This is a genomic window from Gorillibacterium terrae (assembly GCF_051594785.1).
Lineage (GTDB): Bacteria > Bacillota > Bacilli > Paenibacillales > NBRC-103111 > Gorillibacterium.
In genome coordinates this window covers 230,686-346,028 of the sequence record NZ_JBPPGI010000006.1, presented here as the reverse complement: position 1 = coordinate 346,028, position 115,343 = coordinate 230,686, and the positions used below count along the sequence as shown (strand labels likewise).

The following is a 115,343-nucleotide window of genomic DNA, read 5'->3' as shown; positions in this document are numbered from 1 at the left end:
GGAAGGCCGCCCGGTCAACCACGACGCTATCGGAGCCATCGCCGCGGGCGCTGGCGTTCCGGTTCAGTGCGGCGGAGGCCTGCGGACGCTGGCCGACGTGGAACGGCTCCTCGGGCTCGGCGTCGCCCGGGTCATCCTCGGGACCGCCGCCATCGAGGACCGCGATTTTGTCGAAGCGGCACTCGCCGCCTACGGCGACCGAATCGCCATCGGCATCGACGCTCGAGACGGCTTCGTCGCCACGCGGGGCTGGCTGACGACGTCCGAGGTGCGGGCCGACGCGCTCGCCCGGGAGCTTGCCGCCGCGGGGGCGCAAACCTTCATCTTCACCGACATCTCCCGCGACGGGATGATGAGAGGCCCGAACGTGGAGGCAATCGTCGCCTTGGCGCAGGCCTCCGGCCGGGCAGTCATCGCTTCCGGCGGGGTCAGCCGCTACGAGGACCTGGAACGGCTCGCCGGCCACGAGCGGGACGGCATTGCCGGAGCCATCGTCGGCAAGGCGCTGTACACCGGCCAGATCGAGCTGGCTGAAGCCCTGCGCCGATTGCAGGCACAAGCTTAACCGAGACGCATGCCTGACCGATGCGCAAGCGGGAAGCGGCGCGGCCGGAACCCGTTCCGTGCGCCCGCCAATCGATCCAAAGGAGGACCGCCGAATGCTGGCGAAACGGATTATCCCCTGCCTGGACGTGAAGGACGGCCGGGTGGTGAAGGGGGTTAACTTTATCAACCTGCGCGACGCCGGCGATCCGGTGGAGCTGGCCGCTCTCTATGACCGCGAGGGCGCGGACGAGCTGGTATTCCTCGACATCTCCGCATCCGTCGAAGGACGGGCGACGATGGTCGAGGTTGTGAAGCGGACGGCCGGAGAGCTGGCCATTCCATTCACGGTCGGCGGCGGCATCGGCAGCGTCGAGGACATGAAGCGGCTGCTGCGGGCCGGGGCCGACAAGATCGGCATCAACACCGCCGCCGTGCTGCGTCCCGAGCTGATCGCCGAAGGCGCCCGCCGCTTCGGCAACCAGTGCATCGTCGTCGCCGTCGATGCCCGGTTCAACCCGGAGTGGGACGACTGGGAAGTCTACACCCACGGCGGGCGTAAGCCGACCGGCATCCGCGCCCTGGAATGGGTCGGCCGCGCCGAGGAGCTGGGAGCGGGCGAGCTGCTGCTCACCAGCATGGATGCCGACGGCACCAAAGACGGCTTCGACCTGCCGCTGACCAAGCGCGTGGCACAGAGAGTGGGCATCCCGGTCATCGCCTCCGGCGGGGCGGGCAACGCGGAGCATTTTGCGGAAGTCTTCCGCGAAGCGGGCGCCGACGCGGCGCTCGCGGCGTCGATTTTTCATTACAAGGAGCTAACCATTAGCCAGGTGAAGGACCGCCTGGCGAGGGAGGGAGTGACCGTCCGATGACGGAAGGCTTGGAGAACATCCGCTGGGGCGAGAACGGACTCGTCCCGGCCGTGATACAGGATGCGGCCAGCAAGGAAGTGCTGATGCTGGCCTACATGAACGAAGAATCCCTGGAGCGGACGCTGAAGACCGGGGAAACCTGGTTTTGGAGCCGCTCCCGGCAGGAGCTGTGGCACAAGGGAGGGACTTCCGGCCATACGCAGCAGGTCAAGGCCGTCCGCTACGATTGCGACGGAGACACCCTGCTCGTGCAGGTGGTCCCGGCCGGTCCCGCCTGCCATAACGGGACGTATACCTGCTTTACGGGCGAAGTTCCGCTGCCTGCCGATCCGGCCAAAGCCGAGTGGAAGACGGAGGAAGCGGAGAAGGCGGGGCTCGCCGCCCGAGGCCTGCAGCTTGGTTCCGCCGCAGCGGCGCAGGACCGCTTCCGCATTCTCTCCGTGCTGGAGGAGGTCATCGCCCGCCGGGATGCCGAGCGCCCCGAAGGGGCTTATACCACCTACCTGTTCGAGAAGGGACTCGACAAGATTCTCAAGAAGGTCGGCGAGGAAGCCACCGAGGTGGTTATCGCCGCGAAAAACCACAGCGCCGACGAGCTGCGCTACGAGGCGAGCGACCTGATCTTTCACCTGCTCGTGTTGTTGCGCGAGGAGAAGCTGCCGCTCGACGAAGTCCTGGCCGAGCTCGACCGTCGGCACAACAAATAATGGAAACCGCCTCGCATACGGGACGGCCCCCCTTTTGGATGAAAGCGGCGGGGCCGTCCTTTATGCGGTTTGGCGCCGATCGGAACGGGAAAAGCTTTTTCGGCTAAAGCCCAACTTTCCCTTTTGTAAATCGTTCGCGAACAGGTATAATGAAAAGTGGCGAATTTGTTTGACGGTTTGTTGACATTCCCATGCGTTTCGCGCCACGGGCGGTTTTTTTGATTACACTTGGGAAGGACAAGTTTCGGAAGAGGCGAGGACCCGTTGAGAGCTTCGCCCAATGCGAGCGATCGCACCATTACTAGGAGGTCTAAAATGAACGGCAATCTGAAGATTTTTTCGGGTTCCTCGAACCCCAAACTGGCAGAGGAGATATCCAGGGTACTGGATCGTCCCCTGGGAAAGGTGAAGCTGTCGCGCTTCAAGAGCGGCGAGCTGTACTGCCTGTACGAAGAGCCCGTCCGCAACTGCGATATTTTCATCGTGCAGACCTTCTCCCACCCGATCAATGAGCATTTCGTCGAGCTGCTCGTCATGATCGATGCTGCCAAACGGGCATCCGCCCGCACCATCAACCTGGTTGTGCCGTACTACGGCTATTCCCGCCAAGAGCGCAAGGCTGCGCCCCGGGAACCGATCTCGGCCAAGATGGTTGCCGACGTGCTCGCCACGGTCGGAGCGGACCGGGTAATCACGGTGGATCTTCACGCTGCCGCCATTCAGGGCTTTTTCAACATTCCGGTCGATCACCTCACCGCACTCGACCTGATCAGCGATTACATCCGCAAGAAGAACATCCCGAACCCCATCGTCGTCTCCCCGGACGCCGGCCGCGCCACCACCGCGGAACGTCTCGCCAACATCCTGAACGCGCCGTTCGCCATCATGATCAAAAAACGTCCGGCTCACAACGAGTCGGTGATTACGCATGTCATCGGGGAAGTTGAGGGCTACACGCCCGTCATCATCGAGGACATGATCGACTCCGGCGGTACCATCGTCAACGTCGTCGAAGGCCTCAAGGAGCGCGGAGCAGGCGACTCGTATGTCTGCGCCACCCACCCGATCTTCTCGGGACCGGCGCTGCAGCGGCTCGACCACCCCAACATCAAGGAAGTGGTCATCACCGATACGATCGCGATTCCCGACGACCATGCCGCCCGCTTTAAGGTCATTTCGGTGGCCCCTCTCCTGGCCAACGCCATCCACATCGTCACCGAGGGCGGCTCGATCAGCTCTCTGTTCAAGTACGGCGGTGTATAATCCGGCTCGACAACCGGGCTGCGGGCATTTGGAGGAGGTGCTGACCCGTGGGTAAGAAAATGGCGCTCGAGCGCAAAACCGAACAGAAGATCATACCGCTGAAAATCGACGCGACGTTCTTCTTCGAACGGGCGGTTCGCTCTCTGGACCGCTGCCATTACGATAAAGCGTTAAAATATTTCCGCCGCGCCGTGGAATACGAACCGGACAACGCGGTGAACCATTGCAACTTGGCCGGCGTGCTGGCCGAGGTCGGCAGCTTCGAGGAATCCAGCGAGATTCTGCGGGGCATCCTGGACAAGCTCGACCCCGGCATGACCGAGTGCTACTATTACCTGGCCAACAATTACGCCAATATGGACGATTTCGCCGCGGCGGAGCAAGCGCTCCTGCGCTACCTGGAGACGGACGAAGATGGCCTCTACCTCGAGGAAGCGGAGGAAATGGCCGAACTGCTGTCCTACGAGCTGGGGCGCGCGGTGCAGATCCGCTATGTCAAAAGCCGGGCCGGCCTCTACGAGCACGACGAGGCGCGGAGGCTGCTCGAGGAAGGGCGGTTTGTCGAAGCGACCGACGTCCTGCAGAAGCTGGTCAAGAAGCATCCCGATTTCCTCGCCGCCCGCAACAACCTGGCGCTCGGGTATTATTACCTGGGAGATTTCGAGCATGCGCTCGCGACCGTGTTCGACGTCCTTGCCATCGACGAGGGCAATCTGCACGCGCTGTGCAACCTGGCGATCTTCTATCAGCACCTCGGCGAGACCGAGAAGCTGGAGGAGTTGGCCGGACAGCTGCGCAAGACCTATCCGTTCCATACCGAATATTTGTTTAAACTGGCGACCACGATGGGCATTCTCGGCGATCACGAGATGGCCTACCGGCTGTTCAGCCGGCTCGTCCGTCTCGGCGAAGAAGACCAAGACCCGAGCCTGTTCCATTACACGGCGGTAGCCGCGTTCAATACGGGCCGGTTCGACGAGGCGAGGAAGCGGTGGCGGCTCGCGGCCAAGCTTGATCCGGGCGCCGAGATCGCCCGTTTCTACCTGGACCAGATGGAGCAGGGCCCGACGGAGGGAGTCTTCCTGCATTATCATTACCATCTTCCGTTTGAGCAGCAGCCTCTCGCGTTGCAGAACGAAGAGGGCGGCCTGTCGGAGAGCATCAAGCGCGACCCGCTCGTCCGTTCCTCCTTCTTCTGGGGGCTGAAGCACGGCGACCGGCACACCAAGCAGCAGGTGATTCAAGCGTTCGGCGCCATCGCCGACGACGAGGCGGAGGCGGCCCTGCGCCAATTCCTGCTCGAGCCGGACGAGAGCGACGACTTGAAGCGGATGGCTCTGTTCGCCCTGCGCAGCATGGGAAAGACGGAGGCCCTGCAGGTGGTGATCGCCGGAGCCGCGAAGACCATCGGCGAAGCGCCTTATTCGCCCTCGCTTCCGGTCTGGGAAGACGATTGGCAGGCGGTGCTGACGCTCGCCCGCCGGCAGATGGAAAAACGGTACGACATGATCCAGCAATGCGACTTGGAATCGCTCTGGGTGGAATACTTGTCTCAGGTTTATCCCGTGAAGCCGCGCATCGCCAAGATCGAAGGCTGGTCGGCGGCCCTGGAGTACCTGACGGCTAAGCTGCACCGCCGCGCCATCTCCTTCGAGGAGGTGGCCGGGCGCTACGGCATTTCCGCGGCGACGGTCAGCCGGGCCGCCCGGAGAATCGGCGAGGCCTGCGGGCTCCGGGAGAAGCTGAGCGCCCCCGGCGGTGTGCCGGCGGCGAATGGGCCCGCCCTGAGCCCGCCCGCTCTGCCGAAGAAGTAACTACCATTCAGGAGGTATGCGGCCATGTACAAAAGCGTCATCATCGGAACCGGACCTTCCGGTTTAACTGCCGCCATCTATCTGGCGAGAGCGAACCTGAATCCGCTGGTTATCGAAGGACCGGAACCGGGCGGACAGCTCACCACGACCACGGAAGTTGAAAATTTCCCCGGCTTTCCGAGCGGCATCCTCGGCCCTGAGCTGATGGCCAATATGCGCAGCCAGGCGGAGCGCTTCGGAGCGGAGTTCCGCTCGAGCTGGGTGGTCAAGGCCGATCTGTCGGCCTCCCCGTTCCGGCTCACCCTGGAGACCGGCGACGTCATCGAAGCGGAGACGGTGGTGCTGTCCACCGGCGCTTCCGCCAAGCTCTTGAACATCGCCGGGGAGAAGGAAAATATCGGCCGCGGAGTCAGCACGTGTGCGACCTGCGACGGGTTTTTCTTCCGCGGCAAGAAGATCATCGTGGTCGGCGGCGGCGACTCGGCCATGGAAGAGGCGCATTTCCTCACCCGCTTCGCCAGCGAAGTGCGCGTGGTGCACCGCCGCGGGGAGCTGCGCGCGTCGAAGATCATGCAGGACCGGGCGCGCGAGAACGCCAAGGTCGTCTGGAGCCTGAACTCAACCCCGCTCGAAGTGGTAGCCGGGGAGAAGGGCGTCACCGGGCTGAAGGTGCTCAACAACGCCACCGGTCAGGAGGAAGTGCTGGAGGCGGACGCCATCTTCGTCGCCATCGGGCACCGGCCGAACACGGCCTTCCTGGAAGGACAGGTCACCACCGACGAGCAGGGCTACATCGTGGTGAAGCCGGGGACGACCCGGACGAACGTTCCCGGCGTCTTCGCTTGCGGCGACGTTCAGGATACCCGCTATCGGCAGGCCATCACGGCCGCGGGCAGCGGCTGCATGGCGGCGCTGGACTGCGAGAAATACCTGGATGGGGAAATGGTTCACGATTGGAGCCATACCCTGACGGACGCGGCCGCCCAGCCGTAATTCGCGCCGGATGGACTTAAGGCAGGCAACGGTCCGGCCCGTTCCGGTACCGGAGCTTCGGATAGACCGGCTAGGAGCCCGACGAGCCTTCGTCGGGTTCTCTGTCTTTTCGGCCGCCGGTTCCCGGAACGATTCCTTGACCGTATCCCAAGGAAGCTATATAGTTGGATCAGAAGTGTCTGAAGCGTTCATGCCCCGTCGTGCAAGGCCCGGAGAAGAAAACCGGTCCCTGTATTGTCATGTCCGGAGATCGTCCGGAAGCGAATCGGTTTTTGAACCTGCAGGCAAATCATGTATAGAGGTGACACGCAAATGTCGGGTAAAGTATATGTCGGTGTCGATTTGGGCGGGACCAGCATCAAGGTGGGGCTCTGCGACGAGAACGGCAAATTGCTGCAGACCTACGAAGGGCCGACCGGCGCGGAATTCGGACCGGATGAAGTGCTGGATCGGATCGCGAACTACGTTCGTCTTCTGGTCGATCAGTCGGAATCCGGCTGGGACGACGTAGCCGGAATCGGCGCGGGCCTGGCGGGCTTCTTGGATATTCCCGAGGGCATCGTCCGATTTTCCCCCAACCTGAAATGGCATGACGTGCCGGTCAAAGCGACGCTCGAGAAAAAGCTCGGCAAGCCGGTCGCCATCGACAACGACGCCAACGTGGCCGCACTCGGCGAAGCCTGGAGCGGAGCGGGGGCGGGCATCGCCAACTGCGTCTGCTACACCCTGGGAACGGGCGTAGGCGGCGGCATCATCATCGGCGGCAAAATCTATCAGGGCTCGGCCGGCATGGCCGGCGAGCTTGGGCATATGGCGGTGGTCCCCGACCTGGAGGCCATCCAATGCGGCTGCGGCCAGATGGGCTGCCTGGAGACGGTCTCGTCCGCGACGGGCATCATCCGCATGGCCAAGGACGCCGTGCAGCGGGGGGACAAGACCTCGCTCGCGATGATTCAGAATATCACGGCCAAAGACGTATTCGACGCCGCCAAGGCCGGAGACGAAGCGGCTCTGCGCATCGTCAACCGGGCCGCGTTCTACCTCGGCAAGTCGATGGCCGCGCTCGCGGTGGTGCTGAATCCGCAGCGGTTCATCATCGGCGGCGGCGTATCCAAAGCAGGCGAGATCCTGTTCCAGCCCATCCGCGAAATCTTCAAGAAATACACGCCTGCCCAGGTTCAGGAGAACGTGGACATCGTTCCGGCCACGCTCGGCAATGACGCCGGCGTCGTCGGCGCTGCCGGCCTGAATCTCCGCTAGACACACCCTGCATGCGCGGGCCGCTTGTCCGGATGAACGGGCAGGCGGCCTATCGGCGGATTGGCGGCTTTCGCCGAACGCCGTCGGAATCGGCTGTTTGATCGGGGAGGGATCGATATGGAAGAACGCATCACGCTCGCAAGACTGGTCATCATCACCGGCATGTCCGGCGCCGGCAAAACCATCGCGGTCCAAAGCCTGGAGGATCTCGGCTTCTTCTGCGTGGATAACCTGCCGCCCGTGCTCATTCCGAAGTTCGCCGAGCTGATCGAGCAGTCGAACGGCAAGATCGGCAAGGTGGCGCTGGTGATCGACCTGCGGGGCCGGGAATTTTTCCGGGCGCTCACGGAGTCTCTTCATACGCTGCAGGAAAATCATACGATCAGCTATGAAATCCTGTTCCTGGACGCCACCGATTCGGTTCTGGTGCAGCGCTACAAGGAGAGCCGCCGGCGCCATCCGCTCGCGCCGGGCGGCGCGCCGCTTGAGGGGATTCAGCAGGAACGCATCCTGCTCGAGGAGCTGAAGGGGCTCGCCACGCAATCCATCGACACGAGCAGCCTGAAGCCCGGCCAGCTCAAGGAGATCATCACGTCGCGGTTCACCAACCTGGGTCATGAGGGATTGGTACTGAACGTCATCTCCTTCGGCTTCAAATACGGCATTCCCATCGACGCCGACTTGATCTTCGACGTGCGCTTCCTGCCGAATCCGCACTATGTCGATTCGCTTCGACCGAAGACCGGCCAGGATGCGGATGTGTACGAATATGTGATGAAATGGTCGGATACGCAGGAATTTCTGATCAAGCTGCTGGACCTGCTCAATTTCCTGATTCCGCAATATCGCAAGGAAGGGAAGAGCCAGGTCGTCATCGGCATCGGCTGCACCGGCGGCAAGCACCGGTCGGTGGCCATTGCCGAATACTTGGGCAAACGCATCGGGGCGAGCGAGACGGAGATCGTCCGCGTCAGCCACCGCGATGCAGAGCGAGACCGGAGGTAGTGGACTTGACGGATCCCATTGACGCAATGCCCAGTGTCCCCCGCGTCGTCGTCATCGGCGGCGGCACGGGGTTGTCCGTCATGCTGCGCGGCCTGAAGAAGAAGCCGCTCGACATCACCGCCATCGTCACCGTCGCCGACGACGGCGGCAGCTCGGGCGTGCTGCGCGACGAGCTGCAGATTCCCCCGCCCGGTGACATCCGCAATGTCATGGGCTCGCTCTCCGACGCGGAGCCGCTCTTGTCGCAGCTGCTGCAGTACCGCTTCAAGCAGGTGGACGGCCTGATCGGCCACCCTCTCGGCAACCTCATCCTGGCAGCGCTCAGCGACATCACCGGCGACTTCGTCGGCGCCGTCCGCGAGCTGAGCCGCGTGCTCGCCGTCCGCGGCCGGGTGCTGCCCGCCGCCGACATTCCCATCGTCCTCCACGCGGAGATGGAGGACGGGACGATCGTCACCGGCGAATCGAAGATTCCCAAGGCCGGCGGCCGGATCAAGCGCTTGTCGATCGAGCCGGAGGACGTGGCACCCCTGCCGGAGACGGTGGAGGCCCTCCGCCGGGCCGACGCGATCGTGCTGGGACCCGGCAGCCTGTACACGAGCATCATTCCGAATCTGCTCGTGCCGGACATCGCCCAAGCCATCGTCGAATCGAACGCGCTCAAAGTATTCATCTGCAACGTCATGACGCAGCCCGGCGAGACCGATTCGTATTCGGTAAGCGATCACATCAACGCCATCTACGACCACATCGGCCGCCCGATCTTCGATTATGTCATCGTCAACAACGGCGCGATTCCGCCGGAGGTGGAGCAGAAGTACTCCGAGGAGGGCGCCGCCCCCGTCGCTCTGGACATGGAGGACGCGGAACGCCAGGGCTATCAGGTGATCGCCGACGAGTTGGTTTATTTTCACACCTATCTTCGGCATGATGCCGACAAATTAAGCCATCATATCTATCAACTGGTGGAAAGCTGGATGGTCCGAAAGAGGTGACCCCCGTGTCCTTTGCGGCGCAAACCAAAAAAGAACTCACCCTGCTGGAGAGCGGGGCCTGCTGCGAGAAGTCCGAGCTCTCGGCGCTCATCCGCATGAACGGAACGGTACAGCTCACCGGCGGCCGGACCGTCCTCGACATCTCGACCGAGAATGCGGCGATCGCCCGGCGGATTTACCTGCTGCTGAAGAAGATGTACCAGGTCCATACGGAGCTGCTCGTGCGCAAGAAAATGCGGCTCAAGAAGAACAACGTTTACATCGTGCGGGTGCCGCTTCGGGTGCAGGAGATTCTCAGCGACCTGAAGATCGTGTCGACCGGTTTTCTCTTCACGGACGGCATCGACAAGGACCTGATCAAGAACAACTGCTGCAAGCGGGCGTACCTGCGCGGAGCGTTCCTCGCCGGCGGCTCGGTAAACAACCCGGAGGGCTCGTCGTACCACCTGGAGATCGCTTCGATGTACGAGGAGCACTGCAACGCTCTTGTGCAGTTGGCCAACCGGTTTGACCTGAACGCGCGCTGCATCGAGCGGAAGAAGGGCTTTATCTTTTACCTCAAGGAGGGGGAGAAGATTATCGAGTTCCTGAGCCTGATCGGTGCCCATCAGGCGCTTCTCCGCTTCGAGGACGTCCGGATCATGAAGGACATGCGCAATTCCGTCAACCGCATCGTCAACTGCGAGACCGCGAACCTGAACAAGACGATCGGGGCGGCCGTCCGCCAGATCGACAACATCCGGTTGATCGAGAAGGAGATGGGGCTCGAGAATCTGCCCGAGAAGCTCCGGGAGGTAGCCGAGATTCGGTTGAAGCACCCCGACATCAACCTGAAGGAAGTGGGCGATCTGCTCCGGGGAAACGTCAGTAAATCCGGCGTCAACCACCGGCTGCGAAAGCTTGACGAAATGGCCGAAAAGCTGAGAAATTCGCGGTAAAGGGACGAAATCGGAAGTTCCATGATTTTTCTAGTGCAGCCTTGGAAAAAATGTTATAATGGACAAAAACTCGTTCCCAACTCGTTCCCGATCGTTTCTATAGAAGAAAATTCATGCAATGGGGGTATTGGTTCATGTCTAAAAGTCCCGCCGTGGTTCGTTTGAAAACGGGTCTGCACGCCAGACCGGCCGCTCTTTTCGTTCAAGAGGCCAATAAATTCTCCTCGGAAATCTTTGTGGAGAAGGACGAGAAGAAAGTTAACGCCAAGAGCATCATGGGCATCATGAGCCTCGCGATCAGCACCGGTACCGAGATCTCCATCAGTGCGGAAGGCGCGGACTCCGATCAGGCTGTAACCGCTTTAGTCGCACTCGTCAGCAAGGAAGAACTCGAGAACCAGTAACCGTCGCTCGGCTGCCGAGGAAGCTTCCGCGGGAAGCTTTTTTGACTATAGGTTCAAGCTTGTTCTATCGTTTGGCCGTAGCCCCATTGGCCACTAAAAGCTAAAAAAGGCTGTCGCCTCCGGAACCTGCCGGATGGGACAGCCTTTTCTGTGTGAGCGCGGGATTACAGCAGACCTTTGGTCGGCGACTCGATCACCTTGTCGATGATGCCGTATGCCAGCGCCTCGTCGGCGGTCATGAAGTAGTCGCGGTCCGTATCCTTGTCGATGCGGGACAGCGGCTGGCCGGTACGTTCGGCGAGGATGCCGTTCAGCTTCTCGCGCAGCTTGATGATCCGCTTGGCGCGGATTTCAATGTCGCTCGCCTGTCCTTCGGCGCCTCCGAGCGGCTGGTGGATCATCACTTCGCTGTTCGGCAGGGCATAGCGCTTGCCCTTGGCGCCGGCGGTCAGCAGAAAGGCGCCCATGGAGGCGGCCATGCCGACGCAGATCGTCGAGACGTCCGGCTTGATGAATTGCATCGTGTCGTAGATGGCCATACCGGAGGTGATGGAGCCGCCCGGACTGTTGATGTAGATGCTGATATCCTTTTCCGAGTCCTGCGCAGTCAGGAACAGAAGCTGAGCGATGATGGCGTTGGCCACGGCATCGTTGATCTGGCTGCCCAGGAAGATGATACGGTCTTTCAGGAGCCGGGAGTAGATGTCATAAGCGCGTTCTCCCCGGGCGTCCGGTTCCACAACCATTGGAATGAAGCTCATGCGAATTCCTCCTTTTTGGCATCTGGCACGCGCCCCAACCGAATCGCACCCGCCGACCGATTGGACCCCGACGGATCGGAAAGAAAGGCGATTCACCGAAGGGGCGGACCGCGCACAGATGAAGCTATCCCCATCTTACTGAAAAAGATCGCAAAAGTCAAAATAGGTCAGACCATAAAGCAGGGCATGAAAAAAACGCCCGGTTAAGGGCGTTGTCAAATTCGGTAGATGGCGCGCCCGCGAGGGATCGAACCTCGATCTCAGGCTCCGGAGGCCTACGTCATATCCATTGGACCACGGGCGCGTATGGGTGCGGCGATGATTCAAAGCCAGCAAAAAATATTATAGTATACCGGACGGGAAAATGCAAGCAGGTTTTACGAAGTTTCCGAGGGGGATGGACTTTCGTTTCGCTTTTCGGAACCCCCAGCAGGCCATGACGTCAAAAACGCGAGCTAATGGAAGCTAAATGGAGGTTGAGTGGGATCAGAACCGTCCCTGCGGGACATTTAACAAAAACTTAACCAATCCTTGGGGCGGACAAACTTGCACGCCGTACCAGAATCCGCTAAAATGAGACGTGGGACATAAAAGTATGTTTGTCGTGGGACATAAAATGTTTATGCGGGACATTGAGTGTCCAAGGCGGGGGTGATGAGATGAGGGCGGTTCTGGAGATGCAAAAACAGCTCGTCCCCGACGTGCTGGACCTCGTCAAGAAGCGCTACACCATCCTCCATTACGTCATGATCTACCGCCTTGTCGGACGCCGAACCCTGGCGGCTGCGCTTCATATGACCGAACGGGTGCTGCGCGCCGAAGTGGATTTCTTGAAGGAGCAAGGGCTCCTCGAGGTGGAATCCTTCGGCATGCGGGTGACTCCGTTGGGAAAGCGGCTGCTTGACGAGATGGAGCCGATGATCAAGGAACTGTTCGGCTACAGCCGGATGGAAGAAGCCCTGAAGGAGAAGTTCTCCTTGCGGGATGCCATCGTCGTTCCGGGCGATTCGGATGAGTCCGACTACACGAAGAAAGAGATGGGACGCGCCGCAGCGGCCGCTTTGCGCCGGGCCGTGAGCGTCGAGACGGTCATCGCCGTCACCGGCGGCTCCACGCTCGCGGAAGTCGCCGCCCAGCTTACGCCGTCTTCCGCGATGAGGGGCAGCCTGTTCGTCCCGGCCCGCGGCGGAATCGGCGAAAGCGTCGAGTTCCAAGCCAATACGCTCGCTTCGGTCATGGCCAAGAAGACCGGCGGGCAGTACCGCCTCCTGCACGTGCCCGACCATCTGGGCGAGGAAGCCTACCATTCGCTGATTCAGGAACCGAACATCCGGGAAATGATCCAGGTGATCCAGAGCGCCCGTATTCTGCTACACGGAATCGGAGAAGCTACCGTTATGGCCAATAGGCGAAAAGTCGACGAGGCTACGCTGCGCGAACTGGAGCGGGCGGGAGCGATCGCCGAGGCGTTCGGTTACTACTTCGACCGGTTCGGACGGGTGGTCTACCACATGCCGACGCTGGGCCTGAAGATGGAGGACCTGAAGCAGGTCGACACGCTGATCGCCGTTGCCGGCGGGAAGAGCAAGGGCGGCTGTATTGCAGCCGTGCTGCGACACGGTCTGGAGCACATTCTCGTAACGGACGAAGCGGCGGCTCGCTATATTTTGCAGGAAGCCTGATTGCTCGTTTTCTTGACGGCATCGCCGTCTTGAGATATAGGTACCATCATCATTTCACCATTAGGAGGAGTTACCATGACAGTAAAAGTAGGGATTAACGGGTTTGGCCGTATCGGACGTCTGGCATTCCGTCGCATTCAGAACGTAGAAGGAATCGAAGTAGTAGCCATCAACGACCTGACCGACGCCAAAATGCTGGCGCACCTGCTCAAATACGATACGACCCAAGGCAAGTTCGACGGCGAAGTGGAAGTCCATGACGGCTACTTCAAAGTGAACGGCAAAGAAGTCAAAGCCTTCGCCACCCCGAAGCCCGAAGAAATTCCGTGGGGTGAACTCGGCGTCGACATCGTGCTCGAGTGCACCGGCTTCTTCGTATCCAAGGAAAAAGCCGAACTTCACCTGAAGGGCGGCGCCAAGAAGGTCGTCATCTCCGCTCCGGGTACCGGCGAAATGAAGACCGTTGTTTACAACGTTAACCACGAAATCCTCGACGGCAGCGAAACGGTTATCTCCGGCGCTTCCTGCACCACGAACTGCCTGGCGCCGATGGCGAAGGTCCTGAACGACAAGTTCGGCATCGTCGAAGGCCTGATGACCACGATCCACGCTTACACCGGCGACCAGAACACCCTCGACGCTCCGCACCGCAAAGGCGACTTCCGCCGCGCCCGCGCCGCTGCCGAGAACATCGTTCCGAATACCACGGGCGCAGCCAAGGCCATCGGCCTGGTTATCCCGGAACTGAAGGGCAAGCTCGACGGCGCCGCTCAGCGCGTTCCGGTTGCAACGGGCTCCCTGACGGAACTCGTAACCGTTCTGAACAAGAGCGTAACCGCCGACGAAATCAACGCCGCCATGAAGGAAGCCGCCAACGAATCCTACGGCTACACGGAAGACGAAATCGTCTCCTCCGACATCAAGGGCTGCACCTACGGCTCCCTGTTCGACGCTACCCAGACCAAGGTTCTGACGGTCGGCGACAAGCAGCTGGTCAAGACGGTTTCCTGGTATGACAACGAAATGTCCTACACCGCTCAGCTCATTCGCACCCTGCAATACTTTGCAAACCTGGCGAAATAAGATACGGTTTTCCAGATTCATCGAATCCAAGGGAAGAGCGGACAACGTTAAGGCGTTTCCGCTCTTATCCCTGCTTTTGACTCTATGACCATTATTGTGACCGGAGGGATTCCTCAATGAACAAGAAGAGCGTCCGCGATATCGATGTAACCGGCAAGCGCGTGTTTGTCCGCGTCGACTTCAACGTTCCGCTGGAAAACGGCAAGATCACCGACGACACCCGTATCGTCGAAACGCTGCCGACCGTGAAGTACCTGATCGAAAAAGGCGCCAAGGTCATTCTGGCGAGCCACCTCGGCCGTCCGAAGGGCGAAGTCAACGAATCGATGCGCCTGACCCCGGCTGCGAACCGCCTGTCCGAGCTGCTCGGCAAGCCGGTACTTAAGGCCGACGAGTCCGTAGGCGAAGCCGTGAAGGCTCAAATCGCCACGATGAAGGACGGCGACGTGCTCGTGCTCGAGAACGTCCGCTTCCACAAGGGCGAAGAAAAGAACGATCCGGAGCTCGCCAAGCAGTTCGCCGAGCTGGCCGACCTCTTCGTGAACGACGCCTTCGGCGCCGCTCACCGCGCGCATTCCTCGACGGAAGGCATCGCCCATTACCTGCCGGCCGTATCCGGTCTCTTGATGGAGAAGGAGCTCGACGTACTGGGCAAGGCGCTCAGCAATCCGGAACGCCCCTTCACCGCCATCATCGGCGGCGCCAAGGTTAAGGACAAGATCGACGTCATCGACAACCTGATCAAGCTGGCCGACAACATCATCATCGGCGGCGGCCTCCTGTTCACCTTCCTGAAGGCTAAGGGCTATGAAGTCGGCAACTCGATCGTTGACGAAGAGAAGATCGACGTTGCGCTGGGCTTCATCAACAAGGCTGAGGAAAAAGGCGTAAAGCTCTTGCTGCCGGTCGACATCGTCGTCGCCGACGCATTCAGCAACGATGCCAACGTGCAGACCGTAGCGGCCAACGAAATCCCGGCCGGCTGGATGGGCCTCGACATCGGTCCGGAAACCGCCAAGAACTACGCCGACGTCATCAAGAATTCCAAGCTGGTCGTTTGGAACGGACCGATGGGCGTATTCGAAATGGATAAGTTCGCTGCCGGTACCCTCGCCGTGTGCCAGGCTTGCGCCGACACGGAAGGCTACACCGTCATCGGCGGCGGCGACTCCGCTGCCGCTGTCGAGAAGTTCAACATGAAGGACAAGATGGATCACATCTCCACGGGCGGCGGCGCTTCCCTGGAGTTCATGGAAGGCAAGGCTCTGCCGGGCGTCGTGGCTCTGCAGGACAAGTAAGAAGCGGGCGCTGTTCGCTGCGGCTCCGGGTCCTCGGGAAACGGGATTCCGATCGCTGTTGGTTTTGGAAGCCTTTATTTGAGAGAATGATTTCAAGGCGGGCTTCCAAAATCCAAAGGCGACCGCTGACGCTTCTCCACCCCGTTCCCGGGACCCTTCGCCTCGCGAAGCCCAATGATTTTCAAAAGAAACAAGCAGCTTGAGAGCGGTTCGGAATCGATTTGCCGGCAGCATTGCCTTGCTCGCCGCAAACGTAAGATCCGCCGCAAAGGAGGATACCGCGGTGAGAAAACCGATTATTGCCGGCAACTGGAAAATGTTTAAGACGGTTAAGGAAGCCCTCGCCTTCGCCGAAGAAGTCAAAGGCAAGGCAGAGGTGGATGGCGTCGAAAGCGTCATCTGCGCTCCCTTTACCAACCTGCCCGCCCTGGTGGAAGCATTCAAGGGCACGACGATCAAGGTCGGCGCGCAGAACCTTCACTGGGCGGACAATGGCGCCTACACGGGCGAAATCAGCGGTGAAATGCTGAAGGAGCTTGGCGTGGACTATGTCATCATCGGCCACTCCGAGCGCCGGGAATATTTTGCCGAGACGGACGAGACGGTCAACAAGAAGATCAAAGCGGCCTTCAAATACGGGGTAACCCCGATCGTTTGCGTCGGCGAGAAGCTCGAAGAGCGCGAAGCGGGCCGCACCAAGGACGTCTGCAAGACGCAGACGGAAGCGGCTTTTGCGGGGCTCGACAAGGAACTGGCCGCTCAAACGGTCATCGCCTACGAACCGATCTGGGCCATCGGCACCGGCAAGTCCTCGACCTCCGAGGATGCCAACGAAGTCATCGCGTACATCCGCGAGCTGATCAAGGGCCTGTACGGAACCGAGACGGCGGAAGCAATCCGCATTCAGTACGGCGGAAGCGTCAAGCCGGCGAACGTCAAGGAATACATGGGCATGTCCGACATCGACGGCGCGCTCGTGGGCGGCGCCAGTCTGGAACCGGCGTCCTACATCCAACTGGTTGAGGGGGCGCGCTGATCATGACGAGACCCAAACCGGCAGCGCTGATCATCCTCGACGGCTTCGGCCTCCGCAATGACACGCAAGGCAATGCGGTCGCCGCAGCCAAGAAGCCCAACTTCGACAAACTCTGGGCGGAATACCCGCATACGCAGCTCGGCGCAAGCGGCGAATCCGTCGGCCTGCCCGACGGCCAGATGGGCAACTCCGAAGTCGGCCATCTGAATATCGGCTCCGGACGCATCATCTACCAGGACTTGACCCGCGTCACCAAGTCGATCCGCGACGGCGAGTTCTTTGAGAACGAGCACCTGGCCGGCGCCGTTCGCCAGGCCAAGGAAAACGGCAAGAAGCTGCACCTGTTCGGCCTCTTGTCCAATGGCGGCGTACACAGCCACATCGACCATGTATTCGCCCTTCTGGAGCTGGCCAAGCGCGAAGGCTTGAACGAAGTTTACGTTCACGCCTTCATGGATGGCCGCGACGTGGCCCCGAGCTCGGGCCGCGACTTCATCGAAGAGCTGGAAGCCAAGATCAAGGAGATCGGCGTCGGCAAGATCGCCACGGTCATCGGCCGCTACTATGCGATGGACCGCGATAAGCGCTGGGAACGCGTCGAGAAGGCTTACCGCGCCATCGTGTACGGCGAAGGCCTGCAGTACAACAGCGCCGTGGAAGCCGTCGTGAAGTCGTATGAAAACTCCGTATTCGACGAATTCATTCTGCCGTCGGTCATCACCGACGCCGAAGGCCATACGTCGGGAACGGTAGGAAGCGGCGACTCGATCATCTTCTTCAACTTCCGCCCGGACCGCGCGATTCAGCTGTCCCAGGCGTTCACCGTCGACGATTTCGCCGGCTTCGACCGCGGCCCGCAACATCCGCATGACCTTCGCTTCGTCTGCATGACGACGTACAGCGAGACGGTCAACGGCGATGTGGCGTTCCCCCCGAAGGTCATCGACGATACGCTCGGTTTGACACTTTCCAAGAACGGTCTCAAGCAACTTCGCACCGCGGAGACGGAGAAGTACCCACACGTCACCTTCTTCTTCAACGGCGGCAAGGAAGTTCAGTATGAAGGGGAGACCCGCATCCTGATCAACTCGCCGAAGGTCGCCACCTACGACCTTCAGCCGGAGATGAGCGCGTACGAGCTGACGGATTCGACGCTGACGGAGATCGCCGCCGACAAGCACGACGTGATCATCCTCAACTTCGCCAATCCGGACATGGTCGGGCACTCCGGTCTGATGGAGCCGACGATCAAAGCCGTGGAAACCGTCGACGAATGCCTCGGTAAGCTCTATGATGCGATCACTGCCAAGGGAGGCGTGATGATGATCACCGCCGACCACGGCAACGCCGACATCGTCCGCGACAAAGAAGATAAACCGTTCACCGCCCACACGACTCAGCCGGTTCCCTTCATCGTAACCGACAAGAGCGTGGAGCTGCGCGAAGGCGGCATTCTGGCCGATCTCGCTCCGACTCTGCTCGATCTGATCGGCGTGGAACAGCCGGCCGCCATGTCCGGCAAGACCCTGATCCAGGGCCGCAAGTAATTCGGTTCGCCGGGAGGGGCTGTAACCTCGGCTTCTCCCTTCATCCATATCCCACTACGAACAAGGAGTGTTCTTCGAAATGACGATTATCTCTGACGTATACGCTCGCGAAGTCCTCGACTCCCGCGGCAACCCTACCGTCGAAGTTGAAGTTTACCTGGAATCCGGTGCCAAGGGCCGTGCCATCGTGCCGTCCGGCGCATCCACCGGCGCTCACGAAGCCGTTGAGCTTCGCGACGAAGACAAATCCCGCTACCTTGGCAAAGGCGTTCTGAAAGCCGTTGAGAACGTCAACGAGCACATCGCTCCGGAAATCATCGGCCTCGACGCTCTCGATCAAGTCGCCATCGACACGAAGATGATCGAGCTTGACGGAACCGAGAACAAAGCCAAATTCGGCGCCAACGCCATCCTGGCCGTTTCCATGGCCGTGGCCCGGGCTGCTGCCGACGCCCTCGACGTACCGCTGTACAACTACCTGGGCGGCTTCAACGCCAAGACCCTGCCGGTTCCGATGATGAACATCGTCAACGGCGGCGCACACGCCGACAACAACGTCGACGTTCAGGAATTCATGGTTCTGCCGGTCGGCGCGCCTTCCTTCAAGGAAGCTCTCCGCTGGGGCGCTGAAATCTTCCACAGCCTGAAGTCCGTACTGAAGGGCAAGGGCCTGAACACCGCAGTCGGCGACGAAGGCGGTTTTGCTCCGAACCTGGCCTCCAACGAAGAAGCCATCGTGACGATCATCGAAGCCATCGAAAAAGCCGGCTACAAGCCGGGCGTCGACGTCTTCCTGGGCATGGACGTCGCTTCGACCGAGTTCTTCAAGGACGGCAAGTACCACCTGGAAGGCGAAGGCAAGGCCTTTACCCCCGCTGAATTCGTGGACCTGCTCGCTTCTTGGGCTGACAAGTACCCGATCATCACGATCGAAGACGGCTGCTCCGAAGACGACTGGGAAGGCTGGAAGCTGCTCACCGAGAAGCTCGGCGGCAAGGTTCAGCTGGTCGGTGACGACCTGTTCGTAACGAACACCAAGCGCCTGTCCAAGGGCATCGACGAAGACATCGCCAACGCCATCCTGGTTAAGGTTAACCAGATCGGTACGTTGACCGAAACCTTCGACGCCATCGAAATGGCGAAGCGCGCCGGTTACACGGCGATCGTCTCCCACCGTTCCGGCGAATCCGAAGACAGCACCATCGCCGACATCGTGGTAGCCACGAATGCCGGACAGATCAAGACCGGTGCTCCTTCCCGCACGGACCGCGTTGCGAAGTACAACCAATTGCTCCGCATCGAAGATCAACTTCCGGTTTCCAACTACGCCGGCAAGAGCGCGTTCTATAACCTGAAGAACTTCAAGTAATAGGCCGCTTCGGCGCAGAGAAGCCCCTCCTTATCCAAGGAAGGGCTTCTTTTTTTGTTGCGATGGAGTGGCGGATGCATGGCATCGGCGATCCCGAGCTTCCGTTCGAACGCAGACGGCCGTTTGACTCTCCCTTATGCCGCTGACCGATAGAGCTGCCGGAAATCGCTTACGGAAGCGATACGATGTCGAGAATTTCCTCGGGCGAGGTCAGGGTGGCCTGAAGCTCCGGATAGGCTTCCCGCAGCTTAGCGAGATAGCGCTCTTTAAGACCGGAATCGGAAGCCGCAACCGGGGACAGCCGGCCATTCTTCGGCTCGTAGAGCACCCCATCCGGGTCCTCGAAGCGCAGCATGCCGGAGTCGGCGGAAGCCGGGACGACCTTCAGACTGGAATCCACGGCTAGCCACTTTTGAACCTTCGGGTTTTCCAGTCCCTGAACGGCATACAGCTCGCGGACCAAGTCGGAGCCCGCTACAAGCAAGAAACCGGAATTGGCCGCAAAGTCGAAGCTCGCCGCTTCAATCGTCGAGCCGGACGGAAGCGGCAGGGAATAAGAACGGAATTCGTCCGTATCACCGCTATCCGGGTCATATCGGCTGACAAGCCAAGCATGAGTCTTGTCGGAGCTGAGGGCAGCGGCGACTCGGTGCGAGGGCCGGTCAATCAGAAGGCCTCCGACGGTAGACCCGGGACTGCCCGTATAGATGGATTGTTTCCCGTCCTTAAGGATTTCCGGGGGTTGAGTCCGGTTGCCGGGAAGCTTGTCGGGAGAAACGGACAGGAAATGGCCGGGACTTGTCACGGCGAGATTTTCCTTGCCGTACCGGGTGTAGAAGGGCTCTTGTGAAGCTTTCCCTGTCACCGGTTCATAGGCGAAATAGCGCCAAACGTACGAGTTGTCCATAAACCCGACGAGCACCGTGCGATCATCGGCCCATCGCAGGTCTACAATCCCGGCCGTGTCTCTGGCAGATTTCCATTGGGTTCGTGTATCCAGGGGTTTTCCCGGATTCCCATCCCTCTGCACGAAGGCGAGCCGATATTGGCTTGCTTCATTGCCCTCCGAATAGGCGATCAAGGAACCGTTGGGAGAGACTTGAACCGCCCCCTGAACCGCGGAAGGGTCGCCGATCGGACGAAATCGATTGGCTTCAGGGTCGGCTAAATAAGCATGGCGATCGGTTCGGATAACGACGGAAAAGTCCGCTTCCGGGCGGGAAGGGCCCTCGCTCGGCAAAATACTCGAAGAGGTCCGGACGCCGGGATCGCCCCCGAGAGAAGGGCTCGCAGCCGGGTTCAGGCCGTTCGAGGCACAGGCGGACAAGCCGATTAGCAGCAACGCACTGAGCAGGTAGCGGGGTCGTGTTCGCATGCCATTCCTCCGGGTGAGGGTAAGGAGAAGCCGATTTATTACCCTCAAGGATACCACTGCAGGTACTGAACATTCATCAAGGCTTTTTCCGATTCGTCATGAAAGGTCTCTTTGATTTTTTGGTTAAGGCTGTCGAGCTTGATTTTGGTTTCCTGCTGCAGATCGATATCCACGCTTCTGCCCTGCTTCACCAGCTTTTTGGATGCGGAGTCGATCGTCAGCTTGGAATTTCCGTCCACGATGGACGGGGAACTGTCGGTACCGTCAAAGACGAGATTTCCCACAGCCCCTTCCGGTACATCGACTGTCTCCGTTACGGCTACGGTTTTGGCTGCGAGATCGATGTCCCCCTTCTTGATTTTATTGCCATTGTCCGAAGTCTCCATGAATACAACATGCTTCATGTCCTTGGAAAATTGGGGGTACTCCAAGGTTCCAATCGCTTGCTCGGACGTATAAACCAAAGTGTCATCGATAAAATAGGAATCCTGGACCTGATCCTCCTGGCCTAATGGAATTTGTCCACGGTAGATGATGGAGCCGTTGGGCAACGGAGTGAACAAGGAGCCGACGTACCGCTTCAGAATCTGTTTACTAGCCACATCCACGATAAAGTATTCGGAGGTCGCCGGATTGACGTGACCCTCCACGCCGATGGTTTGATCGTTGATCCAATCGATTCCGACAATCGCATTGGAGTAAGCGGAGGGGATCGTCATCTCTTCCACTGCATTGCTGGAAAGATCGACGATGCCAAGCGACAAGCTTTCGCCGAGTTGGGGCTGTTCCGAATAGGCAAAGGCCACTTGTTTTGTGCCGCTATTCAGCGAAGGCATGACTTTGCCTCTGGAATCGCCGCCGAGCGGCGAGAGGCTATCCGTCTCGTCATCGAACAGATAGAGATTGTTATCCCGCTCGAAGACGGCGTGCTTGTAATTGAATTTGAAATGCTTGGCTTGTTCCGCTTTGGTATCGAAGCTATTGGCAAGCACGATTCCCGAAAAGACGACCGAGAAAGCGACGAATCCGGCAACGGCGGCAAGGATTCTCTTGTTTTTTCTCATATTATTGGAGCACCGTCCTTAAAGTCGAGAGATAAGTTCCTGTGACAAAATAGCGTCCCGTGTCTGTCGGCAGACTCGGATGGGCGGTGGAAAACTGACTGATCGTCTTGAATCCGATATAGATGTCGATATGGTACCCATTGATGGCACCGCCGGAGTCCTCCGCCGTTCGGACCCCGCTGTCGCTCGTAGCAGAGAGCCCTGCAAAGCTTACCCTTCCCCGATACCAGCTGCTGTCGTAATAGTTTTTCCGGGTAATGTAGGGCGAGTCCACCGCCATGGTCCGGTACTCGGTCGGCGAAGTTCCGGAAGCGGTCGTGGCCGATCCTTCCGTTATGCCTGTACAGGTATTTCCCGAAACGACTGCGCGGTACCATTTCAGAACGGAGGAGCGATCGTCGTAACCGGAACCCTGCAAGCATACATCCGCTTTGAAGGCGGTATCCGATCCCGATCGGGACCATAGAGCGGAATTGTATTCGGTGAGCAGAAACCGATTATAATAAGTCGAGCTTCCCGGAGTAACGGTGGTGCTATAGGAGTACCCATCAACGGTTGCCGTAATGGTAAAAGAAGAGACTCCATAGAATTCGATATACCCGGTGGTGTACCCGTCCGATGCAGTGGAAGAGGTCGGGTTTTTCACATATGCGTTGCTGCCGAGCGAGCTGCTTAAGGTGACCGTCTTGCCGCTCATGGCACTGCCCGTGGAGGAATCCAGAACGTAGATTTTGACTTGGGCTTGCCGGAGGACCCGGTCCTGCCCGGACGCATGTCCGGTCGAATTGGTATAATCGATTGCGGGCCAGCCCGAATAGGGCTTAAAGTAGGTGGAATAGTCATAGACGGCATTGGCGGAGGTTGACCACTTGGCGGTGGAGACCCCGCTGATATTTTGCGGAATCCACCAGTACGGTACGGAAATGGCCGCTACAGGCTGACCAGCCGCATAGACGGGCTTTGTTATATTCCCTGCTGTAAATAGCAGGATGAAGGCGATTCCCAACATCAAGCACTTCTTCATATTGGCTTTCATCGTTTGCCTCCCACGTTTTTTACTGGTTGCGATTTTTATCGAGCTTTCCCCATTGCAAGTACTTCCGTTCTCTTCGTCCTCCTTTCCCGCTGTCCGGGCCTGGCCGTCTCATAGAAAAGACGGATTCTTTGAGAAAATGGAATTTTACAGCCTGGATCATTCATATTTTACCAAATATTGTTTCAGATTCTTTTTATACCATTTGGTGAGATTTGTATGTGACCCTTTTCATAGAGCAAAGACCAAATTTTCAATTCTTACCCGATCGGGATACAAGTTGCGTCCGCTGTCGGAAACCCGGTAAGATGAAAGAAACGGATTCTTCGAAAGGAAGTGCGGGATGGGCAAATGGATGAGGGCGATCCTGTATCTGGCGGGATGCGCCTTCCTGACCCGGCTGCTGCCGACGGAGTTTTTTCGCAACGTCGACACCATGGTGCATGAATTCGGACACGCGGTAACGGTTCTGCTGCTGTCCGGGCGGGTAATGAGCATCAGCTTGTACGCCGACCACAGCGGGGTGACGCGGTCCTACTTAAGCTCGAACGGGTCGTTTATCCCGGTGTCGCTCGCCGGGTACATGACCGCCTCGCTGTTCGCCTGGCTGGTGTTCGCCCTGTATGCCCGCCGCCTCTATTCGGCCGGGCTGTGGATCGTTACGGCGGTCGCGGCCGTATCGCTCGCGCTGTTCGTGCGCAACGGCTTCGGCATGATCTGGCTCGCCGGCTTCCTCGGGCTTACCCTGCTCGTTCTGTTGCTTCCTTACGATAAGCTGCGGAAATACTACTTCTTATTCATCTGCTTCCTCTCGCTGGAGGAGTCGGTGATGGGCCCGCTTACGCTGGTGCTGCTGGCCCTGCGGTCCGGAGGCCGTGGAGCGGGGGATGCGGGTCTGTTGGCGCAGATTACGCCGCTTCCGGCTAGTCTATGGGCAGCGATTTTCTTCCTGTTCGCCCTCTGGTGCGCGAAGATGGCGATCGACGCCTTCAGCGGCCGTAGCCGACAGGCGCTTCCGGCTTCCGCGCCGCAAACGTCGGCGAACGATATTTATTCCACGAGGAGATGATTCCCTTGGCGAGAATTCCGATTGGCCTGCAGCTCTACACGCTGCGCGAAGACACCGAACGGGATATGGCCGGAACGCTGCGGCGAGTGGCCGCACTCGGTTATGAATCGGTGGAGTTTGCCGGATACGGCGGACTTCCGGCGCCGCAGCTCCGGGCGGTGCTGGCCGAGGCCGGCTTGACGGCTGTCTCCGCGCATGTTCCTTATGACCGTTTACTGAATCAATTGGAAGAGGAATTGTTCTACGCCAAAGAGCTTGGCCTGAGCTACTTGATCTTTCCCTGGGTGGAAGCGGACCGAATCCGCAGCGAGGCGGGACTCGACGAGTTGATCGGCAACCTGATCGCCATCGGCGAACAAATCCGCAAAGCGGGACTGGGCTTCTGCTACCACAACCATGAATTCGAGCTGGAGACCGTCGGCGGCGAACTGATCCTCGACCGGATCTACCGCAAGACCGACCCGGCTCTCTTGCAGGCGGAGCTGGATCTCTTTTGGCTCAAGAAAGCCGGTATCGACCCGAAGCATTACCTGCTCTCCTATACCGGCCGTGTCCGGATCGTCCACCTGAAGGACATGGAGGCGGGAGATGAAGGCTTCTTCGCAGAGGTGGGGCATGGGATTATGGACATTCCGGCGCTGCTTGAGGCGGCGGCCGAGGCAGGCGTGAAGCATCTCTTGGTAGAACAGGACATCTGCCGGCGCTCGCCTTGGGAGAGCATTGAGTTGAGCATCGGTTACCTGCGCCAGCTTGGAGCGGCCAAGCCGCTGGCTTGACGAGCCAAGATGGGCTGTGAGCCGATTGGTTGGCCGAAGGATACGTGAATACTGCGAGCTAGAGACCTGCGAAAGCGGGTCTTTTTCTTTTTTAACCGGCAGAAAAGGGATAGGAGCCTACCACACGGCCCACCGATTGCACAGGAAAGGGGAAGTAACAGTTTGGAAACGGAAGCCGTGACAGGCCGAGAACTCTCCCGGCCCACGGAACCCCATTCGGAGAGACGTTGGCAAAATAATCCTTGACACGAAGAACTCCATCTTGTATGGTTAGTTACATAAGTAATTAACCAGTGTGGTGGTGAACGTATGAAAGAGCTTATCGACGACAGCCGGCCCATTTTCGTGCAGATCGCCGAGAGGATCGAGAACGACATCCTGTCGGGCAATCTTCCCGAGGAAAGCCAGGCTCCCTCTACCAATCAGTTCGCTGCCCATTACCAGATCAATCCGGCGACGGCTGCCAAGGGCATCAATCTATTGGTCGAGGAAGGCATTCTGTACAAGAAGCGGGGGATCGGCATGTTTGTGGTCGAAGGGGCCAGGGAGAAGCTGGCGGAGAAGCGCAGGGGGCAATTCTACGAGCAATACGTGGAGACGATGCTGAGGGAAGCGGAGAAGCTCGCGATAAGCCGCGAGGACGTCGTCCGCATGATCGAACAGGGAGGCGGAAAGTCATGACGAATGCCGTGGTGGAGACAAAAGGGCTTACCAAGCGGTACGGGGAAGTCGCCGCGCTGGACGGCGTCGATTTGGCGCTGGAGGGCAATCAGATCATTGGGCTATTGGGACGCAACGGGGCGGGGAAGACGACCCTGATGCATATTTTGACGGCTCAGTTGTTTCCGAGCGGCGGAGAGGTTCGCGTCTGCGGAGAGAATCCGTACGAGAACGGGAAAGCCCTAAAGAATATCTGCTTCATCAAGGAAAGCCAGGCTTATCCGAAAAGCTTCAAGGTTGCCGATCTGATCTCGCTCGCTCCGGGAATCTTCCCAAATTGGGATTCAGCATATGCCAATAGACTGCTGAAGGAATTCGAGCTCCCCTCCAAGCGGACCATCGGCAAGCTGTCGCGCGGCATGGTCTCTGCGCTAGGCATCGTCGTCGGGCTCGCCAGCCGGGCACCGCTGACGATCTTCGACGAACCGTATCTGGGCCTGGATGCGGCGTCCCGCACGCTGTTCTACGACCTGCTGCTGCAGGATTACACGGAACATCCCCGGACGGTCGTTCTGTCCACCCACTTGATCGATGAGATCAACCGCTTGTTGGAGCATGTGGTGATTCTGGACCGCGGCCGGGTTCTGCTCGATATGGAAGCGGACCGGTTCCGGGGAATGGGCTATACCGCCACCGGCAACGGCGAGCGTCTGCACGCTTTCGCCGCCGGCAAGCAAGTGCTTCACGAGGACAGCTTCGGCGCCATGCGCTCCGCTGTGCTCTGGGGCGAATGCGGAGCGGCGGAACGGCGGCAGGCCGCGGAGCTCGGCCTCGAGCTCGGTCCGGTTTCAGTGCAGCAGTTATTCGTCCACCTGACCTCGAACGGGCAAGCGGCCAAAGGAGGAGAACGCAAATGAACACAAGCGCAATCAAGACGTTGCTTCGCATGCATTGGGTGAACGTCCGCCTCAGCATCCGCATCTTCTGGGCAATTCTGCTGCTCGTCGGAGTGCTGGCCTTTGCTCTGGTCTCGATCTTCGGCAACTCCGAAAGGACGAATGTCAATACCGGTGCGATCGCCGCCGTCACCATCTACCTGCTCGTGACCAGTCTGATCGTGGTCAGCGAGACCTTTCCCTTCGCGCTGGGAATGAGTTTCCGCCGCAAGGATTATTACGCTTCGGCCGTCCTGCTGCTGACGGGCTTGACCTTGGCCTTTACGGCGGCGTCCTGGCTCTTCATGGTCATCGAGCAGCGAATCGCGGAATGGCTGGGCGTGAGGGTGACCGTGTTCACCGTCGGCGACAAAGGGCAGGTCTCCGTCACCGATCAGCTTTCGCTTTACCTGGGTACAGGTTTGCTCGTGATCGCCGTCGGGTTTTTCCTCGGCCTCCTGCATTACCGCTTTGGCAAGACGGGCGTGCTGACAGCGGCGGGGATCGTCCTCGTGCTGATCGTCCTGCTTCATCTGGGCGGCGGCAATCCGTTTGTCGAGTGGTACCGGGCGGCCGGTTCGTTCAAGGGCTTCATGGCGACGCTGCTGATACCCGCCGCTCTCCTCTTCGGCGCAGGCTATCCGCTCACGTTAAGGATGGGGGCAAAGGGTTGACCGGAAAACCCGCCTCCGGCTTGCCGGAATGGGCGGGCTATGGTACAATTAGCTTTGCTATGTATTAGGACGGTTTGGATGCGTCCGGCTTCAAGGAGGTGGAAGTATGGAATTATTCCTGAAAGTACTGCTCGTGATCGTGTGCGTCGGCCTGATCGCTGTTGTTCTCTTGCAGAAAGGGAAGAGCGCTGGTCTTTCGGGCGCCATCTCCGGGGGTGCGGAGCATCTCTTCGGGAAACAGAAGGCTCGCGGAATGGATCTGCTGCTGTCCCGGGTGACGGTGGTACTCGCGGTTCTGTTTATCATCGTTTCGATGGCGTTGGCTTTCGCAACGCGAGTTTAAAGCGAATCAAGTGAAAGAGGCGGGGCTTTGACGCTCCCGCCTCTTTTTGATAAGGGGCGGCCCAGTTCCGCTGACAGATGGATAAGGATACCCGCTGATTCCGCATCGGTATACGCCAAGCGCCGAGGACGCCGGCCTGCGTATGCCCTTGGGGATTTTCTTTTGCCGTCCGGGGCTGGTAAAATATTCTCGAAATGCCCGGACCGGCATACGCCAGCCCCTATCCCGCGAATTTGCCGCGAATCGGGGAATGTCCGGGCCGAAATGGGTAAATACTGAGGAAAGCTGCATCTTGATCGGCATCATACTCGAATAAGCAGGTGACGTTATGGCAACAGAGCAGGACGTGCTCGATTATATGGCCCGGGACGACTACCGGCCGCTGACGTATCAGGAGCTGGAAAAGGAATTTGCCCCGGAGGGGGCCGAGGAGTTCAAGGAATTTCTCAAGCTGTTGAACACGCTCGAAGAGAGCGGCCGCATCTACCGCAACCGCGGCAACCGCTACGGGCTGCCGGAGAGGATGAATCTGATCCGCGGCCGGATGCAGGCGCATCAGAAGGGCTTCGGGTTCCTCATTCCCGAGGACCGGGAGCGCCCAGATATCTACATTCCCGCCTCCGACATGGGCGGCGCGATGAACGGCGACACCGTCCTGGTGCGCATCTCCTCGAAGGCTTCCCCCAGCGGCAAAGTCGAGGGGGAAGTCGTCATCATCGTCAAACGGGCTACCCAGCAGGTGGTGGGCACGTTCCAGAATTTCGAAAGCTACGGGTTCTTGGTTCCCGACGACAAGCGCCTGGTACGGGATATCTTCATCCCGCCACATGCCTCGATGGGGGCGGTCACGGGACAGAAGGTCGTGGCCCGCATTGTCAATTACCCCGAGGGCCGTTCGTCGGCGGAGGGGGAAATCATCGAGATTCTCGGGCATAAGGACGACCCGGGCATCGACATTCTCTCCATCATCCGGCAATTCCAACTGCCGGAGGCGTTCCCCGAGGAAGTGATGGCCGAGGCCGACCAGGCTCCGGAGACTATCCGCGAGGAGGACCTGAAGGGCCGGCGCGACCTGCGCGGCGAGAAGATTGTCACGATCGACGGCGAAGACGCCAAGGACCTCGACGACGCCGTCGTGGTGCGCAAGCTGGACAACGGCAATTATCACCTTGGGGTGCATATCGCCGACGTCAGCTATTACGTCCGCGAGGGCTCGGAGCTGGACAAGGAAGCGTACAACCGCGGGACCAGCGTCTACCTGGTTGACCGGGTCATTCCGATGCTGCCGCACCGGCTCTCCAACGGCATCTGCAGCCTGAACCCGAAGGTCGACCGGCTGACCATGTCCTGCGAGATGGAGATCAACGCGAGCGGCGACGTGGTGAAGCATGACATTTTCCCGAGCGTCATCAAGACGGTCGAGCGCATGACGTACACCAACGTCCGCAAAATCCTCCAGGGCGAGGACGAAGAAGTGACGGAACGCTACCGGGATCTGGTGGACGAGTTCAAGCTGATGGAGGAGCTCGCGCTGAAGCTGCGGAACAAGCGGATGACGCGCGGAGCGGTGGATTTCAACTTCACCGAAGCGAAGATTCTCGTCGACGAGAACGGCAAGCCGACGGATATCGTTAAGCGCGAGCGGTCGATCGCCGAGCAGATCATCGAGGAGTTCATGCTGAAGGCGAACGAGACGGTGGCGGAGCATTTCCACTGGCTGAAGGTGCCGTTCCTGTACCGCGTGCACGAGGAGCCGGATGCCGAGAAGCTGCTGCGCTTCGCCGAGTTCGTGACGGGCTTCGGTTATGCCCTGAAGGGCGGTAAAGGCGGCAAAATGCACCCGCGCCAGCTTCAGGACATTCTCGGCGAGATCGCCGGTACCAAGGAAGAAACGGTCATCAGCACGGTGCTGCTGCGCTCGATGAAGCAGGCCCGCTACGACTCGCAGAGCCTCGGCCATTTCGGGCTGGCCTCCGAGTTCTATTCGCACTTCACTTCGCCGATCCGCCGCTACCCCGACCTCATCATCCATCGCGTCATCCGCGAGGTGCTGGAGAACGGGGGAGCGCTCAGCGATCAGCGGCATGAACAATTAACGGCGCGAATGGATGACTACGCGAAGCAATCCTCCGACCGCGAACGGCTGGCCGTCGAGGCCGAGCGCGAGACGGATGCGCTCAAGAAGGCCGAATTCATGCTGGACAAGGTGGGCGAGGAATTCGAAGGCCTTATCTCCAGCGTGACCAACTTCGGCATCTTCGTCGAGCTGCCGAATACGGTGGAAGGCCTTATCCGGATGACCGACTTGTCGGATGATTATTATGTCTACCACGAAGCCCAGCACATGCTGGTGGGCGAACGGACGGGCCGGACCTTCCGCCTCGGCGACGAGATCAAGGTCCGCGTGGCGAAGGTGAACCTGGACGAGCGCAATATCGACTTCGAGCTCGTCGACATGAAGCCGCGCCGCCGCGGAGAAGGCGGCGAAGGCCGCGGGCCCCGCGGCAAGCAGCGGACAACGGTCGGCAGCGACCGGAAGGGCCGGGGCGTGCCGTTCGACGCGCCGGGACGCCGCGACCGTGGCGGCAAGGGCAAGCGCCGCAAGGGCGAGACGCCAGCTGCGCAAGCGAACGGCGGGCGCGCGCAGGTGAGCGGCGCCGAAGCGGAGCGCGCTACGGGCGGCAGTCCGGCCGGCGGTACGCCGGAAGCGGGCGCGCCCGCCGGCGCAGGCAAGCGCAGCAAGCGCAAGCGCGGCGGCAGCGAGGCACCGGCGGCGGAGCAGTCGCTCGTCGCGGGTGTAGGCGGCAAGCGCCGCCGGGGCAAGGGCGGCTTCGCCGTCGGCCCGGCTGCGGGCGACGCCCCGCTCGGCGCAGAGAGCGCGCCGCGGCCGGACCAGGGCGGCGAGCGCTCCGCGCGGCCGCGCCACGACAACGGCGGCTTTGCGGCCGACGCGCCGGGACACCCCGGCACGGGCAGCGGGCGCAGCCGCAAGAAGGGCAAGGGCGGCGGCGTGCCGGCGGCGGCAGGCGCGGCAGCCGGAGCAGCTCCGCGCGGCGGCAAGCCGGACCGGCGCGGCAGCGCGGCCAAGCGGCGCGCCGAGGACAAGAAGCGCCAGGAGGAGAGCGACATCTGGCTGGGCGGCGGCGGACGCCGCGAGAAGCCGGGCATCGCCTTCTACGGCGGCGCTGCGGCGGCATGGGCCAAGCCTTCTCCGTCCCCCGCGCCAGCAGCGAAACCGGCAGCGGAGGACGGCCAAGCGCCGGCCTCGGCCAAGCGCCGCAAAGCCAAGGCTAAGCCCGCACCGGAAGCAACCGGCGGCGAGCTGCACAAGGCGGACCGGGCTGCGGAACAGCCCGCCTCGGCCGAAGCCGCGTCGAAGGCGGCTAAGCCTGCCGTGAAGAAGCGGCGGCAGCCAAAGGTGAAGCCGCTCTTGCACGCGACTCCCATCGAGCAGGCAGCCGAGGAGCCGAAGAAGCCGAAGCGCAAGCGGTCGCCCAAGAAGAAGCCCGAACAGCCTTCGCAGGGCCCGCAAGCCCCGCAGGAATAAGCGAGGCCTCGTTCTTCTGGAGCAGAGAGCAGAGCGCAACGAATCCCCAAACGACCCACTCCGCTAGGCAGCGGTTAAGCGATACGATGACGATGAATCAACGACTCGTACCCGTTCGAACCCTTGCCGACAACCGGCCTTCCTATAGGAAAGCCGAACAAGCGGACCGGCGTTTGGGGATTTTCTTTTCTCGGCCGGGCCGCCTCGTTCGTTCGGGACAGTTCGGGTATAGGCGTGCTCTCCCCTTGATTTGTCCGGCGGCAGTTTGATACAATGGGTTCCTGAGCACAGACGGGACGCGGCTTTGCGGTCGTCCGGCTCAGCGTAAAAAGCGCCGGCACCTTGAAGGAGTGAACCCCATGGCGAAGAAGGATGACAGCGAGCACAAGTCGCTCGCCCAGAACAAAAAAGCTTCCCATGATTATTTCATCGAGGAAACCTTTGAATGCGGCATGGTACTGACCGGCACGGAGATTAAGTCGCTACGCGGCGGCAAGGCGAACCTGTCGGACAGCTTTGCGACGATCCGCAATGGCGAGGCGTTCGTGCACAACCTGCACATCAGCCCATTCGAGCAGGGCAACCGCAGCAACCCGAGCGATCCCACCCGGGCCCGCAAGCTGCTGCTGCACCGCGCCCAGATCAACAAGCTGCTCGGGCTCGTCAAGCAGGAGGGCTACACGCTGGTGCCGCTGAAGATCTACACGCGCAACGGCTACGCCAAGCTGCTGATCGGCCTCGGCCGAGGCAAGAAGAATTACGACAAGCGCCAGGACGCGGCGAAGAAGGACGCCAACCGCGACATCGCCCGCGCGCTGCGCGAGAAACAGAAGGTCGCCCGGTAATCAGGTCTGCATGGCCGGAGGATCGGACGAAAAGAAGGAAGGACAGGAAGCTCTTGCTTGCCTTCCGCAGCTTTCCCAGAGCCTTTTTGATTCCGATGTGGTATACTGGGGAAGTACTAAACAAAGCATCACTTATTCAGGCTCGTCTTTGATCCGGAAGGGTCCGGCGACCTCATCATGGGGGCGTTTTGGGATTCGACGGGGATAGTTCGGGCATGGATAGCGGGTAGTGGGGCTGTGTCCACTCTAAAACGCGGAAGCCTATTAAACGGCAAACAACAAAACACCTACGCTTTCGCAGCTTAATAACCTGTGAGCGTGCTTCTACCTTCCATCGCCCATGTGGCAGGCTAGGGGCTAACCTATAGTGGGATACGCTGTCTCATCTCCGCCTGGGGTGAGCTGAAGAAGACAATCAGGCTGACCTTTTGAGGACCCCGTTGCAGGGGGCCGCCTAAGGTGACATCAAAACTGCAACTACACCCGTAGAAGTCTATGTTGCGTTATCTTCGGACAGGGGTTCAACTCCCCTCGCCTCCATAGGTAGTATCAGTGAGCGTGCTCTAAAAGGGCATGCTCACTGTTTTTTTATACGGATGTTGCTAAACATGATGATCAACGCTTATCTTGATGTGGCTTTACATGTGTTCTGGTCATGTACATAATGAGTATCCCTGATCCTTTGCGAGGAAAGAGGGGATTACTATGGATATATGAAACTAACAGCACAACTTAACGTATTTCTGATTAAAAATACAGGGAGTGGTACGATTTGGAACAAAAAACAGGGTTGACTATTCTCCAAACAATTAGATACTTACAGTTGTTTTATAAGGAGAATCTTTCTAATTACAAATTAATGGGGGATCGTAAAATCAGACTCAAGGCGGTCATAGCTTTGATCATATTGTTGATAGGTTTTACTATATTCGTTATTTCAAATTTTAACAATTCTGCTTCTTTATTTCTCATTAGTATTAGTTTGATGCTCACTGCATCTCTATTATTTATTAACGTTCTAAAATCATCAAGAAGGTATCTTTTCAATACTTTGACTGATTATCAGACCTTAATAAAGAACAATTTATCTTCTTTTGAAGAAGATATCTTACTTGCTTTTAGGACTGATGAATTTGAAAAAGAACTAAAAAATAAACATATAAGTCCTGAATATGTTCAAACAATAATAGACTATCTTGGTACAAGAAGTGAAAATATTAAAACCAAGAAATGGTTACCTGTGTCTGTTGGTGCAGTGGTGTTTTTTCCTCTCTGGTCAGAATATGTAGGGATACAATTAGGTAAAGGTCTTTCCAATACATTAGCAACCTCATTTATCGGGTTGATTATTACTTTTTTAGTGATCGGGACTAATGATATTCTAAAATCCTTCCTCTGGTCAGAAGCCCTACAATATGATTACCTAACTAGAATTTTGAAAATCGTATTAACATCAGAGTCATTCAGAACACCGTCTGAAAGTGCAAATTAATATTCATCAAGATTGCAACTACACCTGTAGAAGTCTATGTTGCGTTATCTTCGGACAGGGGTTTAACTCCCCTCTTCGTTACTGAAACCCGCTCCTAGAGCGGGTTTTCGTCTATTTAAAGGTCGAAAAGTAGTCATTTAATAGTTATTGGGAAATATCAAAGCGATTTATGAAAAGCCTGTAGCCTTTATGGCTACTTATTTTTTGTTATCTAATCTTCAATTATGTTAATTTGTTGCATCTATTAGCGCTTTTTTATGCAAAACTTTTTTGCTGACGGATAGATGTCGAATGTATTGTTGCCGATTGACAAAAAATGATTTCAAATAAAGGGACTTCCAGTTATTTTGTGGAATACTTCTGAAGGACTAACAAGCTGGATTATCGGAGTGAGATTAATGAAATTCTATATCGGAGTTACCGATGAGAACTGGTTTAAACATTTAGCGAATGAACAGTCTGACGAGCTAAATTTCTGGCAGCCAGGTGGCAAGCAATCATTTAAGGCAGTTCAGGCTAATGACCTCTTCCTGTTTAAACTTCATAATCCTAACAATTTTATTGTAGGCGGAGGTTTCTTTGTTCGCCATTCCTTTTTGCCTGTCTCCCTGGCTTGGGAAGCTTTCGGGAATAAAAATGGTGCAAGTGATTACATTAGCTTTCGGAATGCCATATATAAATATAGAAAAAGCGATTTTCGCTCAGAACCGGATCCAACAATAGGCTGCATCATTCTCTCTATGCCATTTTTCTTTGAGAAGAAGGATTGGATTCCTGTGCCTGAAGATTGGAAACCTAATATTGTTCAAGGTAAAACTTATGATACAAAAACTGAAATCGGTCAAAGGCTATATATGCAGGTTCATTCTACATTACAACGTTATTCAAGAATAGGAGTTGAACTTGTCAAAGAAGAGAGCGAAGCTAATAGATATGGAACGGCACAAGTTGTTTACCCTAGAATAGGTCAAGGAACGTTCAAGGTTATGGTTACTGAAGCATATCACAGACGATGCGCAATAACGGGAGAAAAAACACTGCCCGTATTGGAAGCAGCACATATAAGACCGTATTCTCAAAATGGTCCTCATTCTACAGACAACGGATTATTGTTGAGAAAAGATGTCCATACACTATTTGATAGAGGGTATATCACAATCAATGAGGGGCTACAGATAGAGGTCAGCAATAGAATTAAAGAAGACTACGGAAATGGTAAGGAGTATTATGCTTTCCATGGTAAGAAACTAGCTGAAATACCTGAATTGCAAAATGAAAGACCTTCTAAGCAGTTTTTGCTATGGCACAATGAAAATATTTATTTGGCATAACAGAGGTGGATTCACGATTTTCTACTTTGAGACCTATTAATCTAGATAGAGACAATTGACCAGTGCCCCCCCATCACGGCACAATGGATAAGACCGCAATTTGGTGTAACTGAAGGAGCAATACACCACATGAACTTCTACTACGCCCCGATGGAGGGGCTGACAGGCCATGTTTACCGGAAGGTCCACCATGGCTTTTTCAAGAATGTCGATAAATACTTTTCCCCATTCATCGTTCCCCAACAGAACGAGAGCTTCAAAACCCGGGATGTCCAGGATCTGCTGCCGGAGAACAATCAGGGGCTGGTGCTGATCCCGCAAGTGCTGACGAACCAGGCCAGCGATTTTCTTCATACCGCGAAGAAGCTGCAGCGTATCGGCTACGAGGAAATCAACATCAACCTGGGCTGCCCGTCGCGGACGGTCGTCTCCAAGTACAAAGGATCGGGATTTCTGGCCAAGAGGGAAGAGCTGGATCAGTTCCTGGAGGAAATCTTCGCTCACGCGGACACGAAGATCTCCCTGAAGACCAGACTGGGCAAAGACGAGCCGGAGGAATTCTATGCGCTGCTGGAGATTTACAACAAGTACCCGCTGGAAGAGCTGATCATTCATCCCCGCATTCAACGGGATTTCTATAACAACACACCCAATCTGGAGATCTTCAAGGACGCCCTGGAGATCAGCAAGAACCCGGTCTGCTACAACGGCGATATTTTTACACCACAGGCGTACAAGGAGTTTGCCGCTCGTTTCCCGACAGTGGACACCCTCATGCTGGGCCGTGGGTTATTGTCCAATCCGGGCCTGATCAGCGGCATTACCGATACGGTGAGGATCGACAAGTCCTTGCTGAAGGGCTTTCATGATCAAGTCTATGCGGGCTATAAAAGCGTCCTCTTTGGGGACAAGAATGTGCTGTATAAGATGAAGGAATTGTGGTTCTACATGATTCAGGTGTTTTCGGAGGGCGCCCCTTACGTCAAGAAAATCCGGAAATCGAGCGGTTGGCCGATTATGACGAAGCCGTGTCCCACTTGTTCCGGGAGCAGGAGCTCTTGGGCGACAAGGTTTAATGGACCTAGCGTGAGGTAGGGGCTCCTCTCTACACGTTCTCCGCGTACTCCACTTGGCTGCTTCGAGGCCTCCCCTGGCGGGGGGCCTTTTGCTTTTTGTGGTTTGGTTCCCCGGTATCTCAGTCCTCTCCTCTTCGTGTTATGTAACTTTCCATTAATTTCGAGAAAAGTTCATTTACTCTTGTTTCTTACCAAACATTATGTCATTTATATTGACACAACAATTTGAAGACAGTAAGATAATAGCCAATAAACGCGCGGTTCAGTTTAAAGAAAGGGCTATTGGAGCAGGTTTGGGCAGAAGGTGCTCACCATCAACGGCCGTGCTTTCGTTCATTGGCGCGGCGTAGTGATCGATAGCAGTTCACTATGGAAATTTACCTGACATAACCGACGGATGGGAAAATGCAACTCAAATCCGTCGACGGGTCGGCGGCTTTTCACGTTTCATTCGTTAATGGGGAAGGAGGGGCGGGATGGGAGGCGAGTGGATCGTCAGCATCGGATTGGATCTGGGAACGAGCACGACCAAGCTGATTGTAAGCCGGCTCCGCGTCGAGGAAGTAGCGGCGGGATTCCTGCTATCCCGGTATGAGATCGTCCGCCGGGAATTGCTCTTCGCCGGTCCCGTCCGGCTGACCCCCCTTCTGGATACCGGCGAGATTGACGGGGAGGCCGTGGCTGCCCTAGTCGCCGCCGACTATGCTTGCGCGGGCATTGAACCGCAGCTCATCGGGAGCGGAACCATCCTCGTGACCGGCGAGACGGCGGCGAAGTCCAATGCCGAGGCGCTCGTTCACCGGCTCGCGGGGGAGGCTGGCCGGTTCGTCGCGGCCAGCGCCGGTCCCGACCTCGAGGGAGTACTCGCTGGCAGGGGAGCCGGCGCGGATCGGCGCTCGCTGGCGGTGCCCGGCACCGTGGCTAACATCGACACCGGCGGCGGCACCGCGAACATCGCGCTGTTCCGCCAAGGGAAAGCGATCGCCACCGTCACCTTTCATGTCGGCGGCCGGCTGCTGCGGCTGACGGAGGAGGGGCAGATCCTCTATGTCGCGCCAGCGCTTGGCGCTTGGCTCCGCTATCGCGGCATCCTGCTCTGTCCCGGGATGACAGCGGAGCTGCCGCTTCTGCGGGAGATCGGCAGCGGACTCAGCCGCGTCTTGCTGCGGTACCTGGCCGGAGAGCCGGCCGACGAGGAGTCCGCGCTGCTGGCCCTCGGCCCGCTTCCGACGAGGCTGCCGCCGGTCGACGAGGTGATATTCTCCGGCGGCATCGGGGAATTGATGCGGACCCCGCCGCCGCAGACGATCGCGGAGACTGCCCGATACGGCGATATGGGCCCGCTGCTCGCCCATTGCCTCCTGGAGGCGGCCCAGGAGTATCCCTGGCGGCAGCTTCCTGCGGAGCAGACGGTGCGGGCCACGGTCATCGGCGCCGGGGTACAGAGCATGATGCTCAGCGGCTCGACCATCCATGCAGATCCGGCTGCTTTGCCGCTGCGCAATGTGCCGGCGCTGCCAGTGGAGCTCCCGGCAGACGCCGAAGAATGGCCGGGCCTGCTGCAGGACATCTGCGCGCTGGGAATGCGGATGTTTGACAATGCGGCGTCCGGGGCCGCAAGGGCTGCGCCTTTCGCGCTGGCCGTCCGCTCCGGTCCGGCCGCGACTTACCGGGCCTTGACCCTTCTGGCGGAGTCGATCTCCCGCGCCTGGGACGGCGTGCTTGGGAGAGGCCGGATCGGGGTGGTGGTCTGCGAGACCGATGTCGGGCAAGCGCTTGGCAACCTGCTTGCCCTGCGGCAGACCGGGCGGAATCGGATCGTCTGCATCGATCCGATCCGGCTGGAATCGGGCGATTACGTCGACATCGGCGAAGAGATCGGGGGACGGACGGTGCCGGTGATCGTCAAGACGCTGGTCTTTCCCCTAACGAAACGGGAGGGAATGGAGTGAGTCTGAAAACGACATTGTCGGGAATGACCTATACCTTCACCAGTTTGAAGGAGGTGATGGGCAAGGCGAACGAGGAGCGCTCGGGCGACGAGCTGGCCGGGGTCGGCGCCCGGGACCTGCGCGAGCGCATCGCCGCGAAGCTCGTCTTGGCCGAAGTGCCGCTGTCCCGCTTTCGCAGCGAGCCGCTGCTTCCTCCGGAGCAAGACGAGGTATCCCGCCTGATCGAGGAGAGCGTCGATGAAGCGGTCTACCGGACGGTGGAGCGGTGGACGGTTGCCGAGCTCCGGGAATTCCTTCTGAGTCCGGCTGCGGATTCGCAGCAGCTTCTGCGCTTGTCGAAGGGGCTGACGAGCGAGATGATCGCGGCGGCGGCGAAGCTGATGACGAATCTCGACCTGATCCAGGCGGCGGGAAAAATCGAGGTCGTGACCCGCTGCAACACCGAGGTGGGCCACGCCGGTACGCTCGCCAGCCGGGCACAGCCCAATCATCCCGCCGATTCGCCGGCGGGCATGAAGGCCTCTCTCTGCGAAGCGCTGAGCTATGGGATCGGAGACGCGGTGATCGGCATCAATCCGGTCATGGACAGCGCCGAGAACACGCGAGAGCTGCTCCTGGCCGTGAAGGAAGTTATGGAGAGGTGGAGCATTCCCACGCAGAATTGCGTGCTGTCCCATGTCACTACCCAGATGAAGGCGATTCGGCAAGGGGCGCCCGCCGATCTTATCTTCCAGAGCCTGGCCGGAACAGAGGCGGGAAATGCCGCTTTTGGCATTAACGCGGCGCTCCTCGGCGAAGCGGACGACCTGATCCGCCGGGAGGGAACGGCATCCGGCCCGAACCGGTGGTATTTCGAGACGGGGCAGGGCTCGGAGCTGTCGTCGAATGCCCATCACGGGATCGACCAGGTTACGCTGGAGGCTCGCTGCTACGGCCTTGCCCGCCTTTATCGGCCGTTCCTGGTCAATACGGTCGTCGGGTTCATCGGTCCGGAATACCTGTACGACAGCAAGCAGGTGATCCGCGCCGGACTGGAAGACCATTTTATGGGCAAGCTGCATGGGCTTCCGATGGGAGTCGATGTCTGCTACACGAACCACATGAGAGCGGACCAGAACGACATGGACAATCTGAGCGTGCTTCTCGGCTCGGCAGGCGTCAATTTTCTGATCGGCGTGCCGATGGCGGACGACTGCATGCTGAATTACCAGTCGCTCAGTTATCACGACATCGCGACCGTCCGGGAGCTGCTCCGCCTCGCTCCCGCCCCTGAGTTTGCCAGGTGGCTGGAGGAGCAGGGCATCACGGAAGGAGGCGGGCTCACCGCGAGGGCGGGGAATCCGCTCCTGCTGGCGGAAGGGAGATGAGGAAGGGTGACCGAGAGCAGATTGGAGCCGGAAAAGCGGGTTGAAAGTCAGCTGCTGCAGGAGATGAAGCGGGCGACGCCTGCGCGAATCGGCGTATCCCGGACCGGGACGCGGCCGCTTACGCAGACGATGCTGGAGCTGCGGCTGGACCATGCGCAGGCGGTGGATTCGGTATACGGGGAGGTGAGCCCCGGGACGCTTGCGGAGATGGGCTTTTTCAGCGTCGATACCTGCTTCGGCAACAAAGAGCAATATTTGAAGCGACCGGATCTGGGGAGGCGTCTTCATCCGGAAGCGGAGAAACGGCTGCTGGAACGGTGCAAGCGGGAGCCCCAGGTGCAAATTGTGGTATCGGACGGACTGAGCGCCGCCAGCATTGAAGCGAACATCCGCGATGTGTATCCGGCGCTGCTCGACTCTCTCCGCCTCCAGGGGTTCGAATGGGGAACGACCTTTTTCGTGAGGGGCGGCCGGGTCGGCTGCATGGACCCCATCGGGGATCTCTTGAAGCCCGAATGCCTCGTTCTGCTGATCGGGGAGCGGCCCGGACTCGTGACGGCCGAATCGATGAGCGCGTACTTGTGCTACCGTCCCCGCACGGGCCGGACGGATTCCGACCGGCTGGTCCTCTCGAATATCCACCGAGGCGGAACCTCGCCGATGGAGGCGGGTGCGCATATCGGGACGCGGGTCAGACTCATGCTGGAGCAGAAGGCGAGCGGCGTTGGGCTGGATCGGTAAGGCCGCTTGAAGCTTCGTTTTGCCAGGGTTGATGCAGGGTGTGATCCTCGTTCGTTTAGCTTGGATAACCATTAGGGGGAGTGGGACTATGATCTGGGGAGTGCTGTTGATCGCATTGATGCTGGTAGTCATGATGGGGCTGGGGATGAAGGCGAACCGGGGGGTTGCCGCTTCGCGTAATCAGGGAATAGTCGATACGGGCTTGTCCGCTTTCGGCTACAAGCAGGAGCTGCTCAGGGACATGGGCGGATTCTCCAATTTCGCCATCTCCTTCTCGATCATCTCCGTCCTGACCGGAGCGGTGACCTTGTACGGCTTCGGCTTCAGCCAGGGAGGACCGGCGATCATGGGGCTGGGCTGGCCGCTCGTGACGATCTTCGTCCTGTTCGTGGCGGCAGGGCTGGCGGAGTTGACATCCGCGATTCCGACATCGGGAGCCATCTATCACTGGACCTCCATCCTCGGCGGCAAAAGCTGGGGCTGGTTCTCGGCCTGGTTCAACATGATCGGCCAGGTCACCGTCGTGGCGGGCATCGACTTCGGCTGCGCCGGCTTCGCTTCCTCGCTCCTGTTCGGCGAGCCGACCAAAGGGCAGCTGCTGACGGTGTACGGCGTGATTCTGCTCAGCCATGCGCTGCTCAATCACGTGGGAATCCGGCTGGTCGCCCGGCTGAACAACGTGTCCGCCATCTACCACATCGTCGGCGTGGGCGTGCTGATCGCCGCCTTGATTTATTTTGGCCCGGAGCAAAACGTCAGCTACCTGTTCCAAACGGGCTTCTCGACGGCGACGAACAGCTCGACGCCTTACTGGTTCGCCTTCCTGGTCGGCCTGCTGCAAGCCCAATGGACGTACACCGGTTATGATGCTTCGGCGCACACCAGCGAAGAGACGGTCGATGCCAAGGTTCGCTCTCCTTGGGGCGTGTACCTGTCGGTGGCCGTGTCGGGCGTGTTCGGCTTCCTGATGATTGCGATGGTTACCCTCTCCATCACGGATGCAGGCGCAGTGGCCGCAGCCGGCGGCAATGGCTTCATCGTCGCGATCGAGCAGGCGATGGGCGGCACCTTTGGGCGGGTGATTCTCTGGATGGTGACGATTGCCATGTGGTTCTGCGGGCTGTCGTCCGTCACGTCCATCTCCCGGATGATCTATGCCTTCTCCCGCGACGGAGGACTTCCGCTGTCCCGCGTATGGAACAAGGTATCGGCCAAGTTCCGCACCCCGGCCCATGCCATCTGGCTTAGCTGTTTCCTTGCCTTCCTGTGCGGGATCGCCAGCAACGTCTACGCCATCGTGACCTCGCTCAGTGTCATCAGCCTGTACCTCTCCTATGGGATGCCGCTCTTGCTCAAGGTTTACGCTCAGGCTCGCGGTGTGTGGACCAAGGAGGACAACGGCCCCTGGTCGCTGGGCGGCTGGAGCACGCTTGTCAACCTGGTGGCGATCCTCTGGATCGGGTTCGTCACGGTGCTGTTCGTGATTTCTCCGAGCGATGTCGCCGTGACATCTACGTACACCCTGCATCATACGACCGGTCTCGTCTTCGGCGCGGTGTTCGTCGTGCTGCTTGTCATGTATGGGTTGTTCGCCAGGAAAAAGTTTGCCGGACCCCATCTCGGCACCTACGCGCAGCTGCGCAGCCGGATGGGGCGGCAGGCCGATTCGGCTGCTCTGCCTGCGCGTCCGATCCCGACCATGAGCGAGACGGCGGAGTGACGAGGGGGAGCGGAGTGTAGAGAAGCGATGCGCCGAACCATTCGGCACGAAGAAGCGGGTAAGGGGTTTTCCTCTTACCCGCTTTTTTGGCGTCTTGCCGGGTTCGGGGAATCGTCGACAGAGGGGAGGGGATGGAAACTCGGTTCTGGCGGAACAGGCGTGTCAACAAACTGCCACATTGAATGCAAGGGAAATAATGGTAAGGTTAATGCGGATCGGGTTCTGGTTGCCATCGTAAAAATGAAAAGCGAGGTGATTCGATGTGGTATTTTGAACGTACAAATAAAGCGAAAATGGTTTTGATTTTGCTCGGTATTTTGTTTATGGTTTTGACTTTTATATTTTATGGTTTAAGTAACTTTAGTGATCTCATTCATTATGGCTTTGCCAATCATCTGATGCGAATAATTGATACGATTGTATTTTTCATCTTTGCCATTTTATCTTTTGCTGCCAGTATCGTGCTTCATTGTATTGTGAAAGATGCGGAAGAGGAAATGGATTCAATGGCAGCTCAAATTTCACGCGAAATTGAAAAGTCCAAGCATACTGAATAAAAGCCTTATGGTGTTTTACTACGTTCTTTTATAGGACAAACCAATTGACCAATGCCCATCCTCACGGCACAATGGATAAGAATGCAATTTGACGTGAATGAAGGAGCAATACGCAGAATGAACTTTTACTTCGCCCCGATGGAGGGGCTGACGGGCCATGTCTACCGCAAGGTCCACCATGCTTTTTTCAAGAACGTCGATAAATACTTCTCCCCGTTCATTGTTCCCCAACAAAACGAAAGCTTCAAAACCCGGGACGTGCAGGACCTGCTGCCGGAGAATAATCAGGGGATGGTCTTGATCCCGCAAGTGCTGACGAACCAGGCCAAAGACTTTCTTCATACCGCGAAGAAGCTGCAGCGAATCGGCTATCAGGAAATCAATATCAATCTGGGCTGTCCCTCGCGAACGGTCGTATCCAAACACAAAGGGTCGGGGTTTCTGGCCAAGCGGGAAGAGCTGGATCACTTCCTGGAGGAAATCTTCACCCACGCGGAGACCAAGGTCTCCATCAAAACCAGGCTGGGAAAAGACCAGCCGGAGGAGTTTTATGCGCTGCTCGAGATTTACAACAAATACCCGCTGGAAGAGCTGATCATTCATCCCCGCGTCCAAAAGGATTTCTATAACAATACACCGAATCTCGACATCTTCGAATATGCCTTGAAGAACAGCAAAAACCCGGTTTGCTACAACGGGGATATCTTTACCACCCGGGCCTATGAGGAGCGTTCCGCTCGTTTCCCTACGGTCGATACCTTTATGCTTGGCAGGGGGCTATTGTCCAATCCAGGATTGATTAGCGGCATTACCGACAAGAGGAAGATCGACAAAGCCGTGCTGAAGGACTTTCATGATCAAGTCTATGAGGGGTATAAAGGCGTCCTCTTCGGCGACAAGAATGTGCTGTATAAAATGAAGGAATTGTGGTTCTACATGATTCAGGTGTTCTCGGATGGCGCTCCTTACGTCAAGAGAATTCGGAAATCGGAACGGTTGTTCGATTACGACGAAGCGGTGTCCCGCTTGTTCCGGGAGCAGGAGCTTTTGGTCGACAGGGTTTAGCCAGTTGGAGGGATTTGTAACAACTCGTCGAAATTAAGAGCATGCAAACTATTATAACCAGACGAGGGGTAGGTCGGGATTGAAAGAGGCTGAACAAGAAGTGGATTTACTGTCACGCCCTTATGCCGAACGGCAACTGATTGTGGTTTTAAGCGATGCAGAAGTGAAGGCACAACAAAGGTACAAAGAAGAACAGGCAGAATCAGGGTTCAGGAAAACGGTAAAATCGCTGTCGCGTTATTTGCTCCCCACGCCGCTCATTATTGCGGAAGCTACGATTGAACTTTATAAGAGTATCGTTAACCTCGGTGAACAGGGAATCCAAGCATTGTCCGTATCCCAATCCGATGCAAGGGAAATCAAATTCCCACCCGGCCACCCGAGGTTTGGCGTACTTTACATAGCCCATCCCGCTGCGGAAAAGGTATATTTTCCGCTCGCCCAATTTCACCGTCTCACGTTTGAGCATAAATTCTCAGAGGCAGTTATTTTACTTATGTCATTAGGGGCCACCCACATTGAGGTTCAGCATGTTACAGGGTGGTCCAAAGAATTTTCCTCAAAAATGGATATTTCCATCCCGCAGGTAAATGTTGAAGGCGAAGCGGCGGCTTCTTCTAAACGAAGTTCTGGTTCGGAGATTCTTTTCACAGCGAATTTTAACGGGAACACGGCAAATGAACTTCCATCCAATCTGGTTTGGTTTCATCATGAACCGACGTGGCAACAGATTGCAGATGGACGATTGAAATACGGTATGAAAGACTTTTCGCTTACGGTTCGATACGAGGATGATCTGGGTGTGAATGTCGGGCTTAAGACAGCTGCTACAAAAGCGAAGCTTGATATCGGCGGCAATTTTGAGGACCATCAATCAACAGTGTGGAAAATCCTTGGTAAGTTCTCTTAAGAGGCGGCATTGAATGGTTAACTATCCCGAACATCGGAACGTCATGCGGCGGCGAATTATATTTTTGCCAGCCGCTTGTTTGTCTTCATACGGAAAACCCGTTCAGTGGACGGGTTTTCTCCCTTTCCAAGTTCATTTGGTGGCCGCTTTTTTGAGCTCGTTCCGATATAAATCGTAATTCTCCTCATCGAAGCAAACAAAAAGAACCTGATCGAGGCTTCCCTGCTCATCCCCGCGAGCACTCAAAAAGTCAACCACGGCCTCTAGCGCAGCTTCAGCGGCAAGCGGCTTCGGAAAGCGATAAATCCCGGTGCTGATATTCGGAAAAGCGATGCTCCGGGCTTCATACTGGGAAGCGAGCTTCAAGGAATTCCGATAGCAACTCTTCAGGTTCTCCACTTCGTTATGGGTACCGCCATTCCATACCGGTCCGACCGTATGAATCACATAGGACGCAAGCAGCTTGCCGGCTGTGGTGATGACGGCTTCGCCGACCGGGCAACCTCCTTGCCGTTCCCGAATCTTTATGCATTCGTCGAGAATGCTTTTGCCGCCCGCTCGATGGATGGCTCCATCCACGCCACCGCCGCCCAGCAAGCTTGTGTTCGCGGCATTGACAATCACGTCAGCCGATACTTTCGTAATGTCTCCTTTGAGTAAGGTAATCCTCGCTTGATGAACCTGTACACCGAACTCCATGCGTAACTCCTCCTCCTAATCATGAGATAGCTCATCCTGGGTCGTAACGGCTCCACCGTTCCAATGCCTTCGATGCTGCCTCGAGCATTCTGATCTTCAGGTAATCCCCCTCGATAACTTGAACCCGTTTTCCCAGAAAACGAATCTTCGAAAGCAAATTCTCGATTTCATCTCCGGGCTGAGAAACCGAGAACCGATAGGCGTTGTTCTCCGGCTCGTGTGCACCTTTTTCTCGAAGCTGGAGGTTCTTTTCAGCCGGGGCCACTTTTTCGCGTTCTTATCTGTAAATTAATTTCCATTTTTCATTCAAACCCATTTAAATGGAAATGAAAGTGCTTTATAATAAGGGTTATCCCACCAATTTATTCCAAATGGAGGAAAGGAGCAAGCGAAGCCAGCCTTCACCGAAGCCGGGAACCAAGCCAATATCCGAAGGAGGAGATGAAACGATGGTTAAGAAGGTAAGTGCGTTTTTATTGATTTTTGCCCTGGTGCTGAGCGGTTTCTCGATGTCGGACGTATTTGCTGCCAATAATGCAACGGCCAAGCTTCCGGGAAATTCGAATCCCCTGATGGATCACAAATTGGGGGCGGACCCCTTCGCTTTGGTCTATAACGGCAGGGTCTACATTTACATGTCGAGCGATGAGTATGTGCACAATGCGGACGGATCGATCAAGGATAACGACTTCAGCGCCTTGAACCGAATCAACGTCATTTCCTCTGCGGATATGGTGAACTGGACCGATCACGGCTCGATTCCCGTGGCAGGCTACAACAACGCCAATCAGGGGGCCGGTATTGCCAAATGGGCCTCTCTCTCCTGGGCGCCGTCCGTTGCGCGCAAATCCATCGGAGGCAAGGACAAGTTCTTCCTCTATTTTGCAAACGGCGCATCGGGGATCGGGGTGCTGACATCCGATTCGCCGGTTGGGCCGTGGTCCGATCCTCTCGGCAAGGCGCTTGTTACCACCGGCACGCCGGGAATGTCCGGAGTGACTTGGTTGTTCGACCCGGCCGTGTTGGTAGACGATGACGGGACAGGCTACCTGTATATGGGCGGGGGGATTCCCAACACCTCGGACCCGGCCTCCATTGCGAATCCCAAGACGGCCAGAGTGATCAAGCTGGGCGCGAATATGACCTCCGTCGATGGGAGCGCCGTCATGATCGATGCGCCTTACATGTTTGAAGACTCCGGGATTCATAAGGATAACGGCAAGTATTATTACTCCTACTGCATCAATTTTTCCGGCACCCATCCGGCGGCCTATCCGGCGGGCGAGATCGGCTACATGGTGAGCAGCAGCCCGATGGGACCTTTTACGTACAAAGGCCATTTCTTGAAAAATCCCTATACCTTCTTCGGAGTGGGCGGCAATAACCACCATGCCGTCTTTACCTTTAACAACCAATCGTATATCGTCTACCACGCCTCAACGGTCAGCAAGGTTCAATTGGGCGACGGCAAAGGCTACCGGTCTCCGCATATCAACAAGCTTGTGTACAATTCCGATGGTACCATCCAGGAGGTTCAGGGGGATATGGCCGGTATCCCGCAGATCGCCAACCTGAATCCGTATACCCGCGTCGAGGCGGAGACGATCGGGTGGAATGCCGGCATTGCCACCGAGGCCAGTCAAGCGGCAGGCGGTCCGTTCAACAACCGGGATGTCACCAACATCAACAACGGAGACTGGGTTGCCGTAGGGAATGTGGACTTCGGCTCCGGGGGAGCCCAGACGTTTAAAGCCAACGTCGCTTCCGCTACAGGAGGCAACATCGAGATCCGCCTGGACAGCGCTACCGGCCCCCTGGTTGGAACGCTGGCTGTCGGCTCGACCGGAGGAACGCAATCCTGGAAGGAGCTCGAGACGACGGTAAGCGGCGCAACGGGCGTGCACCGGGTCTTCTTTGTCTTTACCGGATCGGGGTCCGGCAACCTGTTCAATCTGGATTACTGGCAGTTTACGGCGTCCGGTGCGACGGCCGGTACCCGCGTGGAGGCCGAGTCGATGACCCTCGGAGGCACCTACGCCGGGAAGATCAGCTCTCCGTTCAGCGGTGTCGCGCTGTACGCCAATCAGGACTCTGCCGCGTACAGCCAATATTTTGCCTATCCCAACCACAATTTCTCTCTCCGCGGCGCTTCGAGCAACTCCGGTACGGCCCGGGTGGATTTGAAAATTGGCGGAACGACCGTCGGCTCCTTCTATTTCACCGGAACGACGCCGACGGTGCAAACTCTGCCCAATGTCGTTCATGGGACCGGCAATCAGGAGCTCAGCCTGACCGTGACCACCGATAACGGAACCTGGGATGCCTACGTGGATTACCTGGAGTTTACGACGAATTATTAACCCACCTGCAGGGAAGGGAGAAACAGAGGGTTGAGTTGGATCGTCAGCAGGCTCTAGCAGGAATAAGGGCAGTGTGCCCGCAAAGAAAAGCGATGAGCGAAAGCTTCATCGCTTTTTCTATTGCCGCTCCAGGTAACCGTTACCGTGCTTGTCGGCGGCTTGATTTCACGTTGTCCGGAGGCGAGAGCTATGGCTATAATGAGATTTATGCGAGGACGTCCTAAAAACGGAGGCCAACCAGTGATCGTACGGATGATGAAAAGCCTTAAGTCGTTTATGATGGGCAGACCCAAAAAATTGGCGTTCAAAATACCGTTTGCCTACTTTTTGGTTATTCTGTTTACGGTAGGGCTCAGTTATTTGGTGCTGAGCCAAATCTCTTCGAGTTCGGCCCAACGAAAAATCAACGAAGCCTCCATGCAAACGGTTACCTCCATCCAGACCAATGTCGATTTGGTGATTGGCAATGTAAACAACTATTCGAAGATGATATTTTCCGATCATAATCTGCAAAATCTATTGAGGCAAGGGGACGTGTACGCCAACCTGCAAACCCAGTCCAAAGTCAGCAGCTACTTGTATAATCTGATGCAAGCGGTTCCCATTATTGATTCGGTTCACATCTACGACAATTCGGGACATCGGTTTTCTGTTGGAACCCAGGAATTGCCGACTTTCGTGGAAGCCAACATCAAGGATGCTCCCTGGTATGAGCAGGTGGTTCACAATAAGGGGAAATACCTACTGAAAGTAACGAACAACCCGGCGTTTCCGGCGGGGGCAGCCGACGAGAAGGACGACCATTCGGTATCCTTTATTCGGTTGATCCGAGACCTCGACAATACATCTCCCCTCGGGGTGCTGGTCATTAATATCAAAGATGACGCCTTTGTACAGGCGTATTCGAATTTGTTGAATCAGAATTCCTTGCAAATTGCCATATTGGATGAAAACAATCGGACCATCGTGGCCGACTCCGCCGATGACCAAAGCAAGGCGGTCTTGAATGAGATTCTGTCCAACCAAGCCAAGATGGAGCAGCAATTCCGGCAGAGCCCCGCGGGTTTCTTTACCATGAACTTAGGTTCTCAGAAGTATTCCGTTACTTATCTTTCGGGCGGGGATACCCATTGGAAATTTGTGAGCTTCTCCCCGCACCATACCATCGATTCACGAAACAAATCGCTTGTACTCCTTGCGCTGGTTCTGCTTATTGTGAACGGAACGATTTTTTTCCTGAGTTCCTTCATCATTTCACGCAGTATTATCAAGCCGATTCATAAGCTCTTGCGATCCATGAACAAAGCTCCAAGCGGAAGCTTCATGAAAGTAAACTCCGAGCAAAAGAGCTTCGAGCTGCAACAGCTGTACAATGGATACAACCATATGATCGAGCAGATCGACCAGCTGCTGAAACGTATGATGGAAGAGCAGAAGACGATACGCAGAGCGGAGCTGAACGCGCTGCAATCCCAGATTAAACCTCACTTCTTATACAATACGCTGGATTCCATTACTTCCTTGGCACTGTCGGGACGAAATGATCAGGTCTGTGATTTGATTGAGGCGTTGGGAAGCTATTACCGATTGAGCGTGAGCAAAGGCCAGGATGTGATTACGCTTGGGGAAGAAGTGGAAATGGTTCGGAATTATTTGAAAATTCAAAAGGTACGTTATTATGATGGGTTTGAGGTGCAAATGGAGATGGAAGAGGGCTGCAGTCAAACCCCGATTCCCAAGCTGGTCTTGCAGCCGTTGGTTGAAAACTCCCTGTACCATGGCATACGGCCAAAAGGAACAAAAGGCCTCATTCAGATCAACGTGAAAAACAGGGATGGGGCTGTAAGAATATCCATCTCCGACGATGGTGTCGGCATGGCGGAAGAAGAGGTTGCGCAAATTCTGCGTACCGAAAGAAAGGGTCAGATCAAAAGCTTTGGCCTGTGGGGAACCATGGAACGTTTGCGAATTTTTTATGGAGATAAAGATTGTATCCAGATTGAAAGCGAGTCGGGGAAGGGCACCACGATCCTGCTAACCATACCGAATGGAGTAGATCCCTCATGGAGAAACTGAAGGTTTTACTTGTTGACGATGAGTATCTTATCCGAAATCTGCTGCGAATGCGGATCGACTGGGAGAATCAAGGCCTGAGTATCGTTGGCGAAGCCTCCAATGCCGAGGAAGCACTGGAGCTGGTGGATAGATTAAGACCGGATATTATTTTTACCGATATTTATATGCCGAATATCAATGGAATCGAGTTTAGCGGCCGGGTATTGAAGAAGTATCCGCATATAAAAATCGTAGTCGTTACCGGCCATGATGAATTTGCGTACGCTCAGCAGGGCATTAAAATCGGGATTTCCGATTTCATCCTGAAGCCGATTCGGGCAACGGACTTGCTCCATGTAACCGACAAGCTTAAAGGAATACTTGCGGCAGAGCGTACGCGCGAAAAAGAACTGGAGAAGCTGAAGAGGGACTTGGAGCGGAATTTCCCGTATCTCAGAGAAAAATTTTTGCACCAATGGTTGGAAGGAGCTCTTACAAAAGCAGAAATCCAAGATAAGGCCTCCGATTTCAAACTGCCTGAACTCCTCCAGGGAGGAGCGTTTCAGATTGCCGTCATCGAGCTTTCCCCGCCAGTTGAGAACCAGGCCGAGGAACAGTTGCTGGTCTGGGCAATGGAATGCCATAACAGCCTGCATGCCTTTTTCCGGGGAAATGCCCAGGCCGTGATTCTATCGGAGACCCGAACTCGATATGTCCTGATTTTTTTTAACCCGAAGGAAGATTCTGTCGGAGCGTGCAAATCGCTGATCGCCCACTTGATTGGCTCTTCAACCTGTACGGCATGCATAGGGATCGGGCGGAGACGCGAGAATATCGCTGAAGCGCACTTGGGGTACCAGGAGGCTTGCCGTGCGGTTCAGGACAAGGCCTTTGTTGGACACAATCAAGTGGTTTGCATCGAAGATAGGGTGGACGTTGGGGAAAAGCCCGATCGGCCAAACCCGGAGCTGCTTCGTCAATTGGGGTTTTATGTGAGCGTCGGCTCGTCCCACCGTGCGATGGAGCTCTTGAGGCTCTTTTTTGATGCTTCGTTTTCCGGCGTGGCTCAATTCCGTATGGCGGCCATGGGGGTAATCACCGAATGCCAGCGCGCGACGATCGAACAGCAGCTTGAGGATGAACAAGCGCTGAGCAAAGACGCGCTGGGCGCTCTTATGACGGCAGATACTTTACCGGATGTCATGCGAATCGTGGAGAACTATGTCTTGCATGTTACCGAGGCCATTCAAGTCAACCGACAAGCCAAGGACGGCAATTTGATCAGCCAAGTGAAGGAATACCTGGAATGCAACATGCACGATCCCCAACTGGGTTTGGCCAGCACCGCTGCGGCTTTCTTTGTCAGCCCGGGTCATTTGGGCCGGTTAATGAAAAAAGAAACAGGCCAGACCTTCGTGGAATACCTAACCGCTATTCGGATGAAACGGGCGGAAACCCTTCTGAAAACGACCGATTTAAGGGGATACGAGATTGGGGAACAGGTTGGAATCACTGATCCTCATTATTTCAGTACGCTCTTTAAGAAAACGAACGGCCGGTCCATGATGGAATACCGTTGCAGCAAATGACGGTCGGGGAGATGTTCGAATTTTAAAAGGGAATGTGCGGATTTTGCATGGAGTTGTCTTGGGGAATTGCCTAAACTGTCTATAGATTCTTCCAATCAAAAAGGGAGGGCAAGAAATGAAAGCGTTGTTAAAGAAATCGGTGAGTGTTCTGTTAGCAGTGGGGATGGCGGGCAGTATTGCCGCATGTTCATCCGATTCATCCGGGGGAAAGTCTTCCGGAGGAAATGAAAGCGGTTCCGTTAAACTGACGCTTTGGGATCAGTCTGTAGGCAATACCGATCCATCGGCTAAGCTGCTGCCGAAAATCATCGAGAAGTGGAACAATGATCATCCGAACATCCAAGTGGAACGGACAGGGACAACCGGCGAACAGTATAAAACCAAAATCAAAACATCGTTGGCCGCGTCCGAAGCTCCTGATATTTTTTACGGAATGGGTGGCGGCAGCTTTATGCAGCCCTATATCGAATCCGGGAATGTTCTTGAAATCTCCGGCTACTTAACGGATGAGGTCAAGGCAAGAATGGCTCCGGGAATGGCCAAAGCCATTGAAACAAATGGCAAAATCTATACGCTTCCGGTTTATACGCATATTGCCAATCTTTATGTGAATACCGAGCTGTTCGATAAAGCGGGAGCCAAAATTCCGACCACCTATACGGAGCTGCTTGCTGCAGTCGAGAAACTGAAGGCAGCCGGAATTACTCCGGCTCTCATCGGTGAGAAGGATCGCTGGCCCGGCATGTATTGGTACGACATGATTGCGATGCGCCAGGCAGGACATGACGCCGTCATGGAAGCGTTCAAGAATCCCGCCAAGTGGGATTCGCCCGATTTTGTTGCGGCGGCGACCAAGATGCAGGAGCTGGCCAAGGCAGGGGCCTTCAACAAAAGCATGTTAAGCATGAGTTATGATGAAATGCTCGGTGCCTTTAACGCGGGCAGCGGGGCGATGATGTTCCAAGCCAACTGGGTTAACGCCGGCATCGAGGACCCGTCCGCAGCGACCAAGGGCAAGGTGAAAGTTATTCCTTTCCCGGTGTTTGAGGACGGCAAAGGGAAAAGCACCGAGATTTTCGGCGGCGCCGTCGATGGCTTCTACATCAGCAAGACGACCAAGCATTCGAAGGAAGCGGTTGATTTCTTGATGTACTTGAGCGAGCAGCTTGGAACGCAAGGCTATCTCGCCGGTGCAGGGCTGCCCAGCTGGAATATCGATGGGCTGGATACCTCCAGCTTGTCGACGCTTGACCGGTCCGCTGCGGATATTATGAAGACGGCCACCTCGTTTATCGGCTGGTGGGATAACATTCTCCCTGCCGAATCCGCCGAAACGCACAAGAACTTGATCGCACAGCTCCTGTCAGGGGAGATTACCCCGGCCGAGTTCTGCAAGCAGATGGCACAGCTCAAACCGACTGAACTAAATTTTTAACAACACGAATTTAGCCAAACAAGATGTGGTCAGGAGGATTCCTGACCACATCTTTGAGAGGGGAACGACCATGAATTCTGTTTTTTCCAATAAAACGGCCATTGCGATATTTGTTCTTCCCACACTCATTGTTTTTTGTGCCATTGTATTGGTTCCCATCTTTATCTCCAGTTATTACAGTCTATTGGACTGGAATGGCGTGGGCAAAGGTACCTTTGTCGGGCTGCAAAATTACGCCCACATGTTTGCGGATTCAAGAGCGATGAATTCCGTCAAAAATTCCCTGCTGTTCGCAGCGGCTTCTATATTTATTCAATTGCCCATCTCCCTCTTGCTGGCCCTTATTCTGGCGTCGACGGTCAAAGGGGAAGGCTTTTACCGTACGGTGTATTTCATTCCGGTGCTGATCTCGACCGTCGTGATCGCCCAATTGTGGTCCAAAATCTATAACGCGGACTACGGTCTTTTGAACACCTTGCTTGAAAACGTAGGTCTTTCGAGGTTTGCCCAAGACTGGCTTGGGCAAAGAAAAACCGCTCTTGCCGCTTCTTTTATCCCGACTCTATGGCAGTACGTCGGTTATCACATGCTGCTGATGTACGCCGGGGCAAAATCAATTTCGCAGGATATAAACGAGGCAGCCAAAATGGATGGGGCTTCTCGAGTCCGAACCGCATTCTCGATTACCATCCCGCTCATGAGGCCCATTCTCAAAGTATGTCTCGTCTTTTCGGTGATCGGTGCCTTTAAGGTATTTGATCTGGTTTATGTGTTAACCGGCGGGGGGCCTTTGTTCTCCACCGAAGTGCCGAGTACCTTGATGTACACGACCATTTTCGACACCTACAAGTATGGCTATGGAAGTGCAATTTCCGTATTCATTATTCTGGAATGCTTGGTCTTTACGGTTATCATCAATAAATTTTTCAAGACCGAGTAGGAGGGAGAACCGATGAATCATACAGAAGCCTTGTCATCCAAAAAGCCGAAATTCATGGGAAAGCTCCTCTTACAGGCATTTCTGATCGTGGTGGCCATCATCCAACTCTATCCCCTGGTCTGGCTTGCGTTTTTCTCCCTGAAAGACAATAGCGAGATCTTCAGCGGCCATGTGGCGGGATTGCCCAAAAAGTTTCTTTGGAGCAACTATGCCCGGGCTTTATCAGACGGGCACGTGTTGACTTATTTCTTTAACAGCATCTTAGTAACGGCTGCTTCCATTATCCTGATTTTAATTTTGTCTTCCATGACCGGCTATGCCATTACAAGAATGAACTGGAAGCTCAGCAATTCAACGATGACCCTGATCCTTCTGGGCATGATGGTGCCGATTCACGCAGCGCTGCTGCCGCTCTTTATGGTTCTGAAGCATTTTCATTTGCTGAACACCTACTGGTCCTTGATTATCCCTTACGTAGCGTTTGGCATTCCGTTGGCCGTCTTTATTTTAAGCAGCTTTTTTAAGGGAGTTCCCCGCGAGCTGGAGGAATCTGCGGTCATGGACGGAAGCGGCATTTATCGAACCTTCTTTTCGATTATCCTGCCGCTTGTCCGCCCGGCTATCGCAACGGTTGCCATATTCTCCTTCCTGTCCTGCTGGAACGAGTTGATGTTTGCCGTAACCTTCATTAATAAAGCCTCTTATCAGACCCTAACGGTTGGCATGATGTCGATGGTGGGGACTTACATTACGCAGTGGGGAATCATCGGGGCGGGGCTCATGATCACGACAATCCCCACGGTCATCATCTATTTGCTGCTTAACAAGCAGGTACAGGAAAGCATGATTGCAGGCGCTGTCAAAGGCTAGGGGCATACATTTTCTAGGATAAGAGAGGGATGGTTCGAATGGCTGGTATCTCATTGGTCCATCAGGTTGCGACCCAGGAAAAGGCGGTCGCCTTTACCTTTGACGATGGTCCGCATCCGGTATATACGAAGCAACTGCTGGACATTTTCCGCCGGGCTAATGGCAAAGCAACGTTCTTCATGATCGGACAGGAGTTGGATGCATACGGGGAGATCGCCGCAGAAGTCCATGCCGCCGGGCATGAGATCGCCAATCATACTTGGTCGCATCCGGATCTGACAAAGCTGACGCTGGAGGAAGCGCGTGCGGAAGTAGAGAAGATGGATGAGAAGATACGCCGTATAACAGGGAAGCCCGTGCTGACCTTCAGACCTCCGTATTTTGCCGTAAATGAAGACATCCTTTCTCTTGCGGCAGACATGGGGTACCAATCGATTGGAGCGGTGAACGGAGAGGCGAAGGACTGGGAACAACCCGGCGTCGAGTATATTCTCGATCATACGCGGCGAGTGTTGGGCAAGGGCAGCATTCTGCTGTTTCATGACGGGTATGGCAAACGAGAGCAGACGATCGAGGCAGTCCGGGTGCTGGTGGAGGAGCTTGCTGCCGAGGGGTACCGGTTCGTGACCGTAAGCGAGCTGACGGCACTCTCTAACCCGATAGCATAGCCTTCATCCGACAAGCGGGGCCGTTGAAAGCCGAAGCTGAGAGGAGAAGAAGATCGGCTTTCCCTTCCGAAGAATAGAAGCGATCCTGAGCCAACGGCAGGGACCGCTTCTTTTGCTTTCGGGAGTGGCGAAGGGTTTCTTTGCGAGCGGGAGACGGGAAATGTGAAGATTAAAACAATTTGTTTTAAATGGATTGTTTTAATCCATGCAAGGTGTTACAATTCCCGCATGTACTACAATTCACAATCATAAAGCGAGGCTGGTCATGAAATCCTTAGAACCCATCCAGATCGGAAACCTGCAACTGAAGAATCGGTTTATTATGGCGGCGATGGGCCCGGAGCTCGGCAATTTCGACGAGCGAACCATCGACTATTATGTCCGGCGGGCGGAGGGCGGCGCCTCCATGCTGCTCACAAATATCATTGCGACGGAAGCCATCGACGGCCACGGTCCCTCTTCCACCCTGACCGAAGAGAGCTTCGATGGCTTCAAGCAGTTGGTCGAACAAGCTCATCGCTACGACTGCAAGGTCTGTATCCAGATCATGCCGGGGGTAGGGCTCGGCGGAGTGGGTCCGGGCCGAACCAAACCGGCAAGCGCATCGGCTCTGCCTTTGTACCCGGGAGCGGCTATCTCGTTCGAGGAGCTGACGCGGGAGGAAATCCGGTTCATCCAAGACGAGGTAGTCCGAACGGTCACACTTGCCAAGGAGGCGGGAGTCGATGCCGTCGAGCTCCACGCGTACGGCGGGTATCTGACGGACAAATTCATGACTCCGCGCTGGAATATCCGCACGGACGAATATGGCGGCAGCTTTGAGAACCGGATGCGGTTTCTGTGTGAACTCATCGACGGGATTCAGTTGGCGCTCGGCAAGGACTTTCCGCTGCTGGTGAAGTTCACGCCCTGTCACTTCCTGCCGCCGGAGCTCGGGTACCGGGGGATGGAGGAAGGGATCGAGATCGCCAAGCTGCTCGAGCAGAGGGGCGTTCATGCCCTGCATGTGGATGCCGGCTGCCATGACAACTGGTACATGGCGATGCCGCCGATCTATCAGCAGGAGGCGGTACCGCAGCTCCTGGCCGCCCGGACGGTGAAGGAGCACACCTCGCTGCCGGTCATCACGAACGGCCGGCTGGGTGACATCGCCAAGGCCGAGGCGGCGCTTCAGAACGGCTGGCTCGACATCGTCGGCGTGGCCCGGGCTTTCCTGGCTGACCCGGACTTCCCTAACAAAGTGAGGGACAACCGGTCGGATGAGATTCGTTCCTGCATCTACTGCAACGAAGGCTGCATCAAGAGTGTGGCGGAAGGTGAGAGCATCAAGTGTGCGGTGAACCCGCTGGCCGGTTACGAGAATCAGAAGCGGCTGGCCCCGGCTGCCAAGCCGAAGCGCGTGCTGGTTATCGGCGCTGGCCCCGGCGGGTGCCAGGCTGCCTTGTCGGCGGCCGAAGCCGGCCACGATGTGGAGATCTGGGAGAAGAAGGAACGCTTGGGCGGTAACTTCTACAACGCCTGCCTGCCCTCGTTCAAGCGGGATGGCGAAAAGCTGCTGCACTATTACGCCACCGAGCTGAAGAACCGGAAGATCCGCGTCCGGTACTGCATGGAAGCAACGGAGCAAGCTGTGCTGGACTACCAGCCGGATCTCGTCATTCATGCGACGGGAGCCGCACCGCTCCGTCCGCGGTCCATCCCGGGGATTGACAAAGCTCATGTCGCCCCGGCCACGGACGTCCTGCAGAACACCGCCTATATCGGGGAGAATGTGGCGGTGATCGGCGCTGGCCTGGTCGGCTGCGAGACGGCGCTGGTGCTGGCGAACAACGGAAAGAACGTGACGGTGATCGAACGGGCGGACCGGATCCTGCCGGAACCGATCTTCATTCAGAATGCGATGATGCTCAAGCAGATGCTGCAGCATCCTCGGATCACCTTTAAAACCTCCTGCACGCTGGCCGAGATCCACGACCAAGCCATCACCGTGCAGACGGCCGGACAGGAAGAGACCCTGCCTTGCGACAATGTGGTCCTGGCCATGGGCTTCCTGCCCAACACGCAGTTGTTCCACGCTTTGCAGGATAAAGTAAAGATTGTGAATGTCGGCGACAGCGTTCAAGTCCGGAAAGTGCTGGATGCCGTGCACGAAGCCCATGAAGCGGTGTTGAGCTTTTAGAATGTTATAGTGCAATAACAAAGCGCGTCTTCTGCGCTCAGGTATGATCCCTTCCGGGTAGATCGGGAGGGATTTTTTGTGCCCCCAAAAAGGAGAGGGATTGAAATCTCCTTAATTTTGGACATTCTTGTGAGTTTTCTGTGAGCTTGATATCGTATGATAGTGATACTGGAATTTTTTGTACAAGGGAGCGGAATCGTGAAACCGTCGGGAAAATGGATAGGCATCGTTTCGATTCTGGTAGCCCTTGCGCTTTTATTGTCTTTGCTTTATGAGGGATTGGTTGAAAAGGGAAATGCGCCTTTGGCGGAACAAGGCGTTTTGGACCTAAGAGATATCGGGCTGCCGCAGCATGGGATGGCCACGCTTAGGGGAGATTGGGAGTTTTATCCGGACAAGCTTCTGGAACCGGGAGATTTTTCCCAAGGGCAGCCCTCAGGAAGAGTATTCCTAAAGACTCCTGAGACCTGGACCGGAAAGCCAGAAACCGGGGGTGTCAAAGCAAGAGGCTCGGGCACGTACCGGCTAAAGGTGTTGGTGCCGTCTGACGAAGCGATCTATGGAATAAAGATCACCAACATCCGCATGGCCCACAAGCTGTACATCAATGGAAAGCTTATGGGGCAAAGCGGAACTCCGGCTTATACCCGGGAAGAGCATCGTCCGGGAAATACGCCGTATACGGTTTTTTTTCAATCGAACACCGGTGAACTGGATATCGTCATTCAGGTTTCCAATTATGTCTTCTTCAACGGAGGCATCGCCAGGCCCATCCAGTTGGGGGCGCAGGGAGCGATTATGTTCCGGACTGCCTTAAGCGTGGGGGGCGATCTGGCTTGTATTCTGATCTTTGCGCTGGTCGGCATCCACCAAATCCTTCAATATCTACCCAGAAGGTTCGACAAGAGCAATTTGTACTGCGGGCTGTTCCTGGTGCTGATTGCTATCCTGCAGACGATGCAGGACGAGAAGCTTGCCCAACGGCTCCTTCCGCAGATCCCCTTTAACGTCATTTACAAAATGCTGGATGCCTCCTTCTTCTTGGCGAGTCTCGTTGCCGTACTCTTGTTCTGTTCCTTGAACAGCCGTATGCTGCCCAAGCGAATGCAGGTCCTTCTCACCCTTCCGATTGCGTTGACGGTAGCCGCGATTCCCTTCGTGCCTTACCGGATCTTTAACGAGGCGAAGCTCTACCTGATGATTTATGTCGGGTTTGTGTTGATCGTCTTGATGGGAGGACTTGCCCGGCTCTATATCCGGCAGCAGAAGGGCAATTATAAAAGCAAAGAACTGCTTCTTTTTATGGCGGCCGTCTTTTCAATAGAAATCTATATGGTTGCGGATTCCCTCTCCAAGGAGAGTGTGATGTCGTCCGATTTTATCGGCAAGTTGGCAGCAGTGTTCTTTACCATCCTGATGAACATTTTGCTGGCCTTCCGATTCGCCCGAACCATGGAAGAGACGCAGGTTTTGACCCGCCAATTGACGGCATCCAACCAGACGAAGGACGAATTTCTCATGATGACGTCCCATGAGGTCCGAACGCCGCTCAATGCCATCATGAACATTACTTCTCAACTCTTGGATGACGAAGAGGGAACGCTCACGGCCAAGCAACAGCAGGACCTTTGGCTGGTTCGGGATACTTCCGTAAGGCTGGCCATGCTGGTGCAAGACTTGATGGATGTGACCCGCTTGCGGCACGGCGAGATGAACATGCAGCCGACTGTCGTCAATGTCCGGTCTGTGGCACGGCTTGTGGTCGACATTCTGCAATTCGAGCTGGCGGGCAAGCAGGTGGAGCTGCGAAATGGGATATCCCCCCGACTGTGGGTGCGGGCGGATGAGAACCGGCTGCGCCAGATCCTGTACAACCTTGTGCATAATGCCATTAAGTATACCAAGACGGGAAGCATTACCTTAAGCGCAACCGCGTATGAGGATAAGGTCCATCTCGATGTGGAGGACACGGGGATCGGGATAGCGCCGGATAAGCAGCAGAGGCTGCTGCAAAAGGAAGACCCCTTCGGGTATGACCTGCCGGAGGACGGGTACACGGGGATGGGGGTCGGCCTGTACATTTGCCGCAAGCTGGCGGAGGGCATGGACGGCTCTCTCGGCATCGATTGGTCTGAGCCCGGCAAGGGCACCCGCATGAGGGTAACCTTGCCCCTTGAGGAGGAAGACGCGGCCCCCGAACGATCGGATAACCGGAATGATTCGCGGCGCCATTCCCTTCAAACGTTGGACCCTCTGGAGGTTCTGGGCGAGCACAAATACACCATTCTGATCGTGGACGACGAGCCATCCAACCTCTATACCCTGCTGAACATTCTGCGGCGGCACCCCTACAATGTGCTGTCGGCGCTTTCCGCCAAGGAGGCGCTCGCCCAAATCGACCGGCATCCGATGATCGATCTGGTCATTCTGGATGTGATGATGCCGGAGGTCTCCGGGATCGAGCTGTGCCGGATTCTGCGGGAACAGCAATCCATCCTGGCGCTGCCGATCCTGTTCGCCACCGCCAAGGACCGTTCCCAGGATATTGTGATGGGCTTCGCGGCGGGGGCGAATGACTATGTGACCAAGCCCTTCGAAGGGGAGACGCTGGTGGCCCGGATTCAGACGCTTCTGGCCATGAAATCCTCCATCCAGGAAGCCATCCGCAACGAATTGGCCTTTCATCAGGCGCAGATTAAGCCGCACTTCCTGTACAACGCCTTGAGCAGCGTCATCTCCTTCTGCTATACAGACGGGGAGAAGGCGGCTTACCTGCTTTCGCGGCTCAGCCAGTACCTCCGGTACATTCTCGATATGGACAGCTATGAAATGCGGGTACCCTTGAGCCGGGAGCTGGAGTTGATCGAGGCCTATGTGGATATCGAGAGAGCCCGCTTTGACGACCGGTTCGAGTTCGTCAGCCATGTGGAGGAAGGGTTGGAAGAAATGCCGATTCCCTCTCTTTGCATTCAGCCGTTTGTGGAAAATGCCATCCGGCACGGGTTCTTTGACAAGGAGGGCCGGGGAACGGTTGCCCTGACGGTAAGAAGGGCTGCCGAAGCGGTGGAAGTGACGGTCGAGGATGACGGGGCAGGCATCCCGGAAGCGATTCTGACGCAGATTACGGGCGTCGGCAGGCCGGGGGATGGAGTGGGCATTGGCATTCTCAATATCCGGCGCCGGCTGGAGTCCATTCCCGGGGCCGCCCTGGATGTGATATCCGAGCCAGGCCAGGGAACCAAAGTCGTCATGCGCTTGCCGCAGGACGCGGATGCATAAGCCGTTCGGGAGAAGGGGAGAGGGGCATGTTCAGCGTCGTTATTGTGGAAGATGAGAAGCCGATCCTGGAGCTGATGAAGGTCATCGTTGGCCGCAGTCCCCATTGCCGGATTATCGGCGCCTTCAGCAATCCTCTGGAAGCGCTGGAGAGGCTGCCCGAGCTTCGGCCGGACATCGCTTTTCTGGATGTGGAGATGCCCAAGCTCTCCGGTCTTGAGCTTGCCCGGAAGTTGAACGAGTGCTGCGAAGGCACGCGCATCGTCTTTACTACCGCCTATAAGGAATATGCGCTGGAGGCGTTCCGGGTATATGCCTTCGATTATATATTGAAGCCGGTTACACCCGCCGCCATCGACCGAATCACGGCCCGCATGCTGAAAGAGAAGGCGCGCATGGAATCGGCCGCGGCGGCGGAGACCGTACAGAAAATCAGCATCCGTTGCTTTGGCAGCTTTGAGGTTCGGGGTCCCAAGGGCGAGCTGGTGCGTTGGCCGACGCGGAAGGCCGAGGAACTGTTTGCCTATCTGCTGTGCTGGCCCAATCAGCACACGAGCAAATGGATATTGGCCGATCTGCTCTGGCCGGAGATGAACGAAGAACGCGCCATTCACAATCTGCACAACACCGTGTATCGGCTGAAGAAGCTCTTGAAGGAACAGGACATTGGGATGGACGTCGTCAAGACGGGAGACGGCTATCTGTTGAAAACCCTGGGCATCGGCTATGATCTGCTGGAATTCCGGCAGAGCCTCCCGCTGCCCTCGGAAACGGGGCAGGCGGAGGCAGAGCGGATGGAAGCCTTGTTTAGCCTGTATCGCGGCCCTCTGTTGGACCATAAGGATTACATGTGGAAGGTACAGCTTGAGGAAAGCTGCGGCAAGCTGTTCCGGACCATCGGTTGCCGTTTGGCCGAACGGTACTTGGCGGAAGGGGACTTTAACCGGGCGGAGCAGCGGCTATTGACCGGCCTTTCTCACTATCCCTTAGAGGAAGAGTTTCATTTGCTTCTGTTGGAGGTCTATGCGGCATCCGGCAAAAAAGAGCGGATCGGCCGACATTTCTCGCTGTTCGAGAACCGGTACCGCCGGGAAATGGGCATGGAGGTGCCCGCCGAGATCAGCCGGAAAGCCAGGGAGTACATGGAGTCGTGACAAGCTGAGAGAATTTTGAGAGACGGTTCCCCTATACTGGTAGCAAATCTCCCCCATTATTGTCGATTTCGAGAAAGAGAGCGATGCAAATGAACGCGAGAAAAATGAAGTTTCTGTCGACTTTTACGGCGGTTGCGCTTGTTGTGAGCGTGCTGCTTTCGCTTGCCTGGTGGCCAGGAAATGTCAATGCATTCGGATCGGGGGCGGGTACGGCCGCAAATCCGTATATCATTACGACGGCAGAGGACCTTAACCAGGTACGCAACACATTGGGAGCCTATTACAAGCTGGGCGCCGATATCGATCTAAGCGGCTATACCAACTGGGTGCCGATCGGGACCAGCTCGAGACCGTTCACCGGCAGCATTGACGGGGATGGACATACGATCACCGGGTTGAAAATTGCCCGATCTTCGCAATCCAACGTAGGTTTATTCGGTTACGTAAATACAGCAGGCCAGATTCGCGATGTCCATTTAGTGGGAGTAGACGTAACGGGAAGCAATTCCACTGGCGGTTTGGTGGGGTATATGTATAAAGGAAAGATCGAAACCAGCAGCGTAAGCGGAATGGTAACGGGGGTCAGCGAAGTCGGCGGTCTGGCGGGGAGCCTTTATTTCACTACCAGTATAAGCGGCAGTTCCGCCAATGTAGCCGTTATCGGGGACTCTTATGCGGGTGGCTTGATCGGAAGATACGACAGTACGATTGCCTCGTCCGATAACTCCGCGAGCGGGGACGTATCGGGTAACGGCGCGGTCGGCGGCTTAATGGGAAGAACAAGCGGAGGCGTCATTAACAGCTATGCCAGCGGAAACGTAACAGGCAAGGCTGCCGGAATCGGCGGGCTAATCGGCCAGGCGACTTCAGGAAAAATCGAATCCAGTTACGCCACGGGAAATGTTACTTCCAATGGAGGAACGAATATCGGCGGCCTAATTGGGAGTATCGGGAGTACATCAGGCAGGGTCGAAAAAAGTTACGCTACCGGCAATATAACGGCCAATTATGGAAGCTATAACTACGCTGGGGGGTTAGTAGGCAATTCTTTCGGCATCATTATCAATTGCTACGCCACCGGAAATTTAATCCATCAAACAGAGCCCTCTGCCGTCCCCGCCGGATTCGGCGGTTTAGTGGGACTGAATGATAATGGTAACGTTCAGAATAGCTATTCCATCGGAAATGTATCCGGAGGCGGCGGTTTGGCATACAGCGGAAGGAATATTACTAACAGTTACTATGACATGAATACGTCCGGTCAAAGCGACACGGGGAAGGGTATCCCCAAGATAACGGCCGATATGATGAAACTGTCCACGTATTCTACTTGGGATTTCACTTCCATTTGGTCCATCCACGAAGGTGCGGGTTACCCGAAGCTGCGATATTCCGTTGCCTATGACAATAACGGAGGAACGGCAGGTACAGTGCCGACGGATGCCAACTCCTATATTCCCGGCCAAGCCATTACCGTGCTGGGGAACACCGGCAGCCTGGCGCGGGACGGCTATGCGTTCGCGGGCTGGAGTCTTGATCCAAGCGGGAAGGGTACGATTTATGCGGCGGGGGATTCGTTCCCCTTGGCAAAAACCCTCAACGTTAAGCTTTACGCGAAATGGACCCCGGTCTCTACCATTGCTCCCATTGGGAACCAGACGTTGCCGGACCTGCAGGAAGGATACGCTTCGGGAACCCAACAGGCGTATACGGTGACCATTACCCGGACAGGTGCAGGAGTGTTGACGAATTTGGCCGTTCACTTAAGCGGGGCGGATGCCGATGCGCTTGAGATAACCGGACCGGCGGCTACGACGTTGGATAGCGGGAGAGCTTCTACCACGTTCACGGTGAAGGCGAAGGACTACCTGCCAAAAGGGACATATAGCGCAACGGTCACGGTTTCGGCGGACCAAATGGCGGATGTGACGTTTAACGTCGGCCTGGCGGTGAAAAAGAAACCGATCGTCAAGGGAGACGGTACAGGGGACGGGAAGGTAACGCTTGCCGATTCCGTGCTGATTACGAAATACATGCAGGGGAAGATCACCTTGACTCCGGAGCAGATCGAAGCCTTGGACATGAACGGAGACGGGGAACTGACTGCCGAAGACGCGGATATGCTTCAAGCTTTATACGTGGCAAAGCCATAGGGAGAAGAAAACGAGAGAGAAGCTGAAATCCGGTCGCCAACCGGGTTTCGGCTTTTTTTGTCGAGGGATTTGAGAGAAATTTGAGAGACGGCTGCTTTATAATGGCCGAACAGAGAGAGCTATGCCAAAAACCGAATTTATTCGATGGAAAGAAAGAGAGCGACGGAACATGAACGTGAAAATCAGGAAGCCTTTATCCGTTATGATGGCGGTTTTGTTGACGTTGGGCACGCTTTCCTCGTCTGCGTGGCTGCCGGACAAAGCGAAGGCGGCAGGAACGGGCTCGGGAACCGAAGCCGATCCGTATATCATTACAACGGCGGCCCAACTCGACGACGTGCGTAACCAATATGATGCCGTTTATTACAAGCTAGGCGCCGATATCGACCTAAGCGGTTATGACAATTGGGTACCGATCGGAGACCAATCTTTTCCGTTCAAAAGCTATTTTGACGGAAATGGGTACACGATCACAGGATTAACCGTTAACAGACCTGCCTCATCCTATGCGGGATTGTTCGGTTACCTCTCGGGGGGACAAGTGCAGAATGTCCGATTATCGGACGTGAATGTCGTCGGGAAGGACTACGTTGGCGGCTTAGTGGGATTTCTATCGAGCGGTAGCGGTAGAGCGGAATACAATACCGTCAGCGGCCAGGTGAGTGGGAATAGCAATATAGGCGGCTTGGCGGGGGGAACGGACTCCTCTTCCTATATAAACGGCAACTCCGCCAATGTCGCCGTCAATGGCAACATGAACGTGGGCGGCCTGATCGGATTTTACGGCGGTAACCTTACCATGACCGACAATTCGGCAAGCGGCAACGTGACCGGAACCGGTAATAATGTCGGCGGTCTGATCGGGAGTACCTATGGATCGGCCGGAACGCTGAGCAACAGTCACGCCAGCGGCATCGTAACCGGAAAGAGCAGCGCCAGCACGAATCTTGGCGGGTTAGTCGGAAATAGCGCCTTCTCAAAGATCGAATACAGTTATGCCACGGGAGACGTCAATTCTACGGGAGGAACCTATCTCGGCGGCTTGGTCGGCTTCGGCCTATCGACCGCGCTTGAAAAGAGCTTTGCCACCGGCAACATAACCGTTACCGGAACCGCCAATCCTTTCGCCGGCGGGTTAATAAGCCGAACGAACAGCAACATTACCAATTGCTATGCGAGAGGCAATGTAACGGCAATCGGGGCGTCTACTTCCTACCTGGGCGGCTTGGTCGGAAGTCATAACGGCTATATTCAATACAGTTATTCCGTCGGCAGCGTAACGGGGAAAGGATCGCTAAACGCCAGCTTGGCAGGCGGCGGGGGAACCATCACCGACAGCTACTATAACAGGGATACCGCCGCGCAAAGCGTCGGGCAAAGCTCAAGAGGCACGGCCAAAACAACGGCGGAGCTGAAGAGAGCGGCCACCTTCAGCCTGTTTAACTTCAAAGAGGTTTGGTTCATCAAGGAGGGAGTGGATTATCCGGAGCTGCTCTATCCGGTCGCCTATGACCACAATGGAGGAACAGGGAAATTGCCTGCCGCCGTTGCCTATTATCAGCCAGGCAGCACGGTTTCCGTTCTGGGCAATACCGGTAACTTGACGCGGTACGGGTATATCTACGCGGGATGGAGCACGAATCCCTCCGGGGTTGGCACGGTCTATAAAGCCGGGGATCTCTATACCACGGACTTGCAGTCCGTGAAGTTTTACGCGAAATGGCTGTTGAAGACGTATAGGATCGCCCCTCTGGATAACCTGGCGTTCCCGGATTTGTTCGAGAAATACGTAGCCGGAACGCAGGAAATGAAAACCGTTACGGTGACGCGAACGGGCACGGAGGACTTGACCCATCTGACAGTTCGCTTGAGCGGCAGGAATGCCGACGCCTTCGAGATTGCCGGCCCGGCGGCAACCACGTTGAATACCGCGGCGCCTTCCGCCACGTTCACGGTAAAGGCGAAGAACGGCCTCCCCAAAGGCAATTACACCGCGACGGTTACCGTAACGGCGGATCTGATGGCGGATGTGACGTTTACCGTCGAACAAGCCATCAATGTCAAACCGATTATCAAAGGCGATGCTACAGGCGACGGGAAGGTTACCGTTGCGGATTCCCTGCTGATTACCAAGTACATGCAGGGCAAGGTCACTTTGACACCGGAACAGTTCGAAGCTTTGGACATGAACGGGGACGGAAGATTGACGAAGGAAGACGCGGATATGGTCCAAGCGTTATATGTGATAAAGAACTAGGGGAAGCATAGGTTTGAGAAGCCGAGGACCCGGTGAGAACCGACCTTCGGCTTTTTCCTGTTCCGAGAAAGAGTCTCCTGGACGCTGGGGGCTTTGGGAGAATTTTGAGAGATGACTGTTTTATACTAATAGCGATTACTCTCGAATATTGTCGCAAATGGGAGAGCCGCCGTGAATTACACGGGAAAACTTTGCGTGTAATTTTTTTCGGGTGCATGGCTAAGCAAGGTATCGAGGGCTGGGGGGACAGCGTTTGCCTAGAGCGAAATGAATCGGTCATGAAGCCATGTTCCTAAACTTCACCACATTGGATAAGAAAGAGAGCGCGAAAAAATGATCGCAAAAAAAAGGAAAGCATTAGCCGTTTTTATGGCAATTGTGCTTGTTACGGGTACGATTCTATCTGGGCTTACATGGGTGCCGGATAAAGCCAGAGCCTCGGGTACGGGCTCGGGGACAGCAACCGATCCGTATATCATTACGACGGCGGAGCAGCTCAACAATATCCGCAACTCCATGGGGGCTTCCTACAAACTTGGCAATGATCTCGATCTAAGCGGGTACGTGAACTGGGCACCGATCGGGACAAGCATTCAGCCGTTTAGCGGCGGCTTCGACGGTGACGGGCATACGATCACGGGATTAACCATCGACAATTTCTCGAACTCTTACGTAGGCTTATTCGGTTATGTCGATACAGCAGGCCAGATCCGCAATGTTCATTTATCCGGAGTAAATGTGCTCGGAGGGACGAATGTTGGCGGTTTGGTAGGATATATCAAACAAGGCAAGATCGAAAACAGCAGCGTAAGCGGTGCTGTCAATGGGGCCAACCAAGTCGGCGGTCTGGCCGGAAAGTTTGATTCGTCGGCCGCCATTGCCGGCAGCTCTGCTCATGTAACGGTTGGGGGACAAAACTACCTGGGCGGTTTGATCGGCCAATACAGCAGTACGGCTGCCATGAGAGACAATTTTGCCACCGGCAACGTGAGAGGTGCCGGTTTTGTCGGGGGATTGATCGGGGACCTTAACAAAGGCGGCAATGTCATCAACAGCTATGCCAGCGGCAATTTAGAAGCAGGTTCGATGGCTGGCGGTTTGATCGGCAGTACAGGTTCAAGCAGAATCGAATCCAGCCATGCTACGGGAAACATCTCTTCTACAGCAGGCCAATATGTTGGCGGATTGATCGGAACGACGTCAAACACGACCATCGAGCGGTGCTATGCCGCAGGCAATATAACCATTACTCAAGGAAATTGGCTGTACGCCGGCGGTTTAGTAGGCTATTCAACCGGCGTCATTAATAACTCCTATGCCACTGGCAATGTCACAGCGGTGTCCGTTATGCTTGCCGTCTTCGGCGGTTTAGTAGGCGGCAATATCATGGGCCAAATTCAGAACAGCTACTCGGTCGGCGCCGTTACATCAGGCGGCGGATTGGTAAGCTCCAATAACGGCGGCACCATCACGGGCAGCTATTACGATAAGAATACGTCCGGCCAAAGCGACACCGGAAAAGGGACGCCCAAGACAACGGCGGAGATGAAGGCGGCGGCTACCTATAGCGGCTGGGATTTCACGACGGTCTGGTCGATTAAGGGCGGAGATTACCCGAAGCTGCGCTATTCCGTCACCTACGACAAAAACGGGGCAACTGCCGGAACGGCGCCGACTGACGGCAATTGGTATGCGCCGGGCAGTTCCGCTCCTATACAAGGGAATACCGCCGGTCTGACGCGGGACGGTTACGCTTTTGTAGGATGGTCACCGGATCCAGACGGAAGAGGAACCGTATATGCGGCAGGCGAGACTTACCCCATGGGAACCCTCAACGTTACGCTGTATGCGGTGTGGACTCCGGTTACGTATACAATCGCTCCCTTGGGAGAGCAGACCTTCTCGGTTTTGCAGGAAGGGTATGCGCCGGGAACGCAGGAGCCGAAAACCGTTACTGTTACCCGAACGGGGACAGGCGATTTGACGAACTTGACCGTCCGCTTAAACGGCACCGATGCGGATGCCTTCGAAGTAGTTGGACCTGCGGCAACGACGCTGGATAGCGGGACACCTTCCACCACCTTCACGGTGAAGGCGAAGAATAGCCTGTCAGAAGGCACTTATCACGCAATGGTTACGGTTACGGCCGATCATATGGCGGATGTGACGTTTACCGTTGAACAGACGGTGAATAAGAAGGCGAGGATCAAGGGCGACGGTACAGGGGATGGCAAGGTGACGGTTGCCGATTCTGGGATGATTACGAAATACATTCAGGGCAAGATTACCTTGACGCCGGAGCAGTTCGAAGCCTTGGACATGAACGGGGACGGGAAATTGACTGTTGAAGACGCGGATTTGATTCACGCACTTTATGTAGGGGGACAATAAAATGAAGCATCGCACAATGGGAATGACCCGGTTTATGAGGCAAGCCGTTTGTCTTCTCCTTCTTTTGAGCTTGGTAATGGGGCCATTTGCTTCCCTTACCCGCGTTCATGCGGCAGGCGTTCCGGTGGCGGCAAGCGTGAGTAGCGTCTCGGGCGCTCCGGGGGAATCGGTTGATGTGACCGTATCCATCGATCCCGGAGATTATGATGTAGCCGGATATGATCTCAATTTGACCTATGATTCAACCGTACTGGAGTTGGCGCCGACAAATCCGGTAACCAATACGGCAGGTGCCCTGATATTCAATTCTGGCACGAAAAAGATTGGAGAGATGCAGGCCGTTCATGTCTCCGCAAGCATTTTTGGGTCTATGACCCTCCTATTAGAGAAAGCGAATGTTTTTACCATTCATTTTAAGATAAAGGAGACAGCCATCTCCTCGAATTCGTATGTGAATATCGTCAAGAACACCGGCGCCACCGACCCCGCCGGCACTTATTTTGATGGGATGGAAGAAGCTTATTTACCTATCCCGCAACTTACTCCCGGCAAGGTAAGCGTGGTTCCTGTGCCGAAGAACGTAACGGTTGGAATCGGGAGCGTGTCCGGAGTAGCAGGGGAAACGGTAACGGTGCCGGTTTCCATCCTGGAGACAGCGGGAGCAGTGGCCGGCTACGGCATGCAGCTGGATTATGACCCGACGGCGTTGGAGGTGATCAGCATCGTTGGCAAGTCCGGCGATCTTTTTAAATCCAATAAAGATAATACAGAAGGCTGGCTGAGGGTGGCGTGGACGGATCTTACCGGCGGCGATCATGCGTTGGCTAAGGGGGATGAGCTGTTCTCCGTCGATTTTAGAATAAAAGACAACCCAACGAAGGGCGACAAAGGGATTACGGTGAACCACCAGGAGGATGTGAACTATCTTACTCTTGTTGACAATAACCTCGTGGAAATGATAAAGACCGTTTCTCCAGGAAAAGTAACGGTCAACGAGCTGACGAACGCGGAAAAGCCGACGATCTCGACACAGCCGCAGGACATGACGGTCAACGTCAACGAGGCCGCGAGCTTGAGCGTCACGGCGAAGGTAGACAGCGGGAATCTGAGCTACCAGTGGTACAGCAGCACGACGAACAGCAACGAAACCGGCACGGAGATTGCGGACGCGACGAAAGCCACCTTCTCCGCTCCGACGGGTAAGGCAGGCACGAGTTACTACTACGTCGTGGTGACCAACACGGACACCAGCAAGACTGGGCAGAAGACGGCGGAGACTAAGAGCGCTGTTGCAACGGTGACGGTGAACGAGCTGACCCATGCGGAAAAGCCGACGATCTCGGCGCAGCCGCAGGACATGACGGTTAACGTCAACGAGGCCGCGAGCTTGAGCGTCACGGCGAAGGTAGACAGCGGGAATCTGAGCTACCAGTGGTACAGCAGCACGACGAACAGCAATGAAACTGGCCAGCCGATTCCGGATGCGACGAAAGCCACCTTCTCCGCTCCGACGGGTAAGGCGGGCACAGCCTACTACTACGTCGTGGTTACCAACACGGACACCAGCAAGACCGGCCAGAAGACGGCGGAGACGAAGAGCGCTGTTGCGACGGTGACGGTCAACGAGCTGACGAACGCGGAAAAGCCGACGATCTCGGCACAGCCGCAGGACGTAACGGTCAACGTCAATGAAGCCGCGAGCTTGAGCGTCACGGCGAAGGTAGACAGCGGCACGCTGAGCTACCAGTGGTACAGCAGCACGACGAACAGCAATGAAACCGGTACGGAGATTGCGGGAGCAACGAAGGCCACCTTCTCCGCGCCGACGAATAAGAACGGTGTCTTCTACTATTACGTGGTAGTAACCAACACGGACAGCACGAAGACCGGCCAGAAGACGGCAGAGACGAAGAGCTCCGTTGCAACGGTAACGGTCAACGAGCTGACGAACGCGGAAAAGCCGACGATCTCGGCACAGCCGCAGGACGTGACGGTGAACGTCAATGAAGCCGCGAGCTTGAACGTCACGGCGAAGGTGGATAGCGGCACGCTGAGCTACCAATGGTACAGCAGCACGACGAACAGCAACGAAATCGGCACGGAGATTGCGGGAGCAACGAAAGCCGACTTCTCCGCTCCGACGGGTAAGGCAGGCACGAGTTACTACTACGTCGTGGTGACCAACACGGACACCACGAAGACCGGGCAGAAGACGGCGGAGACTAAGAGCGCTGTTGCGACGGTGACGGTGAACGAGCTGACCCATGCGGAAAAGCCGACGATCTCGGCGCAGCCGCAGGACATGACGGTGAACGTCAACGAGGCCGCGAGCTTGAGCGTCACGGCGAAGGTAGACAGCGGGAATCTGAGCTACCAGTGGTACAGCAGCACGACCAACAGCAACGAAACTGGCCAGCCGATTCCGGATGCGACGAAAGCCACCTTCTCCGCTCCGACGAATAAGAACGGTGTCTTCTACTACTATGTTGTGGTAACCAACACAGACTCCAGCAAGACCGGCCAGCAGACGGCGGAGACGAAGAGCTCCGTTGCAACGGTGACGGTCAACGAGCTGACGAACGCGGAAAAGCCGACGATCTCGACACAGCCGCAGGACGTGACGGTTAACGTCAACGAGGCCGCGAGCTTGAGCGTCACGGCGAAGGTAGACAGCGGGAATCTGAGCTACCAGTGGTACAGCAGCACGACGAACAGCAATGAAACCGGCACGGAGGTTGCGGGAGCAACGAAGGCCACCTTCTCCGCTCCAACGACGAAGGCGGGCACAGCCTACTATTACGTGGTGGTAACCAACACGGACAGCACGAAGACCGGGCAGCAGACAGCAGAGACGAAGAGCGCTGTTGCAACAGTGACGGTCAACGCACTGACTCATGCGGAAAAGCCGACGATCTCGGCACAGCCGCAGGACATGACGGTCAACGTCAACGAAGCCGCGAGCTTGAGCGTCACGGCGAAGGTAGACAGCGGGAATCTGAGCTACCAGTGGTACAGCAGCACGATCAACAGCAACGAAACTGGCCAGCCGATTCCGGATGCGACGAAAGCCACATTCTCTGCTCCGACGGGTAAGGCGGGCACAGCCTACTACTACGTCGTGGTAACCAACACGGACACGAGCAAGACCGGCCAGAAGACAGCAGAGACGAAGAGCTCTGTTGCAACGGTAACGGTCAACGAGCTGACGAACGCGGAAAAGCCGACGATCTCGACACAGCCGCAGGGCGTGACGGTTAACGTCAACGAGGCCGCGAGCTTGAGCGTCACGGCGAAGGTAGACAGCGGGAATCTGAGCTACCAATGGTACAGCAGCACGACCAACAGCAACGAAACTGGCCAGCCGATTCCGGATGCGACGAAAGCCACCTTCTCCGCTCCGACGAATAAGAACGGTGTCTTCTACTACTACGTCGTGGTAACCAACACGGACAGCACGAAGACCGGGCAGAAGACGGCGGAGACGAAGAGCGCTGTTGCGACGGTGACGGTCAACGAGCTGACGAACGCGGAAAAGCCGACGATCTCGACGCAACCGCAAGACGTAACGGTAAACGTCAACGAAGCCGCGAGCTTGAACGTCACGGCGAAGGTGGACAGCGGCACGCTGAGCTACCAGTGGTACAGCAGCACGACCAACAGCAACGAAACTGGCCAGCCGATTCCGGATGCGACGAAAGCCACCTTCTCCGCTCCGACGAATAAGAACGGTGTCTTCTACTATTACGTAGTAGTGACCAACACGGACACCAGTAAGACCGGCCAGAAGACGGCAGAGACGAAGAGTTCTGTTGCAACGGTAACGGTCAACGCACTGACCCATGCGGAAAAGCCGACGATCTCGGCACAGCCGCAGGACATGACGGTCAACGTCAACGAGGCCGCGAGCTTGAGCGTCACGGCGAAGGTAGACAGCGGGAATCTGAGCTACCAGTGGTACAGCAGCACGACGAACAGCAACGAAACCGGCACGGAGATTGCGGGAGCAACGAAAGCCACCTTCTCCGCTCCGACGAATAAGAACGGTGTCTTCTACTATTACGTGGTAGTGACCAACACGGATACCACGAAGACCGGCCAGAAGACGTCAGAGACGAAGAGCACTGTTGCGACGGTAACCGTCAACGAGCTGACGAACGCGGAAAAGCCGACGATCTCGGCACAGCCGCAAGACGTGACGGTAAACACCAACGAAGCCGCGAGCTTGAGCGTCACGGCGAAGGTAAACAGCGGCACGCTGAGCTACCAGTGGTACAGCAGTACGACCAACAGCAACGAAACCGGCACGGAGATTGCGGGAGCAACGAAAGATACCTTCTCCGCTCCGACGGGCAAGGCGGGCACAAGCTACTACTACGTCGTGGTAACCAACACGGACACCAGCAAGACCGGGCAGAAGACGTCAGAGACGAAGAGCTCTGTTGCAACGGTAACGGTGAACGAGCTGACCCATGCGGAAAAGCCGACGATCTCGGCACAGCCGCAAGACGTGACGGTGAACGTCAACGAAGCCGCGAGCTTGAGCGTCACGGCGAAGGTAGACAGCGGCACGCTGAGCTACCAGTGGTACAGCAGCACGACGAACAGCAACGAAACCGGCACGGAGATTGCGAACGCGACGAAAGCCACCTTCCCCGCTCCGACGGGCAAGGCCGGCACGAGTTACTACTACGTCGTGGTAACCAACACGGATACCACGAAGACGGGCCAGAAGACAGCAGAGACGAAGAGTTCTGTTGCGACGGTAACGGTCAACGAGCTGACCCATGCGGAAAAGCCGACGATCTCGGCACAGCCGCAGGACATGACGGTGAACGTCAACGAGGCCGCGAGCTTGAGCGTCACGGCGAAGGTAGACAGCGGCACACTGAGCTACCAGTGGTACAGTAGCACGACGAACAGCAACGAAACCGGTACGGAGATTGCGAACGCGACGAAAGCCACCTTCCCCGCTCCGACGGGCAAGGCAGGCACAAGCTACTACTACGTCGTGGTAACCAACACGGACACCAGCAAGACCGGGCAGAAGACGGCAGAGACTAAGAGCGCTGTTGCAACGGTGACGGTCAATGAGCTGACGAACGCGGAAGCGCCCGTGATAACATCGCAGCCGCAAGACCGGACCGTAAACGTTGGCGGCACGGCTGACCTAAGCGTGACGGCAACGGTAGGTAGCGGCAAGCTGAGCTACCAATGGTACAGCAACACGACGAATAGCACGACAGGCGGCACGGAGCTTTCGGGTGTGACCGGTGCAACGTATTCCGCACCAACCGCTACTGTTGGCACGAGTTACTACTACGTCTTGGTAACCAACACGGACTCCAGCAAGACGGGCCAGAAGACGGCAGAGACGAAGAGCTCTGTTGCAACGGTGACGGTCAACGATCTGACAAACGCGGAAGCGCCCGCGATAACGGCACAGCCGCAAGACCGGACCGTGAACGTCGGCGGAACGGCTGACCTAAGCGTTACGGCAACGGTAAGCAGCGGTAACCTAAGCTACCAATGGTACAGCAACACGGCGAATAGCACGACAGGCGGCACGGAGCTTATAGGTGTGACCGATGCAACGTACTCCGCGCCAACCGATAGCATCGGCACCACTTACTACTATGTCGTGGTGACCAACACAGATACCAGTAAGACCGGCCAGCAGACGGCAGAGACGAAGAGCGCTGTTGCAGCGGTGACGGTCAACGACCTGACAAACGCGGAAGCGCCCGCGATAACGGCACAGCCGCAAGACCGGACCGTGAACGTCGGCGGAACGGCTGACCTAAGCGTTACGGCAACGGTAAGCAGCGGTGAGTTAAGCTACCAATGGTACAGCAACACGACGAACAGCAACGCAAATGGTACGCCGCTTGCGAACGCGACGAAAGCCGCGTTCTCCGCTCCGACGGACAAGGAGGGCACCATTTACTACTACGTCGTCGTAACCAATACGGATACCAGCGTGACCGGCGAGAAGATATCCTCAGTGACAAGCATCGCCGCCAAGGTAACGGTAGAACAGTCGACACCCACGTCGTCAGGACCCAATCAACCTACCTCTCCCAATACGGGGGGCGGAAACATCAAGGATGTGGGCACGGCAGTTGAAACCCAGGTTGGCGACAAGAAGATTATTACCGTCACCGTCGATCCCCAAAAGCTGAACGAGAAATTGGCGGCCGAAGGCAACGGTGCAACGATAACCGTTCGGGTCACGGAGGAATCCGACGTTGTGATCGGCGAATTGAGCGGTCAAATGATCAAGGATATGGAGAAGCAGCAGGCGAAGCTTGTTATCCAAACGGACAACGCGTCTTATACCCTTCCGGCCGATCAAATCAATATCGATGCCGTATCCAATCAACTCGGCAGCGAAGTTACCCCGAAGGATATCAAGGTGCAAATCAAAATTGCCGAGCCTTCCGATCAGACGATTAAGCTTGTGCAGGCTGCGTCCGAGGAAGGGAAGTTTAACCTTGTTGTTCCTCCGGTTGAATTTACCATTACCGCCTCGTTCGGCGGGAGAACGGTCGATATCGCCAAGTTCAATGCTTATGTGGAACGGACGATCTCCCTTCCGGAGGGGGTAGATCCGAAAAAGGTGACGACGGCCGTCGTTATCGAACCGGATGGTTCGGTTCGCCATGTGCCTACTCAAATCACAGTCGTCGACGGGAACTATTTTGCCAAGATCAACAGCTTAACGAACAGTACGTATACGCTTATCTGGCATCCCGTTACCTTCAAGGACGTTGAGCGTCATTGGGCGAAAGAGGCCGTAAATGATATGGGATCGCGGACGATCATTGACGGTATTGGAAATGGACGGTTTGCTCCTGACCAAGCCATTACTCGGGCGGAATTCGCTGCCATTATTGTTCGCGGCCTTGGATTGAAGCTGGAGAACCGCACGGCTCCCTTCTCCGATGTGAAGTCGACCGATTGGTATAGCAGCTATATTGAAACAGCGCGCTCGTATAATCTGATTAACGGCTTCGAGGACGGCACCTTCCGTCCGATGGAGAAGATTACTCGGGAGCAAGCGATGGTGATGTTGGCCAGAGCGATAAAAATAACCGGTTTGTCGTCGAAGTTGCAAACGAACAACGGAAAGGATCTGTTAAGCTCCTTCCTTGATTCTAGCCAAGTATCCGCTTGGGCAACATCAGGTGTCATCGACTGTTTGCAAGCGGGAATGATCTCGGGACGAAACGGTCACCGGCTCGAACCTGAAGCGCTCGTCACAAGGGCGGAAGTCGCAGTCATGATTCAGAGGTTGTTGCAAAAGTCTGATCTTATTTAAGAAAGCTAAGTTCTATCAGGGGTATCCTCGGGGCTGTCTATCATGGCCTTGAGGATGCCTTTTTTTACGGGGTTTATTCTTCATCCGCAGAAATACGGGAGGCGCGCCTTAACCGCCTTATGAATGGAGGTGAGATTCCCTGGCCCTTAAACATTGAAAGAGGGTGTTCCTCCGCCATCAACGATGACTTTGAGAACACCCTCTTTTGCTTCACATAGAGATAAGATTACCTCAGATCAAACCCTTTGCTCTTCACGTAGTCCGTATACCCGTCAAGCGGCAAGTCTTCGTTCAGCATGGCGATAAGCTTGCCGGACCAGCTTGCCTTTTGCTTGTTGCTCGTCCTCGCGGCGTAATACTCCCCGATTTCCGCGTCATACTTCTCCACTGTCGTTTTAAGCTCATGATCGGGATACCGGTTTTCAAAAAACACGGCGGACCGGGGCAGACGCGGTTTGGCCTCGGGGGACTCGGCCGGTACCCCTACCGCGAGTCCGACCAATGGAATGACCAGGTTCGGCAGCTCCAGCCACTCGTCCAGCGCGGGCAGGGCTTCGTTGATTCCGCCGATGATCACGGCTCCGAGCCCCAGGGATTCGGCGGCCAGGTTGGCATTCTGCAGGGCCAACGCGGCACTCAGCACAGCGGTTTGATAAAAGTACGAGTAGCCCAGGTTGCGACCCATCTTCTCCTGCTGCTCCGGTCCGGCGGCCAGCATCATCCGGTGAAGATCGGCGCAAAAAACAAAAAAGTACCCGCATTCCGCAATCGACGGATTCTTCGAATGCGCCGCGATCTTCTTCCGCAGCTCGGGGGCGGTCACGCCGATGATCGTAAACGGCTGCATATGGGCGGAGGTCGGCGCCATTTGCGCCGCATCGACAATGGCGTCCAACTGCGGGGCGGTCAATGGCATGGGTTTAAACTTGCGGATGGAGCGGTGCCGGCGGATCACGTGCAAAACCTCATTCATAGCCATTTCCTCCACATTCTTCGGTACTCTGGAGACCGTATCCATTATGGTTTCCATGGAAACCATAATAGCAAGGCTAGAATCATCTGTCAAATGGTTTCCGCGGAAACCATGGTATAATAAAAAGAAAAAAAGGAAGGCTTGCCGTATGCCCGCCATGAATGCCGATATCCTTCAACTCAAAACCCGCATTGAAAAATCCATGTACCGGATTCTCATTCAAGAAACCGACAAGGAGCAGGACCGGGCTTGGCTCGTCGAGCGCATTTCCGATGAACGGCTAAAGAAGCTGTTGCCCCGCCTGTCCGTCTCAAGCCTGCACGTTCTGGACGTGATCCATGCGCGGGAAAGCATCAACGGGGTCGATATTGCCGGCGAGATGGGAATTACCAAGGGCGCCGTCTCCAAAATTACCCGCAACCTGCTGGAGCAAGGGCTGATTCGAAAAAGTCGGCTGCCGGACAACTTGAAAGAAATTTATTTCTCCGTCACCCCGCTTGGGGCCGAGCTCGCCGGGATGCACCGGCTGTTTCATCAGGAGCAGGACAAGAAAACGACGGAGCTGCTGAACGGCTTCGACGCCGCCTCGCTGGAAATTGTGGCCGACTTTTTGGAGAAGCTGGCCAATACCCGATAGCCGGAAGCTTCAAGCCGGCCCGAACGCCATCAACGGACTCCAAACGCCATCAGCGGGCTCCGAACGCCATCAGCGGGCCCCTGCCCGTTCTCCCTTTGCTTTTTTGAGCGGAGCCCATTCTTGTCCGGGCTTCTCCTTTCCCTTCGACGGTCGGACGGAGAACGCGATTAACAAGCCTCCAAGAGCGCCGACCGCGGCGAGGATGCCGAATAACAGCCTTTGCCCCATCGGCAATAACAAGGACACGACGGGCGGACCCAAAGCGACGCCGATGAATCGCATACTGCTGTACAAGGAAGTGATCGTGCCGCGGTTTTCCTTCTCGATACCTTCCGTGATTAAGGCGTCCATGCAAGGCAGAGCCGAGCCGATCCCGATGCCGCACAGGCTGAGGTAAACCATGATCCAAATAATCGGCTTGGTTAAGCATACCAAGATCAGGGCCGCCGTCACCAGGACCATGCCGCCGAACCCCAGCCACTTCATGCGCCGCTTGTTCTGTCCGATGACCTTCCCGCCGACGAAAGAGGCGAAGCACAGCAGGGTGAGCGGGATGGCAAGCACAAGGCCTTTTAGGACGCCGTGAAGCCGGAAGTCCGACTCCAGGATTTCCGACAAATAGAACAGGACGCCGAAGGTCATGAACATCGAGATGCCGCCAATGACGAAGATGGCATACAGCCAGCGGCCCTTTTCCTTTAGAATTTGGCCGATTCCCGACAGAAACTGGCGGAAGGGAACAGGGTCCTCCTGTTTTTTGTTCTTCGGCTTGCGGACGAGAAAGGCGACGAGCACAAAGGAAAGAATACAGAGTACCGGAATGGCGATAAAGGGAGCGAACCAAAGCCAAGCGCCCAGGGCCGCACCGATGATCGGGCTCAGCACTTTACCGAAGGTGTTGGAGGTTTCGATGATCCCGAGCCCTTTGCTGACCTGCTTTTCATCCTCGAACAGGTCGCCGATCAAGGGAATCACGACGGGGAATGCCCCGGCGGCTCCGATCCCTTGAAGGAATCGCCCTGCCAGAATCACGCCGTAAGCGCCCGCGCCCTTCATGAGCCAGGCTGCTGCCAGGCTTACGGCTCCCCCCATGGCAGCCAGCAGCAGGCTGGGCAGGATGACCTTTTTCCGGCCGAACCGATCCGATAAGTAGCCGGCTACCGGGATCATGAAGATGGCGACCACCCCATAAACGGTGATGATCATGCTGACCTGAAAGGCCGAAATGCCGAGCTCGCGGGAAATCTGCGGGAGGATGGGCAGCAGCATCGAATTGCCGAGCGTCATGGTTAGCGGAATGGAGGAAAGGGCAACTAAGTCGCGGTTTTTTTCCATCTGGTCAGGCCCCTTTGAGGATATGCAATAAAGCTTATTGTGTTAATGGGGTTGAACTTCTATACACGGAATCTGTTATAACAAACCCCCGACTGAAAGGAATTCCGATTGTGGATATTTGAAACAACGGATTGAGGGACAGGGGTCTGTTCACGTATTCTGGAGTAGACCCTTCACATAATGATCATTCCAAAGCTGAACCTCAATAGAAGGTTTGGAACAAGCTCCTCAGGCCCCTTCTCTAACGGACTGGACATCGAACTGCGCTTTCAAACAATCCAAAGGATTCCCGATTGCCACAGACCATTCTCGCTGAACGTTAACGGCCGCTTCCACCATCGACAATTGGGCAACCGAAATTCTCTTGTTTTTTTCGGATGCCACGATTTCCTTTAGGTGCTTGGTTAATTCCTCAACATATTGCTCTTTCTTTCCTTGCAGGATGAGCTCGAAGGTATTCCCGATGACACGCGCCTCCACATGGCGAAGCGGCTTATCTTGAGCTGCAGCATAATCGGCAAGCCTGCTCATGGTCCCTTCGACGGTTGCCGGATTGGTGAATAACAAGACTTGCGGTCCTATATGACGGCAGACGGAATGAAAGAAAGGCTCATCGATTTTTAGGATCGGAACGGAGGCAGTCAGTCGGTTCTCATCAAGAAGAGCAATGTAATTCGTACAGGTGATGAGGATCGCTTCCACATTGGCATGGGCTATCCATTCGATTTGTTCGATGACTTTCTTTTTGGCTTGGGCTTCATCAAAATCCGGATCCGATAGAATTCTGCTCATTAGACCGGGGTCCACAAAATGAACCAGTTCCCGCTCCTCCGAGGAGAGAGCATCTTGAATGTACTCGATATTTGAATAGTGGGCGTGCAAGCAGCCAATTCGTTTCTTCATAGGTTCACCGCCTTTGTATAGAGAATAACATGCCGGCTTGGGCCTTCCCATCCTTTTTACCAGACGTTCAACACCATCCCATTCCCCAAAAAAGAAGGTCAAACGCCAAATGAAGCCATGTTCGTATATCCCTGTGCAGGCGGATTCCGCTAACCTGAGTTCCCCGGAAAGGTATCGCGAATGGAAGCCGACGCCGGAGCTCAGGAAGTTCATCTTCTGCTATTGGCACGCGGTACAGATCGGTTCTTCGTACAAGGAAGGTGCAGACAGTACCGAGGTAATCGTTCCCGATGGATGTAAGGATCTCATCTTCCGACTCGATCGGTCCGGACCGGATATCGAAGGGTTTGTCGTCGGTACGGTGGATCGGGCGGCTTGGGTCGATATGGAATATGACCGGATCGAAACGTTCGGGATTCGGTTCTATCCGGGAGGACTGCAGAATCTGATCAGGGAGCCCGCAACCTTTTTCACCAACCGAATCGTGAGCCTTCCCGAGGTGGCCAAGGGATTGGCAAAGGAGCTGAGGGACCTGCTCGTCGGGGCCTTCTCCATCGACGAAGCGGTTTGGCAGGTGGAACGATACCTCCTTGTTCGAGTAGGCGGTAGCTGGGTATGGGAGGATACGTTCCGCAACTCCCTGGAACACATCTATCGGGCAAAGGGAAATATCCGCGTCAAGGAGATTGCGGGCAGAGAGGCGATCAGCGAAAAGCAGTTGACGCGCATTTTCTATGAGCGGACGGGAGTCGGAACCAAGACCTTCTCCAGAATCATCCGGTTTCAGCACATGCTGAAGCTTCTGAAAAGCGACGAGCGGATGACCTTGACCCAGGCTGCCCTTCTCAGCGGGTATTACGACCAGGCCCATGGCATCCGGGACTTTCAAGCGTTCTGCTCCAGCCTTCCTTCCGATTACCTCAAAGCCCGGATGTAAGCTGTCCGTTTTGTACAATCGGACGAGGGGCGTCGTTGGTACTCTGATGGATAGAGCGGAAGGGAGAGGGTTTGGATGAAGGCAATGCAGCAGCAGTTGGAGCGTTATATGGACAGGTGGTCGGACGCCGACCGGTTCTGCGGATCGGTGGTCATCGCTCAGGGAGACCGGGTCCTGCTGAGAAAGGGATATGGCTACGCCAATTATGAATACCGAATCCCCAATGAAGCTTCTACGATTTATCCCATCGCCAGCGTGACCAAGCAATTTACGGCAGCCGCCATCCTGCAGCTGGTCGATGCGGGCAAGCTGAGGCTGGAGGACCCGCTGAAGGATTATGTCCCCGCGTATCGCTATGCCGAGCGGCTGACGCTTCATCACCTGATGTCCTCTACGTCGGGAATACCGGATTACACCGGGCTTGCGAAGTATAACCCCAGGGAGCGTTTGTCGGCGGAGCGGATCCTGGAATGGCTGGACGACGAGCCTTTGCAGTTTGAACCGGGGCAGGGTGTGGAGAAAAGCAATTCCAATTTCGTGCTCTTGGCCAAAGTGGTGGAGGCCGTTTCGGGAATGGACATCGAAGCTTATTACTAAACCTATTTGTTTAATCCGGCCGGGCTGCAGGTTACCGGAGTATGCCACAACGAAGACGTCATCCCTCATAAGGCCTATGGCTATTCGTGCTCCGGAGAAGGGATCGTACAAGCGGAGTATTACGAGATGTCCGGAGCATATGGCAGCGGGTTCCTCTATTCCAATGCCGATGAATTGGTCATATGGACCCGGGCTTTGGCAGCGGGGACACTGATAACGAAAGCTTCCTATGATAAGATGATCACTTCCTATGGGTTTCTGTGGTACACAGGCGCTTCAATGGGCTATGGGTGCTCGGTCAACGGCGACCCGGTGGACGAAATTCTGGTGAACGGCAACCTGTACGGGTACACCTGCTGTGTACATCGCTACTTGGCGGGCGATTATACGGTTGTCCTGCTCTCGAACAACGATGCCGTGCCGATCGGGCGCATTGCCCAAGGAATCAAAGCGATTCTGCTGGGTCAAGACATCCAAGTCACGGTGGCGCCGGAGGTTCGGGAGAGTGCGGACTATGCCAAGTACAAGCATTTGACCGGCGACTATTTCTTTCCGCCGACCGGCTGGCGGTTCGCCGTCTCGTTCGAGAACGGACGTCTCCAGGTGGACCGGCTGTTTATCCAGGAGTCCAAAAGGCAGAAATTTACCTTAAGCTTGGTGAAGGAAGCGGAGGGGCTCGTGGTATTGGCCTGTGAGCAGTGCGACAGCACCTTTTCGTTCCACTTGAATTCCGATGGGCAAATCCGGAACGTCGTCTACGCGTGGGATACCCTGGAATTGCCTTATGAAAAGCTGCCGGACCCTGATCTCCGGTGACGCGTCCTGCGAATGGGAAGCGGCGAGATTGGTCTAAGCCGTTTGCGGCATAGGATTGGACCGGGCCCGCTGATAGGATTATGGGATGGAGCCGGGCAAGTTGGGCTGCCAACGACCAAGAAACGCACAGGAGGAATGCCGGATGCCATGGAACGATTGGTCCGTCGATGCCGTTCTCTATGAGTTATCGGATGGATTCTCGATTCGCAGGGCGGAGCCCGCAGAATGGGGGCGCTCTTGCTCGGTCTATTACCATATGGCATACAACGGGTTTTTTCGGGAAGATCCCCTGCTCCGGCTGTATGTCATGGAAGGCAACGATGCGGAGGCCGTGTACTTTAATCTGGGATTCGTGCCGGGGGTGCAGGAAATCCAAAGCATGTCCCTTCCCGCCGAGTTCCGGGAGAGTGAATGCCCTGAGAGGGAGGAAGCCCGATGAAAGCGGTCGACACCGTAGAAGAGGTCTGCCGATTGCAGGCAGATTCCTTTTCCCTGGAAGCCTGGGAGGACTACGCGGGCCGTATCTCGCCGGCACTGCCCAAGAAGGTCCGGGACGATGCCTCGTCCTACGAATATGAACGAGAAATCCTTCCGGTTATCCGGGCAGCTTTGGCCGACAAGGAAAAGCTGAAGGAAGTTCAGCGGTCCTTCGCGGCCGCTCTCCGGCCGCTGCCGGAACGGCTGGCCCTAATCGGCTGCCCGGATCTGCAGGTGGATATCATCCTGTATTTGGGGCTCTGCAACGGAGCGGGCTGGGCAACCGAGCTGGAGAACCGCAAGGTGATTCTCTTGGGGATCGAAAAAATCGTCGAGCTCGGCTGGACCGACGAGACCGCCATGAAAGCTCTGCTCTACCACGAGGCGGGGCATATCTGCCACGGGACTCTCCGGACGGTTGCGGCTCTAGAAGCAGCGGGGCCTCGGGAATACTCCATGCGCCAGCTGTACGAAGAGGGGATGGCCATGTATGCGGAACAGCTCCTCTGCGGAGATTTCGGGTTTTATCATCAGGATAAGGATGGATGGCTAGCCTGGTGCGAGGAGCACCGCGAGTCTCTGTTCCGGGAATGGATCAGGCGAATGGACGGCGAGGAAAGCACGGCAGATTTCTTCGGAGACTGGCGCAGCTACGACGGGCATTCCGATGTAGGCTACTTCCTGGGCTGCGAGTGGATCAAGGACCTGCTGACGAGAAAAAGCTTTCGGGATGCGGCCAATCTGAGTTTGGACGAATTGGAGGCCGAGCTGTTCCGGTTTGTGGCGGGGATGTCCGCGTAATCCCGCACTTCCGCTCGGCAGAAATCGGCTTGTCGGCCTGCGATCAGGCAGAAATTGTCGTTTCTCCAGAAGTTTCACTTACCTTTACCCACCGGTTGATTTACAATAGAAGGATAGCGGATTGTTCCGGCAGGCGGGTCCTGCCGGGGCCGCGTGGGGCATGGGCACTTCCTAACCCCTCCGAGCGCTTGAGGGAATGTCCCTCATCATGAGGTAAGGAGGCATCTGGAATGTACCGAGTCGGCGATTACATTCATTATGGAAATACGGGGGTCTGCCGAGTCGCAGACATCAGGCCGGTGGCGATTGGAAGCGAGGAGGACCAGCGGATGTATTACATCCTGGACCCCTTGTATCAAGACTGCCAGATTTCTACGCCGGTGGAGAACAGTAAAATCTTCATGCGGCCCATCCTGACGCGGGAGGAAGCCGAGCAGCTGATCGAGAAAATTCCGACGATGCAGGTGGAGATCATTGACGGCAAGGAAACCCGTCAATTGACGAATACCTACGAACAAGCGATCAACACCCATGACTGCGAGGATTTGGTAAAGCTCACGATGGCCCTCCAAGCCAAGAAGGAGGCCTTCCAGGAGCAGAACAAAAAACTCGGCTCCCTGGATGAATCGTTCATTCGCAGAGCCGAGGAGCTATTGAACGGAGAACTGGCCGTGGCGCTGGGCATCCCGAAGGAGGAAGTGCCTGCCTATATTCAGGGGCGGGTGGAGTCGATTCGGGCGGAAAGCGAACGGGCGGCTTCGGCGGGAAGCGGAGGACCCTCTGCCCGTTGATTCCGGGCATCGCGCACGAACTTCATAAATCGCGGCCGCTTCTGAAGGCGGTCGGATAAGGATCAGCGGGTTGCCCGGCAGGGCGCGCTCGCGGGTTCTTTTTTTTGCGCGCGGATATGACGGCTGAGAGGGACCTCGGACGTGATACAATCAAGGGAGCCAATAGACTGCCGAGAGGAGCGTCCGTTATGCCTGTATACCAGAAGCTTGTCCGCGACCGCATTCCCGAGATCATTCGGGAAAACGGCAATTCGTGCCGCACCCGAATCTTGACGGATGAGGAATATGGGGTCGAGCTTGGGAAGAAGCTTCGCGAGGAAAGCGATGAAGTTATATCAGCCCATTCATCAGAAGAGGCGCTGGAAGAGCTGGCCGATGTGCTGGAGGTGCTCCAAGCCTATGCCGCTGCCCAGGGAGCGGATTGGGAGCAGGTGGAGGAGCTGCGCCGGAAGAAGGCGGCCGCTCGCGGCGGCTTCCGGGAACGGATCTACCTGATCGACACCGGCGGCGAGGACAGATAAAGCGAAGCGGCGCCTCGGAAACTCCAAGGAACCTGCCCGAAGCCGGAGAGAGGGCGATTATCCGGTATCTGCCGTTCGGCCGCAAGCTCATTCCGGGAGACGGGGAGCCGAATGTTGCTCGATGATTCGGGCCAATTCCTCGAAGGGAAGGATGGGATTCACGGCGCTCACGACAAACTCCTCGGCCTGCCGAGGGGCCATCTGGAAGGACATGCGATTGAGCTGCAAAAAAACAACCATTGCGGTAAAAGCGGTTCGCTTGTTGGCATTTTGAAACGGATGATTCATGGCGAGGGAATGAAAAAGGGCGGCAGCTTTATCGAAGAGGGAAGGATAGGCGTCTTGGGCAAACGCGGAGGACTGGGGGCGAAGTACGGCAGATTCCAGAAGACTGTAATCGTGAATCCCGGCCGGTTCTTCCGGGCTGTATCGTTCAATCATGGCCGCATGGATCGCGATCACTTCACGAACGGTAAGATAGCGAAAGGTGCTCATCGATCCTTCAGCCTTTCCAGCGTCTGATCGTACTGGCTGATCGCTTCGGCCAAGGAGTTCATAAACGCTTGATCGATGCCTTCAGGTAATTGAATGCGGGCTGAACGTTTGAGAATGATTTCGCCGGTCGACTCGTTCACTTCGATTTGGACCAGATCTCCTTGATCAAGCCCAATTTTTTTCAAAGCGTCTGTCATCGTTACACCCAAGCTGTTTCCGAACTTGGCAACTTTTCGTTCCACGAGTCTCACTCCTTTTTAACGTTTGAACCGTTATAACAATTATACAACCACATCCGCTTGAATGAAAAGGGCTCCCCGTCTTCCTCTCTCTTCGCACGCTTCATCTGCTATTCATAACACCTTCATCGTGGCTTCATGATGCGAAATCCAATTGGTGATACTATATTCCTATAGCCAACGCCGCCCGGATTTTTAAATCGATCGGCAAACCTGTATAATCAGATGGTGTAAACCAAATTTAAGGAGGAAAATGGATCATGTCTCTTATTGGAAAAGAAGTTCTCCCGTTCAACGCATCCGCTTACCACAACGGCAAGTTCATCGAAGTCTCCGAAGCCAACTTCAAAGGCAAGTGGAGCGTGGTATGCTTCTACCCGGCCGACTTCACCTTTGTCTGCCCGACGGAGCTCGAAGACCTGCAGAACCAATACGAAACGTTGAAGGGGCTTGGCGTAGAAGTTTACTCCGTTTCGACCGACACCCATTTTGTCCATAAAGCTTGGCACGACAACTCGGAAGCGATCGGCAAGATCGAGTACATCATGATCGGCGATCCGTCCCATACGATCTCCCGCAACTTCGACGTGCTGATTGAAGAAGATGGCTTAGCTGACCGCGGCACCTTTATCATCGACCCGGACGGCGTGGTACAGGCCCTGGAAATCAACGCCGGCGGCATCGGCCGCGACGCCAGCACCCTCGTCAACAAAATCAAGGCCGCTCAATATGTGCGGAATCATCCCGGTGAAGTCTGCCCGGCCAAGTGGCAGGAAGGCGGAGAAACGCTGAAGCCGAGCCTGGACCTCGTCGGAAAGATCTAAGGAGCGATACCCATGGCGCTTGACGCAGATATCAAAGCACAGCTTGCCCAATACCTGGAGCTGCTGGAGGGCGATCTCGTCCTCCAGGTCAGCGCAGGAGCAGACGCCGTCTCCGTGGAGCTGCTGGCCCTCGTCGAAGAGATCGCCGGCATGTCTCCCCGGATCACGGTGGAGAAGACCTCTCTTCCCCGGACGCCGAGCTTCCGCATCAACAAGGCCGGCGCAGGGGACAGCGGAGTAACGTTTGCCGGCATCCCGCTCGGCCACGAATTTACGTCCTTGGTCCTCGCTCTGCTGCAGGTGAGCGGAAGAGCTCCCAAGGTGGAGCAGAAGGTCATCGACCAGATCAAGGCGATTCGCGGCGAATACCGGTTCGAGACGTATGTCAGCCTGAGCTGCCATAACTGTCCGGACGTCGTCCAGGCGCTGAATGTGATGAGCATTCTGAACCCGGGCATCTCGCACACGATGATTGAAGGCGGCGCCTTCAAGCAAGAAGTCGAGAGCAAGAACATCATGGCCGTTCCGGCGGTGTTCCTGAACGGCGAATTCTTCCTCAGCGGCCGCTCGTCGTTGGAAGAGATCCTCGCCCAGCTGGGCAGCCGCCCGGACGCGGAAGAGCTTGCCGGCAAGGAACCGTACGACGTCCTTGTGGTCGGCGGCGGACCGGCCGGAGCCAGTGCGGCGATCTATGCCGCCCGCAAAGGCATCCGCACCGGGATCGTAGCCGAGCGCTTCGGCGGCCAGGTGCTGGACACGATGGGCATCGAGAACTTCATCAGCGTGAAGTACACCGAAGGACCGAAGCTCGCGGCAAGCCTTGAAGAACATGTTAATGAGTACGGCGTCGATGTCATGAAGGTTCAACGGGCGAAGCGGCTGGAGAAGAAGGCCGATTTCGTCGAAGTTGAGCTGGTGAGCGGCGCAGTGCTGAAGAGCAAAACCGTCATCCTCTCGACCGGCGCCCGTTGGCGCAATGTCGGGGTTCCCGGCGAAGCCGAGTACAAGAACAAAGGGGTGGCCTACTGCCCCCATTGCGACGGTCCTCTCTTTGCAGGCAAGCATGTCGCCGTTATCGGCGGCGGCAACTCCGGCATCGAAGCGGCGATTGACCTGGCCGGCGTCGTCAAGCATGTCACGGTGCTGGAATTCCTGCCCGAACTGAAGGCCGACTCGGTCCTTCAGGAACGGCTGTACAGCCTGCCCAACGTGACCGTGCTGAAGAATGTGCAGACCAAGGAAATCACCGGTGACGACAAAGTGAACGGAATCACCTACATCGAGCGCGATACGGGTGTCGAACAGCATGTCGAGCTGCAGGGCGTCTTCGTCCAGATCGGACTGGTGCCCAACACCGACTGGCTGGAAGGCACCGTGGAACGCACCCGCTTCGGCGAGATCGTGGTCGACCGTCACGGTGCGACCGATGTTCCCGGCGTCTTCGCCGCAGGCGACTGCACCAACAGCCCGTACAAGCAGATTATCATCTCCATGGGTTCCGGTGCGACGGCCGCCCTCGGCGCGTTCGATTACTTGATCCGCAATTAACGTGCTCCTTCCCGAAATACCGAGAACCCTTCCGGACGATCTGGAGGGGTTCTTTTCTTATTCATTCGGTCTCGATTCGTAGGGCCTGGGAAAAGAAGGGTCGAGCCCGCTGTTCAAGTATGGTAGAATTCTAGAAAAATGCCGCGCGGAGGAGAACTGAGATGCCGAACCCAACCCCAAACCTGCCGAAATTTCACCTCAAACCCACCTTAACGGGAGAAAAAGTCATTCTTCGCCCGTTTTCCGAGGGAGACGGGCAGCGGATGCTGGAGATTCTGGCGGAGCCGGAGGTGCGCCGGTTGACCGGCTCGGTAACGAGCGAAGCGGAAGCCCAGGCGCCGGACAGCGAAGAGGAAAAGGAGCGCATCCGCCAATGGTACCGGACCCGGAGCGATCAGACCGACCGGCTCGATCTGGCGATCTGCGACAGAGCCAGCGGCGAGCTGGTGGGCGAAGCGGTGTTCAATGAATACGACCCTTCTACGGGCAATGTCAATTTTCGTATCCTGATCGGAGCCGCCGGCCAGGGCAAAGGAATCGGCAGCGAAGCGGTCGGGCTGTTCCTGCGCTACGGCTTTGAGGAATTGAAGCTTCATAAGGTGGAGTTGAGCGTATTCAGCTTCAATCCCCGAGCCGAGCGGGTGTACCGCAAGAATGGCTTTCGGTTGGAGGGAATCAGGCGGGAGGACCTTTGCTACGAGGGCGAATATGTGGATTCGTTACTCTTTGGAATCCTGCGCAGCGAATACGAGGGGGAGCCGAGCCGTTAGGCGGGCACCGAAATGCATGAGTTTAGACAGGCAGACAGAGAAGCGGGAGACGCGGCCAACCGAGCCCGCCTTCCGCTGCCCCTGCCGGAGCCAACAGTTTCCCCGCAAGCACACGCTCGGACTGCTCTATGCCTAACTTGGGCCTGCCGTCTTACGACGAATCGGCACCTTTTGGAGAGGCATGCTCGCTCGGTCGTCCCGCATCCATCGAAACGGAAAACTTATCGCAAAGAAGCGTACCCTTTGGCCTTTGCCGAATGGTACGCTTTTCTTCATGAATGGATGACTTAATAATTCGGACTTCTGTTATCAAGGGAAATCGGCCGCCAACTGGCTTTTAGAAGAATGGCATTTACCGCCGGACTTAGCAGATAGAGATTTCCTAGTGCAGGTATGACGGCTACGCCGAAATAAAGACTGAGGGGCAGCATGAGGAGACTCATCGCGGCAAAGGGGAGTTTCCATCCGAGGCAGACAGACAGAAAAGCGACCAAGGCCGGAACGATGAGGAACCATACGATGTACCGAACCGTTACCGGGTTCAACTCGCCGGAGCTGTAGGGATTAAAGAAAAGAAACCGAATGGAGAGCAGAAGAACATCTACCGACGAGAACGCCCCCAAAAGGATTCGCAGCGTTTTGCTCATGCCCGGCCTCCTTATGATCTTCCTTTTATCCGTATACGAACATTGGACCACGAAGGGTCGCTATGGCGAATGAGATAAACTCGGATGAGCGGGCTCTGCCGGAACATGCAGCGTGAGGCTCGTTTTATGGAGGAGCTTGCAGCGTTGGACGGTGTAGAGCGGAATAGCGGATGGAACTGTACCGAGGTGTAAGCGGACGGGGGTTAGTCCCCCTTTCCTGTTCGATTGGCTCTTGTCTGCTTGTTTGTTGGTTCAACCTCGACAAGATCGATAATTTCTCGGATATCGGTAAGCTGGAGCGCCTCGGCGATTCGTTCAATGTGTCCAAAATGGATGCTTTCCCGCTTGCCGTTGGACAACTCGCTCAAAGCGGCATGACGGACATCGGCCAGCCGAGAGAGCTCGCGAAGGGTCATATGACGGGACTTCACTAACTCCGAAATACGAACTACCACTTTCTTCGCCATCTTTATCACCATAAGGAAGAGAATTAAGGTCATTGACCATACGCGAAAGCGTACCATATAATGAAATTGCATCTGGTACGCATATACGTAATATTCCAAATTATTGGGAGAGGAATACAGGTGATGGATGTACAGTTCATGTACGAAGGATTGGTGGAAGAGGAGGATGAGCTGGTAGGCAAGCTAACGGCCTGTGAGGGTTTCATGTGGATTTTGCTTGAAAATATTGCGAGGAGTAGTGCGTTCGTCGAGGAAATCGGGGAACGGTTGTTAACGGAGTTAAACGGCATGGAGCAGGAATGGCGAACGGAGCTCCTGCATCTCAGGCTGGAGAAAAGCTTGCTGGCAGGTAAAATGAGGGATGGGACAAGCGAGTCAATGAAAAGAGGAGACGGCGCGGAATGAGCGCCGTCTCCTCTTTTCCTAATTCGGTTAGCGTCCGGCGAACGGATCGGTGATTTCTTCCCACTGGCCGGTGAATGGATCGATCTTGACGGTTAGGGCACGGCCGTCCCGGGTGACTTTTCTTAGGACATACCCATCCCCGACAAAACCGTTAATTAAATCGGAGCCCGCTGCCTTTAGACCGCCCGCATCGAGGACATTCTGGAGCAGCTTATCGAGCTCGGCCAGATACTCCGTTCCGTTACGGATCAGGAGCAGGTCGGGCGCCTCGCGGTTGGCCAGGCTAAACTGGGGGGCGCCAGAGGTTCGGTCATGCACCGTGCCGGTCAGCGGATTGACCCTGAGGCTCATTCCCTGGCCGTTGCCGTCCGGCGGATCGGGATACTGCACAAGGTACTGGTTCCCGTCTTTCGATAGCGTCCACTCCCCTTGGGGCAGCTTTCCTTGCAGCAGGCTGCGTACGTCCTCTTCGGTAAGCGGAGGCTGGACAGCACCGTTGTAAGAGAGCGTGATATGCGCGAGCTTCAGGTCGGGACCGTAATCGGCCAGGACCTGGACGGGGAATTCACTCATGGACGCCTGACCGGCGAGCGTGGCGCGCAGATGATCCCCGGCGACCTGATAATAGACGATGGAGCCGAAGCCGACCCGGGAGCCCCAGGCCCCTTCCGTATAATCATAGACGCGGCTCACATGCTTGCCGTCCAACTCCGCATCGATATAGGTGCGGCCTTCCCGGTGAATAATCGTCGAGCGGAGACGCTCATTCAGGGCCTTCACCGGGTCTTCGACGGGTAGCTCGGAGAGCGTAAGCCGACTCAAGACGTGAACCTCGTGATAGGCGACGCCCGTTCCGCTGCCGATGGGAACGTCGATGACAATCTCCTTGACACCGTCGCCGTTGATATCGGCTTCTTCGATGCCCGCGTCACCGGTGATGCCGCCTCCGTAGTTCCAGACGAACTTCTTGCTCTGACCTTCCGCCACGCGGATGGTCACGTGATGGCTCATGTCCTGTGCGCCGGTCGGCTTGGCCGTCAGGACGATATCCCCGCTTCGGACTGTAACCGTCCCATCGGAGGCGGGGGAAAGCGAGCCGCCGTCGGTCGGTGCAGCGGCGGATGAGGCGGGACCGGCGGGTGAGGCAGGACCGGCGGCTGCCGGAGAAGAAGCCGCGCCGGCAGCCGAGGGAGCCTGCCCGGCGGAGCCCGGACTAGCGCCGGTCAGCGTACAGCCGGTCAGGATGGCGATAGCCGCCAGCCCGATCGCGATTCCGGCCACCGTGGTTTGCCGAGGGGCGGCGATCAGGATCATCCGTCTACGCAACTCGCGGCGGCCGCCCGCCAGCCGCACCGTACCGGCGCGGAGGCAAGGAAGCGCCAGCGTCTCCGCCAGCTTGAGCAGGGTGAAGCCGTACGCCTTGCGTTCTCCGGGCGCGAGTCGGGAGAGAGCGAGCGCATCGCAGGCGGCTTCCTGATCTCCTTGCCACAGACGGGCGGCATAATGGAACAGCGGATTGAACCAGTGAAGGGCCAGCAGCAGGCTGGCCAACCCGTTCACCGGGATGTCTCGGCGTTTCAGATGGGCAAGCTCATGCAGGACGATATGCCGAAGCTCGCTCTCCGCCAGCGAAGCCAACGCGCCTTCAGGCAGCAGCAGCCGAGGGCGAAGGAGACCGTACAGGGTCGGCACTCGGACCCGGCCGGTTTCGGCCAGGCGCAGGCGAGTGTGGACGCCCATCTCGCGGCGGCACGCTTCCAGCACGCTCTGAACCGGAGGCGATTCCACATCCGGCGTATGCCGGACGCTGGCAGCGAACCGCAGGCTGCTTCGGATCGCAGCCGCGATCAGCCCGGCCGCAACGGTCAGCCACACCAGCGCCAGCGTCCGCAGCGGGGAAAAGGTATCCGCCAGAAGCTCCCTAACCGTGGGGGCCGATACGCCCTTTTTCCCATCGAGGGTGATAGACGTGCGATACGGGTTGGTGCCCGGCGCGAAGCCTTTGCCGGAGGAGTCGGTCTGTGGAGGGACGGGCTCGGCTATCGTGGTCTGATCCAGAGAAAGGGGAGCGGGGCTAGAGGCCGGGCCGGAAGGGGCAGCCGGGGGTGCGGATTCCATGACGAGCTGGCGCTCCAGCGGCACCAGATTGAAGAGACTGATCGGGCTTTGCGGAATCCAGGGTACAGCCAGGCGAAGGACAAGGGGCAGCCACAGCAGGCAGAGCCAGCCGGGGGACAGCCTGCCGCGCAAGAACAGGCGAACCGCCGCGATCAGCAGGAAGAGCACGCTGCCCATAGCAGAGAGCAGAAGCGTCTTGACGAACAGGTCCTCGAGCAGGGATATCATCGGCTACTCCTTCCGCTCGTCGAGGATTCGGCGCAGCTCGGCGATGTCTTCCCGCGACAGCTCTTCCTCGCGGAGAAAATGCGCCAGCATCGGCTGCAGGGTTCCGCCGTAGATGCGCTGAAGGAAGGAGCGGGTCTCGGCCTTGACGCAATCCTCTTCGCGGACGAGCGGATAGTAGGTATAGACGCGCCCCTCCTGCGAGCAGCCGATCGCCTTCTTCTCGGTCAGCCGGGCAATAAGCGTCCGGACCGTCTTTGGATTCCAGTCGCGCTTGCCGTCCAGCGCGGCGATGATGTCCTTGGCGCTCTGAGGCGAGCGGCTCCAAAGCACTTTCATGATTTCCCACTCCGCATCGGAAATGCGGGGAAGCTCGGTGGACATGGACGGTTCCTCCTTGTACTACAGTTGTAATCCGATATCGTCATCCTACACTTGTAATCCTCCGTTGTCAACATCTGGAATTTAGACGGGCGAGGACACAATAAGCCGGAAAAATGCCGGATTTTACACCAAAATGTGAAATTTTGCGGTTTTGCTTTTCCACTATCCGTCCAGATATAGTATGATGGATGCCATATGCAAAACCCACAACGAGGAGAGAACAGACTGTGACTACACCGAATCAAGGACCTTTGCCCGGCTTCGCCGAATTCAGCCGCAAGGTGGCGGCGGAGGGAGCCGTCCTGCTAAGGAACGAAGGAAATGTCCTGCCGCTGGCCAAGGGGGAAACCGTATCGGTCTTCGGCCGAATTCAAGTCAATTATTATCGCAGCGGCACGGGCTCGGGCGGCAGCGTCCATGTTACCCATACAACCAACCTGCTGGACGGCCTGCGCGCCAAGCCGGAGATCGCCGTCAATGAAGAGCTGGCTACGGTCTACGAGGAGTGGATCAAGCGGCATCCGTTCGACAACGGCGGCGGGGGCTGGGCTGCCGAGCCCTGGCACCAGAAGGAAATGCCGTTGACCGACGAGCTGGTGGCTGCAGCGCGGGCCAAATCGGACAAGGCGATCGTCGTCATCGGCCGCACCGCCGGCGAGGACCAGGACAATGCGGACAAGCCCGGAAGCTACCGGCTGACCGAGGACGAGCTGGAGATGCTTCGCCGGGTGACGGCCCGCTTCGAACAGACGGCCGTTGTTCTGAACGTCTCCAATATCATCGACATGAGCTGGATCGACGGGCTCGGACAGTCCATACCTGCCGTGCTCTACGCCTGGCACGGCGGCATGGAAGGCGGCAATGCCATCGCCGACGTGCTGACGGGGGAAGTGACGCCGAGCGGCAAGCTGACGGATACGATCGCCTATTCCATCGACGATTACCCGTCGACGAAGAATTACGGCCAGGAGCACACGAGCGTGTACCAGGAGGACATTTACGTCGGGTACCGCTACTTTGAGACGTTCTGCCCGGACAAGGTGCAGTACGAATTCGGCTACGGGCTGTCTTACACAACCTTCTCGCTGGAGCCCGAGGAGGCCAAACTCGCCATTCGGGACGGCCGGGAGCATGTGGAGCTCGGCGTAACCGTTCGCAATACCGGCGCACTCTATGCGGGCAAGGAAGTGGTACAGCTCTACTGCGAAGCCCCGCAGGGCAAGCTGGGCCGTCCGGCGCGGACGCTGACCGCCTTCGCCAAGACGCGGCTGCTGCAGCCGGGCGAGTCGCAGCGGCTCGTCCTGAGCGTGCCGGTGAGCGCGCTTGCGGCCTACGACGACGCAGGCGTCACCGGGCACCGCTCGGCGTATGTGCTGGAAGCGGGCATCTACCGCTTTCATGCCGGAACCAGCGTACGGCAGTCCGTCCCGGTCCGCGTAGACGGTCAGGAGGGCTATGCCGTGGAGGCCGCCCGGGTGGTGGAGCAGCTCACGGAGGCGATGGCCCCGATCGAAGGCTTCCGGCGGATGAAGCCGGGCGCGCGTCGGAAGGACGGCACCTATGAGCTGGGGTACGAGGACGTTCCCCAGCGGACGATTTCCCTCGCCGAGCGGATCGAACGGAACCTTCCCGAGGAGATCCGGCCGACCGGCGACCGCGGCTTTAAGCTGAAGGACGTTAAGGAAGGCCGCGTCGCGCTGACCGAGTTCGTTGCCCAGCTCGACGACGCCGATCTCGCGGCGATCGTGCGCGGCGAAGGCATGAGCAGCCCGCTCGTCACCTCGGGAACGGCCTCGGCGTTCGGCGGCGTGAGCGACCGGCTGGTGCATTTCGGCATTCCCGTCGCCTGTGCGGCCGACGGACCGTCCGGCATCCGCATGGACAGCGGCCAGCAGGCGACCCAGGTGCCGATCGGTACGCTGCTGGCGGCGACCTGGAACGCGGAGCTGGTAGAAGAGCTGTATGTACTGGAAGGGCAGGAACTGGTCCGGTACCAGGTCGACACGCTGCTCGGCCCGGGGCTCAACATCCGCCGCAGCCCCCTGAACGGACGGAACTTCGAATACTTCTCGGAGGACCCGCTGATCTCCGGCGTGTTTGCCGTCGCCTGCGCGCGCGGCATCCGCCAGGGCGGCGCAAGCGGCACGCTGAAGCACTTTGCCTGCAACAACCAGGAGAAGCACCGCAGCAAGGTCAACGCCGTCGTCTCCGAGCGGGCGCTGCGCGAAATTTACCTGAAGGGCTTCGAGCTGGCCGTCCGCGAAGGCGGGGCAAACTCGGTCATGACCGCGTACAACCCGATCAACGGCCACTGGTCGGCCTCCAATTACGACCTGTGCACCACGATCCTGCGCGGCGAATGGGGCTTTAGCGGCATTGTGATGACCGACTGGTGGGCCGTCATGAACGATGTCGTGAACGGGGGCGAACCGGATCGCAAATACACCGACTCGATGGTACGGGCCCAGAACGACCTGTACATGGTCGTGCCCAACTACGGGGCGGAGGTCAACTACTGGGGCGACAATACCCGGGAAGCGCTGGAGAACGGCACGCTGACCCGCAGCGAGCTGCAGCGGTCCGCGATCAATATCCTCTCGTTCATCCTGCAAGCGCCGGTGATGGAGCGCGGCGAGAGCGGCGGCGAAGCGGCGGTTCCCGTTCCGGCGGCAGACCTCCGGACGGCAGCGCCGGACGGCGTACAAGTGCCCACACCGGGCGCACCGATCGCCATCTCCGGCACCGGTCCGGCCTACTTGCGAATCGAGGAAGCAGGCGAATACCGGATGCTGGCGGGCGTGATGTCGGAGGAGGACATCCTGGCGCAGAGCGCCTGCAACCTCCTGATGAACGGCCAACTGGTGATGACCGTGCAGACGAACGGCACGAACGGCCGCCGGATCACCCAGAAGCTGATCAAGGTTCGGCTGGAGGGAGGACTCTACGAGCTGAAGCTCGACTACGTCAAGCCGGGCATGCAGCTGGACTGGCTGGAATTCAAACGGATCTGACGGCGATAAGTCCTCTAGGAAAACCTCCAAATGGGTGCCGAGAGTGAATTTAAGAAAAGATCGGCCGCAAGGACAACATAACACTCAAGCAGGACAAGAGATGGCTTCTGAATTCGTCAGAGGCCGTCTTTTTAATTTCTATTTGAACAGATGTGGTCCGCTTCGATGCCCGTCGAAATGTCGTGACGCTCCCACTCCCGGGTGGTATACTTTGGAAGCATTGCGCTCAGGAAACCCCAGAATTGGTCGAATTCGGGGGAGCGAAGAGGGGGAAGGAAATGAAGAAGAACAGGTATCGCCTATGGATAGCCGCGCTCTGCGGCATCCTGGTTTTGACCTCGTTTGCAGCGGTGGAACCGAAGGTAAATGCCGCTTCCGCATCCATCAAAAGCGTGCTGGCAGACGGGACGATGCTCCTGGCGGATGGATCGATCGTTTTTCCGGATCGGGAATTGGCCAAAGGCCTCGGAGTGGTCCGGATTACAGGGACGGAAACCAAAGGATACGGCATTACGGATCAAGGCGCGCTTGTCCGCTGGACCCAAGATCAAGCGCCGGCGTTGGTTCCCGATGTGACGGGAGTCAAGCAGGTGACGATGAGCAGGCTGCTCAAGACGGACGGAAGCCTCTGGGCATGGAACGGGGATACCCTCGTGCGAGAGAGAGCGGAATCCAACATCGTCCTGATGGATGATGACGGCATCTCGACGCTCGCCGCCCTTTCTTCGGACGGTGCCATTACTTTACAGGTCGGAAGCGGAGAAAAACCGATCAAGCTGGAACGGGTTAATTCCTTGTCCTCCGTGCGGAAAATCGCTGCGGGGAAAGAGCGGATAGCGGTTCTCTTCGACGATGGAGAGGTCATGATGGCGGAAGTCCACCACCTTGGGTACGACGGGGAAATCGGTTGGAATCGGGTGACGGGCGATGGGGAGGACATCGCCTTCCTCAGCGACTCCCGTTTGGCGGTTGTTTTGAAGGGCGGCAACGCCATGCTCAATCGCCTGACGAGTGGGTACGGTTTTTTTGAACTGAGCCAATATCCCGAGGCCTATCAGTTGAAGCAAGTGGTTAGTGGTTTGAACTCATCGTTCTATGGACAACGTTATTCGGGAGAATGGGTCTATTTTCACGACAAACAAATCACCCCGGTCGACTTGGCAAAGCCGAGCGGAATCCTGCTCACGGCTTCGGCGACCCGCCCCAAGATTGGGGATGCCTTCAAGCTTTCCTTGGAACAGCTATACGACAATGGCAGGAAAGCGCCCATCCCGCTCGATCAGGCTGCCATCACGGTTGACAAGCCCCATCTGGTTAAGGCGCTCCCGGATGGAACCTTTAAAGCAACGGGAGTCGGGGACGCCGTGATCACCGCCCAATTCGGAGAGTGGAAAGCGGACGTTAAAATCTCTCCGAGCTTGCGCTATCCGCTGGAGACGCTTAAAGAGATCAAGGGAGTAACCTACTTGCCGCTCGTGGGCACGGTGCAAGCCCTGGGCGGAACCTACAGCTTTAACGCCAAGGCCAAAACTTTCACGGTTCTGGTTGGCTCGACTTCCTTGATTCTAACCAAAGGCAGCGACAAGGTGAAGGTCGGCGGCAAAACAATCACGATGAAGGGCAGCCTGACCGAGGATAAGGGAGTAACGCTGCTGCCCGCCGGTTTGCTTACCACCGTTTTCGGAGCCAAACTGAGCTGGAATCAGGACAAGACCCGGATCACCGTAACGATGGGATCGGGGAGCTTTGCCGCAACGTATCTCTATGCCGCTTATGGCAGCGGGCAATGGTCGGATTGGCTGATTCTCATGGGGTATCCCGCCCAGAACCAGATCAGGCTTTATTTCCGTATAGAGGACAAGAGCGTTCGCGTTCATACCGAAAGCTTGACGAACCGAGCACTGGAGCCAAGCGCTGTTGCCGCTGTGGAGCGATATCTGGACGATTATCTGATTGGGATCGGGGTATTTACCCCTGACCAGTACAATGTACCTTATAAAACGATAAATTAATCTGCTTAGGTGTAGAGCGCCTCATCGAATAGACATTGGAGAATCCTTTGGGAGACTGCAGTGAAAGTTCGTTTGAGGCGTATTTTGCTATGGCTATCTTCGGTGTCCGATGCCTGGGAGAGGGCTCTACCGCCTTTCAGGGGTTTTATTATTTTTTTGCTAAGAGGCAGGAAACGGGAAGGAGACAGAGAATCTTAAAGAACAATATAGGATTTTATGTAAAAAATACAAATAAAACGCAAAATATGACGGCGTCTGCGTTATTTGTCGAGCGATCGGTAAACGAAAAGGAGGGAGAGGACATGCGCTTTGCTTTGGTATGCACGGATGAAGAAGCATGCTGCGACAAATGCAACCTGGAGATCATCTATTCGTTTTTTGCCCGGCGGTTCGGAGTAAGGGTGCTGCGGCTCAAGGATATCAATTCCTTCTTTGAGCTCGCGGAAGACAAGGTGGAGTTTTCCGGCGTTCTCCTGAAGATGAAGGAGTTGTCCTCCGAGGCGTTCGTGTTCCAGAGCATCATGGAGCGCCGTTTCCCGAATGTAAAATGCTTCGTGATTGCCGACCAGAAGAAGTCGGGACCGGGCTATGTTCAGGCGGGAGCGGACCGCGTGTTTGTCGGGCCTCTGCACAGCCGGGAGCAGAAGGAACGGCTGCACGACATGCTCGTTCGCGTTTTTGAAGGCGCGCCCCCGGAGGCGCCGGGTGGCCCGTCTCCATCCGTCTCGGGCAAGAGCGAGTCGATCAAGCTGGACACGGACAGCTTATCGCTGGTCGTCGCCAGCAAGGAAGTAAAGCTGACGCGCAAGGAGTTCCAACTGATCGAGTATCTGCATACCGCGAAGAAAGCGGTGTCCACCGAGGAATTGCTCGAAATGCTCTGGGACCCCTACACGGCTCCGGAAATCGTCCGGCAGTACATCTACAAGCTGCGCCACAAAATCGCCATGCATACAGGGGAGGAGCGAATGATCGTATACCGGCGGGGAGCCGGGTATCAATTGACCGGGACAGGGGGAGCGATTACGGACTAACGCGAGGAACCGAAAAAATAACGGAGGATTAACGGTCAGGCGATGTCGCGCCTGGCCGTTTTTGTTTACACTGTGGAAAATTGCCAATGTTTGAGAGTTTATGGCTTGTATTTACAATTTTGAGGAGGGAATGAAGATGCCGAGCATTTGCAACCGAATCACCGTACAGGCGGATATCGACACGGTATTTGACCGCACCAACGACATCGAGCATTGGACCGAGCTGTTTACGGAGTACCGGGAGGCCGTCGTGCTGGAGCGCCGCGAGGGGTATATCCGCTTTCGGCTGACGACCTTTCCCGATGAAGCCGGAAAGGTGCGTTCCTGGGAGTCGGAGCGGTTCCTGGACAAACCGAATAACCGGATCACCGCCCGCCGGCTGGCGCCGCTGATGCCCTTCCGCCATATGAATCTGGAGTGGACCTACGGGAAGACGGAGGACGGCGGCACGGAGATGGTGTGGGTCCAGGAATTCGAGGTCGATCCGGCGAGCGGGCTGACCGACGAGCAGGTAACACGGCACTTGAACGGCAATACGGTCGAACAGATGGCCGCCGTAAAGGCGAATATTGAGAAAAGCTTGATCCGCGGCTGACGGAGGGACGATCCATGGCAAAGCGAGTAGTGATAACGGGCATCGGCGTCCTGACTCCGCTCGGGACCAGCCCCGAGGAATTCTGGGAGGCCTCCCTGCGCGGCAAGGCCGGCTACGGCAAGCTGACGGGCCTGGACAAGCTGCCGCTGAAGAGCCGCGTGGCGGGCCGCATTCCCGACTTCGAGCCGCTCGGCGGCACGGCGCGGCAGGAGGCCCGGGACCGCATGGGCCGTCCGGCCTTCCTCGCGGTCAACGCGGCCATCCGGGCGGTGCTCGACGCCGGGCTTCGGCCGGAGGACGAGGACCGCGAGCGGTTCGGTGCCTGCGTGGCCAATGCCATCGCCGACACGCCCTTCTCCGAGAGCGCCTATCTGGCGATCACGGCGGAAGCGAGCGCTCCGCTGCGCGGCGGCACGGAGCTGCCGCTGTACCAGAAGGGCATGTTCGCGCCGATCGCGCTGGAGGTGGCGCATGAATTCGGGCTGCAGGGCGAGGCGCTGGTCATGTCCACCGGCTGCACCGGTGGCATCGACGCCGTCGGCTACGGCTTCGAGTCGATCGCGGGCGGCGAGCACGACCTGATGCTGTGCGGCGCCTCGGAGGCTCCGATCAGCTACATGACCGTCTCGTCGTTCGACGCAATCGGAGCGCTCACGACCCACTTCAACGATGAGCCGGAGCGGGCCTCGCGCCCCTTCGACCGGAAGCGCAGCGGGTTCGTGCTGAGCGAGGGCTGCGCCATGCTGCTGCTGGAGGAGCTGGAACACGCCGTCCGCCGGGGCGCCCCGATCTACGGCGAGATCACCGGCTTCAGCAGCAAGAACAACTGCTACCACATGACCGATCTGCCCGAGGACGGCGACGCGCTGCACCTCACCATGCAGGAGGCGCTGCGGCGGGCCGGGCGGCGGCCCGATGAGATCCAATACATCAACGCGCACGGAAGCTCGACGCCGCAGAACGATCTGTTCGAGACGATGGCGTACAAGAAGACGTTCGGCGAAGCGGCCTACTCGATCCCGATCAGCTCGACGAAGTCGATGACCGGCCATCCGCTGTCGGCGGCGAGCGCCATCGAGATCGCCCACTGCCTCTTGGCGATGCGCGAGGGGATGATCCCGCCGACGATCAACCAGGAGGAGCGGGACCCGGCCTGCGATCTGAACTATGTGCCGAACGAGCCGCTGCCCCGGCGGCTGGATGTCGTCCTCACCAACGCGAGCGGCTTCTCCGGGCTTCATTCGGCGATGGTGCTGGCCCGCTTGCCCGAGGGGACAGAAGCGGCAGCGGCAGCGGCAGCAGAGCGGGAAGAGCTTCGGGAAACCGCGGTTTAACAGGCCGTCTCCGGGAAGCCGAGGCGAAGCCGGACTGTCTCCGCGAGACGCGGTTTAGCGGCCCCGGGAAGCCGATGCGAAGCCGGACCCTCTCCGGGAAGCCGGGGCCATCCGGGCTAATTGAGGCCGTCCGGGCAAGTCAAGGCCGTCTCGCGGCTTGCCCCATTTCACCAACGGAAGGAATAACGATGATGAGCGAACGAGTCGTGATCACCGGAATCGGGCTGGTCGGGCCCTGCGGCAATTCGACGGCGGCCTTCTGGCAGGGCCTCCTGGAGGGAGACGGGCACTTCACGCCGCTCCCCCGCTCCGCAGAGGGAAGATTTGCTCCCCGCCCGGCCGGACAGGTTACCGGAATCGAACCGGAGCGCCACTTTCCCCGGCGCTTCCTGAACAAATGCGCCCGCTTCTCCGTGCTGTCGCTGCTGGCTGCAAAAGAAGCGCTGGAGGATGCGGGCCTCGCGGACGACACCCTCCGCACGGATCGCGTCGGCATCTTCGTCGGCAACAATTCGGGCGGCTGGGAGCAGGCCCACCAGGGCCTGCAGACGCTGCACACGGAAGGCCCGGGCTTCGTCAGCCCGTTCCTCGCGAGCAACTGGTTCCCTGCCGCCGCCCAGGGGCATCTGTCCCTGGCCTACGGCATCAAGGGACTCAGCAAGACCCTGATCGCCGACCGGGCGAGCGGCCTCGTGGCCATCGCGGCGGCGGCGAAAGCCATCCGCAAGGGGGCGGTGGACATCGCTCTCGCGGGCGGGGTGGAGACGCCGCTGGACGAGTGGGGCCTCGCGTTCTACGAGTCCTCCGGCCTCCTGTGCGCGGCCGGGGCGGAGGAGGCCCGATACGCGCCGTACCAAGCCGGACGCAGCGGCCTGCTGCTCGGCGAAGGAGCGGCCTATCTGGTGCTCGAATCGGAGACAAGTGCGCGGGCGCGCGGCATGCTGGAGAAGGCGAAGGGGAGCATCCAGGGCTTCGGCATGACCAATGCCGGCGCCCAGGCCCCTTCGGCCGAGACGAGCATCCGCCAAGGGGCGCGGGCGATCGAGCTGGCGCTCGGCCAGTCCGACGCCAAGCCGGACGAGCTCGGCTATGTCTCTCTGGAGGGCGCAGCCTCCGTCGAGGAGGACGCGCTGGAATGCGCGGCGCTTCGCCGCGTGCTCGGCGACGGAGCCCGCCGGCCGGTGGCCGGCTGCCCGAAGGCGGCCTTCGGGCACACCGTAGGGGCAGCGGGGGCGTTCGACGTGGCCCTGGCGGCGATGGCCATGCAAGAAGCCGTGATTCCCGGCATCGCCGGCATGCGCGAAGCGGATGCCGAATGCGGGTTATCGTTTGCGGACGCGGCGCCCCGGGAAGCGCGGGCGGATGCCTCGCTGGTGCTGGCGAGGGGCAGCGGCGGCATTGCGGCGGCGCTCGTCGTCGGCCGCAAGTGCTCGTAGAGGCGGGAGCCGCAAGTTAGGCTCCGGCCTAGCGAAGCGGCCGACTAAGCGTTCGACTAAGCGGAAGGGAGGAGAAGCGGATGGCACTTCAAGTGGGAGATGCGCTGGAGCAGGTGAAGGGCATTCTCGAGGATGTCGGAATCGCCGAGGAAATGTCGGGCGACATGCGGCTGTTCGACGATCTGGCGATGGACTCGACCGAGCTCGCCCAGGTCTCGGCCTCGCTCGCCAAGAAGTTCGGGCTTGCGATCCCCGGCAAAGAGCTGAAGCATTATTCCATCGACCAGATCGTGACAATGGTCACGGCATGATTCTGGGCATCGGCATCGACCTCGTCAGCCTGGAGTATATCCGGGGGGCGGTGGAGAAGACCGGAGAAGCATTCTTGAACCAGATTTACTCGCCGGAGGAGCAGCGGCTGTACCGCCGGCTCAACCGGCATGGCTTCGATTTCCTCGGCGGCCGATTCGCCGCCAAGGAAGCCTTTCTCAAGGCGATCGGAACCGGACTGAACGGCGAGCTGAGCTTTTCGCAGATCGAATTTCGCCAGCTTGCCTCGGGCCAGCCGTATCTGGCACTCGCCGGTCCGGTTCAGGCTTACGTGGGCCCGGATTCCCGGGTGCATGTAAGCATTACTCATCACGAAGGCTACGCGGCGGCGATGGTGATTGTGGAAGCCCTGCCCCCGGCAGCCGACAAGGAGACGTAAACCGTGAAAACGAACAAGCTGCTACTGCTATTGTCCATTAATATTCTCTTGACCTTTTCCATCATGGTCAGCATTTTTCCCATCGCGCCGGTCATCAGCGCCGACCTCGGCATGACACCTGAACAGATCGGCAGCATGGCGGGGATAGCCTCGCTGATCATGACCTTTCTGTCCATACCGGCCGGGGTGCTCGCCGACCGCTACGGACGCAAGAAAATCATTCTCTTCTCGATGACGCTGTCGACGCTGGCGCTCGCGGTGGTGTCCTTCTCCCAGACCGCCCTCCTCCTGTCCATCGGCTGGATGGTATTCGGCTTCTCCCGCGGCTTCCTCGCCACCCCGATCTTCGCGGTGGTGACGGACGTCTGCAAGCCGGAGGAGCGCGGCAAGGCGATGGGCATGGTGTCCGGAGCGATCGGGGCCGGCTCGGTGCTCGGCTACGTGCTGAGCGGGCTGATCAGCGACCATTTCGGCTGGCATGTGACCTTCGAGGTGCTCACCGCGCTGCTCCTCGCCGCCTCCCTCGCCACCTTCCTGCTGCTGAAGGAGACGGGAACGCGCAACACGGAGCGGAGCATCGGCAAGGCGTTCAAGCTGTCCTTCCGCTGGCTCGGCTACCGGGAGATTCTGTTCGCCGGCATCGTCGGCACGCTGTGCTTTATGGTCGGCAACTACACCACCTTCCTGGTGCCCTTCGCCGCCAAGGAGCACAACATCTCGCTGTCGATGATCAGCCTGCTGTTCATTCCCTACGAGGCGGTCGCCTCGTTCGGAGCGGTGCTGATCGGCTGGGCCTCCGACCGCTTCGGCCGCCGCACGCCGCTGATCCTCTCGCAGCTCGTCTGCGTCGGGGCGCTGCTCCTGCTCGGGCTGCTCGACTTCAGCCCGGCGCTGCTGGCCGTCACGTACGCCTTCATCGGGCTGACGGAGGGTCCGATCATCACCGTCGTCAATACGATCATCACCGACAAGGTGGTGGGGATCAATCCGAGGGAGATCGGCACGGCGCTCGGGACCTTCCGGACCCTGCAGGGCATCGGCGTGGCCTTCGGCTCGTCGCTCGGCGGCTTCTTCTACAGCCGCATCGGCACTCACCCCAGCTACCTGGTCGGAGTCGGCATTCTCGCCGTGACGCTGCTCCTGTCCCTCACGCTCGGCAAGCGGGCGGCGCACGGAATCGGGACCCCCACCAAACAGGAGGTGCTTGCGCATGATTCAGGATCAAACGCTGGCTGACGTGAACGAGGTGCCGGTGAACACGGCGCGCGGCGGACGCATGCAGGTCTACGCCAGCCCGAAGACGGTCGGCACGACCAAGCTGATTATGGGCAGCACGGTGCTGGCCCCCGGTGAGGAGGTTCGCGAGCACCTGCACGACTACGGCGAAGAGGTAGTGCTCGTCGTCCGCGGCCAGGGAACGCTTCACCTGGACGGCGAGACGACGCGGATCGCCAAGGACATGCTGTTCGTCGCCAAGCAGGGTCAGCCCCACCGGATCGTCAACGACGGCCCCGAGGAGCTGGAGCTCATCTTCGCCACCGCTCCGCTCGCTCCGACGGCGGCTTCCGGCCACAGAGAGGTGTAACCGGTGAAACGCGCCCCTTTCATTGTCGATACGCATGCCCATTTCGCCGTCCAGGCGAACAAGGAGTACGAGCGCGGCCGCGAGCGGCACGACGAGCGGAGCGAAGCGGCCTTTAAGGACCTAAAGAACCTCAAGCGGCTCGTCGGAGCCGACCGCGACGAATTCGTCGAGGAAGCCAACTCGCTCGAGGATTACATGGCCGTGATGAACGACAACGACATCTCGGTGAGCTGGGTGCATCAGCTGTCTTTCCAGGATGTCTACGGCTACGAGGTGCTGTCCAACGAGGCGGTGGCCGACGCCGTCCGCCGGAATCCGCATAAGCTGCGGGGCTTCGCCAGCGTCAATCCCCACCGGGGCAAGGAAGCGGTGCGGGAGCTGGAGCACGCCATCAAGGACCTCGGGCTGCACGGCTTCAAGCTCAACCCGAACGACTACGGCGGCTTCTGGCTGGACGACCGCGAGCTCCTCTACCCGCTGTACGAAAAATGCAGCGAGCTGGGCATCCCGGTCAGCGTGCATACCGGCATCACCCCCGGCAGCATCTTCCGCATGAAGCACAACAACCCGCTGTTGCTCGATGACGTGGCCGTCGATTTTCCCCAGCTCACGCTGATCGTCGAGCACATGGGCCATCCGTGGAACGACCTGTGCTACTACATGGTCGGCCGCCACGACAACATGTACGTGACCGTGACGGCGGTGGCCAACATCCTGGTCCACAACCGTCCGCAGGTGTTCCGCATGGAGCTGTGCAAGATGCTCGGCCAGTGCGGCAGCCACAAGATCCTCTGGGGCTCGGACTGGACGGTCACGCCGAACATTCCCGAGGTGCTCGCGTACCTGACGAAAGTGTCCGTTCCGTTTCCCATGAAGAAGATGATGGGCATGCCCGACATTACTCAGGAGGACATCGCCAATATTCTGGGGCTGAACGCCCTCCGAATCCTAAAGTAGGTGAACCGTATGGCGGAGCTATTGATCGACCTCAGCGTTCCGATGGAACGAAACGACGGCGAGATCGCCGAATTCGGCTTCAGGCAGATCGGCCACCGGGAGGGCGGCGACGTGTTCGGGCGCAACTTTGCGCTGTCCCGCAAGCCGACCCTGAAGGCCACCCTGCTCTCCGCGTTCCGCTATTTCACCGGCAAGCAGCGCATCAGCCGCAAGTCCTTCCCCCAGGAGGAGTTCCTCAACCTGGAGATCGTCACGGCCTCGACCCACACCGGCACCCATTTCGACGCGCCGCTGCACTTCGGCTCGACGAGCGAGGGCTTGCAGGCTCCGCCCGTCGATCACATCCCGCTGGAGTGGTGCTACGGCGACGGCGTGGTGCTCGACCTCACCCACAAGAAGGCGGGGGAGTTCATCCTGCCGGAGGACCTCGGCCAGGCGCTGGACAAGATCGGCTACACGCTCAAGCCCGGCGACATCGTGCTGCTGCGCACCGGCGCGGACCGGCACTGGGGCACGAAGGAATACCTGACCTGCTACCCCGGCATGAGCCGGGAAGCGACGGCTTATCTGACGGGGAGGGGCATCCGCCTGATCGGCGTCGACAGCTACGGCCTCGACCGGCCCTTCGCCAACATGATGGGCGACTACCTGCGGACGAAGGACAACCGGGTGCTGTTTCCGGCCCACTTCTGGGGCCGCGACAAGCTCTACTGCCACATGGAGCGGCTGACCAACCTGGACAAGCTGCCCGCGCCGTTCGGCTTCAAGATCGCCTGCTTTCCGGTCAAGCTGCGGGGAGCGGGGGCGGCATGGGTGCGCGCCGTCGCCATCGTGCCGCAGGAAACGACTGTACGTTAAAGCGGAAGAGGGCTCAGCCCGTTTCCGAGAGGATACCCATACGAGGAGGAAAATGAAATGGCTTATGAATTCGAAGTCAAGGTTACCGGAGTCAAGGGACACTGCCGCGCGGGACACAAGGAAGGCGAAGTGCTCAAGGTGTCGACCCTGAACGCGGGTCCGCTGTGCGGAACGGCCTACCACGCCATCTTCCCGATGATGCTCGCGCTGAATATGGGCGCGAAGCTGCCCTGGGACCCGGAAGGCAACACGGTCTATTCCGCCTGTCCGGACGTGCGCAATCAGATGAGCATGGAGATTCGCCGCATCGAGGTGCCCGACGCCGGCGGCCGGCCGCCGTTCGCGCAGGCGCATAGCTGATCGAAAGAGGGAGGCGAACCGTACGTGAACGCAAACGAGCAAGCCGCACGGCCCTTTCCGGAGCGGGATTCTATCTGCGTCTCGCATTACCCGATTCCCGTCTCGAATCCCACTCCCCAGGAGGCGGCCCGGCTTATGGAGCTGGACCGGCCCAAGAGGGGCGATCAGCAGGTCGCGCTGTATCTTCACATTCCCTTCTGCGACCTGACCTGCTCCTTCTGTCCGTTCAACAAGTACGTGAAGCACCAGGATCAGGTCGACCGCTATCTGGCCGCGCTGAAGGACGAGATCGCCCTTTACGGACGGACCGCCTACGGCAAGAGCGCGGTGATCGGGTCGATCAACCTCGGCGGCGGCACGCCGTCGTGCCTGACCCTGCAAGAGCTCACCGCTATTCTGCAAGCGATTAAGGGAGCCTTTACGGTGGCCCCGGATGCGATGGTCTTCGTCGAGGGCAATCCCCGCAACTTCACCCGCGACAAGCTCGCCGGACTGAGGGCCGAGGGGCTGTCGCGGATCAGCGTCGGGGTGCAGACCTTCCAGCCCCGGCTCGGCGGCTACCTGAACCTCTATCACACGGTGGAGGATTCCGAGCGGCTGCTCGTCGACGCCCGCGAGCTCGGGATCGACAACATCGGCATCGACCTGATGTACAACCTGCCCGGCCAGACCGACGAGGACTGGCGGGCCGACATCCGGACCTCGATCGAGCTCGGCATCGACCACATCTGCCTCATCTCCTTCTGCGTCGTCCCGCACACTCCGATCGCGGAGAAAATCCGCGCGGGCGAGGTGCCCGGGGTGGGCACGCTGGACGACGAGATCCGGTTCTACGCCGAAGCCAGGCGGATGCTGCTCGCCGCCGGCTACGAGCAGTACAGCGTGATCGACTTCGCGCTGCCCGGCAAGATCGACCGCCACGCGGCGATGTACTTCGGCGAGCAGAGCGACCTGATCGGCATCGGCTCGGCGGCCTTCGGCTTCCTCAACGGCTACATGTACATCAACGACGGCAACCTGGCCGAGTACATCGACAAGGTGAACGCGGGCGGGCTGTCTGTGGCCTGCGGCGAGAAGGCGGCGCCGGAGGAGTTCGCGCACGGCATGATGGCCAAGGGCCTGCGCATGCTGTCCGTCGACCGCGGCGATTTCCGGCGGCGCTTCCGCTGCGACCCGGAGGATCTGTTCCCGGATACAATGGCCGAGCTGACCGCGTCCGGAATGATCGAAGCGGACGCGTCCGGCGTCCGGCTGACGGAGCAGGGCATCATCTGGGGCAACAACGTCTGCAAGGCGTTTTTCTCGGAGAAATACAAGAATTACGGGCTGCAAGCGCGGATGAAGCTGGCCAAGGGCCGGCCGGTTCAATCGGTCTAAGAGAAGGGAGCGAGTGACGATGAGCGATTTGCTGAAAATGGCCAACCCGGCCGTCGGCCAAGCCTTCGACGACCTGTGCGAAGCGATCAACGGGAACGGGGTGCTGGAGCCGAAGGTGAAGGAGCTGGTCCGACTGGCCTGCGTGGTGATGGACCGTTCGTCGAATGGGGTTAGGCTGCACACGATGAAGGCGCTTCAAGAGGGGGCGAACCGGGAGGAAATCATCGAGACCGTGCTGAACTGTCTGCCGGTTGCAGGCATCGAGAGCGTCGTCTCGGGCTATGCGGCCGCCCTGTCTACCCTGGAAACGGCGGAGGTGGTCCATCATGCCCGTTAAAGATCAAGCGGCGGACTATTACCGCCTGTACGACAAGCGCGACCCGATCTGCGTCTCGCATTACCCCAATCCCGATTGGGAGCCGAAGCCCGAGGAGATCGGAGCGGCCATCGGCCTGAATCAAGAACCGCCCTCGGGCAACAACGGGGCCGTCTACGTGCATGTTCCGTTCTGCACCAAGGTTTGCATCTTTTGCCCGTTCAACAAGGTCGCCTTCCACGAGCAGCAGGCCGAGGCCTACGTGACGGCGGTCAAGAAGGAGATCGAGCTGTACGGCGGCTCGGCATATGGCCGGGGCACGACGATCGACGCGGTCACCTTCGGCGGCGGCACGCCTTCCGCGCTGACCGGTGAGCAGATGGCCGACATCCTGGCGGCGATTCAGCAGCACTACCGGGTGAGCCCGGACGCCCAAATCTCGTACGAGGGCAGCCCCGAGACGCTCGACCTGGAGAAGCTTACGGCCATCCGCAAGCAGGGCGCGAACCGGATCAGCATCGGCGTGCAGACCTTCAACGGGCAGATGGGCGAGTACCTGAAGCTCAGCCATACCCCGGCCCGGGCCGAGGAAGTGCTGCGGCAGGCGGCCGAGGCCGGGTTCGACAACATCGGTATCGACCTGATGTACAACCTGCCCGCCCAGACGATGGAGGAGTGGCTCGCCGACGTGGAACGCGCGGTCGAGCTGGACATCAAGCACATCACGCTGTTCTCGTTGTGCATCGTCCCGTTCACCCCGCTCTTCCAGATGATCAAGGACGGCCGGGTGCCCGCCGTGGGCACCGAGGACGACGAGATCGACATGTACCGGGCCGCCAAGGCGCTCCTGGAGAGCAAGGGCTACGTCCAGTACAGCGTCTGGGATTTCGCCAAGCCGGGCTACGAGGACCGGCACGTCCTCTTGTATTACACGCAGCAGAAGGACCTGTTCTCCCATGGACCGGCGGCCTTCGGCTACATCAACCGGTTCATGTACATCAACATCGGCGGCATCGGCGACTACCTGGACCGGCTGGCGAACGGGCAGACGTCCGTGTTCATCGGCAAGCGCGCCGACGAGCGCGAGGCGATGCACGGCATGATGGCCAAGGGCCTGCGCATGCTGTCGGTGAAAAAGGCCGAGTTCGCCGCCCTGTTCGGCTGCTCGCCCGACCTGCCGTTCGCCTCGAAGATCTGGGAGCTGGAGGAAAAGGGGCTGCTCGTCGCGACGGAGGACGAGGTTAAGCTGACCGAGCGCGGCATCGTCTGGGGCAACAACGTCTGCAAGGAGTTCTTCTCGGAGGACAACCAGCAGTCGTTCGAGAGCCGGGTTCAGCTCGCGCGCGGCAAGAAGCCGCTCGAAGCGGGCGCGGCGGGAGGCACGCCATGAGGCTGTCCGTCGGAACGAACTTCGATAACCGGCTGCCCGAGCTGTTGAAGGGCACTGCGGTAGACGTGTTCTACGGCAAGCTCTCCTCCGACCTGGTCGGGGGAGGGCGGCCCACCTTCGCGCTGCCCGCGGTCGACCGGGCGCAGGTGGAGGAGCATGTGCGGCTCGTGCACGAGCACGGTTTCCGCTTCAACTACCTGCTGAACGCCACCTGCCTGGACAACCTGGAGACGACCCGGACCTTTCAGTACCACCTGCGCGAGCTCCTGGAATGGGTGGCGACCCTGAAGCCCGACTACGTGACGGTGGCGATTCCGGCGCTGATCGACGTCGTGCGCGAAGAGCTGCCGAACGCCCGGATCAGCCTGTCCACCTTCTGCAATGTGAACAGCATCCGCCAGGCGCAGTATTTCGAGGAGCGCGGGGTGAGCGAGATCACCCTGCCGGAGAGCCGCAACCGCGACTTCGCCTTCCTGGAGCAGCTCCGCAAGCACACCGACCTGTCGTATCAGCTCATCGCTACCAACGACTGCCTGCTCGACTGCTCGCTCCGGATGAACCACGCCAACTTCCAGAGCCACGCATCGCAGAGCGAGCATGTGACCCAGGGCTTCGCGCTCGACGCCTGCATGCTGCGCTGCACCGAGCACAAGCTGCGTCATCCCGAGGAGCTGCTGAAGGCACCGTGGATTCGTCCCGAGGACACTGCCTTCTACGAGAGCCTGGGCTACACCCGATTCAAGCTGACGGAGCGGATGAAGCGGACCGAGAAGATCGCCGAGGTGGCCCAAGCTTATTCCGATCGCCGCTACGACGGCAATCTGCTGCGGCTGCTCAACTCCCGGCTGTCGGAAGAGGACTTCGAGATGCCGGACTTCGCCAAGAACCTGAACGGCGAGATGGCCGATCCGGGCAAGATGGGTCAAGTGTTCCGGCTCTTGTTCAGCTTCAAGGGGACGCTCGACAACCGCATGCTGGACGGCTTCCTCGAAGGCTTCAAGACCCGCTCCTGCGCTTCGCTCGACTGCCGCGAATGCGGGTACTGCCGGGACTGGGCGGAACAGACGCTGAAGACGGAGCACGATGCCGGAGCGGTCGCGAAGCAGTTCGACCAGCTGTTCGCTGAGCTGGCCTCGGGGGCGTTCTTCCGGCAAGAGGATGAGCCGCAGGCGCCGGTCTGGTCGGAGGAGGGGGAAGCGCTGCTCGCCGCCGTCGCCGGGCGCAAGCCGGACTTCATCCGCTCCATGGCGCGGGGCGAAATCCGCAAGAAGGCCGAGGAGCTCGCCGCCGAGCGCCGCTCGCGGCAGGTGGAGCCGAGAGATGTCGCCCGGGCCAACCTGCTCTGCACGCCGCCGGATTTCCGCGTCTTCGCCGTCAACGACCTGAAGTTCCTCGGCGTCGATCCGGCGCTCTGGGAAAGCAAGGAGGGCGTCTCATGAAGAAGATCATCGGGCTGGCCGGTTCGATGAAGCGGCACGGCAGCGCAAGCGAGTACCTGCTCGGCGAAGCGCTGGCGGCCGCACGGGAATATGGCGTGGAGACCGAGCTCTTGCGGCTGGCGGATTACAAGATCCTCCCCTGCGACGGCTGCGGCAACTGCATGGACAGCAAGCCCTGTCACCTCCTGAACAACCCCGAGGATCAGCTGACTCCGCTCTACCACAAGCTGAAGGAAGCGGACGGCTTCATCTTCTCGTCGCCGGTCTATGCGCTGTCGCTGCCGGCGGCCTGGAAGAATTGGATCGACCGCTGCGAGCCCTGCGAGCCGGAGGATCTGGATTTCGATCACTACAATTACGACCGGGTGGTCGGGGTGAAGGGCAAAGCGCTGCGGGGCAAGGTGGCGGGGCAGATCGCCGTCGCCGCCGGCCCCGGGCACGAGTGGGCAATGGCCTCGCTCCTGCCCTGCTACACGGCGGTCAAGCTGTCGATGATCGCGAGCGCCGGCATCAGCCTGATCGAGTTCGACGGCCAGCCGGGCATCCGCAAGCGCGACTGGAGCCGGCCGATCGAGGAAGCCGACTTCGCTCGGCAGATGGCGCGCGGCGTCGGGGCTCGGGTGGCCACCGCGCTCGGCTTCTCGTATTTCGACGAGGATACGCGGACGCCGCATCCCGCCGAAGCGGTCACGGGCGAAGCGCTGGCCCGCGTGAAGCTGCTCGACGAAGCCGACCGCGAGGTGGCGCTCGCCGACATCGGCTCCGGCGAACCGCTCGTCTGCTTCGCCGGGAGCCAGACCGCCAGCCTCGCCTGCAAGGCGCTGCTGGACAGCGCCCGCGCGCGCCTCGCCGGACGGGGGTGCGGCGCGCTTATCGCCACGGTCGGCGGCCTGCCGCCGTTCATCACCCGCGACTTCGTCAAGCAGCGGGTGCGGGAAACCGTCGGCCCGGAGGCCGACATCTATTTCGACTGGGACAATGCGCTCAGCGAACAGTTCGGGCTGCCGGTGCAGGAGCCGCTCCTGCTGCTGAAGAGCCCCGCCGGGCGGATCGAGACCCATCCCGGCATTGGAGAGGACGAGCTGGGCCGGATTCTGGACGGGCTGTTTGCCGCCTTGTCCTAAGCAGCCGGCACCGGTACAAGACGAACGAGAAGAGAGGGTGAAGGCAATGACGACGGAATCGACCCGCTGCCGGCTCCATGCCGTCCGCTCGGGAAGCGGCAAGCCGGTGCTGTGCCTGCACGGCAACCGGGATTCGTCGGAGGTGTTCCGCGAGCTGGGGGTTGCACTCGGCGGGAGCCGCAAGGTGCTGCGGGCGGATCTGCGCGGGCACGGAGCGTCCCGGTATGAGGGAGGCCCGTTCACCATCGACGACATGGCCGACGATGTGCTCGGCCTCCTGGAGGAAGAAGGGATCGAACGGACGGCGGTGATCGGCCATTCGCTGGGCAGCAGTCTCGCCATGCTCCTCGCAAGCCGCTATCCTGAGCGGTTCGAGCGCCTGGTGCTGATCGGGGCGGCGGCGACCTTCCGCCCCTCCTTCCGGCGGCCCGCCGAGGGCGAACGGATCGATGCGGAGACGGTGGAGCGGACGAATCAAGCGGCCGCGCCGTACTTCTTCACCGAGCGGCATCCCGAGGTGCGCGACCGGGTGCTGGCGGGCTGGCGGGCGCTTCCGGCCGCCATGCACGAGCGGATGATCGGGGTGCGGCATCCCGATCTGCTGCCTCTCCTCGCCGGTATCCGCGTACCCGCGCTCGTGCTCTGCGGCGGGGCGGACCGGATCACCCCGCCGGAGAAATCGCAAGAGCTGGCGGACGGGCTGCCCGATGCCCGGCTCGAGGTCGTGGAGGGCGCCGGGCATTTTGTCTTCCTGGAAGAGCCGGACGAGACGGCCCGGCGCATCCGCGCCTTCCTGGAGGAAAGCGGATCATGAAACGCGTGCTGCTGATCTCCGTGAACCGGGAAGTGAACCCCCCGGTCTTCCCGCTCGGCATGAGCTACATTCATTCGAGCCTGCGGCATGCCGGCTACGAATCGGGCATGCTCGATCTGGTCCATGTTCCCTTCGGGCAGGCGGCGATCCACGGCTATCTGGCCGAATTCGCCCCCGACTACGTCGGTCTGTCCGTCCGCAACCTCGACAACTGCTGCATGCAGCGCCCCCGCAGCTACGTCGAGCTGGTGCGGACGGTGGCCGACTGGGTGCGCGGCTGGAATCCGGCCGTGCCGATTATCCTCGGCGGCGCGGGCTTCTCGCTGCTGCCCGTCTCCTGGATGGAGGCGTCCGGCGGCGATTACGGCATCGCCGGCGACGGCTGCGAGAGCATGGTTCAGCTCCTGCGGGCGCTGGATGTCGGAGAATCGCCGCGGGCAGTGCCCGGGCTCGTGTTCCGCGAGCAGGGCCGCTGGCAGGCGAATCCGACGGACTTGTCCGCCCAGCTGGACAAGCCCTACCTGCCGGAGCGCAGCGGCTTCGTCCACCCGCTGGACGGCGAGCGCCGGGTTCGCCACAACGTGTTGACCAAGCGCGGCTGCGCCTTCGCCTGCACCTACTGCGCCTACCCGACCCTGGAGGGACGCGAGGTGCGGGCCCGCTCGCCGCAGCATATCGGCGAGGAGCTCGCCCGCCTGTCCGCTGTGGAAGGCATCCGCGAGTTTGACTTCGTCGACAGCGTCTTTAACTTTCCGCTTGACCACGCGGAGGCCGTCTGTCAGGAGATTCTCGACCGGGAGCTGGATTTGGCTTGGGGCTGCTTTTTGCATCCCCTTTTTTTTACGGCCTCGTTCGCTTCGCTGCTCAAGCGAGCGGGCTGCGTCTCGGTGGAGTTCGGCGTCGATTCGGGCAGCGACCGCTGCCTGAAGAGCCTGCGCAAGCAGTTCGGGGCCGACGACATCCGCCGGGCGGTCGAGCTGTGCCGCGAGCAGGAGCTGCCGTTCAGCGTCTGCCTGCTGTTCGGCGGGCCGGACGAGACCCTGGAGACCGTCGCCGAGACGCTTGCGCTGATGGACCGGCTGGAGATCGGCGAGGTGTTCGGCCTATTCGGCATCCGGCTCCTTCCGAATACCGAAATCAACGACCTCTACGGCGAATCGGAGCCGGACCGGCTGCTTGCGCCGAGCTTCTATCTGCCCGAGGGCCTCGACCTGCAGGAGGCGCTCGCCCTCTGCGGGAGCTACCGCGAGCGGCACCCGGGCTGGTTTTTCGTATGAGAGGGGAGAACGGCCGATGAACATTCTGGTGGTCTCCACCAATACCCTGACCCAGCCGCTGCCGGTGGTGCCGATCGGGGCGGGCATGATCTATTCCGCCCTGAAGACGGCGGGCTACGACACCCGGTTCCTTGACCTGGCATTCCAACCGGAGCCGCTCGCCGCGCTCCGGGACGCTCTCGTCGCCGAGCCGCCCGACCTGATCTGCCTGTCGGTGCGCAACATCGACAACCAGGTCATCCAGCGGCCGCAGTTCTTCCTGCCGTTCGTCAAGGAAGCGGCGGAGGTCTGCCGGCGGCATTCGCAGGCGCCGCTTGTCATCGGCGGCGCGGCGATGCAGGTCATGCCGGACGAGGTGCTCGCCTACCTGGGCGGCGACTTCGGCATCCAGGGCTACGGGGAGGCGGAGCTCCTGCGGCTGGTCGGAGAGCTGGCGGCGGGACGGGCCGATCCGGCCCGCAAGGTCCGGCGGGCGGCGACGGCCTTCTTCGATCCGTACAGCCGCCTGCCGGAGCGGAGCTTGTTCGCCGACCGCTACTTCGAGCCGAACCCGCGGATCAAGAAGGCGGCGATGGGGTACCAGGCCTCGCGCGGCTGCAGCCGGGCCTGCGTCTATTGCTCGGACGGCTCCCCCCATCTGCGCGGCTATTGCCGGGTCGGAGCGGAGCCGTTCGAGGAGGACATGGCGGTCCTGACCCGGGATTATCAGGTGAAGTCCGTCACCTTCGTCGACGGCGTGTTCAACCACGACATCGACGGGACGATGGCCTTCTGCGAGACGATTCTGAAGAGCCGCGCCGTCTTCGACTGGAGCTGCGCGCTGACGCCCGCGCATGTCTCGGAGGAAATGGTCGCCTTGATGAAGCGCTCCGGCTGCCGGTTCGTCGACCTGGGGCTCGACACGGCCTCCGAGGAGATGATCGAGCGGCTCGGCAAGCATTATCCGCTGCCGTCGCTCTTTCGGCTCGCCGAGCTGCTGGCGCGCTACGAGATTCCCTATTCCGTCTCGCTGTTGTTCGGCGGACCGGGCGAGACCCGGAGGACGGTCGCGGAGACGATCCGCTCGGTCAACCGGCTGAAGCCGGTCTATGTGCTGGCCAGCACCGGCATCCGCGTCTACCCGCATACGGGGCTGTACGAGACGGCGGTGGCGGAAGGCGCGATCGGGCCGGAGGAGAATCTGCTGCTGCCGCGCTTCTATCAATCGGCCGACTTCACGCCGGAGCTGCTTGCGGAGGAGCTGGCCGACTCCGCGCACGAATACAAGGATATGATGATGAAGCCAATCAACGAAAGGGTGATTCCGCATGGTTGAGCATCCCTACCGGTTCCGCGAGATCGGAGTCGGCCATTACC

At 58.0% G+C, this 115,343-nt stretch carries 97 protein-coding genes, 1 tRNA gene and 1 other RNA gene (2 of these 99 only partly in view); 84 read left to right on the top strand and 15 right to left on the bottom strand.

Translation table 11 applies throughout. The features are described 5' to 3' along the window. The 11 genes from hisA to ACSEXS_RS20010 form a co-directional block, all read left to right on the top strand. On the top strand, positions 1 to 565 hold the 3' portion of the coding sequence (gene hisA / locus ACSEXS_RS20060) for a 1-(5-phosphoribosyl)-5-[(5-phosphoribosylamino)methylideneamino]imidazole-4-carboxamide isomerase (protein ID WP_438435029.1). The gene continues 173 nt to the left of window position 1, outside the view; the window shows 565 of its 738 coding nt (coding positions 174–738); its start codon lies off the left edge, out of view; the stop codon is at positions 563 to 565. 94 nt (positions 566 to 659) lie between these two features. After that, positions 660 to 1,418 carry an imidazole glycerol phosphate synthase subunit HisF gene (hisF, locus tag ACSEXS_RS20055; protein WP_438435028.1) on the top strand — a complete coding sequence of 253 codons (759 nt, stop codon included), beginning with the start codon at positions 660 to 662 and terminating at the stop codon, positions 1,416 to 1,418. Beyond that, positions 1,415 to 2,125: a bifunctional phosphoribosyl-AMP cyclohydrolase/phosphoribosyl-ATP diphosphatase HisIE gene (gene hisIE / locus ACSEXS_RS20050; RefSeq protein WP_438435027.1), complete on the top strand. Its 711-nt coding sequence runs from the start codon at positions 1,415 to 1,417 to the stop codon at positions 2,123 to 2,125. Before hisF ends, hisIE begins: the two co-directional genes overlap by 4 nt. A 315-nt stretch (positions 2,126 to 2,440) precedes the next feature. Next, a complete protein-coding gene (locus tag ACSEXS_RS20045) occupies positions 2,441 to 3,388 on the top strand; it encodes a ribose-phosphate diphosphokinase (RefSeq protein ID WP_438435026.1) in 948 nt (315 codons plus the stop codon). Positions 3,389 to 3,435: 47 nt separating this feature from the next. Further along, on the top strand, positions 3,436 to 5,202 hold the full coding sequence (locus tag ACSEXS_RS20040) for a tetratricopeptide repeat protein (RefSeq protein WP_438435025.1): 1,767 nt from the start codon (positions 3,436 to 3,438) through the stop codon (positions 5,200 to 5,202). A 24-nt stretch (positions 5,203 to 5,226) separates the two neighbouring features. Continuing rightward, positions 5,227 to 6,195, top strand: a complete 969-nt coding sequence (gene trxB, locus ACSEXS_RS20035) for a thioredoxin-disulfide reductase (RefSeq protein WP_438435024.1) — start codon at positions 5,227 to 5,229, stop codon at positions 6,193 to 6,195. A gap of 312 nt (positions 6,196 to 6,507) precedes the next feature. Further along, positions 6,508 to 7,455, top strand: a complete 948-nt coding sequence (locus ACSEXS_RS20030; protein ID WP_438435023.1) for an ROK family glucokinase — start codon at positions 6,508 to 6,510, stop codon at positions 7,453 to 7,455. A gap of 117 nt (positions 7,456 to 7,572) precedes the next feature. Further along, complete coding sequence (rapZ, locus tag ACSEXS_RS20025) at positions 7,573 to 8,460, top strand: RNase adapter RapZ (RefSeq protein ID WP_438435022.1); 888 nt, start codon at positions 7,573 to 7,575, stop codon at positions 8,458 to 8,460. 26 nt (positions 8,461 to 8,486) lie between these two features. Next, complete coding sequence (mgfK, locus tag ACSEXS_RS20020) at positions 8,487 to 9,455, top strand: gluconeogenesis morphogenetic factor MgfK (RefSeq protein WP_438435054.1); 969 nt, start codon at positions 8,487 to 8,489, stop codon at positions 9,453 to 9,455. A gap of 5 nt (positions 9,456 to 9,460) precedes the next feature. Then, positions 9,461 to 10,393, top strand: a complete 933-nt coding sequence (whiA, locus tag ACSEXS_RS20015) for a DNA-binding protein WhiA (RefSeq protein WP_438435021.1) — start codon at positions 9,461 to 9,463, stop codon at positions 10,391 to 10,393. Positions 10,394 to 10,527: 134 nt separating this feature from the next. Next, complete coding sequence (locus ACSEXS_RS20010; protein WP_438435020.1) at positions 10,528 to 10,797, top strand: HPr family phosphocarrier protein; 270 nt, start codon at positions 10,528 to 10,530, stop codon at positions 10,795 to 10,797. Between the two features lie 164 nt (positions 10,798 to 10,961). Here the strand turns inward: ACSEXS_RS20010 and clpP are convergent, their stop codons facing one another. After that, a complete protein-coding gene (gene clpP / locus ACSEXS_RS20005) occupies positions 10,962 to 11,558 on the bottom strand; it encodes an ATP-dependent Clp endopeptidase proteolytic subunit ClpP (RefSeq protein WP_438435019.1) in 597 nt (198 codons plus the stop codon). Positions 11,559 to 11,787: 229 nt separating this feature from the next. Next, positions 11,788 to 11,862, bottom strand: a tRNA-Arg gene (locus tag ACSEXS_RS20000). A gap of 355 nt (positions 11,863 to 12,217) precedes the next feature. Between ACSEXS_RS20000 and ACSEXS_RS19995 the strand changes: the two genes are divergently transcribed. From ACSEXS_RS19995 to eno, 6 genes are all read left to right on the top strand, one after another. Next, on the top strand, positions 12,218 to 13,240 hold the full coding sequence (locus ACSEXS_RS19995; RefSeq protein WP_438435018.1) for a sugar-binding transcriptional regulator: 1,023 nt from the start codon (positions 12,218 to 12,220) through the stop codon (positions 13,238 to 13,240). Between the two features lie 75 nt (positions 13,241 to 13,315). Further along, complete coding sequence (gene gap / locus ACSEXS_RS19990) at positions 13,316 to 14,323, top strand: type I glyceraldehyde-3-phosphate dehydrogenase (RefSeq protein ID WP_438435017.1); 1,008 nt, start codon at positions 13,316 to 13,318, stop codon at positions 14,321 to 14,323. A gap of 116 nt (positions 14,324 to 14,439) precedes the next feature. Further along, entirely contained in the window at positions 14,440 to 15,621 is a 1,182-nt protein-coding gene (locus ACSEXS_RS19985) for a phosphoglycerate kinase (RefSeq protein ID WP_438435016.1), read from the top strand. 283 nt (positions 15,622 to 15,904) lie between these two features. Further along, a complete protein-coding gene (gene tpiA / locus ACSEXS_RS19980; protein ID WP_438435015.1) occupies positions 15,905 to 16,657 on the top strand; it encodes a triose-phosphate isomerase in 753 nt (250 codons plus the stop codon). Positions 16,658 to 16,659: 2 nt separating this feature from the next. Beyond that, positions 16,660 to 18,204 carry a 2,3-bisphosphoglycerate-independent phosphoglycerate mutase gene (gpmI, locus tag ACSEXS_RS19975; protein ID WP_438435014.1) on the top strand — a complete coding sequence of 515 codons (1,545 nt, stop codon included), beginning with the start codon at positions 16,660 to 16,662 and terminating at the stop codon, positions 18,202 to 18,204. Between the two features lie 79 nt (positions 18,205 to 18,283). Next, a complete protein-coding gene (eno, locus tag ACSEXS_RS19970) occupies positions 18,284 to 19,573 on the top strand; it encodes a phosphopyruvate hydratase (RefSeq protein WP_438435013.1) in 1,290 nt (429 codons plus the stop codon). Positions 19,574 to 19,742: 169 nt separating this feature from the next. Here eno and ACSEXS_RS19965 read toward each other — a convergent pair whose 3' ends face one another. The 3 genes from ACSEXS_RS19965 to ACSEXS_RS19955 are packed head-to-tail and all read right to left on the bottom strand — an operon-like array spanning position 19,743 to position 23,048. Continuing rightward, entirely contained in the window at positions 19,743 to 20,948 is a 1,206-nt protein-coding gene (locus ACSEXS_RS19965; RefSeq protein WP_438435012.1) for a hypothetical protein, read from the bottom strand. A gap of 44 nt (positions 20,949 to 20,992) precedes the next feature. Then, positions 20,993 to 22,012 (bottom strand): hypothetical protein, encoded by a 1,020-nt coding sequence (locus ACSEXS_RS19960; protein ID WP_438435011.1) that lies wholly within the window; start codon positions 22,010 to 22,012, stop codon positions 20,993 to 20,995. A 1-nt stretch (position 22,013) separates the two neighbouring features. Then, a complete protein-coding gene (locus tag ACSEXS_RS19955) occupies positions 22,014 to 23,048 on the bottom strand; it encodes a hypothetical protein (protein ID WP_438435010.1) in 1,035 nt (344 codons plus the stop codon). A 340-nt stretch (positions 23,049 to 23,388) separates the two neighbouring features. Here ACSEXS_RS19955 and ACSEXS_RS19950 point away from each other — a divergent pair, with 340 nt between their 5' ends. The 19 genes from ACSEXS_RS19950 (at position 23,389) to ACSEXS_RS19860 (ending at position 44,105) form a co-directional block, all read left to right on the top strand. After that, the gene (locus ACSEXS_RS19950) at positions 23,389 to 24,114 is read left to right on the top strand and encodes a M50 family metallopeptidase (protein ID WP_438435009.1); all 726 of its coding nucleotides are present in this window, start codon (positions 23,389 to 23,391) and stop codon (positions 24,112 to 24,114) included. A 5-nt stretch (positions 24,115 to 24,119) separates the two neighbouring features. Then, positions 24,120 to 24,890: a sugar phosphate isomerase/epimerase family protein gene (locus tag ACSEXS_RS19945; protein ID WP_438435008.1), complete on the top strand. Its 771-nt coding sequence runs from the start codon at positions 24,120 to 24,122 to the stop codon at positions 24,888 to 24,890. 309 nt (positions 24,891 to 25,199) lie between these two features. Next, positions 25,200 to 25,571: a GntR family transcriptional regulator gene (locus ACSEXS_RS19940; RefSeq protein ID WP_438435007.1), complete on the top strand. Its 372-nt coding sequence runs from the start codon at positions 25,200 to 25,202 to the stop codon at positions 25,569 to 25,571. Next, entirely contained in the window at positions 25,568 to 26,467 is a 900-nt protein-coding gene (locus ACSEXS_RS19935) for an ABC transporter ATP-binding protein (RefSeq protein WP_438435006.1), read from the top strand. The genes ACSEXS_RS19940 and ACSEXS_RS19935 overlap by 4 nt, the downstream gene beginning before the upstream one ends. Further along, positions 26,464 to 27,159 (top strand): hypothetical protein, encoded by a 696-nt coding sequence (locus tag ACSEXS_RS19930; protein WP_438435005.1) that lies wholly within the window; start codon positions 26,464 to 26,466, stop codon positions 27,157 to 27,159. The genes ACSEXS_RS19935 and ACSEXS_RS19930 overlap by 4 nt, the downstream gene beginning before the upstream one ends. 106 nt (positions 27,160 to 27,265) lie before the next feature. Further along, positions 27,266 to 27,502, top strand: a complete 237-nt coding sequence (gene secG, locus ACSEXS_RS19925; protein ID WP_438435004.1) for a preprotein translocase subunit SecG — start codon at positions 27,266 to 27,268, stop codon at positions 27,500 to 27,502. A 328-nt stretch (positions 27,503 to 27,830) separates the two neighbouring features. Continuing rightward, the gene (rnr, locus tag ACSEXS_RS19920; protein WP_438435003.1) at positions 27,831 to 31,049 is read left to right on the top strand and encodes a ribonuclease R; all 3,219 of its coding nucleotides are present in this window, start codon (positions 27,831 to 27,833) and stop codon (positions 31,047 to 31,049) included. Between the two features lie 359 nt (positions 31,050 to 31,408). Continuing rightward, the gene (gene smpB, locus ACSEXS_RS19915; protein WP_438435002.1) at positions 31,409 to 31,894 is read left to right on the top strand and encodes an SsrA-binding protein SmpB; all 486 of its coding nucleotides are present in this window, start codon (positions 31,409 to 31,411) and stop codon (positions 31,892 to 31,894) included. Positions 31,895 to 32,073: 179 nt separating this feature from the next. After that, positions 32,074 to 32,437: a transfer-messenger RNA gene (ssrA, locus tag ACSEXS_RS19910) on the top strand. Positions 32,438 to 32,666: 229 nt separating this feature from the next. After that, entirely contained in the window at positions 32,667 to 33,386 is a 720-nt protein-coding gene (locus ACSEXS_RS19905; protein ID WP_438435001.1) for a hypothetical protein, read from the top strand. A 398-nt stretch (positions 33,387 to 33,784) separates the two neighbouring features. Beyond that, the gene (locus ACSEXS_RS19900) at positions 33,785 to 34,717 is read left to right on the top strand and encodes an HNH endonuclease (protein ID WP_438435000.1); all 933 of its coding nucleotides are present in this window, start codon (positions 33,785 to 33,787) and stop codon (positions 34,715 to 34,717) included. A 129-nt stretch (positions 34,718 to 34,846) separates the two neighbouring features. Beyond that, positions 34,847 to 35,812 carry a tRNA dihydrouridine synthase gene (locus ACSEXS_RS19895; RefSeq protein ID WP_438434999.1) on the top strand — a complete coding sequence of 322 codons (966 nt, stop codon included), beginning with the start codon at positions 34,847 to 34,849 and terminating at the stop codon, positions 35,810 to 35,812. Between the two features lie 457 nt (positions 35,813 to 36,269). Then, positions 36,270 to 37,745: an ethanolamine ammonia-lyase reactivating factor EutA gene (locus tag ACSEXS_RS19890; RefSeq protein WP_438434998.1), complete on the top strand. Its 1,476-nt coding sequence runs from the start codon at positions 36,270 to 36,272 to the stop codon at positions 37,743 to 37,745. Then, positions 37,742 to 39,112, top strand: coding sequence for an ethanolamine ammonia-lyase subunit EutB (locus tag ACSEXS_RS19885; protein WP_438434997.1), 1,371 nt, complete (start codon positions 37,742 to 37,744; stop codon positions 39,110 to 39,112). Before ACSEXS_RS19890 ends, ACSEXS_RS19885 begins: the two co-directional genes overlap by 4 nt. Positions 39,113 to 39,118: 6 nt before the next feature. Continuing rightward, a complete protein-coding gene (gene eutC / locus ACSEXS_RS19880) occupies positions 39,119 to 39,853 on the top strand; it encodes an ethanolamine ammonia-lyase subunit EutC (protein WP_438434996.1) in 735 nt (244 codons plus the stop codon). A gap of 88 nt (positions 39,854 to 39,941) precedes the next feature. After that, positions 39,942 to 41,573, top strand: coding sequence for an amino acid permease (locus tag ACSEXS_RS19875; protein ID WP_438434995.1), 1,632 nt, complete (start codon positions 39,942 to 39,944; stop codon positions 41,571 to 41,573). A 260-nt stretch (positions 41,574 to 41,833) separates the two neighbouring features. Then, positions 41,834 to 42,130 carry a hypothetical protein gene (locus ACSEXS_RS19870; protein WP_438434994.1) on the top strand — a complete coding sequence of 99 codons (297 nt, stop codon included), beginning with the start codon at positions 41,834 to 41,836 and terminating at the stop codon, positions 42,128 to 42,130. Between the two features lie 117 nt (positions 42,131 to 42,247). Further along, positions 42,248 to 43,195: a tRNA dihydrouridine synthase gene (locus ACSEXS_RS19865; RefSeq protein ID WP_438434993.1), complete on the top strand. Its 948-nt coding sequence runs from the start codon at positions 42,248 to 42,250 to the stop codon at positions 43,193 to 43,195. Between the two features lie 79 nt (positions 43,196 to 43,274). After that, positions 43,275 to 44,105 (top strand): hypothetical protein, encoded by an 831-nt coding sequence (locus ACSEXS_RS19860; protein ID WP_438434992.1) that lies wholly within the window; start codon positions 43,275 to 43,277, stop codon positions 44,103 to 44,105. Positions 44,106 to 44,237: 132 nt separating this feature from the next. On the opposite strand, the gene ACSEXS_RS19855 is transcribed toward ACSEXS_RS19860, so the two are convergent. Next, positions 44,238 to 44,804 carry an O-acetyl-ADP-ribose deacetylase gene (locus ACSEXS_RS19855; RefSeq protein ID WP_438434991.1) on the bottom strand — a complete coding sequence of 189 codons (567 nt, stop codon included), beginning with the start codon at positions 44,802 to 44,804 and terminating at the stop codon, positions 44,238 to 44,240. A 449-nt stretch (positions 44,805 to 45,253) separates the two neighbouring features. Here ACSEXS_RS19855 and ACSEXS_RS19850 point away from each other — a divergent pair, with 449 nt between their 5' ends. The 14 genes from ACSEXS_RS19850 (at position 45,254) to ACSEXS_RS19785 (ending at position 75,449) form a co-directional block, all read left to right on the top strand. Then, positions 45,254 to 47,164, top strand: coding sequence for a carbohydrate-binding protein (locus ACSEXS_RS19850; RefSeq protein ID WP_438434990.1), 1,911 nt, complete (start codon positions 45,254 to 45,256; stop codon positions 47,162 to 47,164). 240 nt (positions 47,165 to 47,404) lie between these two features. Continuing rightward, a complete protein-coding gene (locus ACSEXS_RS19845; RefSeq protein WP_438434989.1) occupies positions 47,405 to 49,240 on the top strand; it encodes a cache domain-containing sensor histidine kinase in 1,836 nt (611 codons plus the stop codon). After that, the gene (locus ACSEXS_RS19840) at positions 49,228 to 50,808 is read left to right on the top strand and encodes a response regulator transcription factor (protein WP_438434988.1); all 1,581 of its coding nucleotides are present in this window, start codon (positions 49,228 to 49,230) and stop codon (positions 50,806 to 50,808) included. Before ACSEXS_RS19845 ends, ACSEXS_RS19840 begins: the two co-directional genes overlap by 13 nt. A 115-nt stretch (positions 50,809 to 50,923) precedes the next feature. Next, positions 50,924 to 52,243, top strand: a complete 1,320-nt coding sequence (locus ACSEXS_RS19835) for an extracellular solute-binding protein (RefSeq protein ID WP_438434987.1) — start codon at positions 50,924 to 50,926, stop codon at positions 52,241 to 52,243. Positions 52,244 to 52,313: 70 nt separating this feature from the next. After that, a complete protein-coding gene (locus ACSEXS_RS19830; protein ID WP_438434986.1) occupies positions 52,314 to 53,183 on the top strand; it encodes a carbohydrate ABC transporter permease in 870 nt (289 codons plus the stop codon). 12 nt (positions 53,184 to 53,195) lie between these two features. Then, a complete protein-coding gene (locus ACSEXS_RS19825; protein WP_438434985.1) occupies positions 53,196 to 54,053 on the top strand; it encodes a carbohydrate ABC transporter permease in 858 nt (285 codons plus the stop codon). 38 nt (positions 54,054 to 54,091) lie between these two features. Beyond that, positions 54,092 to 54,721: a polysaccharide deacetylase family protein gene (locus tag ACSEXS_RS19820; RefSeq protein WP_438434984.1), complete on the top strand. Its 630-nt coding sequence runs from the start codon at positions 54,092 to 54,094 to the stop codon at positions 54,719 to 54,721. Between the two features lie 265 nt (positions 54,722 to 54,986). Continuing rightward, on the top strand, positions 54,987 to 56,900 hold the full coding sequence (locus tag ACSEXS_RS19815) for an NAD(P)/FAD-dependent oxidoreductase (protein ID WP_438434983.1): 1,914 nt from the start codon (positions 54,987 to 54,989) through the stop codon (positions 56,898 to 56,900). A 537-nt stretch (positions 56,901 to 57,437) separates the two neighbouring features. Next, positions 57,438 to 60,179: an ATP-binding protein gene (locus ACSEXS_RS19810; RefSeq protein ID WP_438434982.1), complete on the top strand. Its 2,742-nt coding sequence runs from the start codon at positions 57,438 to 57,440 to the stop codon at positions 60,177 to 60,179. 26 nt (positions 60,180 to 60,205) lie between these two features. After that, on the top strand, positions 60,206 to 61,330 hold the full coding sequence (locus ACSEXS_RS19805; RefSeq protein ID WP_438434981.1) for a response regulator: 1,125 nt from the start codon (positions 60,206 to 60,208) through the stop codon (positions 61,328 to 61,330). A gap of 89 nt (positions 61,331 to 61,419) precedes the next feature. Further along, the gene (locus tag ACSEXS_RS19800) at positions 61,420 to 63,483 is read left to right on the top strand and encodes a GLUG motif-containing protein (RefSeq protein WP_438434980.1); all 2,064 of its coding nucleotides are present in this window, start codon (positions 61,420 to 61,422) and stop codon (positions 63,481 to 63,483) included. A gap of 202 nt (positions 63,484 to 63,685) precedes the next feature. Continuing rightward, complete coding sequence (locus ACSEXS_RS19795; protein WP_438434979.1) at positions 63,686 to 65,740, top strand: dockerin type I domain-containing protein; 2,055 nt, start codon at positions 63,686 to 63,688, stop codon at positions 65,738 to 65,740. A 333-nt stretch (positions 65,741 to 66,073) separates the two neighbouring features. Then, entirely contained in the window at positions 66,074 to 68,131 is a 2,058-nt protein-coding gene (locus ACSEXS_RS19790) for a GLUG motif-containing protein (protein WP_438434978.1), read from the top strand. A 370-nt stretch (positions 68,132 to 68,501) separates the two neighbouring features. Next, entirely contained in the window at positions 68,502 to 75,449 is a 6,948-nt protein-coding gene (locus ACSEXS_RS19785) for an S-layer homology domain-containing protein (protein ID WP_438434977.1), read from the top strand. Positions 75,450 to 75,675: 226 nt separating this feature from the next. Here the strand turns inward: ACSEXS_RS19785 and ACSEXS_RS19780 are convergent, their stop codons facing one another. Continuing rightward, positions 75,676 to 76,422, bottom strand: coding sequence for a nitroreductase family protein (locus ACSEXS_RS19780; protein ID WP_438434976.1), 747 nt, complete (start codon positions 76,420 to 76,422; stop codon positions 75,676 to 75,678). A gap of 148 nt (positions 76,423 to 76,570) precedes the next feature. On the opposite strand from ACSEXS_RS19780, the gene ACSEXS_RS19775 reads away from it, so the two are divergent. Next, positions 76,571 to 77,059 (top strand): MarR family transcriptional regulator, encoded by a 489-nt coding sequence (locus ACSEXS_RS19775; RefSeq protein ID WP_438434975.1) that lies wholly within the window; start codon positions 76,571 to 76,573, stop codon positions 77,057 to 77,059. Between the two features lie 69 nt (positions 77,060 to 77,128). Here ACSEXS_RS19775 and bcbE read toward each other — a convergent pair whose 3' ends face one another. Beyond that, entirely contained in the window at positions 77,129 to 78,394 is a 1,266-nt protein-coding gene (gene bcbE, locus ACSEXS_RS19770; protein ID WP_438434974.1) for a bacillibactin exporter BcbE, read from the bottom strand. Positions 78,395 to 78,622: 228 nt separating this feature from the next. After that, entirely contained in the window at positions 78,623 to 79,297 is a 675-nt protein-coding gene (locus tag ACSEXS_RS19765) for an aspartate/glutamate racemase family protein (RefSeq protein ID WP_438434973.1), read from the bottom strand. Positions 79,298 to 79,406: 109 nt separating this feature from the next. Here ACSEXS_RS19765 and ACSEXS_RS19760 point away from each other — a divergent pair, with 109 nt between their 5' ends. The 7 genes from ACSEXS_RS19760 (at position 79,407) to ACSEXS_RS19730 (ending at position 84,237) form a co-directional block, all read left to right on the top strand. Continuing rightward, positions 79,407 to 80,234 carry an AraC family transcriptional regulator gene (locus ACSEXS_RS19760; protein WP_438434972.1) on the top strand — a complete coding sequence of 276 codons (828 nt, stop codon included), beginning with the start codon at positions 79,407 to 79,409 and terminating at the stop codon, positions 80,232 to 80,234. Between the two features lie 75 nt (positions 80,235 to 80,309). Further along, on the top strand, positions 80,310 to 80,831 hold the full coding sequence (locus tag ACSEXS_RS19755) for a serine hydrolase domain-containing protein (RefSeq protein WP_438434971.1): 522 nt from the start codon (positions 80,310 to 80,312) through the stop codon (positions 80,829 to 80,831). A gap of 126 nt (positions 80,832 to 80,957) precedes the next feature. Continuing rightward, positions 80,958 to 81,647 carry a serine hydrolase family protein gene (locus tag ACSEXS_RS19750; RefSeq protein WP_438434970.1) on the top strand — a complete coding sequence of 230 codons (690 nt, stop codon included), beginning with the start codon at positions 80,958 to 80,960 and terminating at the stop codon, positions 81,645 to 81,647. A 142-nt stretch (positions 81,648 to 81,789) separates the two neighbouring features. Beyond that, positions 81,790 to 82,086: a hypothetical protein gene (locus ACSEXS_RS19745; RefSeq protein WP_438434969.1), complete on the top strand. Its 297-nt coding sequence runs from the start codon at positions 81,790 to 81,792 to the stop codon at positions 82,084 to 82,086. Then, on the top strand, positions 82,083 to 82,925 hold the full coding sequence (locus ACSEXS_RS19740) for a hypothetical protein (RefSeq protein WP_438434968.1): 843 nt from the start codon (positions 82,083 to 82,085) through the stop codon (positions 82,923 to 82,925). The genes ACSEXS_RS19745 and ACSEXS_RS19740 overlap by 4 nt, the downstream gene beginning before the upstream one ends. 230 nt (positions 82,926 to 83,155) lie before the next feature. Next, entirely contained in the window at positions 83,156 to 83,716 is a 561-nt protein-coding gene (locus tag ACSEXS_RS19735) for a CarD family transcriptional regulator (protein ID WP_438434967.1), read from the top strand. Between the two features lie 188 nt (positions 83,717 to 83,904). Continuing rightward, positions 83,905 to 84,237 carry a pyrophosphohydrolase domain-containing protein gene (locus tag ACSEXS_RS19730; RefSeq protein ID WP_438434966.1) on the top strand — a complete coding sequence of 111 codons (333 nt, stop codon included), beginning with the start codon at positions 83,905 to 83,907 and terminating at the stop codon, positions 84,235 to 84,237. Between the two features lie 87 nt (positions 84,238 to 84,324). Here the strand turns inward: ACSEXS_RS19730 and ACSEXS_RS19725 are convergent, their stop codons facing one another. Further along, positions 84,325 to 84,678, bottom strand: a complete 354-nt coding sequence (locus tag ACSEXS_RS19725; protein WP_438435053.1) for a type II toxin-antitoxin system death-on-curing family toxin — start codon at positions 84,676 to 84,678, stop codon at positions 84,325 to 84,327. A gap of 50 nt (positions 84,679 to 84,728) precedes the next feature. Further along, positions 84,729 to 84,974, bottom strand: coding sequence for an AbrB/MazE/SpoVT family DNA-binding domain-containing protein (locus ACSEXS_RS19720; protein ID WP_438434965.1), 246 nt, complete (start codon positions 84,972 to 84,974; stop codon positions 84,729 to 84,731). Positions 84,975 to 85,231: 257 nt separating this feature from the next. Between ACSEXS_RS19720 and ahpC the strand changes: the two genes are divergently transcribed. From ahpC to ACSEXS_RS19705, 3 genes are all read left to right on the top strand, one after another. Continuing rightward, positions 85,232 to 85,795, top strand: coding sequence for an alkyl hydroperoxide reductase subunit C (ahpC, locus tag ACSEXS_RS19715; RefSeq protein WP_438434964.1), 564 nt, complete (start codon positions 85,232 to 85,234; stop codon positions 85,793 to 85,795). A 12-nt stretch (positions 85,796 to 85,807) separates the two neighbouring features. Next, positions 85,808 to 87,343 carry an alkyl hydroperoxide reductase subunit F gene (gene ahpF, locus ACSEXS_RS19710; protein WP_438434963.1) on the top strand — a complete coding sequence of 512 codons (1,536 nt, stop codon included), beginning with the start codon at positions 85,808 to 85,810 and terminating at the stop codon, positions 87,341 to 87,343. A 161-nt stretch (positions 87,344 to 87,504) separates the two neighbouring features. After that, complete coding sequence (locus ACSEXS_RS19705; protein WP_438434962.1) at positions 87,505 to 88,113, top strand: GNAT family N-acetyltransferase; 609 nt, start codon at positions 87,505 to 87,507, stop codon at positions 88,111 to 88,113. Positions 88,114 to 88,400: 287 nt separating this feature from the next. On the opposite strand, the gene ACSEXS_RS19700 is transcribed toward ACSEXS_RS19705, so the two are convergent. Together ACSEXS_RS19700 and ACSEXS_RS19695 are read right to left on the bottom strand one after the other, a co-directional pair. Further along, complete coding sequence (locus tag ACSEXS_RS19700; RefSeq protein ID WP_438434961.1) at positions 88,401 to 88,760, bottom strand: hypothetical protein; 360 nt, start codon at positions 88,758 to 88,760, stop codon at positions 88,401 to 88,403. A gap of 203 nt (positions 88,761 to 88,963) precedes the next feature. After that, positions 88,964 to 89,227, bottom strand: coding sequence for a helix-turn-helix domain-containing protein (locus ACSEXS_RS19695; protein ID WP_438434960.1), 264 nt, complete (start codon positions 89,225 to 89,227; stop codon positions 88,964 to 88,966). 120 nt (positions 89,228 to 89,347) lie between these two features. Between ACSEXS_RS19695 and ACSEXS_RS19690 the strand changes: the two genes are divergently transcribed. Further along, the gene (locus tag ACSEXS_RS19690) at positions 89,348 to 89,632 is read left to right on the top strand and encodes a hypothetical protein (RefSeq protein ID WP_438434959.1); all 285 of its coding nucleotides are present in this window, start codon (positions 89,348 to 89,350) and stop codon (positions 89,630 to 89,632) included. 27 nt (positions 89,633 to 89,659) lie between these two features. Here the strand turns inward: ACSEXS_RS19690 and ACSEXS_RS19685 are convergent, their stop codons facing one another. Then, positions 89,660 to 91,978 carry a M56 family metallopeptidase gene (locus tag ACSEXS_RS19685; protein WP_438434958.1) on the bottom strand — a complete coding sequence of 773 codons (2,319 nt, stop codon included), beginning with the start codon at positions 91,976 to 91,978 and terminating at the stop codon, positions 89,660 to 89,662. Between the two features lie 3 nt (positions 91,979 to 91,981). Beyond that, the gene (locus tag ACSEXS_RS19680; protein WP_438434957.1) at positions 91,982 to 92,359 is read right to left on the bottom strand and encodes a BlaI/MecI/CopY family transcriptional regulator; all 378 of its coding nucleotides are present in this window, start codon (positions 92,357 to 92,359) and stop codon (positions 91,982 to 91,984) included. Positions 92,360 to 92,547: 188 nt separating this feature from the next. Here ACSEXS_RS19680 and ACSEXS_RS19675 point away from each other — a divergent pair, with 188 nt between their 5' ends. The 22 genes from ACSEXS_RS19675 to hemW (ACSEXS_RS19570) form a co-directional block, all read left to right on the top strand. Then, positions 92,548 to 95,370: a glycoside hydrolase family 3 protein gene (locus ACSEXS_RS19675; protein WP_438434956.1), complete on the top strand. Its 2,823-nt coding sequence runs from the start codon at positions 92,548 to 92,550 to the stop codon at positions 95,368 to 95,370. A gap of 278 nt (positions 95,371 to 95,648) precedes the next feature. Then, positions 95,649 to 97,382 carry a copper amine oxidase N-terminal domain-containing protein gene (locus ACSEXS_RS19670; protein ID WP_438434955.1) on the top strand — a complete coding sequence of 578 codons (1,734 nt, stop codon included), beginning with the start codon at positions 95,649 to 95,651 and terminating at the stop codon, positions 97,380 to 97,382. Between the two features lie 302 nt (positions 97,383 to 97,684). Then, on the top strand, positions 97,685 to 98,416 hold the full coding sequence (locus ACSEXS_RS19665) for a winged helix-turn-helix transcriptional regulator (protein ID WP_438434954.1): 732 nt from the start codon (positions 97,685 to 97,687) through the stop codon (positions 98,414 to 98,416). Positions 98,417 to 98,552: 136 nt separating this feature from the next. Further along, positions 98,553 to 99,011, top strand: a complete 459-nt coding sequence (locus ACSEXS_RS19660; RefSeq protein WP_438434953.1) for an SRPBCC family protein — start codon at positions 98,553 to 98,555, stop codon at positions 99,009 to 99,011. Between the two features lie 14 nt (positions 99,012 to 99,025). After that, positions 99,026 to 100,345 (top strand): beta-ketoacyl-[acyl-carrier-protein] synthase family protein, encoded by a 1,320-nt coding sequence (locus ACSEXS_RS19655; RefSeq protein WP_438434952.1) that lies wholly within the window; start codon positions 99,026 to 99,028, stop codon positions 100,343 to 100,345. A 188-nt stretch (positions 100,346 to 100,533) separates the two neighbouring features. Further along, positions 100,534 to 101,781 carry a beta-ketoacyl-[acyl-carrier-protein] synthase family protein gene (locus ACSEXS_RS19650; protein WP_438434951.1) on the top strand — a complete coding sequence of 416 codons (1,248 nt, stop codon included), beginning with the start codon at positions 100,534 to 100,536 and terminating at the stop codon, positions 101,779 to 101,781. Between the two features lie 80 nt (positions 101,782 to 101,861). Continuing rightward, the gene (locus ACSEXS_RS19645; protein ID WP_438434950.1) at positions 101,862 to 102,092 is read left to right on the top strand and encodes an acyl carrier protein; all 231 of its coding nucleotides are present in this window, start codon (positions 101,862 to 101,864) and stop codon (positions 102,090 to 102,092) included. Beyond that, entirely contained in the window at positions 102,089 to 102,490 is a 402-nt protein-coding gene (gene acpS, locus ACSEXS_RS19640; protein WP_438434949.1) for a holo-ACP synthase, read from the top strand. Before ACSEXS_RS19645 ends, acpS begins: the two co-directional genes overlap by 4 nt. Positions 102,491 to 102,493: 3 nt before the next feature. Next, positions 102,494 to 103,726, top strand: a complete 1,233-nt coding sequence (locus ACSEXS_RS19635; RefSeq protein ID WP_438434948.1) for an MFS transporter — start codon at positions 102,494 to 102,496, stop codon at positions 103,724 to 103,726. Then, positions 103,701 to 104,075, top strand: a complete 375-nt coding sequence (locus ACSEXS_RS19630) for a cupin domain-containing protein (protein WP_438434947.1) — start codon at positions 103,701 to 103,703, stop codon at positions 104,073 to 104,075. The genes ACSEXS_RS19635 and ACSEXS_RS19630 overlap by 26 nt, the downstream gene beginning before the upstream one ends. A 3-nt stretch (positions 104,076 to 104,078) precedes the next feature. Next, positions 104,079 to 105,032, top strand: coding sequence for an amidohydrolase family protein (locus ACSEXS_RS19625; protein WP_438434946.1), 954 nt, complete (start codon positions 104,079 to 104,081; stop codon positions 105,030 to 105,032). Positions 105,033 to 105,041: 9 nt separating this feature from the next. After that, the gene (locus ACSEXS_RS19620; protein ID WP_438434945.1) at positions 105,042 to 105,890 is read left to right on the top strand and encodes a cyclase family protein; all 849 of its coding nucleotides are present in this window, start codon (positions 105,042 to 105,044) and stop codon (positions 105,888 to 105,890) included. Between the two features lie 57 nt (positions 105,891 to 105,947). Beyond that, positions 105,948 to 106,250, top strand: coding sequence for a TIGR04076 family protein (locus ACSEXS_RS19615; protein ID WP_438434944.1), 303 nt, complete (start codon positions 105,948 to 105,950; stop codon positions 106,248 to 106,250). Between the two features lie 24 nt (positions 106,251 to 106,274). Continuing rightward, positions 106,275 to 107,627 carry a coproporphyrinogen-III oxidase family protein gene (locus ACSEXS_RS19610; protein ID WP_438434943.1) on the top strand — a complete coding sequence of 451 codons (1,353 nt, stop codon included), beginning with the start codon at positions 106,275 to 106,277 and terminating at the stop codon, positions 107,625 to 107,627. Between the two features lie 19 nt (positions 107,628 to 107,646). Then, positions 107,647 to 107,964, top strand: a complete 318-nt coding sequence (locus ACSEXS_RS19605; protein WP_438434942.1) for a carboxymuconolactone decarboxylase family protein — start codon at positions 107,647 to 107,649, stop codon at positions 107,962 to 107,964. Beyond that, a complete protein-coding gene (gene hemW / locus ACSEXS_RS19600) occupies positions 107,954 to 109,333 on the top strand; it encodes a radical SAM family heme chaperone HemW (protein ID WP_438434941.1) in 1,380 nt (459 codons plus the stop codon). The genes ACSEXS_RS19605 and hemW (ACSEXS_RS19600) overlap by 11 nt, the downstream gene beginning before the upstream one ends. After that, complete coding sequence (locus tag ACSEXS_RS19595) at positions 109,330 to 110,772, top strand: PCP reductase family protein (RefSeq protein ID WP_438434940.1); 1,443 nt, start codon at positions 109,330 to 109,332, stop codon at positions 110,770 to 110,772. The genes hemW (ACSEXS_RS19600) and ACSEXS_RS19595 overlap by 4 nt, the downstream gene beginning before the upstream one ends. Continuing rightward, positions 110,769 to 111,896: a flavodoxin family protein gene (locus ACSEXS_RS19590; protein WP_438434939.1), complete on the top strand. Its 1,128-nt coding sequence runs from the start codon at positions 110,769 to 110,771 to the stop codon at positions 111,894 to 111,896. The genes ACSEXS_RS19595 and ACSEXS_RS19590 overlap by 4 nt, the downstream gene beginning before the upstream one ends. Positions 111,897 to 111,942: 46 nt before the next feature. After that, entirely contained in the window at positions 111,943 to 112,710 is a 768-nt protein-coding gene (locus tag ACSEXS_RS19585) for an alpha/beta fold hydrolase (protein ID WP_438434938.1), read from the top strand. Then, on the top strand, positions 112,707 to 113,987 hold the full coding sequence (locus ACSEXS_RS19580) for a B12-binding domain-containing radical SAM protein (RefSeq protein ID WP_438434937.1): 1,281 nt from the start codon (positions 112,707 to 112,709) through the stop codon (positions 113,985 to 113,987). Before ACSEXS_RS19585 ends, ACSEXS_RS19580 begins: the two co-directional genes overlap by 4 nt. Positions 113,988 to 114,003: 16 nt before the next feature. Beyond that, the gene (locus tag ACSEXS_RS19575; protein WP_438434936.1) at positions 114,004 to 115,302 is read left to right on the top strand and encodes a B12-binding domain-containing radical SAM protein; all 1,299 of its coding nucleotides are present in this window, start codon (positions 114,004 to 114,006) and stop codon (positions 115,300 to 115,302) included. Continuing rightward, on the top strand, positions 115,295 to 115,343 hold the 5' portion of the coding sequence (gene hemW / locus ACSEXS_RS19570; protein ID WP_438434935.1) for a radical SAM family heme chaperone HemW. 1,250 nt of this gene lie beyond the right edge of the window; 49 of the gene's 1,299 nt are visible here — the first part of the coding sequence; it begins with the start codon at positions 115,295 to 115,297; its stop codon lies off the right edge, out of view. Before ACSEXS_RS19575 ends, hemW (ACSEXS_RS19570) begins: the two co-directional genes overlap by 8 nt.

Bases quoted from the DNA above. Each gene is read 5' to 3' on its own strand.
- hisF (WP_438435028.1), top strand. From the start codon at position 660: ATGCTGGCGAAACGGATTATCCCCTGCCTGGACGTGAAGGACGGCCGG.
- hisIE (WP_438435027.1), top strand. From the start codon at position 1,415: ATGACGGAAGGCTTGGAGAACATCCGCTGGGGCGAGAACGGACTCGTC.
- ACSEXS_RS20045 (WP_438435026.1), top strand. From the start codon at position 2,441: ATGAACGGCAATCTGAAGATTTTTTCGGGTTCCTCGAACCCCAAACTG.
- trxB (WP_438435024.1), top strand. From the start codon at position 5,227: ATGTACAAAAGCGTCATCATCGGAACCGGACCTTCCGGTTTAACTGCC.
- ACSEXS_RS20030 (WP_438435023.1), top strand. From the start codon at position 6,508: ATGTCGGGTAAAGTATATGTCGGTGTCGATTTGGGCGGGACCAGCATC.
- rapZ (WP_438435022.1), top strand. From the start codon at position 7,573: ATGGAAGAACGCATCACGCTCGCAAGACTGGTCATCATCACCGGCATG.
- mgfK (WP_438435054.1), top strand. From the start codon at position 8,487: ATGCCCAGTGTCCCCCGCGTCGTCGTCATCGGCGGCGGCACGGGGTTG.
- ACSEXS_RS20010 (WP_438435020.1), top strand. From the start codon at position 10,528: ATGTCTAAAAGTCCCGCCGTGGTTCGTTTGAAAACGGGTCTGCACGCC.
- clpP (WP_438435019.1), bottom strand. From the start codon at position 11,558: ATGAGCTTCATTCCAATGGTTGTGGAACCGGACGCCCGGGGAGAACGC.
- ACSEXS_RS19995 (WP_438435018.1), top strand. From the start codon at position 12,218: ATGAGGGCGGTTCTGGAGATGCAAAAACAGCTCGTCCCCGACGTGCTG.
- gap (WP_438435017.1), top strand. From the start codon at position 13,316: ATGACAGTAAAAGTAGGGATTAACGGGTTTGGCCGTATCGGACGTCTG.
- ACSEXS_RS19985 (WP_438435016.1), top strand. From the start codon at position 14,440: ATGAACAAGAAGAGCGTCCGCGATATCGATGTAACCGGCAAGCGCGTG.
- gpmI (WP_438435014.1), top strand. From the start codon at position 16,660: ATGACGAGACCCAAACCGGCAGCGCTGATCATCCTCGACGGCTTCGGC.
- eno (WP_438435013.1), top strand. From the start codon at position 18,284: ATGACGATTATCTCTGACGTATACGCTCGCGAAGTCCTCGACTCCCGC.
- ACSEXS_RS19965 (WP_438435012.1), bottom strand. From the start codon at position 20,948: ATGCGAACACGACCCCGCTACCTGCTCAGTGCGTTGCTGCTAATCGGC.
- ACSEXS_RS19960 (WP_438435011.1), bottom strand. From the start codon at position 22,012: ATGAGAAAAAACAAGAGAATCCTTGCCGCCGTTGCCGGATTCGTCGCT.
- ACSEXS_RS19955 (WP_438435010.1), bottom strand. From the start codon at position 23,048: ATGAAAGCCAATATGAAGAAGTGCTTGATGTTGGGAATCGCCTTCATC.
- ACSEXS_RS19950 (WP_438435009.1), top strand. From the start codon at position 23,389: ATGGGCAAATGGATGAGGGCGATCCTGTATCTGGCGGGATGCGCCTTC.
- ACSEXS_RS19940 (WP_438435007.1), top strand. From the start codon at position 25,200: ATGAAAGAGCTTATCGACGACAGCCGGCCCATTTTCGTGCAGATCGCC.
- ACSEXS_RS19935 (WP_438435006.1), top strand. From the start codon at position 25,568: ATGACGAATGCCGTGGTGGAGACAAAAGGGCTTACCAAGCGGTACGGG.
- ACSEXS_RS19930 (WP_438435005.1), top strand. From the start codon at position 26,464: ATGAACACAAGCGCAATCAAGACGTTGCTTCGCATGCATTGGGTGAAC.
- secG (WP_438435004.1), top strand. From the start codon at position 27,266: ATGGAATTATTCCTGAAAGTACTGCTCGTGATCGTGTGCGTCGGCCTG.
- rnr (WP_438435003.1), top strand. From the start codon at position 27,831: ATGGCAACAGAGCAGGACGTGCTCGATTATATGGCCCGGGACGACTAC.
- smpB (WP_438435002.1), top strand. From the start codon at position 31,409: ATGGCGAAGAAGGATGACAGCGAGCACAAGTCGCTCGCCCAGAACAAA.
- ACSEXS_RS19900 (WP_438435000.1), top strand. From the start codon at position 33,785: ATGAAATTCTATATCGGAGTTACCGATGAGAACTGGTTTAAACATTTA.
- ACSEXS_RS19895 (WP_438434999.1), top strand. From the start codon at position 34,847: ATGAACTTCTACTACGCCCCGATGGAGGGGCTGACAGGCCATGTTTAC.
- ACSEXS_RS19890 (WP_438434998.1), top strand. From the start codon at position 36,270: ATGGGAGGCGAGTGGATCGTCAGCATCGGATTGGATCTGGGAACGAGC.
- ACSEXS_RS19875 (WP_438434995.1), top strand. From the start codon at position 39,942: ATGATCTGGGGAGTGCTGTTGATCGCATTGATGCTGGTAGTCATGATG.
- ACSEXS_RS19870 (WP_438434994.1), top strand. From the start codon at position 41,834: ATGTGGTATTTTGAACGTACAAATAAAGCGAAAATGGTTTTGATTTTG.
- ACSEXS_RS19865 (WP_438434993.1), top strand. From the start codon at position 42,248: ATGAACTTTTACTTCGCCCCGATGGAGGGGCTGACGGGCCATGTCTAC.
- ACSEXS_RS19855 (WP_438434991.1), bottom strand. From the start codon at position 44,804: ATGGAGTTCGGTGTACAGGTTCATCAAGCGAGGATTACCTTACTCAAA.
- ACSEXS_RS19850 (WP_438434990.1), top strand. From the start codon at position 45,254: ATGGTTAAGAAGGTAAGTGCGTTTTTATTGATTTTTGCCCTGGTGCTG.
- ACSEXS_RS19840 (WP_438434988.1), top strand. From the start codon at position 49,228: ATGGAGAAACTGAAGGTTTTACTTGTTGACGATGAGTATCTTATCCGA.
- ACSEXS_RS19835 (WP_438434987.1), top strand. From the start codon at position 50,924: ATGAAAGCGTTGTTAAAGAAATCGGTGAGTGTTCTGTTAGCAGTGGGG.
- ACSEXS_RS19830 (WP_438434986.1), top strand. From the start codon at position 52,314: ATGAATTCTGTTTTTTCCAATAAAACGGCCATTGCGATATTTGTTCTT.
- ACSEXS_RS19825 (WP_438434985.1), top strand. From the start codon at position 53,196: ATGAATCATACAGAAGCCTTGTCATCCAAAAAGCCGAAATTCATGGGA.
- ACSEXS_RS19820 (WP_438434984.1), top strand. From the start codon at position 54,092: ATGGCTGGTATCTCATTGGTCCATCAGGTTGCGACCCAGGAAAAGGCG.
- ACSEXS_RS19815 (WP_438434983.1), top strand. From the start codon at position 54,987: ATGAAATCCTTAGAACCCATCCAGATCGGAAACCTGCAACTGAAGAAT.
- ACSEXS_RS19805 (WP_438434981.1), top strand. From the start codon at position 60,206: ATGTTCAGCGTCGTTATTGTGGAAGATGAGAAGCCGATCCTGGAGCTG.
- ACSEXS_RS19800 (WP_438434980.1), top strand. From the start codon at position 61,420: ATGAACGCGAGAAAAATGAAGTTTCTGTCGACTTTTACGGCGGTTGCG.
- ACSEXS_RS19795 (WP_438434979.1), top strand. From the start codon at position 63,686: ATGATGGCGGTTTTGTTGACGTTGGGCACGCTTTCCTCGTCTGCGTGG.
- ACSEXS_RS19790 (WP_438434978.1), top strand. From the start codon at position 66,074: ATGATCGCAAAAAAAAGGAAAGCATTAGCCGTTTTTATGGCAATTGTG.
- ACSEXS_RS19785 (WP_438434977.1), top strand. From the start codon at position 68,502: ATGACCCTCCTATTAGAGAAAGCGAATGTTTTTACCATTCATTTTAAG.
- ACSEXS_RS19780 (WP_438434976.1), bottom strand. From the start codon at position 76,422: ATGAATGAGGTTTTGCACGTGATCCGCCGGCACCGCTCCATCCGCAAG.
- ACSEXS_RS19775 (WP_438434975.1), top strand. From the start codon at position 76,571: ATGCCCGCCATGAATGCCGATATCCTTCAACTCAAAACCCGCATTGAA.
- bcbE (WP_438434974.1), bottom strand. From the start codon at position 78,394: ATGGAAAAAAACCGCGACTTAGTTGCCCTTTCCTCCATTCCGCTAACC.
- ACSEXS_RS19765 (WP_438434973.1), bottom strand. From the start codon at position 79,297: ATGAAGAAACGAATTGGCTGCTTGCACGCCCACTATTCAAATATCGAG.
- ACSEXS_RS19760 (WP_438434972.1), top strand. From the start codon at position 79,407: ATGAAGCCATGTTCGTATATCCCTGTGCAGGCGGATTCCGCTAACCTG.
- ACSEXS_RS19755 (WP_438434971.1), top strand. From the start codon at position 80,310: ATGAAGGCAATGCAGCAGCAGTTGGAGCGTTATATGGACAGGTGGTCG.
- ACSEXS_RS19750 (WP_438434970.1), top strand. From the start codon at position 80,958: ATGTCCGGAGCATATGGCAGCGGGTTCCTCTATTCCAATGCCGATGAA.
- ACSEXS_RS19745 (WP_438434969.1), top strand. From the start codon at position 81,790: ATGCCATGGAACGATTGGTCCGTCGATGCCGTTCTCTATGAGTTATCG.
- ACSEXS_RS19740 (WP_438434968.1), top strand. From the start codon at position 82,083: ATGAAAGCGGTCGACACCGTAGAAGAGGTCTGCCGATTGCAGGCAGAT.
- ACSEXS_RS19735 (WP_438434967.1), top strand. From the start codon at position 83,156: ATGTACCGAGTCGGCGATTACATTCATTATGGAAATACGGGGGTCTGC.
- ACSEXS_RS19730 (WP_438434966.1), top strand. From the start codon at position 83,905: ATGCCTGTATACCAGAAGCTTGTCCGCGACCGCATTCCCGAGATCATT.
- ACSEXS_RS19725 (WP_438435053.1), bottom strand. From the start codon at position 84,678: ATGATTGAACGATACAGCCCGGAAGAACCGGCCGGGATTCACGATTAC.
- ahpC (WP_438434964.1), top strand. From the start codon at position 85,232: ATGTCTCTTATTGGAAAAGAAGTTCTCCCGTTCAACGCATCCGCTTAC.
- ahpF (WP_438434963.1), top strand. From the start codon at position 85,808: ATGGCGCTTGACGCAGATATCAAAGCACAGCTTGCCCAATACCTGGAG.
- ACSEXS_RS19705 (WP_438434962.1), top strand. From the start codon at position 87,505: ATGCCGAACCCAACCCCAAACCTGCCGAAATTTCACCTCAAACCCACC.
- ACSEXS_RS19700 (WP_438434961.1), bottom strand. From the start codon at position 88,760: ATGAGCAAAACGCTGCGAATCCTTTTGGGGGCGTTCTCGTCGGTAGAT.
- ACSEXS_RS19695 (WP_438434960.1), bottom strand. From the start codon at position 89,227: ATGGCGAAGAAAGTGGTAGTTCGTATTTCGGAGTTAGTGAAGTCCCGT.
- ACSEXS_RS19685 (WP_438434958.1), bottom strand. From the start codon at position 91,978: ATGATATCCCTGCTCGAGGACCTGTTCGTCAAGACGCTTCTGCTCTCT.
- ACSEXS_RS19680 (WP_438434957.1), bottom strand. From the start codon at position 92,359: ATGTCCACCGAGCTTCCCCGCATTTCCGATGCGGAGTGGGAAATCATG.
- ACSEXS_RS19675 (WP_438434956.1), top strand. From the start codon at position 92,548: ATGCCATATGCAAAACCCACAACGAGGAGAGAACAGACTGTGACTACA.
- ACSEXS_RS19670 (WP_438434955.1), top strand. From the start codon at position 95,649: ATGAAGAAGAACAGGTATCGCCTATGGATAGCCGCGCTCTGCGGCATC.
- ACSEXS_RS19665 (WP_438434954.1), top strand. From the start codon at position 97,685: ATGCGCTTTGCTTTGGTATGCACGGATGAAGAAGCATGCTGCGACAAA.
- ACSEXS_RS19660 (WP_438434953.1), top strand. From the start codon at position 98,553: ATGCCGAGCATTTGCAACCGAATCACCGTACAGGCGGATATCGACACG.
- ACSEXS_RS19655 (WP_438434952.1), top strand. From the start codon at position 99,026: ATGGCAAAGCGAGTAGTGATAACGGGCATCGGCGTCCTGACTCCGCTC.
- ACSEXS_RS19650 (WP_438434951.1), top strand. From the start codon at position 100,534: ATGATGAGCGAACGAGTCGTGATCACCGGAATCGGGCTGGTCGGGCCC.
- ACSEXS_RS19645 (WP_438434950.1), top strand. From the start codon at position 101,862: ATGGCACTTCAAGTGGGAGATGCGCTGGAGCAGGTGAAGGGCATTCTC.
- acpS (WP_438434949.1), top strand. From the start codon at position 102,089: ATGATTCTGGGCATCGGCATCGACCTCGTCAGCCTGGAGTATATCCGG.
- ACSEXS_RS19630 (WP_438434947.1), top strand. From the start codon at position 103,701: ATGATTCAGGATCAAACGCTGGCTGACGTGAACGAGGTGCCGGTGAAC.
- ACSEXS_RS19620 (WP_438434945.1), top strand. From the start codon at position 105,042: ATGGCGGAGCTATTGATCGACCTCAGCGTTCCGATGGAACGAAACGAC.
- ACSEXS_RS19615 (WP_438434944.1), top strand. From the start codon at position 105,948: ATGGCTTATGAATTCGAAGTCAAGGTTACCGGAGTCAAGGGACACTGC.
- ACSEXS_RS19605 (WP_438434942.1), top strand. From the start codon at position 107,647: ATGAGCGATTTGCTGAAAATGGCCAACCCGGCCGTCGGCCAAGCCTTC.
- hemW (WP_438434941.1), top strand. From the start codon at position 107,954: ATGCCCGTTAAAGATCAAGCGGCGGACTATTACCGCCTGTACGACAAG.
- ACSEXS_RS19595 (WP_438434940.1), top strand. From the start codon at position 109,330: ATGAGGCTGTCCGTCGGAACGAACTTCGATAACCGGCTGCCCGAGCTG.
- ACSEXS_RS19590 (WP_438434939.1), top strand. From the start codon at position 110,769: ATGAAGAAGATCATCGGGCTGGCCGGTTCGATGAAGCGGCACGGCAGC.
- ACSEXS_RS19585 (WP_438434938.1), top strand. From the start codon at position 111,943: ATGACGACGGAATCGACCCGCTGCCGGCTCCATGCCGTCCGCTCGGGA.
- ACSEXS_RS19580 (WP_438434937.1), top strand. From the start codon at position 112,707: ATGAAACGCGTGCTGCTGATCTCCGTGAACCGGGAAGTGAACCCCCCG.
- ACSEXS_RS19575 (WP_438434936.1), top strand. From the start codon at position 114,004: ATGAACATTCTGGTGGTCTCCACCAATACCCTGACCCAGCCGCTGCCG.